At 73.0% G+C, this 100,178-nt stretch carries 83 protein-coding genes and 1 tRNA gene; 32 read left to right on the forward strand and 52 right to left on the reverse strand.

What is annotated here, in order from left to right; translation table 11 throughout:
* Positions 1-602 precede the first annotated feature (602 nt).
* On the reverse strand, positions 603-1,601 hold the full coding sequence (locus ACIP4P_RS32320; protein WP_400924565.1) for a helix-turn-helix domain-containing protein: 999 nt from the start codon (positions 1,599-1,601) through the stop codon (positions 603-605).
* 303 nt (positions 1,602-1,904) lie between these two features.
* On the opposite strand from ACIP4P_RS32320, the gene ACIP4P_RS32325 reads away from it, so the two are divergent.
* From ACIP4P_RS32325 to ACIP4P_RS32350, 6 genes are all read left to right on the forward strand, one after another.
* The gene (locus ACIP4P_RS32325) at positions 1,905-2,270 is read left to right on the forward strand and encodes a hypothetical protein (RefSeq protein ID WP_350518220.1); all 366 of its coding nucleotides are present in this window, start codon (positions 1,905-1,907) and stop codon (positions 2,268-2,270) included.
* 102 nt (positions 2,271-2,372) lie between these two features.
* Positions 2,373-2,585, forward strand: a complete 213-nt coding sequence (locus tag ACIP4P_RS32330; protein ID WP_400924568.1) for a hypothetical protein — start codon at positions 2,373-2,375, stop codon at positions 2,583-2,585.
* 216 nt (positions 2,586-2,801) lie between these two features.
* Positions 2,802-3,800, forward strand: a complete 999-nt coding sequence (locus tag ACIP4P_RS32335; protein WP_400924570.1) for an ABC transporter ATP-binding protein — start codon at positions 2,802-2,804, stop codon at positions 3,798-3,800.
* Complete coding sequence (locus ACIP4P_RS32340; protein ID WP_350518217.1) at positions 3,784-4,686, forward strand: ABC transporter permease; 903 nt, start codon at positions 3,784-3,786, stop codon at positions 4,684-4,686. Before ACIP4P_RS32335 ends, ACIP4P_RS32340 begins: the two co-directional genes overlap by 17 nt.
* Positions 4,687-4,724: 38 nt before the next feature.
* Complete coding sequence (locus tag ACIP4P_RS32345) at positions 4,725-5,642, forward strand: ABC transporter ATP-binding protein (RefSeq protein WP_350518216.1); 918 nt, start codon at positions 4,725-4,727, stop codon at positions 5,640-5,642.
* A 97-nt stretch (positions 5,643-5,739) separates the two neighbouring features.
* Positions 5,740-6,456: an ABC transporter permease gene (locus tag ACIP4P_RS32350; RefSeq protein WP_400924573.1), complete on the forward strand. Its 717-nt coding sequence runs from the start codon at positions 5,740-5,742 to the stop codon at positions 6,454-6,456.
* A 34-nt stretch (positions 6,457-6,490) separates the two neighbouring features.
* On the opposite strand, the gene ACIP4P_RS32355 is transcribed toward ACIP4P_RS32350, so the two are convergent.
* From ACIP4P_RS32355 to ACIP4P_RS32405, 11 genes are all read right to left on the reverse strand, one after another.
* Positions 6,491-7,729, reverse strand: coding sequence for an MFS transporter (locus ACIP4P_RS32355; RefSeq protein WP_350518214.1), 1,239 nt, complete (start codon positions 7,727-7,729; stop codon positions 6,491-6,493).
* A gap of 112 nt (positions 7,730-7,841) precedes the next feature.
* Positions 7,842-8,573: a FadR/GntR family transcriptional regulator gene (locus ACIP4P_RS32360; RefSeq protein ID WP_400924575.1), complete on the reverse strand. Its 732-nt coding sequence runs from the start codon at positions 8,571-8,573 to the stop codon at positions 7,842-7,844.
* Between the two features lie 122 nt (positions 8,574-8,695).
* Positions 8,696-9,529, reverse strand: a complete 834-nt coding sequence (locus tag ACIP4P_RS32365) for an HAD family hydrolase (RefSeq protein WP_400924577.1) — start codon at positions 9,527-9,529, stop codon at positions 8,696-8,698.
* Entirely contained in the window at positions 9,526-10,800 is a 1,275-nt protein-coding gene (serS, locus tag ACIP4P_RS32370) for a serine--tRNA ligase (RefSeq protein WP_350518210.1), read from the reverse strand. Before serS ends, ACIP4P_RS32365 begins: the two co-directional genes overlap by 4 nt.
* Before the next feature lie 517 nt (positions 10,801-11,317).
* Positions 11,318-12,253 carry a prephenate dehydratase gene (gene pheA, locus ACIP4P_RS32375; protein ID WP_350518209.1) on the reverse strand — a complete coding sequence of 312 codons (936 nt, stop codon included), beginning with the start codon at positions 12,251-12,253 and terminating at the stop codon, positions 11,318-11,320.
* Between the two features lie 155 nt (positions 12,254-12,408).
* On the reverse strand, positions 12,409-13,755 hold the full coding sequence (gene efeB, locus ACIP4P_RS32380) for an iron uptake transporter deferrochelatase/peroxidase subunit (protein ID WP_400924580.1): 1,347 nt from the start codon (positions 13,753-13,755) through the stop codon (positions 12,409-12,411).
* Between the two features lie 5 nt (positions 13,756-13,760).
* Positions 13,761-15,872, reverse strand: a complete 2,112-nt coding sequence (locus ACIP4P_RS32385; protein WP_400924582.1) for a FixH family protein — start codon at positions 15,870-15,872, stop codon at positions 13,761-13,763.
* A gap of 13 nt (positions 15,873-15,885) precedes the next feature.
* Positions 15,886-16,395 carry a copper chaperone PCu(A)C gene (locus tag ACIP4P_RS32390; protein WP_400924584.1) on the reverse strand — a complete coding sequence of 170 codons (510 nt, stop codon included), beginning with the start codon at positions 16,393-16,395 and terminating at the stop codon, positions 15,886-15,888.
* Complete coding sequence (locus ACIP4P_RS32395) at positions 16,392-17,072, reverse strand: SCO family protein (protein ID WP_400924586.1); 681 nt, start codon at positions 17,070-17,072, stop codon at positions 16,392-16,394. Before ACIP4P_RS32395 ends, ACIP4P_RS32390 begins: the two co-directional genes overlap by 4 nt.
* Before the next feature lie 72 nt (positions 17,073-17,144).
* Positions 17,145-17,897, reverse strand: a complete 753-nt coding sequence (locus tag ACIP4P_RS32400) for a YcnI family protein (RefSeq protein ID WP_400924588.1) — start codon at positions 17,895-17,897, stop codon at positions 17,145-17,147.
* Between the two features lie 225 nt (positions 17,898-18,122).
* Positions 18,123-18,932: a hypothetical protein gene (locus ACIP4P_RS32405; RefSeq protein ID WP_350518204.1), complete on the reverse strand. Its 810-nt coding sequence runs from the start codon at positions 18,930-18,932 to the stop codon at positions 18,123-18,125.
* Positions 18,933-19,161: 229 nt separating this feature from the next.
* Between ACIP4P_RS32405 and ACIP4P_RS32410 the strand changes: the two genes are divergently transcribed.
* Both ACIP4P_RS32410 and ACIP4P_RS32415 read left to right on the forward strand, forming a co-directional pair.
* Positions 19,162-19,803: an ATP-binding protein gene (locus tag ACIP4P_RS32410; protein WP_350518203.1), complete on the forward strand. Its 642-nt coding sequence runs from the start codon at positions 19,162-19,164 to the stop codon at positions 19,801-19,803.
* 26 nt (positions 19,804-19,829) lie between these two features.
* The gene (locus tag ACIP4P_RS32415; protein ID WP_400924591.1) at positions 19,830-20,066 is read left to right on the forward strand and encodes a DUF3631 domain-containing protein; all 237 of its coding nucleotides are present in this window, start codon (positions 19,830-19,832) and stop codon (positions 20,064-20,066) included.
* A gap of 498 nt (positions 20,067-20,564) precedes the next feature.
* On the opposite strand, the gene ACIP4P_RS32420 is transcribed toward ACIP4P_RS32415, so the two are convergent.
* The 6 genes from ACIP4P_RS32420 to ACIP4P_RS32445 all read right to left on the reverse strand — a co-directional run bounded on the left by ACIP4P_RS32420 (position 20,565) and on the right by ACIP4P_RS32445 (position 26,073).
* On the reverse strand, positions 20,565-21,005 hold the full coding sequence (locus tag ACIP4P_RS32420; RefSeq protein ID WP_400924592.1) for a hypothetical protein: 441 nt from the start codon (positions 21,003-21,005) through the stop codon (positions 20,565-20,567).
* A gap of 175 nt (positions 21,006-21,180) precedes the next feature.
* Positions 21,181-21,873 (reverse strand): hypothetical protein, encoded by a 693-nt coding sequence (locus ACIP4P_RS32425; protein ID WP_400924594.1) that lies wholly within the window; start codon positions 21,871-21,873, stop codon positions 21,181-21,183.
* 113 nt (positions 21,874-21,986) lie between these two features.
* Positions 21,987-23,393, reverse strand: a complete 1,407-nt coding sequence (locus ACIP4P_RS32430; RefSeq protein ID WP_400924596.1) for a hypothetical protein — start codon at positions 23,391-23,393, stop codon at positions 21,987-21,989.
* On the reverse strand, positions 23,393-23,707 hold the full coding sequence (locus ACIP4P_RS32435) for a hypothetical protein (RefSeq protein ID WP_400924598.1): 315 nt from the start codon (positions 23,705-23,707) through the stop codon (positions 23,393-23,395). The genes ACIP4P_RS32430 and ACIP4P_RS32435 overlap by 1 nt, the downstream gene beginning before the upstream one ends.
* A gap of 505 nt (positions 23,708-24,212) precedes the next feature.
* A complete protein-coding gene (locus ACIP4P_RS32440) occupies positions 24,213-25,004 on the reverse strand; it encodes an LPXTG cell wall anchor domain-containing protein (RefSeq protein WP_400924600.1) in 792 nt (263 codons plus the stop codon).
* A gap of 97 nt (positions 25,005-25,101) precedes the next feature.
* On the reverse strand, positions 25,102-26,073 hold the full coding sequence (locus tag ACIP4P_RS32445; protein ID WP_400924602.1) for an LAETG motif-containing sortase-dependent surface protein: 972 nt from the start codon (positions 26,071-26,073) through the stop codon (positions 25,102-25,104).
* A 197-nt stretch (positions 26,074-26,270) separates the two neighbouring features.
* On the opposite strand from ACIP4P_RS32445, the gene ACIP4P_RS32450 reads away from it, so the two are divergent.
* Positions 26,271-26,489 (forward strand): hypothetical protein, encoded by a 219-nt coding sequence (locus tag ACIP4P_RS32450; RefSeq protein WP_400924604.1) that lies wholly within the window; start codon positions 26,271-26,273, stop codon positions 26,487-26,489.
* A 25-nt stretch (positions 26,490-26,514) separates the two neighbouring features.
* A complete protein-coding gene (locus tag ACIP4P_RS32455) occupies positions 26,515-27,894 on the forward strand; it encodes an amidase (RefSeq protein WP_400924606.1) in 1,380 nt (459 codons plus the stop codon).
* On the opposite strand, the gene ACIP4P_RS32460 is transcribed toward ACIP4P_RS32455, so the two are convergent.
* Positions 27,891-28,604 (reverse strand): TetR/AcrR family transcriptional regulator, encoded by a 714-nt coding sequence (locus ACIP4P_RS32460; protein WP_400924608.1) that lies wholly within the window; start codon positions 28,602-28,604, stop codon positions 27,891-27,893. The two genes, ACIP4P_RS32455 and ACIP4P_RS32460, sit on opposite strands and share 4 nt — an antisense overlap.
* A gap of 161 nt (positions 28,605-28,765) precedes the next feature.
* Between ACIP4P_RS32460 and ACIP4P_RS32465 the strand changes: the two genes are divergently transcribed.
* The 3 genes from ACIP4P_RS32465 (at position 28,766) to ACIP4P_RS32475 (ending at position 31,402) form a co-directional block, all read left to right on the forward strand.
* On the forward strand, positions 28,766-29,632 hold the full coding sequence (locus tag ACIP4P_RS32465) for an alpha/beta hydrolase (RefSeq protein WP_400924610.1): 867 nt from the start codon (positions 28,766-28,768) through the stop codon (positions 29,630-29,632).
* On the forward strand, positions 29,629-30,261 hold the full coding sequence (locus tag ACIP4P_RS32470) for a TIGR03086 family metal-binding protein (protein ID WP_400924612.1): 633 nt from the start codon (positions 29,629-29,631) through the stop codon (positions 30,259-30,261). The genes ACIP4P_RS32465 and ACIP4P_RS32470 overlap by 4 nt, the downstream gene beginning before the upstream one ends.
* Before the next feature lie 319 nt (positions 30,262-30,580).
* Positions 30,581-31,402, forward strand: coding sequence for an integrase (locus ACIP4P_RS32475; protein ID WP_400924614.1), 822 nt, complete (start codon positions 30,581-30,583; stop codon positions 31,400-31,402).
* A gap of 69 nt (positions 31,403-31,471) precedes the next feature.
* On the opposite strand, the gene ACIP4P_RS32480 is transcribed toward ACIP4P_RS32475, so the two are convergent.
* Positions 31,472-32,431, reverse strand: coding sequence for a pirin family protein (locus ACIP4P_RS32480; RefSeq protein WP_400924616.1), 960 nt, complete (start codon positions 32,429-32,431; stop codon positions 31,472-31,474).
* A gap of 126 nt (positions 32,432-32,557) precedes the next feature.
* Entirely contained in the window at positions 32,558-33,061 is a 504-nt protein-coding gene (locus tag ACIP4P_RS32485; RefSeq protein ID WP_380413491.1) for an SseB family protein, read from the reverse strand.
* 215 nt (positions 33,062-33,276) lie between these two features.
* On the opposite strand from ACIP4P_RS32485, the gene ACIP4P_RS32490 reads away from it, so the two are divergent.
* Together ACIP4P_RS32490 and ACIP4P_RS32495 are read left to right on the forward strand one after the other, a co-directional pair.
* Positions 33,277-35,106 carry an acyl-CoA dehydrogenase gene (locus ACIP4P_RS32490; RefSeq protein ID WP_350516112.1) on the forward strand — a complete coding sequence of 610 codons (1,830 nt, stop codon included), beginning with the start codon at positions 33,277-33,279 and terminating at the stop codon, positions 35,104-35,106.
* A gap of 353 nt (positions 35,107-35,459) precedes the next feature.
* A complete protein-coding gene (locus tag ACIP4P_RS32495) occupies positions 35,460-36,761 on the forward strand; it encodes a M18 family aminopeptidase (RefSeq protein ID WP_400924619.1) in 1,302 nt (433 codons plus the stop codon).
* Between the two features lie 61 nt (positions 36,762-36,822).
* On the opposite strand, the gene ACIP4P_RS32500 is transcribed toward ACIP4P_RS32495, so the two are convergent.
* Together ACIP4P_RS32500 and ACIP4P_RS32505 are read right to left on the reverse strand one after the other, a co-directional pair.
* Positions 36,823-38,646 (reverse strand): NHL domain-containing thioredoxin family protein, encoded by a 1,824-nt coding sequence (locus ACIP4P_RS32500; protein ID WP_400924621.1) that lies wholly within the window; start codon positions 38,644-38,646, stop codon positions 36,823-36,825.
* A 58-nt stretch (positions 38,647-38,704) separates the two neighbouring features.
* Complete coding sequence (locus ACIP4P_RS32505) at positions 38,705-39,214, reverse strand: GNAT family N-acetyltransferase (protein WP_400924623.1); 510 nt, start codon at positions 39,212-39,214, stop codon at positions 38,705-38,707.
* A gap of 107 nt (positions 39,215-39,321) precedes the next feature.
* On the opposite strand from ACIP4P_RS32505, the gene ACIP4P_RS32510 reads away from it, so the two are divergent.
* Positions 39,322-39,810: an LURP-one-related family protein gene (locus ACIP4P_RS32510; RefSeq protein ID WP_350516116.1), complete on the forward strand. Its 489-nt coding sequence runs from the start codon at positions 39,322-39,324 to the stop codon at positions 39,808-39,810.
* Position 39,811: 1 nt separating this feature from the next.
* Here ACIP4P_RS32510 and ACIP4P_RS32515 read toward each other — a convergent pair whose 3' ends face one another.
* A complete protein-coding gene (locus tag ACIP4P_RS32515; RefSeq protein ID WP_400924626.1) occupies positions 39,812-40,144 on the reverse strand; it encodes a winged helix-turn-helix transcriptional regulator in 333 nt (110 codons plus the stop codon).
* A 96-nt stretch (positions 40,145-40,240) separates the two neighbouring features.
* Here ACIP4P_RS32515 and ACIP4P_RS32520 point away from each other — a divergent pair, with 96 nt between their 5' ends.
* Positions 40,241-41,131 (forward strand): NAD(P)-binding domain-containing protein, encoded by an 891-nt coding sequence (locus tag ACIP4P_RS32520; protein WP_400924628.1) that lies wholly within the window; start codon positions 40,241-40,243, stop codon positions 41,129-41,131.
* A 23-nt stretch (positions 41,132-41,154) separates the two neighbouring features.
* Positions 41,155-41,724, forward strand: a complete 570-nt coding sequence (locus ACIP4P_RS32525; protein WP_400924630.1) for a GNAT family N-acetyltransferase — start codon at positions 41,155-41,157, stop codon at positions 41,722-41,724.
* Positions 41,725-41,767: 43 nt separating this feature from the next.
* Here the strand turns inward: ACIP4P_RS32525 and ACIP4P_RS32530 are convergent, their stop codons facing one another.
* Entirely contained in the window at positions 41,768-42,172 is a 405-nt protein-coding gene (locus ACIP4P_RS32530) for a type II toxin-antitoxin system VapC family toxin (RefSeq protein WP_400924632.1), read from the reverse strand.
* Positions 42,169-42,444, reverse strand: coding sequence for a type II toxin-antitoxin system Phd/YefM family antitoxin (locus ACIP4P_RS32535; RefSeq protein ID WP_400924634.1), 276 nt, complete (start codon positions 42,442-42,444; stop codon positions 42,169-42,171). The genes ACIP4P_RS32530 and ACIP4P_RS32535 overlap by 4 nt, the downstream gene beginning before the upstream one ends.
* A gap of 227 nt (positions 42,445-42,671) precedes the next feature.
* Here ACIP4P_RS32535 and ACIP4P_RS32540 point away from each other — a divergent pair, with 227 nt between their 5' ends.
* The 3 genes from ACIP4P_RS32540 (at position 42,672) to ACIP4P_RS32550 (ending at position 45,670) form a co-directional block, all read left to right on the forward strand.
* Positions 42,672-43,640, forward strand: coding sequence for a hypothetical protein (locus ACIP4P_RS32540; RefSeq protein ID WP_400924636.1), 969 nt, complete (start codon positions 42,672-42,674; stop codon positions 43,638-43,640).
* 64 nt (positions 43,641-43,704) lie between these two features.
* A complete protein-coding gene (locus ACIP4P_RS32545; RefSeq protein WP_400924638.1) occupies positions 43,705-44,673 on the forward strand; it encodes an NAD(P)/FAD-dependent oxidoreductase in 969 nt (322 codons plus the stop codon).
* 160 nt (positions 44,674-44,833) lie between these two features.
* The gene (locus ACIP4P_RS32550; protein WP_400924640.1) at positions 44,834-45,670 is read left to right on the forward strand and encodes a class I SAM-dependent methyltransferase; all 837 of its coding nucleotides are present in this window, start codon (positions 44,834-44,836) and stop codon (positions 45,668-45,670) included.
* A 29-nt stretch (positions 45,671-45,699) separates the two neighbouring features.
* On the opposite strand, the gene ACIP4P_RS32555 is transcribed toward ACIP4P_RS32550, so the two are convergent.
* Positions 45,700-46,350: a response regulator transcription factor gene (locus tag ACIP4P_RS32555; RefSeq protein WP_350516122.1), complete on the reverse strand. Its 651-nt coding sequence runs from the start codon at positions 46,348-46,350 to the stop codon at positions 45,700-45,702.
* Positions 46,314-47,681 carry a sensor histidine kinase gene (locus ACIP4P_RS32560; RefSeq protein ID WP_400924642.1) on the reverse strand — a complete coding sequence of 456 codons (1,368 nt, stop codon included), beginning with the start codon at positions 47,679-47,681 and terminating at the stop codon, positions 46,314-46,316. The genes ACIP4P_RS32555 and ACIP4P_RS32560 overlap by 37 nt, the downstream gene beginning before the upstream one ends.
* 263 nt (positions 47,682-47,944) lie before the next feature.
* On the opposite strand from ACIP4P_RS32560, the gene ACIP4P_RS32565 reads away from it, so the two are divergent.
* Positions 47,945-49,990 (forward strand): serine hydrolase domain-containing protein, encoded by a 2,046-nt coding sequence (locus ACIP4P_RS32565; RefSeq protein WP_400924644.1) that lies wholly within the window; start codon positions 47,945-47,947, stop codon positions 49,988-49,990.
* A gap of 141 nt (positions 49,991-50,131) precedes the next feature.
* Here ACIP4P_RS32565 and ACIP4P_RS32570 read toward each other — a convergent pair whose 3' ends face one another.
* The 12 genes from ACIP4P_RS32570 to ACIP4P_RS32625 all read right to left on the reverse strand — a co-directional run bounded on the left by ACIP4P_RS32570 (position 50,132) and on the right by ACIP4P_RS32625 (position 72,515).
* Positions 50,132-50,383, reverse strand: coding sequence for an acyl-CoA carboxylase epsilon subunit (locus tag ACIP4P_RS32570; RefSeq protein ID WP_400924646.1), 252 nt, complete (start codon positions 50,381-50,383; stop codon positions 50,132-50,134).
* Between the two features lie 84 nt (positions 50,384-50,467).
* Entirely contained in the window at positions 50,468-51,577 is a 1,110-nt protein-coding gene (locus ACIP4P_RS32575; protein WP_400924648.1) for a methyltransferase, read from the reverse strand.
* A 43-nt stretch (positions 51,578-51,620) separates the two neighbouring features.
* Positions 51,621-52,361, reverse strand: coding sequence for a 3-oxoacyl-ACP reductase FabG (fabG, locus tag ACIP4P_RS32580; protein WP_400924651.1), 741 nt, complete (start codon positions 52,359-52,361; stop codon positions 51,621-51,623).
* Positions 52,358-53,392, reverse strand: a complete 1,035-nt coding sequence (locus ACIP4P_RS32585; RefSeq protein WP_350516128.1) for a beta-ketoacyl synthase N-terminal-like domain-containing protein — start codon at positions 53,390-53,392, stop codon at positions 52,358-52,360. Before ACIP4P_RS32585 ends, fabG begins: the two co-directional genes overlap by 4 nt.
* Entirely contained in the window at positions 53,389-54,642 is a 1,254-nt protein-coding gene (locus ACIP4P_RS32590; protein ID WP_400924653.1) for a beta-ketoacyl-[acyl-carrier-protein] synthase family protein, read from the reverse strand. Before ACIP4P_RS32590 ends, ACIP4P_RS32585 begins: the two co-directional genes overlap by 4 nt.
* A complete protein-coding gene (locus tag ACIP4P_RS32595) occupies positions 54,639-54,887 on the reverse strand; it encodes an acyl carrier protein (protein WP_350516130.1) in 249 nt (82 codons plus the stop codon). Before ACIP4P_RS32595 ends, ACIP4P_RS32590 begins: the two co-directional genes overlap by 4 nt.
* 62 nt (positions 54,888-54,949) lie before the next feature.
* A complete protein-coding gene (locus ACIP4P_RS32600) occupies positions 54,950-55,156 on the reverse strand; it encodes an MbtH family protein (protein ID WP_400924656.1) in 207 nt (68 codons plus the stop codon).
* Positions 55,157-55,227: 71 nt separating this feature from the next.
* The gene (locus ACIP4P_RS32605; protein WP_400924658.1) at positions 55,228-62,421 is read right to left on the reverse strand and encodes an amino acid adenylation domain-containing protein; all 7,194 of its coding nucleotides are present in this window, start codon (positions 62,419-62,421) and stop codon (positions 55,228-55,230) included.
* Positions 62,418-70,232 (reverse strand): amino acid adenylation domain-containing protein, encoded by a 7,815-nt coding sequence (locus ACIP4P_RS32610; protein WP_400924660.1) that lies wholly within the window; start codon positions 70,230-70,232, stop codon positions 62,418-62,420. Before ACIP4P_RS32610 ends, ACIP4P_RS32605 begins: the two co-directional genes overlap by 4 nt.
* Before the next feature lie 20 nt (positions 70,233-70,252).
* Positions 70,253-71,257 carry a 2,3-diaminopropionate biosynthesis protein SbnA gene (gene sbnA / locus ACIP4P_RS32615; RefSeq protein ID WP_400924662.1) on the reverse strand — a complete coding sequence of 335 codons (1,005 nt, stop codon included), beginning with the start codon at positions 71,255-71,257 and terminating at the stop codon, positions 70,253-70,255.
* Positions 71,258-71,566: 309 nt separating this feature from the next.
* Positions 71,567-71,959 carry a hypothetical protein gene (locus ACIP4P_RS32620; protein ID WP_400924664.1) on the reverse strand — a complete coding sequence of 131 codons (393 nt, stop codon included), beginning with the start codon at positions 71,957-71,959 and terminating at the stop codon, positions 71,567-71,569.
* Between the two features lie 253 nt (positions 71,960-72,212).
* On the reverse strand, positions 72,213-72,515 hold the full coding sequence (locus ACIP4P_RS32625) for a hypothetical protein (RefSeq protein WP_400924666.1): 303 nt from the start codon (positions 72,513-72,515) through the stop codon (positions 72,213-72,215).
* Positions 72,516-72,674: 159 nt separating this feature from the next.
* On the opposite strand from ACIP4P_RS32625, the gene ACIP4P_RS32630 reads away from it, so the two are divergent.
* Positions 72,675-73,679 carry a LuxR family transcriptional regulator gene (locus ACIP4P_RS32630; protein ID WP_400924668.1) on the forward strand — a complete coding sequence of 335 codons (1,005 nt, stop codon included), beginning with the start codon at positions 72,675-72,677 and terminating at the stop codon, positions 73,677-73,679.
* A gap of 116 nt (positions 73,680-73,795) precedes the next feature.
* Here the strand turns inward: ACIP4P_RS32630 and ACIP4P_RS32635 are convergent, their stop codons facing one another.
* On the reverse strand, positions 73,796-74,614 hold the full coding sequence (locus ACIP4P_RS32635) for an ABC transporter permease (RefSeq protein ID WP_400924670.1): 819 nt from the start codon (positions 74,612-74,614) through the stop codon (positions 73,796-73,798).
* A complete protein-coding gene (locus tag ACIP4P_RS32640; protein WP_400924672.1) occupies positions 74,611-75,693 on the reverse strand; it encodes an ATP-binding cassette domain-containing protein in 1,083 nt (360 codons plus the stop codon). The genes ACIP4P_RS32635 and ACIP4P_RS32640 overlap by 4 nt, the downstream gene beginning before the upstream one ends.
* A 461-nt stretch (positions 75,694-76,154) precedes the next feature.
* On the opposite strand from ACIP4P_RS32640, the gene ACIP4P_RS32645 reads away from it, so the two are divergent.
* Together ACIP4P_RS32645 and sbnB are read left to right on the forward strand one after the other, a co-directional pair.
* On the forward strand, positions 76,155-78,383 hold the full coding sequence (locus ACIP4P_RS32645; protein ID WP_400924674.1) for an MMPL family transporter: 2,229 nt from the start codon (positions 76,155-76,157) through the stop codon (positions 78,381-78,383).
* Between the two features lie 45 nt (positions 78,384-78,428).
* Entirely contained in the window at positions 78,429-79,436 is a 1,008-nt protein-coding gene (gene sbnB / locus ACIP4P_RS32650) for a 2,3-diaminopropionate biosynthesis protein SbnB (RefSeq protein WP_350516141.1), read from the forward strand.
* 160 nt (positions 79,437-79,596) lie between these two features.
* Here sbnB and metG read toward each other — a convergent pair whose 3' ends face one another.
* From metG to ACIP4P_RS32675, 5 genes are all read right to left on the reverse strand, one after another.
* Positions 79,597-81,318 carry a methionine--tRNA ligase gene (gene metG / locus ACIP4P_RS32655; RefSeq protein ID WP_400924676.1) on the reverse strand — a complete coding sequence of 574 codons (1,722 nt, stop codon included), beginning with the start codon at positions 81,316-81,318 and terminating at the stop codon, positions 79,597-79,599.
* Positions 81,319-81,434: 116 nt separating this feature from the next.
* Positions 81,435-81,635 carry a DUF397 domain-containing protein gene (locus ACIP4P_RS32660; RefSeq protein WP_400924678.1) on the reverse strand — a complete coding sequence of 67 codons (201 nt, stop codon included), beginning with the start codon at positions 81,633-81,635 and terminating at the stop codon, positions 81,435-81,437.
* On the reverse strand, positions 81,632-82,480 hold the full coding sequence (locus ACIP4P_RS32665; protein WP_400924680.1) for a helix-turn-helix domain-containing protein: 849 nt from the start codon (positions 82,478-82,480) through the stop codon (positions 81,632-81,634). The genes ACIP4P_RS32660 and ACIP4P_RS32665 overlap by 4 nt, the downstream gene beginning before the upstream one ends.
* A gap of 510 nt (positions 82,481-82,990) precedes the next feature.
* Positions 82,991-83,593 (reverse strand): GNAT family N-acetyltransferase, encoded by a 603-nt coding sequence (locus ACIP4P_RS32670; protein WP_400924682.1) that lies wholly within the window; start codon positions 83,591-83,593, stop codon positions 82,991-82,993.
* A 127-nt stretch (positions 83,594-83,720) separates the two neighbouring features.
* Complete coding sequence (locus ACIP4P_RS32675; RefSeq protein ID WP_400924684.1) at positions 83,721-85,004, reverse strand: adenylosuccinate synthase; 1,284 nt, start codon at positions 85,002-85,004, stop codon at positions 83,721-83,723.
* A 126-nt stretch (positions 85,005-85,130) separates the two neighbouring features.
* On the opposite strand from ACIP4P_RS32675, the gene ACIP4P_RS32680 reads away from it, so the two are divergent.
* The 3 genes from ACIP4P_RS32680 (at position 85,131) to purM (ending at position 88,978) form a co-directional block, all read left to right on the forward strand.
* Positions 85,131-85,985, forward strand: coding sequence for a diacylglycerol kinase (locus ACIP4P_RS32680; RefSeq protein ID WP_400924686.1), 855 nt, complete (start codon positions 85,131-85,133; stop codon positions 85,983-85,985).
* A 240-nt stretch (positions 85,986-86,225) separates the two neighbouring features.
* Positions 86,226-87,809, forward strand: a complete 1,584-nt coding sequence (gene purF / locus ACIP4P_RS32685; RefSeq protein ID WP_350516148.1) for an amidophosphoribosyltransferase — start codon at positions 86,226-86,228, stop codon at positions 87,807-87,809.
* Between the two features lie 83 nt (positions 87,810-87,892).
* A complete protein-coding gene (gene purM, locus ACIP4P_RS32690) occupies positions 87,893-88,978 on the forward strand; it encodes a phosphoribosylformylglycinamidine cyclo-ligase (RefSeq protein WP_350516149.1) in 1,086 nt (361 codons plus the stop codon).
* A gap of 161 nt (positions 88,979-89,139) precedes the next feature.
* On the opposite strand, the gene ACIP4P_RS32695 is transcribed toward purM, so the two are convergent.
* Together ACIP4P_RS32695 and ACIP4P_RS32700 are read right to left on the reverse strand one after the other, a co-directional pair.
* Complete coding sequence (locus tag ACIP4P_RS32695) at positions 89,140-89,400, reverse strand: DUF3073 domain-containing protein (RefSeq protein ID WP_350516150.1); 261 nt, start codon at positions 89,398-89,400, stop codon at positions 89,140-89,142.
* Positions 89,401-89,783: 383 nt separating this feature from the next.
* The gene (locus tag ACIP4P_RS32700; protein ID WP_400924689.1) at positions 89,784-90,941 is read right to left on the reverse strand and encodes a Glu/Leu/Phe/Val dehydrogenase dimerization domain-containing protein; all 1,158 of its coding nucleotides are present in this window, start codon (positions 90,939-90,941) and stop codon (positions 89,784-89,786) included.
* 198 nt (positions 90,942-91,139) lie between these two features.
* Here ACIP4P_RS32700 and ACIP4P_RS32705 point away from each other — a divergent pair, with 198 nt between their 5' ends.
* Both ACIP4P_RS32705 and bldC read left to right on the forward strand, forming a co-directional pair.
* On the forward strand, positions 91,140-92,051 hold the full coding sequence (locus tag ACIP4P_RS32705) for a hypothetical protein (protein WP_350516152.1): 912 nt from the start codon (positions 91,140-91,142) through the stop codon (positions 92,049-92,051).
* Between the two features lie 488 nt (positions 92,052-92,539).
* Positions 92,540-92,746, forward strand: a complete 207-nt coding sequence (bldC, locus tag ACIP4P_RS32710; RefSeq protein WP_014137253.1) for a developmental transcriptional regulator BldC — start codon at positions 92,540-92,542, stop codon at positions 92,744-92,746.
* A gap of 339 nt (positions 92,747-93,085) precedes the next feature.
* On the opposite strand, the gene ACIP4P_RS32715 is transcribed toward bldC, so the two are convergent.
* Positions 93,086-93,159, reverse strand: a tRNA-Asp gene (locus tag ACIP4P_RS32715).
* Between the two features lie 123 nt (positions 93,160-93,282).
* The gene (gene hrpA / locus ACIP4P_RS32720) at positions 93,283-97,263 is read right to left on the reverse strand and encodes an ATP-dependent RNA helicase HrpA (protein ID WP_350516153.1); all 3,981 of its coding nucleotides are present in this window, start codon (positions 97,261-97,263) and stop codon (positions 93,283-93,285) included.
* Between the two features lie 198 nt (positions 97,264-97,461).
* On the opposite strand from hrpA, the gene ACIP4P_RS32725 reads away from it, so the two are divergent.
* Positions 97,462-97,980 (forward strand): SigE family RNA polymerase sigma factor, encoded by a 519-nt coding sequence (locus tag ACIP4P_RS32725; protein WP_400924692.1) that lies wholly within the window; start codon positions 97,462-97,464, stop codon positions 97,978-97,980.
* The gene (locus ACIP4P_RS32730) at positions 97,977-98,969 is read left to right on the forward strand and encodes a hypothetical protein (RefSeq protein ID WP_400924694.1); all 993 of its coding nucleotides are present in this window, start codon (positions 97,977-97,979) and stop codon (positions 98,967-98,969) included. Before ACIP4P_RS32725 ends, ACIP4P_RS32730 begins: the two co-directional genes overlap by 4 nt.
* Positions 98,970-99,000: 31 nt before the next feature.
* Here the strand turns inward: ACIP4P_RS32730 and ACIP4P_RS32735 are convergent, their stop codons facing one another.
* Positions 99,001-99,996, reverse strand: a complete 996-nt coding sequence (locus tag ACIP4P_RS32735) for a LysR family transcriptional regulator (protein WP_400924696.1) — start codon at positions 99,994-99,996, stop codon at positions 99,001-99,003.
* Positions 99,997-100,178 lie beyond the last annotated feature (182 nt).

The raw sequence follows: 100,178 nt of genomic DNA on the forward strand, positions 1-100,178 counted from the left end.
GCTGCCGCAGGTCAGGGCCTCGGCCATGACCTCGATGTCCTGGATGTCGATCATTGTGTTCACCTCCTGGTTGGGGTGTGGTGGGTCGGCTGTGTTGGTCGGCAGGTGTCAACCTGCGCGGTTTCAGCCCTTGTTGTAGCTGCCGCAGGTCAGGGCCTCGGCCATGACCTCGATGTCCTGGATGTCGATCATTGTGTTCACCTCCTGGTTGGGGTGTGGTGGGTCGGCTGTGTTCGTCGGCAGGTGTCAACCCGCGTGATTTCAGCCCTTGTTGTAGCTGCCGCAGGTGAGAGCCTCGGCCATGACCTCGATGTCCTGGATGTCGATCATTCTTTTCACCTCCTTTTTCGGTCGCGGTGCGGGAGCGGGGGATGGCTTTTTCGGGATTCCCCGGGTATTCCCGGGTTCCGCCGATTTCGGCCGGTTCCCCCTGGCGATGCCTCTACTGTTCCGCTTTCCGTGGAGCACTGGAAGGGCTTTGCGGTGGACGGATTCTGCAGTGGCCTATCCCGTCCACCGCGACCTGGGGAAAACGGGCCGCGGAACGACGAAAGCCGCGTCCCGGGGGACGCGGCTTTCGGGGGAGTGGGGTCGGACGGGGCTCAGGTGCGGGTGGCGGGGAGCCAGCCGTTCTGGACGGCGTGGGCGCCGGCCTGGAAGCGGCTGCGGGCCTCCAGGGCCTCCAGGAGTTCGGCGGCGATGCGTCGGGCGGTGCGCGGGGAGACGCCGAGACGTTTGGCGATGGCCTCGTCGGTGAGTCCCTGGAGGAGCAGGTGGAGGGACTCCTGGTGCTGGCGGGTCAGTCCGTCCATGTTGCGTTCCACGGCGGTGCCCAGTCGGTTGGCGCTCTGCCAGACGCTCTCGAAGAGGGCGCACAGGGCCGCGATCGGCCCCTCGTAGGCGATGACGACCGCGCCGGTCTGGGCGTCGTTGGTGTCGAGCGGGAGGACGGCCTCGCGGCGGTCCGAGATGATCATCCGCACCGGCAGGGTGGGCGCGGTGCGCACCTGTCCGCCGTGGCGGTGCAGCCAGTCCATGTGGTCGAGGGTGGGCTGGTGGTTGCGGACGCTGTCGAGGTAGACGGTGCGCATGGTGATGCCCCGGTCCAGGAGCGCGGCGTTGGGGCCGCGGCTGGCTTCGAGGTCCTCGATGCTGTGGCCCCCGCCGGGCGCGAAGGTCATGATCTCGTGGCGGGTGTTGGCGGCCAGCCGGGCCAGCCGGTCGCGGATCTCCTCCGGCCCGTGCAGGCTCTCGGCCCCGGCGGTGGCGCTCCGCGGGCGCATCGAGGAGCACTCGGCGATGAGTTGCGCGGCGGCGGCCCGGGAGGCCTCCACCTTCTGCTGGTGGGCGGCCAGTTCGGCCTGCTGGCGGGCCAGCAGCAGTTCCATGGCGTCTTCGGGGTCCAGGGCCCGGAACCCGATGCCCTCCCGGGACGAGGGCCGGACCAGTGAGAGCCGGCTGAGCCGGTCGAGGCAGGCGCGCAGGTCGCTCTCGGGCAGCGCGATCCGCTGGGCGAGTGCGGCCACCCCGTCCTCGGGGTGGGCGAGGAGTGCCCGGTAGACGCGTTCCGCTTCGGCGTCGAGTCCCAGCAGTTCCAGCATGGCGATGCTCCCGGAGGTTTAGTGCACGTGCGCGTGCACGGAACTATACGAAGATGCGAAGGCCCTGGTCAGGGCCTCGGCACCGGATTTCGACGTCCGCTTCGTCGGTGCCGAGGCCGCGACCTCGGCGGAGGCTCCGGTAGGGGAACGTGCGGCGACGGGGGGCGCTGCGACATGGTGGGGCAAAGCGGGTGAATCGCGACCGTGCCGGGGGCCGGGCCCCCTGGTCGGTTCGTGCCGTGGCATAAAAAGTCCCCGGTACCGGCCTGTACCGCGGTGGCGGGTGCTCCGGAGGATGGCCGCATGTATCTCGTGCATGCCCGACTCCGGGCCCCGGATCGCACCTCCCTCCCCCCGGACGCGGCACAGCTGTTCCTGGGGTGCGCGCTCGACGGGGAGGGCCTGGAACACGTCAGCGCGCACGACGACGCCGAGGGCGGTCCGGTCGTGGGCTTCTACCTGACCGCGCCCTCGCTTGCCGTCGCGGAGCGGGCCGCGTCGGCCGTCTGTCACCGCACGCTCCTCGCGCACCCCTCGCTCGCCGGGGTGGACGCGGTGTCCTTCAGCGCGGCTCTGGTCCCGCAGCACTGGAATGCGCTCCTGCGATCCGATGGACGGGATATGCAGATGCAGGATCCGTCCACCGAGAACCTCTTTCACCCGTTCTGAAATCCCAGCAGAGTGGGGCCATCGGCAGGGAAAACCGGCCGGGGAGAAAATCCGGGCAGGCGCCCGGGACGCAATCGAAGCGACTGTATTCAGGGGGAAGAGATGTCCATGTTCGCGACTCGAATCGCCAAGACCGCGACCGCGGCCGTCATCACCGTCGGCGCTCTGGGAATGGCGCATTCCTTCACCGCGGCGAAGCCCGCGGAATCGCAGCATTTCTCCGCCGCGGGCCCCGTCGCCGGCGCGACCGTTCCGTCGACCCCGACCGCCGCGAGCAAGCTGGCGGCCACCGACGACGTGACCTGGGGCCACTGACGGCACCCGCGACCGCCGGACGCCGGGACACCGGCTGCCGGCCGCCGCCCAGCACGACCGCCGGGACGGGCCAACACCGGTCCAGGGCCGGGAACTTCCGCGATGCCGCCGGAGTCATCACGGGTACCGGAGCCGTTCGGGAGGCGCAGGCGTCCCCTAGGGGTACACCGACCCGACGTCATACCCGGGCAGTAGAAGGCCTCGTCATTCCAGCTCATGGCCCCTGCGGCGCGCGCCCGTTACGTTGAACGGGTGTCCACTGCTGTCATCAAGACCGAGGGCCTCACCAAGAGGTTCCCCCGGGTCACCGCCCTCGACCAGCTCACCGTCGAGGTGCAGCCCGGGGTCGTCGGGCTGGTCGGGGCCAATGGGGCGGGCAAGTCCACCCTGATCAAGATCCTGCTCGGGCTCTCCCCGGCGACGTCCGGCCGCGGCGAGGTGCTCGGCCTGGACATCGCGACCCGGGGCTCGGAGATCCGCGAGCGGGTCGGCTACATGCCCGAGCACGACTGCCTGCCACCGGACGTCTCGGCAACCGAGTTCGTGGTGCACATGGCGCGGATGGCCGGGCTGCCGGCCACCGCCGCCCGCGAGCGCACCGCCGACACCCTGCGGCACGTCGGCCTCTACGAGGAGCGGTACCGCCCGATGGGCGGCTACTCGACCGGCATGAAGCAGCGGGTCAAGCTCGCCCAGGCGCTGGTGCACGACCCGAAGCTGGTGCTGCTGGACGAGCCGACCAACGGCCTCGACCCGGCCGGCCGGGACGAGATGCTCGGTCTGATCCGCCGGGTGCACACCGACTTCGGGATCTCGGTGCTGGTCACCACCCACCTGCTCGGCGAGCTGGAGCGGACCTGCGACCACCTGGTGGTCATCGACGGCGGCCAGCTGCTGCGCTCCTCCTCCACCGCCTCCTTCACCGAGGCGACCGCCGTCCTCACGGTCGAGGTCACCGACCACCCGGAGGACGCCGTCGCCGACCCCGGCGCCGAGGTCCGCGCCCGGCTCGCGGCCACCGGCCTGGAGGTCCAGGCGGACGGCACGCACCTGCTGCTGGTCCGGCTGGCCGGCGAGGACACCTACGACACCATCCGCGACACGGTCGCCGAACTCGGCCTCGGCCTGGTCCGGTTGGAACAGCGCCGGCACCGGGTCGCCGAACTCTTCACGGACCCGAACGAGGGAGGTACGGACGATGCCGCAGCCTCCTGACACCAGGCCCGCCGACACCGGCGTCATCCACGACATCGGCTACCGCGGCTACACCGGGCCCCGCCTCGGCCGCGGCTACGCCACCCGCTCGCTCTTCATCCAGAGCCTGCGCGCCGCCTACGGCCTCGGCCGCTCCGGCAAGTCCAAGGTGCTGCCGATGCTGCTGCTGGGGGTCGTCACCGTCCCGGCGATGATCTTCGTCGCGGCCGCGGTCTACCTGAAGCGGACCGAACTCCCGGTCGAGTACGCCGGCTACCTCTCCAACCTCAGCCTGGTGGTGTCGATCTTCCTCGCCTCCCAGGCACCGGTGATGCTCTCCCGGGACCTCCGGCACCACACCGTCCCGCTGTACTTCTCCCGCCCGATCACCCGGGCCGACTACGTCCGGGCCAAGTTCGGCGCCATGGCCTGCGCCCAGTTCCTGCTGATGGCGGCCCCGTTGCTGGTGCTGTACGTCGGCGCGCTGCTGGCCGGGATGGACTTCCGCCACAACACCGGCCAGTTCTTCGACGGCCTGGTGGCGGCGGTGCTGTACTCCCTGGTGCCGACCGCGGTCGCGCTGGTGATCGCCGCGAGCACCCCGCGCCGCGGGTTCGGGGTGGCCGCCATCATGGGCTACCTGGCGGTGAGTTCGACGGTCGCGGCGGTCGTGGTCGGCATCAGCACCCCCGTCTACGGCCGGCCCTCGGACTCCGTCCAGTGGACGTCGCTGATCTCCCCGAACAGCCTGGTGGAGGCGCTGGTCAACGAGCTGTTCGGGCTGGGCGACGGGATCGACCGCCGCCACGCCCCGGGCGGGATCGGCCTGCTGGTGTTCGCCCTCGTCGCCGTGGCGATGGTCGCGGGCGCGTACCGGATCCTGCTGCGCCGCTACAGCCGCGTCTGATTAACCGCACCGTCCAACGAGAGGTCTGAGAGGCCGGCATGGCCACCATCACCATCGACAAGGTCTCCCGCTGGTTCGGGAACGTGGTCGCGGTCAACGACATCACGATGTCGATCGGCCCCGGCATCACCGGTCTGCTCGGGCCCAACGGCGCGGGCAAGTCCACGCTCATCCACATGATGAGCGGCTTCCTCTCGCCGTCCAGCGGCGCGGTCACCCTGGACGGGGCGCCGATCTGGCGCAACCAGCAGGTGTACCGGCAGATCGGCCTGGTCCCGGAACGGGAGTCGATGTACGACTACCTGACCGGCTGGGAGTTCGTGCTCGCCAACGCCGAACTGCACGGCCTGCCCCAGCCCGGTGCCGCCGCCCGGCGCGCCCTGGACCTGGTGGAGATGGCCTACGCCAAGGACCGCCGCACCGGGACGTACTCCAAGGGCATGAAGCAGCGGGTCAAGATGGCCTCGGCGCTGGTCCACGACCCGGCCGTGCTGCTGCTGGACGAGCCCTTCAACGGCATGGACCCGCGCCAGCGGCTGCAGCTGATGGAGCTGCTGCGCCGCTTCGGCGCGGACGGCCGGACGGTGCTGTTCTCCTCCCACATCCTGGAGGAGGTCGAGCAACTGGCCCGGCACATCGAGGTGGTGGTGGCCGGACGGCACGCCGCCTCGGGCGACTTCCGGCGGATCCGGCGGCTGATGACCAACCGCCCGCACCGCTACCTGGTCCGCTCCAGCGACGACCGCCGACTCGCCGCCGCGCTGATCGCCGACGGCTCGACCACCGGCATCGAGGTGGACGAGCGGGAGCGGGCGCTGCGGATCGAGGCGGTCAACTTCCAGGGCTTCACCACCCTGCTGCCGAGGGTCGCCCGGGCGGCCGGCATCCGGCTGTACACGGTGTCCCCGGCGGACGAGTCGCTGGAGAGCGTCTTCTCCTACCTGGTGTCCGCATGACCGGCTGGTGCCCGCATGACCGGCGCCACGAAGCACCCGGTGCCCGCCTGACCGGCACCACGAAGCAGACCACTGCCCGGGAAGGGGCCGACCGACCATGAACCCCACCGTTGCCAGGCTGACCCTGCGCGGCCTGCTGGGCCGCCGCCGAGGCATCCTGCTGCTGGTGGCCCCGGCCCTGCTGATGGTCGTCTCGGCCCTCGCCAGCGGGGCGAGCCACGATTCGCTCAGCCTCACCGTCAAGATCCTCGGCCAGCTGGACCTCGGCACCCTGGTGCCGATCCTCGGCCTGGTGATCGGCACCGGGGTGATCGCCACCGAGATCGACGACGGCTCGATCGTCTACCTGCTCGCCAAGCCGCTGCCGCGCTGGCAGATCATCACCACCAAGCTGACCGTCGCGATCGGCACCACCTGGGTGTTCGCCGCCGTCCCGACCCTGCTCGCCGGACTGGTGCTGTACGGCACCAAGAGCGGCGTGGCGCTCGGCTACACGGTGGCCGTGCTGGTCGCCGGGGCCGCGTACAGCGCGCTGTTCCTGCTGCTCGGCGTGATCACCCGGCACGCCGTGGTGGCCGGGCTGGCGTACGCGCTGATCTGGGAGTCGCTGATCGGCAACTTCGTCGAGGGCGCCCGGACCCTGAGCATCCAGCAGTGGGGCCGGGCGGTCGCCGAGCGGGTGGCCGGGGACGCCGCGATCGGTGCCGACGTCTCCTTCGGGGCGGCGATCCCGCTGCTGCTGGTGGTCACCGTCGGGGCGACGGTGCTGGCCTCGGTGAAGCTGGCCGGGCTGACCCTCGCCGCCGAGGAGTGAGCCCCGGCGGCCGGCGCGGTGAGGCGGACGGGACCTACAGGGTCCGGTTGCGCCCGGCGCCGAAGCCGGCCGCGCCGACCACCAGGACCAGCACCAGCATCAGGATCAGGGTGGCGTCCCAGCCGCCGGTGAGCTGGTGCAGCGCACCGGCCCCGACCGGGCCGGCCGCCGCGACCAGATAGCCGATCGCCTGGGACATCCCGCCCAGCTGGGCGGCGCCGGCCGCGGTGCCGGTGCGCAGCACGATGAAGGCCAGGCCCAGGCCCAGCGAACCGCCCTGGGCGACGCCGAGCACGGCCGCCGTCGCCCAGGCGGCGGAGACCGGCACGAGCAGCAGCATCGCGATGCCGAGGCCGTTCAGGGCGGCCATGGTGACGGCCAGGGCGCGCTGGCTGGTCATCCGGCCGGCCATCATCGGCACCAGGAAGGCGCCCGCGACCTGCACCAGGTTGGAGAAGGCGAAGACCAGGCCGGCCTGGCCGCGGTCCATGCCGTGGTCGGCCAGGATGGTCGGCATCCAGGCGACCAGGGTGTAGACCAGCAGCGACGAGATGCCCATGAAGAGGCTGATCTGCCAGGCCAGCGGGGACTTCCAGAGGCCCTCGATCGGCGTGCCGGGCCGGGCCGCGGCGGCCACCGCGGCCTTCTCCTGCCGGGACCGCAGCACCTGCGGCAGCCAGGCCACCGCGGCGATCAGGGCGAGCAGCGACCAGGCGCCGAGCGAGGCCCGCCAGCCGCCGCCGAGCACGTGCTCCAGCGGGACGGACGTCCCGGCCGCGAGGGTCGCGCCGACCAGCATGGTGGTCGAGTAGACGCCGGTCATGGTGGCCGCGCGGTCCGGGAACTCCCGCTTGACCAGGCCCGGCATCGACACGTTCAGCACCGCGATGGCCACGCCGATCACCACGCAGCCCGCGTACAGCGCGAACACCGAGGGCAGCACCCGCAGCAGCACGCCCGCGCCCAGCACCAGCACCGCGCCGAGCACCACCCGCTCGGCGCCGAACCGGCGGGTCAGCCGGGGGGTGAGCGGGGCGCCGACGCCCTGGAACAGCACCGGGACGGTGGTGATCAGCCCGCTCGCGGTGGCGGACAGGCCGAAGGTGCGCTGGATCTCGGCGATCATCGGGGAGACCGCGGCCAGACAGGCGCGCATGTTCAGTGCGACCAGCACGATGCCGGTCAGCAGCAGGGCGGGGTGGGCCAGCCGGCTGCGGACGGGGAGCGGGACGGGAGCGGTGACAACCGGCTGCTGGGCACGGGTGACGGCCATGGGTGTGCTGTTCTTTCGTGACTGCCCGGGGGCGGGCTCAGGGGTGGCGCGGGCACGGCGGGAGGAGGCCTCCACCGGCCGCGGTACGGACCGAAGCGGGGCTTGCGCCGTCCTACTTCCGGGCCGCGATGGCCGCGAGCAGCTGCTCGACGGCCGCGGTGGGCTCGGCGAGCAGCTCGCGACACGCCGCCTCGGCGCGGTCCGGGTCACCGCTCTCGATCGCGTCGACCAGCGCCTCGTGGGTCGCCACGGACGCCTCGGGCATCTCGTGGTCGCCGAAGGCGGAGGTCATCGCCTCGCGCACGGAGGCGCCGAAGTAGCGGTACACCTCGGCCAGGGCCGGGTTGTGCGCGGCCTCGACGACGGCGGTGTGGAACTCCAGGTCGTGTTCGACGGTCGCCTCGCGGGCGGCCCGCTCGGGGTGCTGGGCGAAGACCTCGGCCTCCCGGGCCAGCGCGGCCCGCATCCGCCGGACGTCCTCGGGGGTGTGCCGCAGCGCGGCCAGTCGGGCGCCCTCGGTCTCCAGCGCGGCCCGGACCTCCAGGACGTCCCGGATGCCGGAGCGCTGGACGCCGCGGAGCACCGCCGCCGGGTCGCTGGTGGACCGTACGAAGGTCCCCTCGCCCTGCCGGGAGACCAGCATCCCGGCGTGCACCAGCACCCGGATCGCCTCCCGCACGGTGTTCCGCCCGACCTGCAGCCGCTCGGCCAGCTCGTGCTCGGTGGGGATCTGCGTCCCCACCGGCCAGGTGCCGTCGGCCAGTTGATCGCGCAGCTGCTCGATCGCGGTGTCCACCAGGGATCGCCGCCCGGCCGCCTGCAGGCGGTTGCCGTCGCCGTTCATGCCGGGCCTCCCTTCGGGCACCACTCATCGGTCATCGGTCATCCTACAACCGATTGCCCGGTCATCCTACAACTGCCCCCGGGATGGGTGTCCGGTCGGCGCCGACCGGCGCCGACCGGGCCTCACACCTGCGGGAAGAGCCGCTCCAGGACGACCGCGACGCCGTCCTCGTCGTTGCCCGCGGTGACCTCGTCGGCGACCGCGAGCAGTTCCTCGTGCGCGCCGGCCATGGCCACGCCGTGCGCCGCCCAGCCGAACATCGGCACGTCGTTGGGCATGTCGCCGAAGGCGATGGTGTCGGCGGCGCGCACGCCGAGGCGGCGGGCCGCGACGGCCAGGCCGGTGGCCTTGGACAGCCCCAGCGGCAGCAGCTCGACCACGCCGGCCCCGGCCATCACCACGCCGACCAGGTCGCCGGCGACGCGGCGGGCGGCCTCGGCGAGGGCGTCGTCGGTCAGACCGGGGTGCTGGATGTAGAGCTTGCTGATCGGGGAGCCCAGCAGTTCGCCGCGTCCGACCCGGACGACCGGCAGGTCGGAGCCGATCAGCAGCTCGTAGCCCGGTCCGGCCAGCACCTGGCCGTCCAGGCCGTCCTGGTTGGCGGCGACGGCCAGCGGACCGGTCTCGGCCTCGATCTTCTCGATGGCGAGGGCGGCCAGCCGGCGGTCCAGGGTGAGCGAGGTGAGCAGCTTGTGCGCGCCGGCGTCGTAGACCTGGGCGCCCTGGCCGCAGACCGCTATCCCGGTGTAGCCGATCTCGTCGAAGACCGGGCGGGCCCAGACGGCCGAGCGGCCGGTCACGATGATGTGCAGCGCGCCCGCGCCGGTGGCCGTGGCCAGGGCGGCGCGGGTGCGCTCGGAGACGGTCTCCGCGCTGGTCAGCAGCGTGCCGTCGAGGTCGGTGGCGACCAGCCGGTAGGGCAGGTCGCCACCGAAGGGCTGTGCGGTGGAGGTCACTTGACCGGCTCGAGGACGGTCCGCCCGCCGAGGTAGGGCCGCAGCGCCTCGGGCACGACGACCGAGCCGTCGGCCTGCTGGTGGTTCTCCAGGATCGCCACGATGGTGCGCGGGACGGCGACCAGGGTGCCGTTCAGGGTGGCGAGCGGGCGGGTCTTGCCCTCCTCGCGCATCCGGATCGACAGCCGGCGGGCCTGGTACTCGGTGGTGTTGGAGGTCGAGGTGACCTCGCGGTACTTGCCCTGGGTCGGGATCCAGGCCTCGATGTCGAACTTGCGGACCGCCGAGGAGCCGAGGTCGCCGGAGGCGACGTCGATCACCCGGTAGGGCAGCTCCAGCGCGTTGAGGAAGTCCTTCTCCCACTGGAGCAGGCGGCGGTGCTCGTTCTCCGCGTCCTCGGGCGTGGTGAAGACGAACATCTCCACCTTCTCGAACTGGTGGACCCGGATGATGCCGCGGGTGTCCTTGCCGTAGGTGCCGGCCTCGCGGCGGAAGCAGGACGAGTAACCGGCGTAGCGCAGCGGCAGCTTGTCGGCCTCGATGATCTCGTCCATGTGGTACGCCGCCAGCGGGACCTCGCTGGTGCCGACCAGGTACTTGTCCTCCTCGGGGAGGTGGTACACGTTCTCGGCGGCCTGGCCGAGGAAGCCGGTGCCGTCCATGGCGGCCGGGCGGACCAGGGCCGGGGTGATCATCGGGATGAAGCCGGCCGCGGTGGCCTGGGCGATCGCCATGTTGACCAGGGCGAGCTCCAGCAGCGCGCCGGGACCGGTCAGGTAGTAGGAGCGGGCACCGGCGACCTTGGCGCCGCGCTCGGTGTCGATCGCGCCCAGCAGCTGGCCGAGCTCGACGTGGTCGCGGGGCTCGAAGCCCTCGGCGGCGAAGTCGCGCGGGGTGCCGATCTCCTCCAGGGTGACGAAGTCCTCCTCGCCGCCGACCGGGGCGGCCGGGTCGATGAGGTTCGCCAGGGAGCGGAGCAGGCGGTCCGCCTCCTCCTTGGCCGCGCTCTGCTCGGCGTCCGCGGCCTTGACCTCGGCGGCCAGTTCCTTGGTGCGCTGCAGCAGGGCGGTCTTCTCGTCGCCCTTGGCCTGGGCGACCTGCTTGCCGAGCACTCGCTGCTCGTTGCGCAGTTCGTCGAAGCGGCTGCCCGAGGACCGGCGCCGTTCGTCGGCGGAGAGGAGGGCGTCGACCACGTCGACGTCCTCGCCACGGACGCGCTGCGAGGCGCGCACTCGGTCAGGGTCCTCACGGAGCAGGCGAAGGTCAATCACAGGCCCAAGCGTACCGGGCGGGCGTTCCTCCACCAGTACCGGTTTTCCCTGGGGATAACTCACCGCGTCCTGTGGATAACTCCGGTGGAGAACCGGCGGGGCCCGGACCGGAGGCGGGTTATCCACAGGCGCGGCCCCGGGGCTGTGGATGAGCGGGAGTGATCCACGGCCGTCGGCCGGAACCAGGGAATTGAGGTTTCAAACCTCAATGAACCTTCTCGGGTGAGGGAATTGAAGCACTCGCACGGGTGATTTGCAGGCAAGCGGGTGACTCTGGTCCGATTAGTCATCTCTGCGACGCAAACCGATGGTCCGACCAGTTCTGCGCAATGGCTATACCGGTTTGTCGACTCATCCCCAGACCTGTGGATAACTTTCGGCTGTGGACAGCGGGGAGGCCTGTGGACAGCGGCCCCCGGACCCGGACGTTCCTGTGGATGACGGTGCGGTCACCCGACGCACTTGATCGGCGCGGTCGATAACGGTCGGAAAAGGTCAGAAGGACGGAAAGTGGCGCTCAGATGTCCCCGCGCCCGTCGAGCGCGCGCGACAGCCAGTCCGCGGCCGCGGTGAAATCCTCGTCCGAAGTCCCCGGCCGACGGTGCTTGGAGGCCTGCCGGTCGGCGCGCGGATAGGAACCCAGGAACCGAACCTGCGGGCAGATCCGCTTGAGGCCCATCATCGCCTCGGCCACCCGTCGCTCGGACAGGTGCCCCTCGCAGTCGATCAGGAAGCAGTAGCTGCCCAGCCCCTCCCCGGTCGGCCGGGACTCGATCCGCATCAGGTTCACCCCGCGCACCGCGAACTCCTGCAGCAGCTCCAGCAGCGCACCCGGGTGGTCGTCCGGCAGCCAGACCACCATCGAGGTCTTGTCCGTTCCGGTCGGCGAGGAGACCCGGCCTGGGCGGCCGACCAGCACGAAGCGGGTGGTCGCGCTCTGGGCGTCGGCGATCTCCTTGACCAGCGGGTCCAGCCCGTAGATCGGCGCCGCGAACTCGCCCGCGAACGCCCCGTCGTACCGGCCCTCGGCGACCAGCCGGGCGCCGTCCGCGTTGGAGGCGGCGGACTCCCAGACCGCGTCCGGCAGGTTGGCGGCCAGCCACTTGCGCACCTGCGGCTGGGCCACCGGGTGGCTGGTCACCGTCTTGACCCCGGACAGCTCGGTGCCCGGCCGCACCAGCAGCGCGAAGGTGATCGGCAGCAGCACCTCGCGGTAGATCATCAGCGGTGCGCCGGCGGCCAGTTCGTCGTTGGTCGCGGTGACCGCGCCCTCGACCGAGTTCTCGATCGGCACGAACGCCCCGGCGGCCTCCCCGCCGCGCACCGCGTCCAGCGCCAGCGCCACCGAGGACAGCGGCACCAGCTCCCGGGTGGCCGCCTCGGGCAGCGTGTGCAGCGCCGCCTCGGTGAAGGTGCCGGCCGGGCCGAGGTAGGTGTAGCGGGTGGCCGACATGACGCCTCCGTGGGGAATGGGGTGCTGCATGAGCGGGGTGGTGCCGAAGCAGTCACCATAACGATTCCGCGGTCCCGGCCGGGGAGCGTTCCAGAAGCCGGGACCGCGGGGTCCGGAGCGTGCTATCCGAACCGTGCCTTGCGGTGCGGGCGGGGCTACCCCTCCAGCAGCTGCTGCCCGAGGTAGCCCCCGGCGGGCACCCCCGGCGGCACCGCGTACAGCCCGCTCGCCTCGTGCCGGAGGAAGCGGGACAGCCCGTCGCCCCGGGAGAGCTTGCGCTGCACCGGGGTGAAGCCCCGGCGCGGGTCGGCCTGGAAGGCGAGGAAGAGCAGACCGGCGTCCGGCGAGCCGTCCGGCAGCGCCCCGTCGTGGTACGAGAAGCCGCGCCGCAGCATCGCCGCCCCGCCGTTGCTCGCCGGGGCGGCCACCCGGACGTGCGCGTCGGCGGGGACCGCCACCCCGCCGTCCGGGCCCTGGGCGGCGAGGTCCACCGCGGTGCCCTCGCCCGAGCCGGCCGGTGCGCTCAGCGGCGAACCGTCCGACTTGCGCCGCCCGATCACCCGCTCCTGACGCTCCACCGGCAGCTCCTCCCAGTGGTCCAGCAGCATCCGGATCCGCCGGAACACCAGGTACGAGCCCCCGGCCAGCCAGGCCGGCTGGTCCCCGCCGGCGGTGCAGAACACCTTGGCGGCGAAGCCGTCCTCGCCCGGCTTGGGGTTGTTGGTGCCGTCGATCTGGCCCATCAGGTTGCGGCCGGTCATCGGGCGGGCGGTCGCGCCGGGGGTCCGGGCGAAGCCGGCCGACTGCCAGCGCGGCGTCGCCGTGCCGGCCGCCAGCTTCTGCAGGGTCCGCAGGGCGTGCACCGCCACCAGCGCGTCGTCGGCGCCGATCTGGACGAACAGGTCGCCGTCGCCGCGGGTCGGGTCCAGCGCGTCGCCGGTGAAGGCGGGCAGCGGTTCGAGCGCCGCCGGGCGGCGGTCGGCCAGCCCGGCCTTGTCGAACAGCGTGGCGCCGAAGCCCACCGTGACGGTGAGCGAGCAGGGCCCGGCGTCCAGGGCGACCTGGTTGTCGAACTCCTCGGCCGGCTGCCCGGTGGTCAGCCGGTCGACCGCCTTGGTCCAGCGCTGCAGCAGGGTGCGCAGCCCGTCCCGGCCGGCCCCGTCGGCCAGGTCGAAGGCGGCCAACTGGACCCGGGCCTGCTGGGGTTCGAGGATGCCGGCCTGGTGCTCGGCCCGGAACGGCACCCGGCCGGTGCCGAGCGCGCCGGCCGCCCGGTCGTCCGCGGCCGTCCGGTCGGACGGGGCGGACCGGTCGTAGGCGACCGCCCCGGCCACGCCCGCGCCGGCGCCGACCAGCAGTCCGGCGCCGGCCGTGCCGAGCAGCGCCCGCCGGGTGAAGCCGGCCGGGCCGGCGCCGTCGCTCTCCGCCGCCGGACCGTTCTGCACCGGGCTCTCCGCCGTGCTGTTCTCTGCCGTGCTGTTCTCCACTGCGCTGTTCTCCACCGTGCTCACCCGATCTTGAACTGCTGGGTCGGGGTGGTCTGGTCGATGTCCGAGGAGCGGATCTGCACCGAGACCACCCAGGTGCCGGCCAGCGGGAGTTGGGTGGTGCCGCTCCAGCGGCCGGTGCCCTCCGGGGTGAGCGCGACCGGCAGCGGGCCGAGGTCGCGGTCCGGCAGGGTGAAGGCGAGCTGCACCTCGGGGACGTCCACCGGCTTGCCGTCCGTACCGTCCAGCGCGAGCTTGACCTCGTTCGGGCCGGTCCGGGCCGGGTTGAGGGTGACGGTCGCGGTGCCCTTGGCGTTCGGCGTCCGGCCCTTGGTGTCGTACGGCAGCTTGAGCTCCACCGTGCGGTCCGGCTCGGTCTGCGGCGCGGCCGGGGCGGCGTTCCCGGCGCCGGCGGCACCGGCCGCCTTGATCTCGCCGGCCACCCGTCCGGGCGGGGAGTTGGTGAGCATCGTGGTCACCACCAGCACCGCCACCGCGACCAGCGCCTCGACCAGCACCGAGCGGCGCAGTCCGGCCCGGGTCGGGGTCAGTCCGCGCTCGCGGCCGGCGCTGCGCGTGGCGGCCAGCTGCCGGTCCAACTGGGCCTGCCGGACCGGGTCCGCGTTCTGCGTGACGGCGCCGACCGGCTCGGGCACCTCGGCCCGCTCGACCTCCGCCGCCTCGGCCGGGGCCGAGCGCAGCCGGGCCAGCCAGCTGCGGGACATCCAGGCGACGCCCAGCATCACGACCACGCAGCCGGTCTTCACCAGCAGGAGCTTCCCGTACTCGGTGTCGGTCAGCGCGCTCCAGCTGCCCAGGCCCCGCCAGGACTGGTAGACGCCGGTGACGACCAGGACGGCCACCGAGCCGAAGGCGATCCTGGAGAAGCGGTCGACCACCTCGGCGCCGACGCCCTCGCGCAGTGCGACCAGCAGCGAGGCCAGCCCGCCCAGCCAGAGCGCCATCGCGATCAGGTGCAGGATGCCGAACGGCAGCGCCAGCCAGACCTGGATGCCCACCGAGGCGTGGTCGGCGCCGACCCAGGTCGCGGAGAGCGCCACCGCCAGCAGCAGTCCGGCCACGCCCAGGCCGAGCCGGGCCTCGCGCTGCGGCCGCTCGACGGCCCGCTGCTCCAGCTCGCGCAGCTCGGCGGCCTCGGCGTCCTCGTCCTGGTGTTCCCCGTCCTGGTGCTCCGAGTCCTGGTGCTCCGCGGGGGCCGGGGCGACCGGCTTCGGCGGCTGGCCCAACTGCCCGACCAGCAGCGACAGGAAGATCCCGGCCGCCGCGAGCAGCAGCAGTCGGGCGGCCAGCGCGGTGCCGATCCGCTCGTCCAGGGTGGTGCGCACCAGCGACAGGTCGAGGGTCTGCCCGATGCCCGAGCCGCGCTCGTACGGGCCGCGCAGCATCAGCACCGCGACGGTCGAGGCCAGCAGCGCCGTCCAGCCGGTCATCAGCAGCCGCTGCACCGGGCGCCGGGCGGCGCCGGCCGGCCAGCAGATCAGCACGAAGGCGGCGACCCCGGCGAGCAGGGCGAACGCAGCGTAGGCGACGGTGCGTCCGGTCCCGTACAGGGCGGCGACCAGGGTGTCGGCCTTGGCGCCCTGCAGCGCGGTGGTGGACACCGAGGTGTCCGAGGGGGCGCCGATGGAGAAGGTGAAGGCCCCGCCGACCGGGTGGGAGTCCTCGGAGACGGCCCGCCAGGCGACGGTGTACGTGCCGTTGGCGAGCCCGCTGTTCAGGCCGACCCGGGCGGTGTTGCCCTTGCCGTCGGCGTGCGCCGGGTTGCCGGTGTCCACGGGCTTGCCGGCCGGGTCGAGCACCCGGACCGAGTCGCCGGACAGCGAGACGGTCTCGCTGAACGTCAGGGTCACCGCCGCCGGGGCGGTGGCGACCACCGAGTACTGCGCCGGGTCGGTGGCGTCCAGGGTGGCGTGCGCGGCGGCCGGGCCGGCGCCGGCCAGCATCAGCGCGAGCAGCGCGCCGAGCGTCCCGAGGAGTCCGGCGAGCCGGCGGCGGGTGATCCGGCGGGCGGCGCCGGCGGACACGGCGCCGGCGGCGGACACGGTACCGGCGGTGGACAGGGCACCGGCGGTGCCGCGGTGCGGGAGTCTGCGGTGCGAGGCCTTCTCCATGCTGGCGGGTCCCCTAACTCTGGCCTGGGCGGTAGGTGAGCTCCTTGACCGGCACCTTGACGGAGATGGTGCCGGACTTGGCGAAGGTCAGGTCGAACTCCAGCTCGTCGCCCAGGGCGGGGGCCTTCTGCCATCCCATGATCATCAGATGGGTGCCGCCGCGGGCGAGCTGCAGCGCGCCGTGCGCGGGCACGTCCAGGCTGTTGACCTGTTCCATGGTCGACGCGGTGGAGCGGTGCATGGTGACCGACTCGGCGGCCGGGCTGGTCACCTTGACCAGCTCGTCGGCCCCGCCGTCGTTGCGGACGGTCAGGTAGCCGGCCCCCATCCCGCCGGCCGGGGGCAGCGGGATGTAGGAGTCGGCCACGCTCAGCCTGGCCGGCCCGCCGGCGTCCGCGCCGCCGCCCTGGCCGCCGCTCCCGCAGGCGGCGAGTATCGCGCCGCCGCCCAGCGCGGTGGCGACCACGGCGCCCAGCAGGGCCGAGCGGCGGAAGCGCCGGGCCCCCGTCGTCGCGGAGTTCACGCCGCGACCCCCTTGGCGAGCAGCGGCAGGTCGTGCTCGTAGGTCTTCTCCTCGGTGCCGCTCATGTAGAGCACGTGCGCCTTGTCGTCCGAGGGGAGGAAGGCCAGCACCTGGGCGCCGTGGGTGGAGGTGACCGTCCCGTCGGCGTTGACCACCGGGTCCTCGATCATGATGCCGAGCGACTTGGCGGCGGTCTTCACCTTCTCCAGGTCGCCGGTGAGACCTATGAAGTCGGTGCCCATCGAGTCCAGCCAGCTGCGCAGCACCTTGGGGGTGTCGCGCTGGGGGTCGGTGGAGACGAAGACGACGTTGATCTTCTTCCGCTCCTCGGCGGGCAGCGCCTTCATCGCGACGCCGATGTCGCCCATGGTGGTCGGGCAGACGTCCGGGCAGCTGGTGTAGCCGAAGAACAGCAGGGTCGCCTTGCCGTTGGTCTGCTGCCGCAGGTCGTACGGCTGGCCGGAGGTGTCGGTCAGCTGGAGGTCCGGCTTCTCGAAGTTCTTCGCCAGCTTGGTGCCCTGGTACGGGGTGTCGTCCTTCTGCTGGACGACCTTGGCGGCGGAGGAGGAGCCGCCGCCGGAGGAGCCGCAGGCGGAGAGGGTCAGGGCGGCGGCCAGCGCGAGCGCGGCCGCGCCGGCCAGCCGGGTGGTGCGGGCGGTACGGGTGGTGCGGTGCATGGTGGATCCGATCGGGCGCGGTGGACCGCCGACGGGGCCACCGTGGTCGCGGTGGCCCCGTCGGCGCGGGGGTCAGGAGGCGGAGCCGCTGTTCCGGCGGCGCAGGCCGAGCACGCCGACGGCGGTGCCGATCACGCCGACCACGATGCCGACCACGCCGAGGGTGCGGGCGGTGTCGTCGCTGGACTTGCCGTCGCCGGCCGCGGCGGCGGCGTGGTCGGAGCTGTCCCCGTGGGCACCGGCGGCCGGGGAGGCGGTGACGCCGTGGCCGTCACCGGCGGCGGCCTTGGTGAGCTTCAGGACCGGGGCCGGGTGGGCCGGCTCGGGCTGGCCGTCCTTGGACTCGTCGATCCAGCGGACCACGTCGCCGTTGTCGTAGGTCTGCAGGGCCTTGAACTCCATGCTGTCGGCGTCGGTCGGCAGCGGGCCGAGCGAGAGCCGGAACTCCTGGAACTGGCCGGGGGCGATCTTGGTGCCCGCGTCGGCGGTCCAGGTGATCTTGGAGACGGCCTCGGTGACGTCGCTGCCGTGCACCTTGATCGGCTTGTCCAGCTTGGACTTCTCGACCGCGGCGGACCAGCCCGGCAGCGGCAGGGTGCGGACCGAGGCCAGCGGGTGGTCCAGCGGCAGGTTGACCTCCAGCTTCACCGTGCTCGCGGTGTCGCTCTCGTTCGGCACCCGGAAGTCGACGGCCGTGTAGCCGCCCTGGGCGGCCGAGCCCGGGTTCACGGTCACGTGCGCGAAGGCGGGGCCGGCCAGCGCCACCACCGAGGCGGCGGCGGTCAGGGCGACGGCGGCGGTACGACGGGCGGTGAGAGTACGCATGAAAGGGGTCTCCGATCGGAGCTCGGCGGCCGCACCACCGGACGGCCCGGGCGACGGGGAATCCGTGCCGGGTGCCTCGGCGGGGCCGCGCGTGCGGATGTGGCGGGACGTGGGTGGGGCAGGAACCCGGGGCCGCCGTCGCCGTGGGCGGACGGGAACGGCCCGGACACCGCGCACGTCACCGGGTCGACCGGTACCGCTCGTCGGGTACGGGGGAACGCCGGGTCAGTACGCGAAGGCCCCGCACGGCGGCCCGCGCCGCACCACGCTGTGCCGCAGCACCGCACCCGCGGACAGCCGGCTCCCGCCGTCGCCCGCCCCGAACCGGCGGACCGGACCGGCCACGCCGAACAGACCGCGCAGCAGCGCGGCCACCAGCACCAGCGCCGACCGCAGCGGCGCCGCCCAGTGCTCCCGGGCCGCCGAGGCGGCCACCCGCACCAGCCGCCACAGCGCGGCCTCGCCGCGCCGCAGCCACCAGCCCGCCACCAGCGCGGCCGCCAGGTGCCCGGCCAGCATCGACGGCGTCATCCCCAGCACGCCGCCCTGCCACCAGGGCGCGCCCGCGTACGCGTGCGGGTCCAGGCCCGCCGAGGAGACCAGCTGCTCCGGCGAGGTGCCCCCGGGCAGGCCGACCAGCGTGCCGGGCCGGGCCTCGTTGCAGATCAGCCGGCCGGCCGCCTGCGGCATCGACATCGAGCCGTGCCGCATGCCGGAGCCGGTGAAGGCGCTGAAACCGTGGAAGAGGCAGTGCAGACCGAGCTGCCCCGCCCCCAGCGCTCCGGCGATGCCCGCCAGCGAACGCTCCCGTCCGCCGCACGCCACCGCGAACACCAGCACCCCGGCGAAACCCGTCGCCAGCGCGGCCGGCGGCACGTCGCCGCCACCCGCCAGGGCGTGCCCGGCGGCCGCTATCAGCGTGCAGACCAGCGCGAACGGGACCGCCCGGGCGAGCCGCAGGTCCCAGGCGGCAGCCCGGACCGGCCGAACCGGTGCAGGGGTGCCCTGGAACGGGGCGGCAGGGAGGGCAGTCATGGCCGGGCCATCATCTCATCGCGTACAGCGCCGACACGGGCAGGGTGGGAAATCCCTACGAATGCCCCGTTCGGCGGCGGCGTGCAGGAGGAGGAGCGCGCCGCTCGGCACAGACCCCGTCCCCAGTCCATCCGCCGAACGGGCGGTAGCCGCCCCCGGGCACGGTTCACCGCCGAATCGCCCGGAGATACCTAGTTGTATGTGGAGCCGCAGCCAGGAGGGACCTCCCGTGGACATCTGGTGGACTCTGCACCTCAAGCGCGACCCGGCCAGCGTCCCGCTGGCCCGGCGCATCCTGCTCGGTGCCATGGCGACCGCGGGCGTCGACCCGCAGATCGCCGACGACCTCGGGGTCGCCCTCACCGAGGCCTGCGCCAACGCCGTGGAACACGGCGCCACCGGCCGCCCGGACGAGGGCTTCCAGGTCACCGCCTCGATCAGCGGCGACCGCCTGCGGATCGAGGTCACCGACTCCGGCCCCGGCCTGCCCGGCCCCAGCGCCCCGCCCGCCCGGCGCCCGGCCACCCCGCTCCCGGCCGCCCGCCCCACCACGGCCGGCCGCGCGCCCCGCCGCTCCCGCCGGGCCCGCGCCACCGTCCCGGTCCGCGTGCTCAGCGCCCACCGCCCCCGCCGCGACGGCCACCCGTACGACACCCACGTCCTCCCCTGCCGACCCCAGGCCCCCACCCTGCGCCCGGTCGACCTCGACACCCTGCCCGACCTCACCGCCGAATCCGGCCGGGGCCTCTTCCTCATCCACGCCCTCACCGACCACGTCCAGCTCCGCAACCACCCGCTCCGCGGGGCCATCGTCAGCTTCGACAAGATCCTCAAGTGGCAGGACGACGCCCTGCTCCGCGCGGCGTCGTAGCACTGGCACCCCTCTGACCTACGTGGGTGGCCGCTGTCGAGGCCCGGATGGAGGAGGCGCCGTGGGCGGAGTTCGGCGTCAGCGGGCCGACCGCGCGCGGACTACAGCTCCTGCTCAAGGGCTTCGGCGTCTCCTCGTCCAACATCCGCTTCCCCGACTCCCGGCAGGCCAAGATCTTCGTCCGGAACGACTTCCTCGACCCGTGGCGCCGCTACTGCCCCGAGCCCGCGCCACCGCAGGTCGAGGGCGGCAGCCTGGCCTGACCCCGGCCCGCCGAGCCCGTCCCACTCGTCCCACCCTCTGGGCTCTCGCGCCCGTTCGGCTTGCCCGGGATGAGTGCGACGAGTGCAACCGGTCCGCCCGTACGCACGCCCTCCGACCCTGTCTGGCCGGCACTCGCCACCGTCCTGGCCGCCGCCGAACATGCTGGCCACGACATGGGCGAGACCCTCGATCAGGCGGCCCAGCCGCAAGCGACCCCACGCGCCGACGCCGACTCCAACGGTGACCGTACAGAACCGGGGCATGTCTTTCCTTTGAGGCAGAGGTGCAGGCTCCGCTTCGGGGGAAGGTTCGTGTGGCCCTGCGGCGGGCCGGGTGCCCCGTGCCGCTCCGTGGGCTTCCCTCCGCGTGAGCTGCTCGAACTGCAGTTGCGCAACCGCGCCGACGAACGCCTCAGCAGGCAGGCCCCCGGCGAAAGCGCGCCTCCACGACAGCCGACAGCCTTCCAGGGCCATCTCGACCAGCAGGGCATCCCACGCCTACGTTCCTGGCGAGCCATCAGCTGACACCGCAGCGACCAAGATCCCCGACAGGGTCAAGCTGGGGCGAGGGACCGTGTGACCGAGGTGGAGGCCGGATTGGGGTGAGCACGGCTGTCGGGTGTCGACGAAAGTATGGGCAGAGTACGAGCGCCAGGTCGCCTCGGAACAGCAGCCGGGGCGGGTGTTGTAGACGACGAGGCCGTCTGACCTCGGTTTGGCCGGACAACTGCATGGCCAAGGTGCCGTGGTGGCCGCGAGGCCGTGGGCGTGGGTGACGGCGAACAGCGCCTCGGTCGAGGCGTCCACGCGGCCGACGATCCCGGACTCGACGGCGAGGCCGTACGACTGGTGGTAGTAGCGCTGGGCGAGGCCCTGCTCGCCGGCGTCGTACGCCTTCCAACCGGCAAGGTGCACGCTGACTGCTGTGGCGGAGAGCATCTGCTGGCGGTCCTCGTGGGTGCGGGAAGGTGCTCCTGCACAGGGCGGCGACCGGGAGGAGACGGACGGGGGCTTGTTACGAGCTATGCCGCCAACTGGTCGGTTACCCGGGCAAAGATGGTGCCTGCCATGCGAGTTGCATGGCATCCAGGATCTGGCCGTCCTTGGGCGGCTGTCACTTCCCGTCGTACGCGACCACCACCCCGCCCAGCGCGCGGGCCACCTGGTTCGCCAGCGAGTAGTCGCACAGATTGACCGTCCAGTTTCCCGCCGTCACCAGCGAGGCCGGCACGTCGGGGTGGGAGATCTCGATGCTGATTGCCTTGTTTCGGGCCGCTTCGTCCGAGTGAAGCTGCAGCGTGGCGCAGTTGGGTGTCCGGCCGATCTTGGTGCCCGTCCGGCAGGTCAGCTGTCCAGATCCGCTCTCCTGTCGGTCGGTGCACCCGGCAGCCCCATCGAGCGCCTCCGCCAGCTGCTGGACGGTGTCGAAGCGCGGTGAGGCGGGAATGGCGGGTAGCGAGTACGAGCGGACCGGGATCTCTTTCCCCGGCAGCACGACTCCGTCCAGGGCTTTCGCGATCTGCGGTGCGAACACCGGATTCCGCACATAGACATACCAGCTCCCGGCGGCGACGAGCGTCTGCCCCTCGCCACGCCGGTGGTCGACGGACGTGCCGATCTCCTCCCGAGTCACCGGTGGCCCGAAGACGCTGATCTCGTTCTCGAACGGGACGCCGTTGATAGCCGCCGTGCAGTCGGCATCGGAACTCCCGTTCTGGCGCGTGTTGCTGACCGTGACCGAGCAGGGGATGCCGGCACGGCCGAGTGCGGAGACCAGCTCGCCGGCCGTGCCGTACGGAGAAGTCACGGGCACCTCGGAGGGCAGCGGTACTTGCGGCGGCGGGCCGCCGCCGCAAGCGGCCAGTGAGGCCAGAGCCGCCACTGTCACCAACCCCCACCGGCCTCGGCGCGAGAACCCGTTCACTTCGCCGGGGGAGTCGGCTGCGGACCCGGGCTCGGCGCCGGCACGGTCGGCGCGGGTTGCACGGGCGACTCGGGAGTCGGCGTCGGCGGGAACTGCGCCCGGTCCGGAGGCAACGGACCGGTCCCGTACGTGCTGGAGGAAACGCCGGCACCTGAGTAGAGCGGATCGAGGTCCACCTTGCGATCGTACGGGGTCTGCGCGGCGAGGGTGTCGAGTGCCTTCCGGCGCTCGCTCTCCGGCAGGCCGTTCCAGGCGTCCGCATCCCTGAGCGCCTGCTGGAGCTGGTCCCAGTTGTCAGCCCGGGACTTGATCGCGGCTCCGCGCTGAGAACTGTCGTCACCGTACTTGGCGTTGGAGTCCCGCACCTGCTCCGTATCGGCCGCGTACAGCATGAACAGCTGCTTGTCGCTCGTCGCGCCGTGCGGATTCTTCTGGAGCTGCTTCATGTAGTACGCGCTGAGTCGTACGTCCTCGTTGGGGTTCTCCTCGATGTACTTGGCGAGTTGGGAGTCGGACAATCCTCCCAGGCTGGGGAAACTGCCGGGGAAGTCCTGGATGACACCGCGAGCGGTCGCCAGCTTCATATGTGTGATGCCCAGGGACTTGTCCGGTTTGAAGGTCTCTTCGCCCGCCCAGTTTGCCCGCCGCCCGGCCGCAGTGAGCGGGCCGTCCAGGTTGGGCTCGTAGTTCTGGTACCACTGTTGTTCCTGCCACATGATGGCGAGGATGAGGTCGAAGCTCATACCGGTCTCCGCCGAGGCCTTACGTGCGGCCTCGATCTGGGCTGGGGAGACGTTGATCCCGTGCAGGCCGGACGCGCCGCCTTGCAGGCGCAAGGCGACCGCGAGGGCGCTGTTGCCGTCTCCGCTCAGCAGGTCGCGTACGGCCTTCGGATCCTCGACGTTGACGAGGCCCGCGAGTGTTCGCAGTTCGTCGGCGGCGGCCGAGTCCGCGGCCGTGGCGGCCTGCAAAACCGAGGTGATCATCTCCTTGGTTTGCTTGATCACGTCCTGGAGTGCAGCCGCAGCCTCCGGCGTTTGGGCGACCGGGTCCGTGTACACGGAGCCGTCCTGGTTGACCTTCAGTTGGTTGCGGCTTGCGTAGTCGAGCGCGCTGTGCAATGTGAGCTGGCTCGTCTCGATGGCTTTGGCGAGCCCGTCGTAGGTCCGGGCGATCGCGCGCATGGCCATCGCAGCGGCCTCGTAAGTCTCGGCGTGGCGCGCGAAGCGCGCGCGGGCGGAGTCGCCTGCGGGACTGCTCCACGCGCTGCCGAGCGTCCGGGCGACCTCGTCGCGGGCGACGGAGGCCACGTGCTCACAGTGCTTGGCCGTGTTCGCAGCATCGTCGCCGGCGTGCCGCCAGAGCTGGGCGTCTGCCCGGTTCAGGGCGTCGACGGTGAGCATCAGACCCCCTTCAGCCAGGTGGCGTCCTCCGTAAGGGAGCCGGCCACCGTCCTGTCCGTGGTGACGTAGCTGTTCGCGGAGGAGGCCAACGCCTTCGCCGCCGCTTCCACTTCGTCGGCCTCCCTGTGAAGGCGCTCCCGCCACGCCGTGACGCAGGCACTACTGGCCGCTGAGGCCTTCCACCCAGGGTGGCCGGCCCCTGCTGCGGAGGCGTCTTTCAGCAGCATGCCCTGACGGCTGTTCTCGGTGGCCACGTGCGCATCGGACGCCGCCCTGATGACAGAAGCGGCATCGATGCGTGTTTCGTACCCCATTCCGGTCCCTCCCCTGCACCGATCTTCGGCGTTTCCCCTGATTCCGTTCGGTGGAAACCTAGAAGTCGTAGGGGGCATCGTCGCTTGATCTTCGTTACCTGCCATGCGAGCCCCAGAGGTCCGGTGCCAGCCGGCGATAGGGAGAAAGCGCGAAACGCCTGGAACCACCTGATGTGTCACCAGAAGCTGTTGCCGTGCCGATCATGATGGGCGCCGGTCCCCCAGCGAGTCCGCGTACTGCGGGATCGAACCGCGCGAGTTGTCGCAGGTGTCACCAGGTAGGACGGTGACTGTGACCCGCAGGGCACACCCGGGGCACATGAGGGCCAAAAGTGCCGCTGACCAGTGCGAACTACTGAAGGTGGTTTCGCCTGGTCGGTGGCACTTTTCCGGTCGAACCCGCAGGTCACGGGCTTGCGGGGGTCAAAATGTCCTCAAGTGGCAGGACGACGCCCTGCTCCGCGCGGCGTCGTAGCGGGGGCGTCGGTCGGTCGGTGGTCGGTGGTCAGTCGGTGGTGGGGCGGCGGCGGGTGAGGACGAGCAGGCCGGTGCCGAGGACGAGGGCGGTGGTGCCGGCGATGGCGAGGGGACGGGTGGCGGTGCCGGCGCCGGTGTCCGCGAGGTGGGCGGGGGCCGGGGGCGGGGTCGGGGAGTGGTCGGCGGAGGGGCCGAGGGTGCCGGTGTAGGTGGCGGTGAGCCGCGGGCAGGTGTACTTCCGCGCCGGGGCGGAGCCGCTGGGGAGGATCTCGGACCTGGCCGTGAAGGTGAGGCGGTGGGCACCGTGCGGGGCGCCGGGGGCGAGGCGCACGGTGAGGGTGAGCTTCTGGCCCTGGGGGAGCTGGTAGGTGCCGGCGTCGGCCGGGGAGCTGGTGGCGGTCAGGGGCTTCCAGGCGCCGGCTCCCGCGCGGAGTTCCAGGGGGAGGCCGCTGCCGCCGTCGGCGAGGGCGACGGCGGCGGCGAACTGCTTGGCCGTCGCGGTGGTGTCGTTGGTGAAGGTGACGGCGAGTTCGCCCGGGGCGTCGCTGCTGCCGGTGACCGGCAGGGGGTCCTCGGTGGTGCCTTCGGGGCATTCGCTGCTGGGGCCGGTGGGGCTCGCGGTGCCCGTCGGGCCGGTGCCGGTCGGGGTGGCCGAGGGGGTCGGGGTGGGCGACGGGGTCTCGGCGGCGCTCGTGGTGGCCGTCGCGCTCGGGGCGGCCGAAGGGCTCTCGGCGGCGAGTGCGGGGGCCGTGGCGAGGGCGACCGGACCGACGGTGAGCACGAGCAGGGTGCAGGCGGCGGGGAGACGGGCGGGACGCATCGGTGGACTCCAGCGGTCGGTCGGGGTGCGCTCTCCGGGGAAGACCACCGAGGGGCGCGAACGGTTGTCCGCGCCCCTGGGTTCATTTGGCGGAGGGTCAGCCGTGCGCGCCGGCCTTGCGGCGGCGCAGGACGAACAGGGTACCGGCGCCGGCCGCCAGTACCGCGGCACCGCCGAGGGCGATCGGCAGGGTGTTGGAGTCGGCGCCGGTCTCGGCCAGGTGCGGGCCGGCCGCGGGGGAGGTGGAGACGGCGGCGGCCGGGACGGCGGTGCCGGTGGCCGGGGCGGTCGATCCGGCGTCGACCACCTTGAAGAGGTCGTCGACGCGGTAGTCGCCGGTGTACGACACGCAGCTGCCGTTGGTGGGGGCGCCCGGCAGGTTCTTGCCGTCGAAGAACTCGGAGGAACCGCTCAGCTGGGCGAAGTAGCGGGCGGTGACGGCCTTGTCGGTGGCCGCGAGGCGCACCTGGAGGGTGAGCTTCCCACCCTTGGCGATCTTGTACTCGCCGAGGTCCACCTTCAGGTAGGACATGTTCCCGGTGACGTTGCTCGCCTCGGGCGTCTTCCAGTCCCCGCCGGGCAGCTTCACCTGGATGGTGAAGGACTCCTTGCCCCAGGTGACCGGGTTGATCACGGGCTCGGTCTCCGACACGTCGGTGAAGAAGAAGTAGGTGTCGAACTTCTTGAGGTCGACCGGGGTGGTGTTCTCGAAGGTCACCGTGGTCTCCTGCGCCGGGCCGCCCTTGACCAGGGTGGTGTTGGCGAGGCCGGTGCCGGTGACCTTGAGGGGCCGCAGGAGGGAGCCCTTGCAGGTGCCGTCGGTCGGGGTCGGGGTCGGGGTCGGGGCGGTGGGCAGGTTCGTCGGCTTGGCCGTGGCGGTCGGCGCCGGGGTGCCGGGGGCGGTGGTGCTCGGTGCGGTGGTGCTCGGGGAGGCGCTCGGCGCGGTGGCGGTCGGGCTCGGGCTCGGCGAGGAGGTGATCCCGACGGCGCCCGCGGTGGCGGCGCCGGCCGTGGCGCAGAGGGTCAGTGCCGCCAGCGTGGAGGCGGCGAGAAGGCGGGAAGAGCGCACGAAAGAAAGCTCCATCTATGGGCGAAATACAGGTGGTTTCAGGCGACTTGAGGCTTCGGCCAAGGCCGTCGGCGCTGGTTCGCCCGCGTACCTTACCGGGGTGGGGTGCCGGCGCCCGGACCGGGGGAGCGGGGCGTCCCGGCCTCCGGTTGCCGGGGTCCGGAGGCGGTCGGACGATGGGGGGCATGATGCACCAGATGCGAGCCGAGTTCGGCGCCGACGGGGCGGCCGGCGGGGTGCGGCTGTGGCACGTGGTCCGGGGTGAGCAGAGCGTCGCGATGTGCGGCCGGGAGCTCGATCCCGGGGCGCCGGTCCGGGAGGCGACGGACTGGGGACGGACCCCGGAGCTGTGCTGCCACACCTGCGGGGCGTACTTCCTGCGCGAGGCGCCGTACCTGTCGGCCGAGCACCAGTGAGCGGCCGGGCGCTACCGTGCTCGGCATGGAGGAACCTCTGGTCCGGCCCCGGTCGCTGACCGCGGAGGCCGCCGGGCTGCGCTCCGGCGCGCCCGGGCTGTCCGAGTACGTCGACCGGCTCTGCGCGCTGGTCGAGCGGGTGGACCCGCTGCTGCACGCCTTCGTCCCGGAGCCCGGGCGGCACCGCCGACTGCGGGCGCGGGCGCGGGAGTTGACCGCGCGGTACCCGGAGCCGGCCGGGCGGCCGCCGCTGTACGGGGTGGCGGTGGGGGTCAAGGACATCGTGCACGTGGACGGGCTGCCGACGCACGGCGGGTCGGCGCTGCCGCCGGGAGTGCTGGCGGGGCCGCAGGCCGCGGTGGTGGACCGGCTGCTGGCGGCCGGGGCGCTGGTCGCGGGCAAGACGGTGACCGCCGAGTTCGCCGCCAGCGCCCCGGGCCCGACCCGCAATCCGCACCGTCCGGGGCACACCCCGGGCGGCTCCAGCAGCGGTTCGGCGGCGGCGGTCGCGGCCGGGCTGGTGCCGCTGGCGATCGGCACCCAGACGGTCGGGTCGGTGATCCGGCCGGCCGCGTACTGCGGGGTGGTGGGGTTCCGGCCGACGTACGGGCGGATCCCGGTCGCGGGCGTGATCCCGAACGCGCCGAGCTTCGACACCCTGGGCGTGTTCACCGCCGACCTGGCGGGCGCGGTGCTGGCGGCTTCGCTGCTCTGCGACGACTGGCGGAGCGCCGGGGGCGCGGGGTCTGTCGGGGGCGCGGGGGTCGATGGCGGTGCGGGGGTCGATGGGGGCGGCGACGGTGCGGGGGCCGGGTCGGCGCCGGTGTGCGGGGTGCCGGACGGTCCGTACCTGGAGCGGGCCGAACCGGTCGCGCGGCGCGCCTTCGAGGAGCAGCTGACGCGGCTGGAGCGGGCCGGGGTGACGGTGCGCCGGGTGCCGCTGTTCTCCGACTTCGCCGAGGTCACCCGGCAGTTGCAGACGATCAACCGGTTCGAGCTGGCCCGCAGCCACGCCGACTGGTTCGCCCGGTTCGGCGGCCTGTACCGGCCGGAGACGGTGGCGAGCATCCGGGTCGGCCAGGGGGTGGCGGCCGAGGACCGGGCGTCCGCGCTGCACTTCCGGGAGCGGTTGCGCGAGCGGGTGGCCGCCGCGGCGGGCGCGGCCGGAGTGGACCTGTGGCTGGCGCCGTCCGCGACCGGCGGCGCGCCGGAGGGGCTGCACGGTACCGGGGACGCGGTGATGTCGCTGCCGTGGAGCTTCCTCGGCCTGCCCGCGCTGAGCCTGCCGGCCGGGCGGACCCCGGACGGGCTGCCGCTCGGTCTCCAGCTGGTCGGCGCGGCGGGCGAGGACGAGCGCCTGTTGGCCCGAGCGGCCTCGGTGGAACGGGTGTTGGCGAGGCCTTAGGCCCTGTCCGGGGCAAGTCTCCGGTCGGCCGGGTCGGTGGCCTCGGCGCGCAGCAGGCGCAGCAGCAGCCGGCCGGCCCGCTGGTAGGGGACGTCCTCCTCGTGCAGCACGGCCTGCGAGTTGGCCGTCTCCAGCACCGCGATCAGGGCGAAGGCGAGGTCGCCGAGGTCGGTGTCCGGGCGCAGGGCGCCTGCCGTACGGGCCTCGGCGAGGGCGTCGACGACGGTGGCGTGCCACTCCCGGGCGCAGCCGGCCAGGGCGTCCCGGACGGCTCCGGGGCGGGCGTCGAACTCGGCGGTGACCTCGTGGAAGAAGCAGCCGCCGGGGAAGACCCGGTCCCGGGAGTAGGCGAGCCAGTTCTCGCAGAGCGCGCGGGCCCGGGCGAGGCCGGGCGGGGTGTCGGCGGCCGGGGTCACCACGGCGTCGGCGAAGATCCGGCGGGCGGCGCGGACGGTGGCGAGCTGCAGCTCCTCCTTGGAGCCGAAGCCGGCGAAGACGCCGCTCTTGCTGAGGCCGAGGTCGGTGGCGAGGCGACCGATGGACAGGGCGTCCAGGCCTTCGACGGAGGCGATGCCGACGGCGCGGCGCAGCACCGCCCGGCGGGTCTCCTCGCCGCGCAGGACCCGTCCGTCGGTGGTCGGGCGGTCGGTGGTCGGGCTGCCGGTGGTGGGGCTGCCGGTGGTCGGTCCGTCGGTGGTCGGTCCGGCCATCGTGGGTCCTCGTTCCTGTTCGGCTCCTGCTCGCGGTGGGCGCCGTCCAGGGTAGTGCGCGGGCCGTGGGCGGTTCCTAAAACTGCACGAACGGTCGTGCTAATATCTCGCCGCGAGCTGGAGAGCAGGAGAGCAGGAGAGCTGGAGAGCAGGGAGACCCGATGGACCCGGCCCGGGCACTGATCCGCACCACCCTCAACCCCACCGCCCGGATCGCCCCCGGCCTGGCCGGCCGGGCGGCCTTCGAGCTGTTCCGGCACCCGCTGCGGCGCAGCCGGGTGCGGCCCGCCGAGCAGGAGGTGCACCGGCGGGCGGCCCGCGAACCGCTGACCGTGGGCGGCAGCCAGGTGGTCGGCTACCGCTGGGGCAGTGGCGAGCGGCCGGTCCTGCTGCTGCACGGCTGGCGTTCCCGGGCCTCCCGCTTCGCGCCCTTCGTGCCCCGGCTGCAGGCCCTCGGCCTCAGCGTCCTGGCCTTCGACGCGCCCGGTCACGGGGACTCCGGCGGTCGCGCCACCAGCGTGCTGGAGTACCGCGAGCTCGCCCTCCGGCTCCAGGAGCGGTACGGGCCGTTCGAGGCCGTGGTCGCCCACTCGTTGGGCGTCTGCGCGGCCTTCGGCGCGTTGGGCGACGGGTTGCGGGCGGGCCGGCTGGCGGCCGTCTCGGGGGTGTCCGAGGTGGGTTTCTTCCCGTCCGCGTTCTGTGCCGGACTGGGGCTGGACGGCACCGTCGAGCGGGCGTTGCGGCAACGGATCGAACAGGACCTGTTCGGCGGGGACGCCGGGGTCTGGGAGCGCTACGACGCCGCCGCCCGGGCGGCGGTGATCGGGCTGCCCGTGCTGGTGCTGCACGACGAGGGCGACGAGGTGGTGCCGATCGGGCAGGCGCACCGGCTGGAGCGGGCGTACGGGGACCGGCTCGACCTGGTGGTCACCCGGGGGCTGGGCCACCGCAGGATCGTCCGGGAACCGGCCGTCGTTGATCAGGTGATCGGATTCATCTCCGCAGGACTGGGGGTCACTGCCGCATGAAACTCGTCGAACTGCACGCACAGGCCATGGACTTGGCCGTCGACGTGGTGGACCGGGTACGGCCGGAGCACCTGGACCGGTCCTCCCCGTGCGCCGACTGGACACTGGGCCGGCTGCTGGAGCACTGCGTCGGCCAGCACCAGGGCTTCGCCGCGGCCGCCCGCGGCGCCGGACCGGACCTCGCGCTGTTCGCGGACGCCGAGCTCGGCGCGGACCCGGCGGCGGACTTCCGCCGCACCGGCGCCGACCTGGTCGCGGCCTTCCGGGCGGGAGCCGCCGACGAGCGGGCGCTCTGGCTGCCCGAGATCCGCGACGGCGGGCCCTTCCCGTTCCACCTGGCGGTGGGATTCCACCTGGTGGACACCCTGGTGCACGCCTGGGACGTGGCCGCCGCGCTGGGCGGCGCGCTGGGCGGCGCGTTGGGTGGCGCGGACGCGCTGGTGGCGGCGGTGGACCGCGACGACGCCCTGGCCGACGCGCTGTTGACGGTGACCGAGGCCGTCCCGGACACCCCGGAGGCCCGGGCACCCGGTCGGGCCTTCCGTCCGGGGCTCCGACCCGCCGACGGCGCGGGCCGGTTCGCCCGCGCCCTGGCGCTGCTCGGCCGCGACCCGGCCTGGCAGGCCTGACCTACCTACCGGCCGCGCTTCTCGTCCGGGAAGCGCGGCCCACCGATGAAGTACAGCAGCGCGGCGGTCGGAAAGCCGAGCGCGGCCGCGAGCAACACGATGAACTGCCAGAACATCTTCCGCTCCTCGTCAGTCCCGGGGTGTCCGGACACCCGAAGGTGATCCCAAACCCGACCGGCCCTGATTGGCCGAATCGACCGGCCGTCATCCGACGGTATGGCCGAATCGCCCCCGCTGCCACCGGGCGCCGGGCCCGGCCCGCGGCGCACCGGCGCACGGGGTCTGGGCGCGGGCCGGTGGCGGCGGCCACACTGTCGGGATGCAGCTACAGCTCGCAGGGGAAGCACGGCGGCCCGACCGGGAGAGCGAGGACTTCGCGGCGGCCTCGCCGGAGGCACTGGTCCTGCTGGACGGCGCCAGCTCGCCGGCCGGCCTGGAGTCCGGGTGCCGGCACGGGACCGCCTGGTACGTCCGCCGACTGGGTGTGCACCTGCTCGCCCGGCTCACCGACCGGGCGGACCGATCGATCGCCGAGTGCCTGGCCGACGCCATCGTGGAGACGGCCGCACTGCACGGCGGCCGCTGCGACCTCGGCCACGCCAACACGCCCGCGGCGATGGTGGTCGCGGCCCGCCGGCACGGCGAGTCGCTGGAGTACCTGGTGCTCGGCGACTCGCTGCTGGTGCTGGAGTTCAAGGACGGCCCGCCCAAGGTGATCGGCGACAACCAGCGCTTCCCCGGCGGGGAGGAACTGCGCCGCCAGGTCTGGGGGACCGTCCCGGGCACGGCCGAACGCGCCGCGCTGCACCTGGAGTACGCGCTGGCCGTGCGCGCCGCCCGCAACCGCGGCACCGGGCCGTGGATCGCCGCCGCCAGCCCGCGGGCCGCCGAGCACGCCGAGACCGGCTTCGTCCGGCTCGACCGGCTGCACGCCCTGGCCGCCCTCACCGACGGCGCCTCGCGCTACACCGAGCGCTTCGGCCTGGGCAGTTGGGGCGACGTACTGCGCCTGCTGGCCGAGTCCGGCCCGGCCGAACTGATCGCCCAGGTACGCCGCGTCGAACGCACCGACGCACACTGCGAACGCTGGCCACGCGGCAAGGCCCACGACGACGCCTCCGCCCTCTACGCGCTGATCTAGTCAACGGCTCCGGCGGGGAGAAGACCCGAGGGCCCGGACCTTTCGGTCCGGGCCCTCGGGGTGGAGGGGTCAGTGGGCGTCGGTGGGGATGGTGCCGAGGCGGCCGGCCTGGAAGTCCTCCATGGCCTGCTGGAGTTCGCGGTGGCTGTTCATGACGAACGGGCCGTAGTGGGCGACGGGTTCGCGGATCGGGAGGCCGCCGAGGAGGACGACCTCGAAGTTGTTGTCGCGGGAGTCCTGCTTCTCGTCGGCGCGCAGGGTGATGGAGTCGCCGTCGCCGAAGACGACGGCCTGGCCCCGGTGGAAGGGGCGCCGCTCCTGTCCGGCGGAGCCGTTGCCGGCGAGGCCGTAGGCGAGGGCGTTGAAGTCGGCGCGCCAGGGCAGGGTGATCTGGGCGCCGGGGTTGATCGAGGCGTGGATCAGGGTGATCGGGGTGAAGGTGGTGCCGGGGCCCTGGTGGCCGTCCAGCTCGCCGGCGATGACGCGCAGGAGCGCGCCGCCGTCCTCGGTGCTGAGCAGCTTGACGCTGCCGCCGCGGATGTCCTGGTACTTGGGGGTGATCATCTTGTCCGAGGCGGGCAGGTTGACCCAGAGCTGGAGGCCGTGGAAGAGGCCGCCGGACCGCACCAGGGACTCCGGCGGGGTCTCGATGTGCAGGAGGCCCGAGCCGGCGGTCATCCACTGGGTGTCGCCGTCGGTGATGGTGCCGCCGCCGCCGTGCGAGTCCCGGTGGATGAACGTTCCGTCAATGATGTAGGTGACGGTTTCGAAGCCGCGGTGCGGGTGCCAGGGGGTGCCCTTGGGCTCGCCGGCGGCGTAGTCCACCTCGCCCATCTGGTCCATCATGATGAACGGGTCGAGGTACTTCTGGTTGATCTTGGCGAAGGCGCGGCGGACGGGGAAGCCCTCGCCCTCGTAGCCCTCGGGGGCGGTGGCGACGGTCAGTACCGGCCGGGCGTTCGCGACGGCCGGGTCCGGCGTGGTCACGCGCGGGAGGGTCAGCGGGTTGTCGACGGTCACGGCGGGCATGTCGGCCTCCTTCGAGGGGGTTGCTCTGGCCTACGTCCACGAGATTAGTTCAACTATCAACAACAAGCAAGTTGAAAGTTGAACTATGTAGGGACGGAGAAGCGCGGGGCTCCCCCTCAGGGTCCGCTATCCGTACATCCGGCGCATGGTGAAGTCGACCATCTGCTCGACGGCCTTGGCGTCGAACACCATCCGGTGCTCGCCCTCCATGTCCAGCGCGAAGCCGTAGCCGGTCGGCAGCAGGTCCAGGACCTCGGCGCCGGTGACGGTGAAGTGCTTGGAGTCCTTGCCGGCGTAGCGGCGCAGCTCCTTCAGCGAGCTGAACATCGGGATCACCGGCGTCGGGGTGTTGTGCAGGGCCAGGAAGCCGGGCCGGTCGCCGCGGGGGCAGTGCACCTTCGAGGTGATGAAGATGGCCTGGAAGTCCTCGACCGCCATCGAGCCGGTGGTGAAGGCCCGGACCGCGTCCGCCAGGGACGGCGGGGAGGGCTCCGGGTACAGCGACTGCTGGGGCGCCTGGCCCTGCGCGCCGTAGGCGTCCGGTCCGGGCATGCCGTTCATGCCCGGCTGCGGACCCGCCTGCTGCTGGTAGGGGTCACCCGGGTATGCGTTCTGGTCATATCCGTACACACGGACAGGCTAGCGGGAGCGCACCCGCCCGCGCTGGCGTCGATCCTGACAAGGAGTGGTCGTCCCGGCTTGTGGGACGTGACCACGTTCATAGCGGATTAACCGTCGGGGGCTTGCCCAAGTTACCGCTGGGTAGCATCATGATGCCTACTGGTGGGTACGGGGCGCCCGAAACGCGGCGGTCTCCCGGAAGCGACGAACCGGAGAAAACGGCCATGGGTCACTACAAGTCCAACCTGCGGGACGTGGAGTTCAACCTCTTCGAGGTGTTCGGTCGCGACCAGGTGTACGGTACCGGCCCGTACGCGGACATGGACGTGGAAACCGCGAAGAACATCCTCAGCGAGATCGCCCGGCTCGCCGAGAACGACCTCGCCGCGTCCTTCACCGACACCGACCGCAACCCGCCGGTCTTCGACCCGGAGACCAACACCGCGCCGATCCCGGCCGCGTTCAAGAAGAGCTACCAGACCTTCATGGACGCCGAGTGGTGGCGCCTGGGCATCCCGGAGTCGATCGGCGGCCAGGTCACCCCGAACTCGCTGATCTGGGCCTTCGCCGAGCAGATCCTGGGCTCCAACCCGGCCATCTGGATGTACTCCTCCGGCCCGGCCTTCGCCGGCGTCATCGCGGACGAGGGCACCGAGGAGCAGCTGGAGGTCGCCAAGCGGATGACCGACCGCCTGTGGGGCTCCACCATGGTCCTCACCGAGCCCGACGCGGGCTCCGACGTGGGCGCCGGCCGCACCAAGGCGATCAAGCAGGAGGACGGCTCCTGGCACATCGAGGGCGTCAAGCGCTTCATCACCTCGGGCGAGCACGACATGTCCGAGAACATCATCCACATGGTGCTGGCCCGCCCCGAGGGCGGTAAGCCGGGCACCAAGGGCCTCGGTCTGTTCATCGTCCCCAAGTACGACTTCGACTGGGAGACCGGCGAGCTCGGCGAGCGCAACGGCGCCTACGCCACCAACGTCGAGCACAAGATGGGCCTCAAGGCCTCGAACACCTGCGAGATGACCTTCGGTGCCAAGCACCCGGCCAAGGGCTGGCTGCTCGGCGAGAAGGTCGACGGCATCCGCCAGATGTTCAAGATCATCGAGTTCGCCCGGATGATGGTCGGCACGAAGGCCATCGCCACCCTCTCCACCGGTTACCTGAACGCCCTGGAGTACGCCAAGGAGCGCGTGCAGGGCGCCGACATCTCGCAGTTCCTGGACAAGACCGCCCCGCGCGTCACCATCACCCACCACCCCGACGTGCGCCGCTCGCTGCTGACCCAGAAGGCCTACGCCGAGGGCATGCGCGCGCTGGTCCTGTTCACCGCGTCGGTCCAGGACGACATGACCGCCGCCAAGCTGCGCGGCGAGACCGACGAGGCCGCCGAGCGCCTCAACGACCTGCTCCTGCCGATCGTCAAGGGCTACGGCTCGGAGAAGTCCTACGAGCAGCTCGCCCAGTCCCTGCAGACCTTCGGTGGCTCCGGCTACCTGCAGGAGTACCCGATCGAGCAGTACATCCGCGACGCCAAGATCGACACCCTCTACGAGGGCACCACGGCGATCCAGGGCCAGGACTTCTTCTTCCGCAAGATCGTCAAGGACGGCGGCCAGGCGCTGGCCGCGCTGTCCGAGCAGATCCAGAAGTTCCTCGCCTCCGCCGAGGGCGGCGACGCCCTGGCCGCCGAGCGCGAGCTGCTCGCCAAGGCCGCCGGCGACCTGGAGGCCATCGTCGGCAAGCTCATCGCCGACCTGACCTCGGTCGAGCAGGACGTCAAGAACATGTACAAGGTGGGCCTCAACACCACCCGCCTGCTGATGGTCTCCGGCGACGTCGTCGTCGGCTGGCTGCTGCTGCGTCAGGCCGCGGTGGCGCTGGCCAAGCTGGAGGCCGGCGCCTCCGAGAAGGACGTGCCGTTCTACCAGGGCAAGGTCGCGGCCGCCCGCTTCTTCGCCAAGAACGTCCTCCCGACCATCGCCCCGCAGCGGGCGATCGCCGAGGGCATCGACAACGAGATCATGGAGCTGGCGGAGGAGGCCTTCTAAGGTCCCGCACCTCTTCTGACCGCCTGACGACACCCTCGCACCGAAGGGCCCGGCTGCCACCGGGCCCTTCGGTGTTTCCCGGTGTTTCCGGGCGGAGGTTTCCGGGCGGAGGTTCCCGGGTTTTCCGGGTGAAGTCCCGTTCGCCGGCGAGGGGTTCGGAGGCGTTCCGCTGACGGTGTGCGACCGCCGGGGATCAGGGGGTGAGGGGGCCGGTGAGGTGCGGGTTCACGGACGTGTCCGGGGTCCGCATCCGTTGTGAGGCAACGAATGCCATGTCCGTGTACGGGCATATGCTCAGGGTGCGAAGCCGATCCCCCATCCGGCTTTCGGCCCTCCCTCGACCCTGGAGCAGTATGTCGACCGCCGCCCGCCGGGCATTCTTCGACCGGACGCACACCGACGACCTGATCGCGTTCCTCGGCACGTCGCCGTCCCCGTACCACGCGGTCGCGAGCGCCGCCGAGCGCCTGGAGAAGGCGGGCTTCCGTCAGGTCGCCGAGACGGACGCCTGGGACGGGGCGGCCGGTGGGCGCTACCTGATCCGCGGCGGCGCGCTGATCGCCTGGTACCTGCCGGAGGGGGCCGGACCGGAGACGCCGTTCCGGATCGTCGGTACCCACACCGACTCGCCCAACCTGCGGGTGAAGCCGGTGCCGGACACCGGCTCGGCCGGGTGGCGCCAGGTCGCGGTGGAGATCTACGGCGGGGTGCCGCTGAACACCTGGCTGGACCGGGACCTCGGCCTGTCCGGCAGACTCGCGCTGACGGACGGCACCGCGCGGCTCGTCCAGCTGGACGAGCCGCTGCTGCGCGTGCCCCAGCTCGCCATCCACCTGGACCGCCAGGTCAACGACGGCATGAAGCTCGACCGGCAGCGCCACCTCACCCCGATCTGGGGCCTCGGCCCGGTGGACGAGGGCTCGCTGATCGCCTACGTCGCCGAGCGGGCCGGGCTGGCCGCCGAGGACGTGGCCGGCTGGGACCTGATGACCCACGACGTCCAGCCCGCCTCCTACCTGGGCCGCGACCGCGAGCTGCTGGCCGGCCCGCGACTGGACAACCTGCTCTCGGTGCACGCCGCGACGGCCGCGCTGGCCGCCGCCGTCACGGGCGGCGCCGAGCTGCCGTACATCCCGGTGCTGGCCGCCTTCGACCACGAGGAGACCGGCAGCGAGTCCGACACCGGCGCGCAGAGCCCGCTGCTCGGCAACGTGCTGGACCGGACGATCCACGCCCGCGGCGGCTCCACCGAGGACCGGGCCCGGGCGCTGGCCGGCACCGTCTGCCTCTCCTCGGACATGGGCCACGCCGTGCACCCGAACTACTCGGAGCGGCACGAGCCGGGCCACCACCCGCTGCCGAACAACGGGCCGATCCTCAAGGTGAACGTCAACAACCGCTACGCGACCGACGGCGTCGGCCGGGCGGTGTTCGCGGCCGCCTGCGAGAAGGCCGGCGTGCCGTGGCAGAGCTTCGTGTCCAACAACGCGATGCCCTGCGGTACGACGATCGGTCCGATCACGGCGGCGCGCCTCGGCATCAAGACGGTGGACTGCGGCATCGCGGCGCTGTCCATGCACTCGGCGCGCGAGCTGTGCGGGGCGGAGGACCCGTACCTGCTGGCGAGCGCGATCAAGGCCTTCCTGGAGGGCTGAGGACGGTGAACGCGCAGGGGCCCGCCGCGGTGATCGCGGCGGGCCCCTGCGCGTCGGAGGGCTACTCCATGCCGGCCAGGACCAGCGGGAGGCGGCGGACGCCGTCGGCGACCAGCTTCACCGGCACGCCCCAGTCCTGCTGGTGCACGTGGCAGGCCGGGTACTCGATCTCCGGGTCGTCGTCGCAGGAGGCGGCCATCGCGGAGACGTGCAGCACGCCCTCGGCGACCGCGTCGGAGAGCACCAGCTCGCGGGAGAGGTCGCTGTCCGCGCCCGCGCCGGAGAGCAGCAGTTCGGGCGGGGTCGCGCTGACCAGCAGCCGGGTGGACGGGCCGTAGCGCTCGTCCAGCTTCTGGCCGCTGGGCGCCTCGAAGACCACGTCCAGCCGCAGGGCGCCCGGCGCGACCTCGGTGGCGGCGCGCCGGGTGCGGTGCGCGACCGACTCGACCCGGACCGCCTCCTCCGGCAGCCGCAGCCTGGTCAGCCGGTGCCGGGCCGACTCGACCACCACGATGTCGTCGTCCACCAGCACCGCCCCGGAGGGCTCGCGCAGGTCGGTGGCCAGGGTGGTGACCTCGCCGCTCGCCGGGTCGAAGCGGCGCAGCGCGTGGTTGTAGGTGTCGCTGACGGCCACCGAGCCGTCCGGCAGCACGGTGACGCCCAGCGGGTGCTGGAGCAGGGCCTGTTCGGCGGCGCCGTCGCGGTGGCCGAAGTCGAACAGGCCGGTGCCGACGGCGGTCCGGACCGTGGTCGTGCCGTCGGTTTCACGTGAAACGAAGCGCAGCGCGGAGGTCTCGGAGTCGGCGACCCAGAGCGTCCCGCCGTCCGCGGAGACGGCCAGGCCGGACGGCTGGGCGAACCAGGCCTCGGCGGCCGGGCCGTCCACCAGGCCCTCGTTGGTGGTGCCGGCCGCGACGCCGACCGTGTCGGTCGCCGGGTCGTACGCCCACAGCTGGTGCACGCCGGCCATCGCGATCCACACCCGGCCGTCGAACCAGGCGACGTCCCAGGGCGAGGAGAGGTCCACCTCGCGGGCCGGGCCCTCGGTGGCCGAGCCCTGCCACCACTGGCGGCCGGTGCCGGCCAGGGTGGTGACGCTGCCGTCGGCCAGCCGCACGCCGCGCAGCGCGTGGTTCACGGTGTCGGCGACGATCACGTCGTAATCGCCGCCCGCCGGGAGCAGGGCCAGGCCCTGGGGCTCGCTGAACCGGGGGCTGGTGCCGTCCACCAGGCCGCGCTGCCCGTCGCCGATCCGGCGGACCACCGTCTCGCCGTCCTCGGCCAGCTCGACCAGGCTGTGGTGGCCGGAGTCGGCGACCAGGAAGTGGCCGTTCGGCAGCCGCAGCGCCTTGCCGGGGAACTTGAGGTCGTCGGTGCTCGGCTCGGGCGCCACGTACGGGCCGTCGCCGCGCCGCAGGGTGCCCTTGGCCGCGTGCTCCGCCTCCAGCTCGGCCACCAGGCGGGCGATCGCGTGGGCGTGGCCCTCACCGGCGTGCTGGGCCACCACGTAGCCCTCGGGGTCGATCACCACCAGCGTCGGCCAGGCGCGGACGGCGTACTGCTTCCAGGTCGCCAGCTCCGGGTCGTCCAGCACCGGGTGGTGCACCTCGTAGCGGGCGACCGCGTCGACGACGGCCTGGTGGTCGGCCTCGTGCACGAACTTCGGCGAGTGCACCCCGACGATCACCACGGTGTCGCGGTGCCGCTCCTCCAGCTCGCGGAGCTCGTCCAGGACGTGCAGACAGTTGATGCAGCAGAAGGTCCAGAAGTCCAGGACGGTGATCTTGCCCCGGAAGTCGGCGAGGGTGAGCTCCTTGCCGCCGGTGTTCAGCCAACCGCCTGCCCCGACCAGCTCGGGGGCGCGTACACGTGCACGAGATGCCATGCCCTCATCCAACCGCATCGGTGGGGGACGGCATTCCGGGGCGGGCGGGGAACGGGTGTCAGGGCTGCGGGAGCTCGGCCTGCCAGCGGACCTCGCCGTCCTGGCGGTGCGGGGTGGGGCGCAGGCCGAGGGCGCGGGCGATCCGGGCGGAGGCGTGGTGCTCGGGGTGGATGTGGGCGACGGCGGTGGTGGTGCCGGTGGCGGCGAGGTGGTCGAGGAGGGCGCGGGCCGCCTCGGTGGCCAGGCCTCGGCCCTGCCACGGGGTGCCGACCACCCAGGCGAGTTCGGCCTCCGACGGGCCGACGGTGGCCTGGACGTAGCCGACCAGGGCGCCGTCGGCGCGCAGCCGGAGCACCCAGTTGCCCCAGAGCACGGCCGGGTCGGGGGAGCCGGCGGCGAGCCGGGCGCAGCGGGCGCGCTGCTCCTCGGGGGTGGCCGGGCGGCCGCCGGTGAAGGTGTGCAGGGCCGGGTCGGCCAGGGCGGCGGCGAGCTCCCCGGCGTGCTCGGGGCCGAGCGGGAGGAGGTCGAGGCGCTCGCTGCGGAGCGGGACGAGGGGGTCGGTGCGCATGGCGGTATTGAAGCGCTTCGGCCGGCGGCCCGGCGCGGCGGTGCCCGGCGGCGGGCGGGGGCTCGGGTCGAATGGGTGGTTCGAGTCCGACGACGGAGGAGGCTGTGGTGCGGTACCTGGTCAGGGAGAAGCTGTTCGCGGTCGGCGACGACTACTGGATCGAGGACGACCGGGGGCACAAGGCCTACCTGGTGGACGGCAAGGTGCTGCGGCTGCGGCACACCTTCGAGCTGAAGGACGCGCACGGGCACCTGGTGGCGGTGGTGCGGGAGAAGATGCTCACCGTCCGTGACGCGATGAAGATCGAGGACGCCGACGGCGAGGTGGTGGCCACCGTCCGGGAGAAGCTGTTCACCCCGTTCCGGGACAAGTACCTGGTGGAGCTGGCCGGCGGCGGCGAACTGAGGATCCACGGGGACCTGATCGACAAGGACTACCGGATCGAGAACCACCAGGGGCACCAGCTCGCCCGGATCTCCCGCAAGTGGTTCCGGGTCCGCGACACCTACGGGGTCGAGATCTCGGACGGCGCCGACACCGGGCTGCTGCTCGCCGTCGCGGCCTGCGTCGACCACCTGGTGCAGGAGGAGCACTGAGTCAACCGTTGAGGACGTGGTCCCGGCCCCAGGCGCCCAGCGGGGCCAGGGCCGCGTTCAACCGTCGCCCCGCGTCGGTGAGGGCGTACTCGACCCGGGGCGGCACCTCCTCGTAGGCCTCCCGGTGCACGATGCCGTCCGCCTCCAGCTCGCGCAGGTGGGCGGCCAGCACCTTCTCGGTGATCCCCGGCACCAGGCGGCGCAGCTCGCCGAAGCGGCAGTGCGGGCGCTCGCCGAGGGCCCACAGGACGAGCACCTTCCATTTGCCGCCGATCACGTCCATCGCGGCGTCGATCCCGCAGACGTGCGCCCCCGGCCTCGGCACGGTCGCCATGCCCACCCCTTCCGACCTCGTCGCTCACCCCAGGGTAACCGCCCACTCCGAAGTGCGTACTTGATCACGGTCGGGGGCGGGGCGAGGCTGATCGGCATGGGAGAGAAGACAGTTGAGAGTGTGCGCAAGGCCCCGGTGGTGCTGCTCGGGGCCGGGGCGATGGGGGCCGCGCTGGGCCGGGCCTGGCTGGCGGCCGGGCATCCGCTGACGGTCTGGAACCGGACGGCGGTGCGGGCCGCGGCGCTCGCCGGGGAGGGCGCCGCGGTGGCCTCCTCGGTGGCCGAGGCGGTCGCGGGCGGGCGGTTGGTGGTGGTCTGCCTGCTGGACGACGAGTCGGTCGAACAGGCTCTGGCAGGCGTGGAGTTGGCCGGGAAGGACGTGGTCAACCTGGTCACCGGCACCCCCGGTCAGGCCCGCGCCCGGGCCGCCTGGGCCGAGCGCCGGGGTGCCCGTTACCTGGACGGCGGGATCATGGCGGTGCCGCCGATGATCGGGGTTCCGGCGGCCGGGGCGTACGTGTTCTACAGCGGCTCGGGGGAGTTGTTCGAGGAGCACCGGGAGGTGCTGGCGGTGCCGGCCGGGGTCCGGTACGTGGGGGCGGACGCCGGGGCGGCGGCGCTGCACGACGTGGCGCTGCTCAGCGCGATGTACGGGATGCTCGGCGGGATCGCCCACGCCTTCGCGCTGGTGCGGGGCGAGGCCATCGCGCCCGTCGAACTGGCGCCGCTGCTGACGGGCTGGCTCACCGCGATGGCCGGATCGGTCGAACGGACCGCCGGGCAGCTGGAGAGCGGGGACTACACCACGGGGGTGGTCTCCAACCTGGCGATGCAGGTGGCGGGGCAGGAGACGCTGCTGCGGACCGCGGAGGAGCAGCGGGTGAGCGTCGAACTGCTGTCCCCGTACTTCCGGTTGATGGCGCACCGGCTGGCGCTCGGCAACGGCGCCGAGGACCTGACCGGCGTGGTCGACCTGCTGCGCCGGTGAGGGCCGGCCGGTAACGTACCGGCATGGCTGACCTTGAAGAACGCGCCAATGTCGTCGCGTCCGGCTCACGGGGGACCGGGGCGGGGGTGGGCGTCCGCCGGCGCCGCGCCGCCGACCTCGCCGACTGCGTACGGGCCCTGGGCGACGTCCACAGCACCGACGGCTACCCGGCCGAATGGCCGGACCGGCCCGCCGCCTGGCTCACCCCGGACGGCCTGCTGGCCGCCTGGGTGGCCGAGGTGGACGGCCGGGTCGCCGGCCACGTCGGGCTGCTCCGCAGCGGGCCGGGCGAACTGGCGCCCGAACTGTGGAGCCGACGGACCGGGGGGAGACCGGAACTCACCGCCGTGATCGGCCGGTTGTACGTCGCCCCGGCGGCGCGCGGCCGGGAGGCCGGCGCCCGGCTGCTGGCGGGCGCCGTGGCGCACGCGCGGGCGCTCGGGCTGCAGCCGGTGCTCGACGTGCTCGCGACGGACACCGCCGCCCTGGCCCTCTACCGCCGGCTCGGCTGGACCGCGCTCGGCAGCGGCGAACAGCGGTGGGCCTCCGGCCGCACGGTCGTCGTCCACTGCTTCGCGGCACCGAGGGACTGACCCGGCCGCCGGGGTGGCCACCGGGCCCGGCCGGATGGTCGCCCTAGACCAGGATGATCTCGACGCCCTGTTCGAGGCCGGTGAAGTCGGCTCCGTTCCGGGTGTAGAGCGGAAGGCCGTGAGCGGCGGCCGTGGCTGCGATCATCAGATCCATGCGGCGCGGGCGGGGGTCCCGCTTGGCCTGGATCGTGAGCGCGACCAGCGTGCCGAAACGCCGAGCCGCCTCACGGTCGAACGGCAGGGCCGCGAACTCGGCCTCGACGTCGGCGAGTCGCTGGGCTCGGGCCAGCATCTGCACCGGCTCCTTCGCCATGGCCACGCCTTGGGCGAGCTCGGCCAGCACGATCGACGACACGGCCGCGTCGATCGGCAGGAGCTGCGGGTCGATCTGCGGAAGGTCGATGACGACGCAGGTGTCGAGTAGGCCGCGTTGGCGTCGCTCGGTCACGCCTGCTCCCAGGGGTCGTCGCCGCCGACCCGGTCCTCGTCGCCGTAGAAGGCGTCGGCTTCGGCACGCAGCTCCGCCGCGTCGACGGCGGGCGCGTTCCGCCACTTTCGCTGGAGTTCTTCCACGGGGACGAAGCGGCGGCGACTGCCGATCGGACGGACCTCGGCGATCTCGGTGCCGTTGCGGGTGATGTGGTAGATCTCGCCGGCCTCGACGTCGTCGAGCACGGCCTTGGACCGCGCTGCGAGTTCGCGCTGCGTGATGGTCTTCATGCGGCCATTGTATCGCGATGTAATGCACTGTGTAGCGGTACCAGGATCCGGGAGGGGGCGGGCTGCGGGGTAGTCCGGGGCGCGGCGGTGGCAGGACCGTCCCCGTGGGCGCCTTCCCGGTGGGACCTGCGCGGTGGGGCCTTCCGGCGCGGGATCCCCCTGGCGGGGGAGCGGGGTGGCTACGGAGGGGGAGGCCGGGGCCGGGCGGTCGGGGTGAGCCTGGGGGCATGACGGAGCGTGGGTGGGCGGCGGCCGGGTGGGGCGTCGGGTACGGGGGGTTCGGGCTGGGTTGTGCGCTGAGCGGGACGGCGCTGTGGGGCGTCGGCTGGGCGGGGTGGGTGGTCGCCGGGGTGGGGGCGGCCGCGGTCGGGGCGGGGTGGCGGGCGGTGCGGCGGCCGGCCGGGTGGTCGACCCGGGTGTTGTGGCTGCTGTGCGGGCTGGCGGTGGTGGGGGCCTGGAGCCTGCTGATGGACGTGGTGGCGCTGCTGTTCGGGCAGGGCGTGGACAGCGTGCCGGACGCGGTGCAGAAGGCGTCGGCGGGGGCGGGGGCGCTGGTGCTGGCCGGGGCCGCGCGGGGTCGGGATCGGGGGCGGGGTCGGCCGGCTCCGGTGGCGGCTCCGGCGGCGGCCCCCGGGGTCGTCCAACTCGCCGCCTGGGCCGGGAGCCTGGCGTTCCTGCCGTACGTGGTGATGAAGCTGGTCTGGGCGTTCGGCGGCAGCTTCGCCGGGATCAGCGGCGAGCAGATGGACGCGAGTTACGTGCGCAACGGCTCCTCCGGGCTGTGGCTCGCGCTGGAGCGCCGGGGGCTGGACGGGACGGTGCTGCTGGCGGCGGTCGGGGTGTTCCTGCTGTGGGGGTTGGTGCGGCCGTGGGGGCAGGTGTTCCCGCGCTGGACCCTGCCGCTGCGCGGGCGCCGCGTCCCGCGCTGGCTGCCGTTGACCCCGGCGCTGCTGGGGGCGGCCACGCTGGTGCCGTACGGGCTGGTCGGGCTCGGCTACCTGGCGCTGTGCACGCTCGGGGTGGTCGGGATCCGGCAGGGCGAGCTGGCCACGCCGGAGCAGGCGCTGCAGGTGGCCTGGGTGGGGGCGGCGGCCTTCGCGGGGTACGGGGTGGCGCTGGCGGTGGCGGCCCGGTGGTACTGGCGGCGGACGCGGGAAGGGGGTGAGGGTGGGGATGGCTGCCGAGGTGTTTGCTGAGGCGGCAAGAAAGCTTGCCGATACCGGATGGTCGGTCGCAGCCTGGCGGTGGAGGTGAGCGACGATGAACGAGAACGGTAGGGCCGAGGGCCATGACGTGGTGGTGGTCGGCGCCGGCGCGGCGGGACTGAGCGCAGCCCTGGTGCTGGGCCGGGCCCGGCGGCGGGTCGCGGTGGTCGACGCGGGGGAACCGCGCAACGCCCCCGCCGCCCACATGCAGGGCTTCCTCAGCCGGGACGGCATGCCGCCGGCCGCGCTGCTGGCGGTCGGCCGGGAGGAGGTCGCCCGCTACGGGGTGGACCTGATCGACGGCCGGGTGGAGCACATCGAGCCCGCCGGGCCCGCCGAGTCCGGCTTCACGGTCCACCTGGCGGGCGGGCCGGTGCTGCACGCCCGCCGGGTGGTGGTGGCCACCGGGCTGCGGGACGACCTGCCGGAGCTGCCCGGCCTGGCCGAGCGCTGGGGCAAGGACGTGCTGCACTGCCCGTACTGCCACGGCTGGGAGGTCCGCGACCGCCCGCTCGGCGTGCTCGGCACCGGCCCGTGGGCGGTGAACCAGGCGCTGCTGGTGCGGCAGTGGTCGGCGGACCTGGTGCTGTTCGCGCACACCCTGGAACTGACCGGCGCCGATCGGGAGCGGCTGGCGGCGCGCGGTGTCCGGGTGGTCGAGGGACGGATCGTCCGGTTGGTGGCCGACGGCGGGCGGCTGCGCGGGATCGAGCTCGCGAGCGGCGAAGTGGTGCCGCGCGAGGCCGTGTTCGTCTTCCCGCAGCCGGTTCCCCGGGACGCACTGCTGTTCGGCCTGGACTGCGCCCGGGACGACCACGGCTGGGTCACCACCGACCGGACCGGGCGCACCAGCGTGCCCGGCGTCTGGGCGGTCGGCAACGTCGCCGACCCGCGCGCCCAGGTGGTGGTCGCCGCCGGGACGGGCGCGGCGGCCGCCTTCGACCTCAACCACGACCTGGTGGACGAGGAGATCGGACGGGCGGTCGCGCTGGGCCGCGCGTCCGGCGTCGCGCTGCCCGCCTGAGCGGCGAGGCTTTCGTCGAACCACGACACGAACGGAGAAGGGGTACGTCATGGACGCGCACAAGGATCACGGGCACGGGCACGGGCAGGTTCACGGGCACGGGCAGGTTCACGGGGGCGGGCACGGACACGGGGGTGGACACGCGCACGCGCACGGGCAGGTGCCGGCGGCCGACTTCGACTGGGACGCCATGGCGGCGCACCTGGAACTGGAGGCCGACCTGCGGGCCGACGCCGTCACCGAGGCCGGGCGCTGGCTGGCCGGGCTCGCCGGGGACGGCGCGGTGCGCCGGGTGCTCGACGTCGGGGCCGGGCCCGGGGTGATCGCCGGGCTGCTCGCCGAGGTGTTCCCGGCGGCGGAGGTGGTGGCCGTCGACCAGTCGGCGGCGCTGCTGGAGCGGGCCCGGGCCCGCTCGGGCGGCCGACTGGGCACTCAACAGGCCGACCTGCCCGAGGAGTTCGACAAGCTGGGGGAGGCGGACCTGATCTGGTCCGGCAACGCCATCCACCACCTCGGCGACCAGCAGGCCGCGCTCGGAGCGCTGGCCGGCCGGCTGCGGCCCGGCGGACTGCTCGCCGTCGCCGAGAGCGGGCTGCCGGCGCGGTACCTGCCCCGGGACTTCGGGCTGGGACGGCCCGGCTTCCAGGCCCGGGTGGACGCGGCCAACGAGGACGGCTTCGCCACGATGCGGGCCGAACTGCCGGACACCACCGAGGAGATCGAGGACTGGCCGGCCATGCTGCGGCGGGCCGGGCTGCGGGACGGTGGCACCCGGACCTTCCTGGTCGACCACCCGGCGCCGCTGGCCGGGCCGTTCCGGGAGTACCTGCACACCCGACTGGTGCGGCGGCACGACCAGTTGGCCGAGGCCCTCGGGGAGGAGGACCGGGCGACGCTGGAGGTGCTGATCGACCGGCAGGAGCCGCGGGGGATCCTGCGGCGGTCGGACGCCTTCTACCTCTCGGCGATGACGGTGCACGTGGGGCGGCGGGACTGAGGGGCGGCGGGACTGAGGCGAGCCGGGGCTCAGGGGGCGACGTCCAGGAAGGCCAGGACGGCGAGCACCCGGCGGTGGTCCTCCTCCGAGGGGGGCAGGTCGAGCTTGAGGAAGATGTTGGCGGTGTGCTTCTTCACCGCCCGTTCGGTGATCACCATCCGCTCGGCGATCGCCCCGTTCGACCGCCCCTCCGCCATCAGTTCCAGCACCTCGCGCTCCCGCGGGGTCAGGCGCTCCAGCGGCTTCTTGCGTTCGGTGTTGCTGACCAGCATCGCGATCACCTGGGGGTCCAGTGCGGTGCCGCCGGCCGCGACCCGGTGGACCGTCTCGACGAACTGGTCGGGGTCGAAGACCCGGTCCTTCAGCAGGTAGCCGATCGCGCCGCTGCCGTCGGCGAGCAACTCCTTGGCGTAGAGCTGCTCGACGTACTGGGACAGCACGAGCACCGGCAGCCCGGGGATCTGCCGGCGCGCCTCCAGAGCCGCCTGCAGGCCCTCGTCGGTGAACGTCGGGGGCAGTCGTACGTCGACGACGGCCACGTCCGGGCGTTCGGTGAGGAGGGCCTGCAGGAGGTCCGGTCCGGTGTCCACCGCGGCCACGACCTCGAAGTCGTAGGCCTGCAGCATCCGGATCAGACCGTCCCTCAGGAGGAAGAGGTCCTCCGCGAGTACAACTCGCACGGCAGCTCCATCGTCAGGGTCGTGGGGCCGCCGAGCGGGCTGCGGACGGCCAGGACTCCGTCGAAGGTAGCAAGCCGGCGCTCCAGGCCGCGCAGGCCGGTGCCGCGGGAGGGGTCGGCGCCACCGGTGCCGTCGTCCGTGACCTGGGCCTTCAGCGTGCCGTTCTCGTACCAGAGTTGGACGTCGACGTGGTGGGCGCCGGAGTGCTTGGCGGCGTTGGTGAGCGCCTCGGAGACGGCGAAGTAGAGGGCGGACTCGACCGGGGCGTCCGGGCGGCCGGGCAGGTCGGCGGAGACGGAGACGTCCAGCGGGCTGTCCATGCCCAGGGCCCGGACGGCGTCGGCGAGACCGCGGTCGGCCAGTACCGGCGGGTGGATGCCGCGGACCAGGTCGCGCAGCTCGTTGAGGGCGGAGGCGGAGGCCTGGCGGGTCTCGGCGAGCAGCTGCTTGGCGGCCTCCGGGTCCCGCTCGACCAGCCGCTCGGCGACGCCCAGGTTCATGCCCATGGCCACCAGTCGGGCCTGGGCCCCGTCGTGCAGGTCCCGCTCGATCCGGCGCAGTTCGGCGGCCTGGCTGGTCAGCGCGTCGCGCCGGGTCTCGGTGAGGTGGGCGACCTTGCGCTCGGCGGCCAGCGCCTCGGCGCGGGCGGTCGGACCGAGCAGCGCCTTGGCGAACGCGGTGTGGCCGCGCACCGCGCCGGGGGCGATCGCCAGGCCGGCCAGCATCACCGGGACGCCGAGCAGGGCGGCGGTGCCGGCCGTGCCGGAGTCGGTGACGTGCATCCAGAGGTACCAGGTGTTGCCGCCGTGGTCGGCGATCGACTGCCAGAACTGCGGCAGCACCAGGCCGAAGACGCCGTAGGCCACCACCAGCAGCGGGAGCAGCGCCATCGTGAGGCCGATGACCGGGTCGACGAGCAGCCAGAGCAGGTCGCGCCAGGTGGCCTGGTCGGCCAGCATCGCCTGGCAGCGCTGCCAGGCGCCCTTGAAGCCCGGCCCGGCCTCCGGCAGCGGCTGGTAGGGGTCCTTGATCTCGACCCCGGACCAGCGGGCGGCGAGCCCGCGGCGCAGCCCGGCCAGCGCCCGGACGGCCAGGACGGTGGGCGGCACCAGCAGCACGCCGACCCCGAGGCCGACGAAGGCGGCGGCCACCGTCGCGGCGGTGAGCAGGGCGAGTTGGGGCACCGCGAAGGCGGCCAGGGCCGGGCCGCGGAGGAGGGCGGCGACGGCGCCCCGCAGGACGCCGAGCGGGTTCCGCCGTCCGGTCCGGCCGGACGTGGTGTCGGTGTTCTGCACGTTGTTCACGACTCCCGTGGTGATGCTGCTGGTCATGGCCGCTCGGTCCCTTCCGTGACGGCCTCGCGGCCGGTATCCCTACCCGTTGCTTGCTGACGACATCCAGACTGCCGTCCGCCGCCGCTCCGATCACTGGGCCCTGGACCCCTGTTGGTGGTACCTGGGTACACCCCCCGATCGACGCCCAGAGGCCATGTTTCGGGGGTGCCCCGCCGACCTAGTGTTCTGGGTGTCGGGAAGCGGGGCGCCACAGGGCGCCGGAGCTTCCGCAAATCCACTGATGCGTCGGGGAGTTCATGATGAGTGCGGGACGTGGCGAGAGCAACCGGCCGCTGGTCAGGCGGGGTTGGGTTCGACTGGTGATGGTGCTGGCGGCGATCGGTCTGTTCCTCTACGGCCTCACCCCGGACCGGGCCCATGCGGCCACCGGCTCGGGGGCCCAGGGGAGTTCGGCGACCGCCGGAGGCTCGACGGCGCCGCCCGACACCGGGTCGGTGAAGCAGCTGTTCGACGAGCTGGTGCCGAAGCTGCTCGCCGAGCACAAGATCCCGGGGGCGGCGGTGAGCGTGGTGGCCGGCGGGCAGCAGGTCTTCGCGGGCGGCTACGGCGTCTCCGACGTGCCGGGCCGCAAGCCGGTCGACCCGGAGCGGACCGCCTTCTTCACCGGCTCCGACGCCAAGGTGTTCACCGCCGTCGCGGTCCTCCAGCAGGTCCGGGCGGGGAAGTTGGACCTGCACACGGACGTGAACAGCTATCTGACGACCTTCAAGATCCGGGACAGCTACCCGGGTCGGCCGGTGACCGTCGAGAACCTGCTCACCCACACCGGCGGCTTCGACGACACCTTCATGGGGCTGGCCTCGGCCGACCCGCAGCACGTGGGCTCGCTGGGCGCGGTGCTGGCCGCCCACCAGCCCGAGCGGGTGCGCGCCCCCGGGGTGGCCGCCGCGTACGACAACTACGGTGTCGCACTGGCCGGTTACCTGGTCGAGGTGGTCTCCGGCCAGCCGTTCGACCAGTACGTCGCCGAGCACGTCCTGCGCCCGCTCGGCATGGACCGCACCACCTTCACCCAGCCGCACCCGGCCGCGATCGACGCCGACCTCGCCCACGGCTACCGGCCGGACGGCGACGGCCAGACCGAGACCAAGGGACTGTACGGGCCGCTCACCCCGACCGGCGCGGCCGCCGTCACCACCGTCACCGACATGGCCCGGCTGATGCTCGCCCAGCTGCAGGGCGGCAGCTACCAGGGACAGCGGATCCTGGACCAGGAGGGCGACGACCTGCTGCTCGCCCGGCACTTCGGCCCGGACCAGCGGATCCCCGGGATGGCCTACCTGCTCGAACAGCGCAACCGCAACGGCCAGCAGCTGCTGGTCAAGGACGGGGACGTGCCCGGCTTCCACAGCAACCTGGCGCTGCTGCCGGCCCGCGGCGTCGGGCTGTACGTGACCGTGAACGGGGACGGCGAGAACGGCACCGGCGGCTGGATGACGCAGCAGGTGCTCAACTCCTTCATGGACCGGTTCTACCCGGCCGCCGCCGCTCCCGCCCCGGCCGTGGTGGGCGGGGACCTGGGCAAGTTCGCCGGTGACTACCGGTCGACCCGGGTGAGCCACTCCAACCTGACCAAGGCGGCCGCGCTGATGGGCTCCGTGCACATCGAGGCCCGGGACGCCCGGCTGGTGGTGACCGGTCCGATCAGCCGGGACCCGAGCGTCGACGAGACCCAGTGGGAGCAGGTCCAGCCGGGACTCTTCCAGCAGGTCGGCGGCACCGCGCAGTTGGCCTTCGAGCTGAACGGGGACGGGGACGTGGTGTCGATGCTGACCGACAGCGACCCGACCATCGCGTACCAGCCGCTGGCCTGGTACCAGGCGCCGGAGCTGCACCAGCGGATCGCCCTCGGCAGCCTGGCGGTGCTGGCGCTGACGGTGCTCGGCTGGGCGGTGGCCGCGGTGGTGCGGTCGGCCCGGGGCAAGGGGCGGGCCGGGCAGCCGGTGGCGCGGCTGCTGGGGTGGCTGACCGGGCTGGTGCTGGTGGTGGCCACCGGGTGCTTCGCGCTGCTGACCTCGGACTCCAACGAGCTCAACCAGACGCTGTTCCTGGGGGATTCGCCGCTGCTGAAGCTGGTGCCGGCGCTCTTCGTGGGGGCGCTGGCGCTGACCCTGGTGATGGTGGTCTGCGCGGTGGTGTCCTGGGTGCGCGGCTGGTGGGGGGTGTTCGGCCGGCTGCACTACACCTTCGTGACGCTGGCGGCGCTGCTCTTCCTGGTGCTGGCCGGGGGCTACGACCTCATCGGGACGGGGCACTTGGCGAACTCCCTGGATCTGATCGGGTGAGGGGACGGAACGGGAGGGGGACGGCGGGGACGGGGGACGAAGGGAACGGGGCGGGACACGGAAGGACGGGAAGGCCCGGGGCCGGGGTGGCTCCGGGCCTCGCGGTGTGTCCGGGCGTCCCCGGTGGCGCCCGGGGCCGGGTCAGGCGACGATCTGCCAGGAGGTGGTGGGCACCGGCGGGCGGAGGGAGACGTCGTGCCAGCGGACCGTGCGGCGGGGCGGCCGGGCGGCCGGGGTGGTGGTGGCGGCCCGGGCTCTGTGCAGGAGCAGGACGGTGAGGGCGGCGATCTCCTCGGGGGTGAGATCCGTGCGGTCGGTGCGGAAGAGAGCAGGCCGGTCGGTGCGGACGGAGGTGGGCCGCTCGGTGCGGAGGGGTGCGGGCTGGTCGGTCATCGGGGCCTCCGGGTGCGGGAACCCCGACGGCCCCGACGCGGGGCGTCGGGGCCGTCGAGGGGGTGGGTGGTGCCGGGGGGTGGCTCAGGCGTGCTGCACGAGCAGCAGGCGGTGCATGGGGGTGTCGAGCAGGGCGACGCGGCGCAGGCCGGCGTCGGCGAGCCAGTGGTCGTAGTCGTGGACGGTGAAGGCGTCGCCGCCGCCGGTGGCGAGCATGGAGGCGGCGAAGAGCCGGAAGAAGCGGTTCTGGGTGTTCCCGTCGGTGCTGTCCTCGTCGACGATGTGGTCGGCGATGGCGATCACGCCGTCCGGGCTGAGCGACTTGGCGGAGCGGAGCAGGAGTTCGCGGGCCGACTCGGGGGTCTGGAGGTGGAAGATGTTGACGAAGAGGGCGACGTCGACGCCGGTGCCCCAGTCGTCGGCCCAGAAGTCGACGACCTCGGGGCTGAAGCGCTCGGCGACGCCGAGCCGGTGGGCCTGGGCGTTGGCGATCGGGATGATCCGTTCGGCGTCCAGGGCCCGGGCGTTGAGGCCGTCGAACTCCTGGAGCAGCAGCTGGCTGTAGATGCCGGTGCCGCAGCCGACGTCGAGCAGGGTGCGGTCGGTGCCGTCGGTCCAGCCCTGCTCGCGCAGCCAGCCGGCCAGGGTGGCGGTGATCGGCGGGGCCCAGAAGTTGATGCCGCGGACCAGGGAGGTGTAGTCCTCCTCGGAGATCTGGTTGAGCTGCTGGGAGCCCTCGGAGTTGCGGGCGCCGGTGCGGACGTTGGTGGCGAGGTTGCGCCAGGCGCCCCAGGCGACGTTGCGGTCGTGCCGGATCTTGCCGACCAGGCTGTAGAGGCCCTCGGGGGCGAAGACGTCGTGCATCTCCGGTGGCAGGGTGTAGACGGCCTGGCCGTCCGCCGCGCGGTTGCGCTCGACCACGTCGTAGGCGGCCAGGCCGTCCAGCAGGACGCGGGTGGCGCGCAGGTCGGTGCCGAGGCGGGTGGAGAGCTCACCGGCGGTGGCGGGGGCGCCGATCAGCGCGGTGAAGGCGCCGATGTCGTGGGCGGCCTCGATGACGCCGGTGGCCCAGATGCCGATGAGGTGCTCGTACATCCGGTGGGCGGCGTTGACGCCGCTGCCGCGGCCGGGGAGCAGCTCGGTGTCGACCAGCGGGGTGTGGTTGTCGTGGGTGCGCACGGCGGGGATGGTCATGGGTTCTCCTAGAGGGTGGTGACGGTGCGTCTGACGTGTCTGTTCACAGGACGATGCCGCCGTCGATCTGCAGGACCGAGCCGGTGAGGTAGGCGGATTGCGGGCCGGCCAGGAAGGCGACCGATTCGGCCACCTCCTCGGCGGTGCCGAAGCGGCCGAGCGGGATGTGCTTGAGGGCGTCGGTGCGTTGGCCGTCGCTGAGCACCGAGGTCATGTCGGTCTCGATCATTCCGGGGGCCACCGCGTTGACCCGGACCCCGTAGCGGCCGACCTCCTTGGCCAGGGCGCGGGTGAGCGCGATGATGCCGGCCTTGGAGGCGGCGTAGTTGCTCTGGCCGGGGTTCCCGTAGACGCCGGAGACCGAGGAGAGCGTGATGATCGAGCCGCCGCGGCGCTTGACCATCGGGAAGGCCACCGCGCGGCAGAGGTTGGCGGTGCCGTTCAGGTTGGTGTCGGTGACGGCCTGCCAGTCCTGGTCGGCCATCAGCAGCAGGGGCTTGTCGCGGGTGATGCCGGCGCTGGCGACGGCGACGGTGACCGGGCCGAGTTCCGCCTCCGTCCTGGTGACCCAGGCGCGGACGGCGGACGCGTCGGTGACGTCGACCCGTTCGGCGAGGACGGCGGCGCCGAGGGCGTCGAGTTCCTTGCCGAGCAGGTCGGCGGCCTGCTGGTCGGACTGGTAGCAGAAGCTGACCGCGTAGCCGTCGACGGCCAGGCGCAGGGCGGCCGCCTTGCCGATGCCGCGGGAGCCGCCGCTGATCAGGACGACGCCCGGGGCGCTCACCGGTCACCGCCGGCGAGGCGCAGGACGGCGCAGGCGGCCAGGCCCTGGTGGTCCAGCGAGGCGATCACGGCGAGCCGGCCGGCCGCCGCGGGGTCCTGTTCGGCCAGGGCCAGGACGGTGGTGACGGAGAAGACGGTGCCCGCGGAGCCGGTGTCGCCGAGCAGCCCGGCGGTGCGGACCCGCCGGACGGCCTCGGGGCCGACCAGGGCGGCGAGCTGTTCCTCGGCCGGCTGCCCGGTGACGGCCGCGGCCCAGACCTGGTCGGGGGTGGCGTCGGCCTGGGCGAGGGCGTCCCGGACGGTGGCGGCGAGCGCCTCCTGCGGGTCCTCGTCGACGGCCAACCGGACGTCCAGGGACAGCAGTTCGGCCAGCACCCGGCGTTCGGGCGGCAGCGTCCGGGCGGTCTCCACCAGCAGGACGGCGCTGCCCTCGCCGATCGGCCGGTCGGGCTCGCCGGCCAGCCACGAGCGGGTCTCGGTCTGCTCCTCGACCGCGCCGACCAGGGCGCGTTCGGCCCGGCCGGCCGCCAGCAGGCGGCGGGCGTAGCCGAGGGCGAGCAGGCCGCCCGCGGCGCCGCCGGCCAGGGTGGTGTTGGGGCCCTTGAGGTCGAAGCGGATGGCGGTGGCCGCGGCCGGTCCGTTCATCAGCACGTTCGGCATCAGCTGGGCCGGTACGTCGTACGGCTTGTCGCCCTCGAACGAGGCCCGGCTGAACCCGGCGGCGCTGTGGGCGCTGCCGAGGGTGGTGCCGAGGACGAGGGCGGTGCCGCCGCCGGTGGCGATCGGCTGCCGGGCCGCCGCGGCCTCGTCGAGGAGTTCGCGGACGGCGGTGACGGCCAGGCCGGTGGCCCGGTCGTAGGTGCGGGTGCCGGCCTTGCCGAGCACCTTGCGGGTGTCGAAGTCGGGGACCAGGTGGGCCGGTTCGCCCCGGGCGACCCCGGCCGCGAACGCGTCGCGGCCGAGGCCGAAGGGGGAGACGGCGGACCACGCGGTGATCAGCGGCCGGTCCCGGTGGATCGTGCGCTCGCTCATCGGCTGGGCTCCTCCTCATGGCGCCCCAGGACGACGGAGGCGTTGTTGCCGCCGAAGGCCAGTCCGTTGTTGACCACCACCCGGAGGTCCGCGGGGACGGAGTGGTTGGGCACGCAGTCGATCTGGCACTGGGGGTCGGTGGTGCGGTGGTTGACGGTGGGCGGGACGAACCCGTGGGCCAGCGCGAGCGCCGAGGCGGCCGCGCCGAGCGCGCTCGCCGCGCCCATGGAGTGGCCGAGCATCGCCTTGAGGGCGACGGTGCGCGGCGGGGTGTCGCCGAAGACCTCGCGGATCGCCCGGGTCTCGGTGATGTCGTTGGTGGGGGTGCCGGTGCCGTGGGCGGAGACCAGGTCGACCTCGTCGGCCTTCACCCCGGCGTCGGCCAGCGCCAGCTCCATGCAGCGGGCGACGCTGGACTGGTCGGGTGCGGTCGGGTGGTGGGCGTCGCAGTTGAGGCCGTAGCCGAGCAGTTCGGCGTAGATCCGGGCGCCGCGGGCGCGGGCGGACTCCAGGGTCTCCAGCACGAGGACCCCCGCGCCCTCGGCCGTGAGCAGTCCCTCGCGGTCGGCGTCGAACGGACGGCAGACGTCGGAGGAGACCAGGCCGAGTCGGCTGAAGCCGGCGAAGGTGCGGCGGCAGATCGCGTCCGCGCCGCCGACCAGGGCGATGTCCGCCTCGCCGGTGCGGACGGCGTCGAAACCGTCGCCGATGGCGTAGTTGCCGGCCGCGCAGGCCGTGCCGAGCACGGTCGGGACCACCCTGGGGAGCCGCAGCTCCCGGGCGACGGCCAGGGCCAGCTGGTGGGCCGGCAGGCGGCCGGCCAGCAGCTGGTCGGCCGGCTGCTCAGGGCCCTGTGCGACGGACGCGGCCATCATCCGGTCCAGTTCGCCGGCCTCGCCGTCGGTGGTGCCGACGGTGACCTGGGCGCGCAGCCCGGCGAGCCGCTGCTCGTCGAGGCCGGCGTCCTGGACGGCCATCCGGGCCGCCGCGACGGTGAACTGGGTGGCGCGGCCGAGCTGTTCGACCGGGAGGCGGTGGATCCACCGCTCCGGGACGAAGCCGTCGACCTCGTGCCCGGAGGTGTGGAGGAAGCCGGTGGTGTCGAAGCTGGTGATCGGACCGGCGCCGCAGCGGCCCTCGCGCAGGGCCGAGGTGAACTCCTCGACCCCGTTGCCGATGCTCGACAGGACGCCGATGCCGGTCACCACCACGCGCTGGGGGGCGCTCACGGCGCGCTGCGGGGCGTTCATCGCGCGGTCGCCCGGGACAGGACCTCCAGCACGGCGGCCAGGTTGACCATGTTGCCCAGCTCCTCCTGCGGGATGGTGACGTGGAACTCCTTCTCCAGGCGGGCGAGGACCTCGATGGCGTTCAGCGAGTCGGCGCCGTAGTGGTCGATGAAGTGGTCGGTGAGGGTCAGCTCGTCCAGTTCGAGGTCGAGGCAGTCGGCGACGATCTCGCGGACCTTGGACTCGTCGATGGCGATGGTGCTCATGGGGTGCTCCTCAACTGCGATGGAAGGTGCGGTGGTTGGTGCCGGTGGTTCAGGCGGTGGGTTCAGGCGGTGGCGTCGATCAGGCTCTGCGGGCGCAGGTCGGTCCAGCTGCGCTCGATGTGGTCCAGCGCCTCCTGCCGGGTGCTCGGGCCCTGGACGGTCCGCCAGCCGGCCGGGACCTCGGCGAAGGCCGGCCAGAGGCTGTGCTGGTTCTCGTGGTTGACGAGGACGAGGAAGGTGCCCTGCTCGTCGTCGAACGGGTTGCTCATGGTTTTTCTCGGTCCTTTCTGAATTCCCGGGGGGAATTCCCCCGGGAGTGTTGTCCGGGGTGGCCGACCGGCTATTTCAGGGCGGCCGACAGGATCTTTCCGATGAAGCCGGCCGGGGCCGTTCCGAGCATCGAGTCGTGGTCGCTGTCGACCGGGTGCCGGAGGATCCGGCCGGTCACGTGCGGCTGCCAGGACTCGGCGCCGGGGGCGCCGGGGGTGAGGCCGTGGGTGGCCGTGAACAGGAGCAGGTCGCCCCGGTAGCGGCCCGGGCGGTGGGCGTCGCCCAGCACGCCGTGGGTGCGGATCACTCCGAGCAGGCGGGTCAACTCGGTCTCGTCCAGCTCCGCGAGCGGGTTGCCGGCCTCGGCCAGGCGCTGTCGCGCGGTGGCCGGGTCGAGCGGTCCGTCGGCGGGGAGGCCGGCCCGTTCCAGGAGTTCGGCCAGGACGGCCGACTCGCTCGGCGGCTCCTCGGTCGGGGTGCCGGTGCCGGGGAAGCCGTCCAGGTCGGCGAGCAGTTCGACCTGCTCGCCGCGGGCCTGGAGCTGGATGGCGATCTCGTGGGCGACGAGCCCTCCGAATGACCAGCCGAGAACACGATAGGGCCCCTGCGGCTGGATTTCCAGCATTCTTCCGAGATATTTTCCGGCGATTTCCCGGACGGACTCCGCGGGCTTTTCCGGCGTGCGGACGCCACTCGTCTGGAATGCGTACACGGGAATGTCCGCGTCAATTTCCGCGGCGAGTGCCAGGAAGGGCCAGCCGAGTCCGACCGCGCCGTGCACGCAGAACAGCGGGCGGCGGTCGCCGGTCGGCCGGATCGCCAGGACGGGGGCGTACGGGTCCTCCGGCGCACCGAGTCCCCCGGGCACGCCGGTGTCCTCGGGCGCACCGGTGTCCTCGGAGGCGCCGGAGACCCGGGCCAGGCCGGCCACGGTGCGGTGCGCGAAGACGTCGGCGGGGGTGAGCGACAGTCCGGCGGTCCGGGCCCGGCTGACCAGTTGGATGGACTTCAGGCTGTCGCCGCCCAGTTCGAAGAAGCCGTCCTCGGCGCCGACCCCGTCCTCGGCCAGGCCGAGCACCTCGGCGAAGACCCGGCTCAGGGCGAGCTCGACGGGCCCGCTCGGGGGCCGTCCGGCGGAGCGCGCGGCGGCCCGGTCGGCGGCGCCGGGGGCGGGCAGCGCCTTGCGGTCCACCTTGCCGTTCGGGGTGAGCGGCAGCGCCGCCAGCGGGACGTACCCGGTCGGGAGCATGTACTCCGGCAGGACGGCCGCCAGATGGGCGCGCAGCGCGGCGGGGTCGGGGCGGTCCGGCCCGGCGGGCACCAGGTAGGCGACCAGCCGGCGTTCGCCGGGGCCGTCCTCCCGGTCCACCACGGCGCAGCGTTCGACGGCCGGATGGTCGGTCAACACCGCCTCGATCTCGCCGAGTTCGATCCGGAAGCCGCGGATCTTGACCTGGTGGTCCACCCGGCCGAGGTAGTCCAGCGCGCCGTCCGGCCGGAGCCGGGCGAGGTCGCCGGTGCGGTACATCCGGCTGCCCGGTGGGCCGTACGGGTCGGCGGTGAAGCGGTCGGCGGTCAGGCTCGGGCGGTCCAGGTAGCCCCGGGCGACGCCCGCGCCGGACAGGTACAGCTCGCCGACCACGCCCGGCGGCACCGGGCGCAGCGTGGCGTCCAGCAGCCGGACCTGGTTGCCGGCTAGCGGGTGGCCGATCGGCGGCGGGCCGGCCTGGCCGGGCGGGAGCTCGGCGGCGAGCGACCAGATGGTGGTCTCGGTCGGGCCGTACAGGTTGGTGACCTTGGCGGCGGCGCCGGTCAGCGCCTCGGCCAGGGCCGGGCCGATCGCCTCGCCGCCGGTCAGCACGTGCAGTCCGGCCAGGGCCTGCGGGTGGCTGCCGACCAGGGCGTGCCAGAGCGTCGGGGTGGCCTGGAGGACGTCCGGTCCGCTGGTGCGGATCAGTTCGGCCAGCAGGTCGGGGTCGCGGACGGTCTCCAGCGGGGCGACCACCAGCCGGGCGCCGCCGAGCAGCGGGGCCAGCAGCTCCAGGTTGGCGATGTCGAAGCCGAAGGTGGTGACCGCGAGCAGGCTGCGGCCGGGGCCCAGGCCGAGCCGGCCGGCCAGGTCGAGCAGGTGGTTGGCCAGGGCGCCGCGGGGCACCACGACGCCCTTGGGGCGGCCGGTGGAGCCCGAGGTGTAGATGACGTACGCGGCGTGCCCGGGCCGTACCGGCGCGGCCAGTTCGGCCGGGCGCAGGTGTTCTGGGGTCTGGCCGTCGATCAGGGCGCGGGTGGCCGGGTCGTCCAGCAGCAGCGGTGTTCCGGCCGCCAGGGCGGGGACGGCGGCGGCCACCTCGGCCCGGGTGACGGTGAGCACCGGCCGGGCGTCCTCGGCCATCGCGGCGATCCGGTCGGCCGGGTAGGACGGGTCGATCGGCAGGTAGGCGGCGCCGGACTTGACCACCGCGAGGGCGGCGACCACCAGGTCGACCGAGCGCGGCAGGGCGATCGCCACCACCCGGTCGGGCGCGGCGCCCCGGGCGAGCAGGGCGCGGGCGAGCCGGTTGGCCCGGCGGTGCAGTTCGGCGAAGTCCAGCCGTTCGGTGCCGAATTCGAGCGCCGGGTCGTCCGGACGGGCGTCCGCGGCGGCCTCCAGCAGCTCGGCCAGGGTGCGGTCGCTGACCAGCGCGTCGGGGCCGACCCCGGCGGCCAGCAGTCGCTCCGGCTCGCCGGGGAGCAGGGCCGGGGCGGCGGTGACCGGGCGGTCGGGCTGGTCCACCAGGGCGGTCAGCAGGTGCACCAGGCGTTCGGTGAGCCGGGTCGCGCCGGCCTCGGTGAACAGGTCGGTGCTGTACTCCAGCCGGCCGGTGAGGCCGGCCGGGCCCGAGCCCGTGCCCACGCCTCCGTTCGGGTCCGGGGCCTCGGCGAGTTCGAAGGCGAGGTCGAGCCGGGCGGTGCCCAGTTCGGCCGCGCCCGCCTCGACGGTGACGCCGGGCAGGTCCAGCCGGGCGGCGGCGTTGTTGTGCAGGGCCAGCAGGGTCTGGAACAGCGGGTTGCGGGCCTGGGCGCGCTCGGGGCCGAGGGCGTCGACCAGCTTCTCGAAGGGCAGGTCCTGATGGGCGTAGGCGGCCAGGTCGGCGGCCTTGACCCGGTCCAGCAGCTCGCGGAAGGTCGGGGCGCCGGACAGGTCGGTGCGCAGCACCAGGGTGTTGACGAAGCAGCCGACCAGGTCCTCCAGGGCGTCGTCGGTGCGGCCGGCGATCGGGGTGCCGAGCGGGATGTCCTCGCCCGCGCCGAGCCGGTGGAGCAGGGTGGCCAGGGCGGCCTGCAGCACCATGAACAGGCTGGCGCCGCTGTCCCGGGCCAGCGCGAGGGCGGCCCGGTGCACCCCGGCGGGGACGGCGAAGCGGACGCCGCCGCCGCGGTAGCCGGTGACGGCCCGCCGGGGAGTGTCCACCGGCAGCTGGAGCTCGTCCGGCAGGTTGGCCAACTGCTCCTTCCAGTAGGCGAGTTGCCTGGACATCGCGGAGCCGGGGTCGGTCTCCTCGCCGAGCAGTCCGCGCTGCCAGAGCGCGTAGTCGGCGTACTGCACCGGCAGCGGCGCCCAGTCGGGCGCGTGGCCGGCCAGTCGGGCGGTGTAGGCGGCGGAGAGGTCGCGGGTGAGCGGGCCGTTGGACCAGCCGTCCCCGGCGATGTGGTGGATCACCACGACCAGCAGGTGGTCCTCCGGGCCGGCCGCGAGCAGGGTGGCCCGGATCGGCGGCCGGTTCGCCAGGTCGAACCCGGCCCGGGCGAACTCCTGGGCGGCCGCGCTCAGTTCGGCTGCGGGGAGCTCGCGCAGCGGCAGCCCGACGGCGGCCTGTTCGGTGCTGAGGACCCGCTGGTACGGCAGGCCGTCGCGGTCCGGGAAGACGGTGCGCAGGCTCTCGTGCCGCTCGATCACGTCGGTCAGCGCGGCGGCCAGCGCGGTCCGGTCCAGGGCGCCGCGCAGCCGCAGCGTCCAGGGCAGGTGGTAGGTGGCGGACGGGCCCTCCAGCCGGTCCAGGAACCAGAGCCGCTGCTGGGCGTACGACAGCGGCGGCCGCTCCGGGCGTTCCCCGGCGGTGAGCGCGGGGCGGACGGCGTCCCGGGTGAGCCGCCCGGCCAGCGCGGCCACCGTGGGGGCCTCGAACAGGGTGCGGATCGCCAGTTCGGCGCCGAGCAGGGTGCGGACCCGGCTGACCAGCCGGGTGGCGAGCAGCGAGTGCCCGCCGAGCTGGAAGAAGTCCTCGTCGATGCCGACCTTCGGCAGGTCCAGCACCTCGGCGAAGGCGGTGCAGAGCACCTCCTCCTGCGGGGTGCGCGGGCCGCGGCCGGTGCCGGTGGCGGCGGGGTCGACCTCGGGCAGCGCCGCGCGGTCCACCTTGCCGTTGGGGGTCAGCGGCAGGGCGTCCAGCACCACCAGGGTGGCGGGCACCATGTACTCGGGCAGGAGCGCGGCGGCTGCCGTCCGGCAGCGGGCCGGGTCGAGGTCGCCGGTCACGTAGCCGACCAGCCGGGCGTCGCCGGCCGTGCCGCGGCGGACCACCACCACGGCGTCGCCGACCCGGTCGATCGAGCGCAGCGCGGCCTCGACCTCGCCGGGCTCGATCCGGTGGCCGCGGATCTTGACCTGGTGGTCGACCCGCTCCAGGAACTCCAGTGCGCCGTCCGGCCGCCGGATCACCCGGTCGCCGGTGCGGTACATCCGGGCGCCCGGCCGCGGGCTGAACGGGTCGGCGGTGAACACCGCGGCGGTGCGGGCGGGTTGGTCCAGGTAGCCGCGGCCGACGCCGCGCCCGCCGACGTACAGCTCGCCGGGGACGCCGTCCGGCACCGGGCGCAGCGCGCCGTCCAGGACGTACAGTCCGGTGCCGCGGACGGCCCGGCCGATCGGGGCGCGCACCGAGTCCAGCTCGGCGGGGGCGCCGATCAGGGCGTGGGTGACGTCGTCCGAGCACTCGGTCGGCCCGTACGCGTTGACCAGCGGGATCGCCGGGTGCCGGGCGAACCAGCGGTGGGCCAGGTCGGCGGGCAGCGCCTCGCCGGTGACCACCAGCTTGCGCAGCCCGTCCAGGGCGGGCGGTTCGGCGCCGGCGTCCCAGCCGTCCAGGGCGGCCCGCAGCAGCGAGGGGACGACCTCCAGCACGGTGACGCCCTCGGGGGCGACCAGGCCGAACAGGGCCTGCGGGTCGGCGGCGAGTTCGCGGCCGGTGACCCGCAGCCGCCCGCCGACGACCAGCGCGGCGAGCATCTGCCAGACCGAGATGTCGAAGGTGACCGGGGCGTTGTGGACCAGCACGGTGTCCCGGTCCAGTTCCAGGTCGTCGACCTTGGCCAGCAGGTGGTTGACCATGCCCGCGCGGTGCACCATGGCGCCCTTGGGGCGGCCGGTGGAGCCCGAGGTGAAGATGACGTACGCCAGGTCGTCGGCGGCGCCGCGCGGTGCGGGCGGCCGTTTGGCGGCCCGCGGGCCCAACTCCAGGACGGGGACGTCCAGTCCGGCCCCGGCCAGCAGTTCGGCGGCGGTGCCGCGCTCGCCGGGGTCGACCAGCAGGGCGCCGATCCGCGCCTCGGCGGCCAGCACGGCGCCGCGCCGGACCGGGGCGGCGACGTCCAGCGGCAGCCAGGCCGCGCCCGCGCCGAGCACGCCGAGGACGGCGGTGACGAAGCCGCAGCCGGGCGGGGCCAGCACCCCGACCGGCCCGGTCCCGGCGTCGACGCCGGCCTTGACCAGGGCCCGGGTCACCGCGCCGGCCCGGCCGGCCAGTTGGGCGTACGTGAGGCGTTCGGCGCCGTCGGAGACCGCGACCGCGGTCGGGGTGGTGCGGGCGAACTCCTGGACCCGGGCCACCACGTCCGTCCACGGGTCGGTCTCGGCCGGCTCCGGGGCGGGGACGGCCAGCCGGGCGCGCTCGCCGGGCAGCAGCAGGTCCAGCTGTCCGAGCGGGCGGTCCGGCTCGGCCCGGGCGGTGCGCAGCACGTGCAGCAGCCGTTCGGCGACGACGGCGGCCTCGGCCGGGGTGAACCGGGCGGTGTCGTAGCCGATCTGGAGGCGCAGCCGGTCGCCGGGCAGGGCCATCAGGCTGAGCGGGTAGTGGTTGGCGTCGCCGGCCCGCAGGTCGGTCAGCCGCAGTCCGGCGACCTCGCCGGCCAGGGCCTTCGGGTCGAGCGGGTAGTTCTCGAAGACCAGCACGCTGTCGAAGAGGTCGCCCACGCCGGCCAGCCGCTGGACGGTGTCGAGGCCGAGGTGCTGGTGCGGGAGCAGCAGGGACTGGCGGTCCTGGAGGTCGCCGAGCAGTTCGGTGAAGCTCCGCGCCGGGTCCAGGTCGACCCGCACCGGCAGGGTGTTGATGAACAGCCCGACCATGGTCTCGACCCCGGGCAGCTCCGGCGGGCGGCCGGAGACGGTGCCGCCGAAGACGATGTCGCGCAGCCCGGTGAGGGTGCCCAGCACGGTCGCCCAGGCGCCCTGCACCACGGTGTTGACGGTCAGGCCGCGGCTGCGGGCCCAGCCGGTGAGCGCGGCGAACTCCCGCTCGTCCAGTTCGACGGCGTGCTCGCCGGGCATTCCGGGCCCGGCCGTTCCGGTGCCGGACAGCCGGGTGGGCTCGGTGAAGCCGGCCAGTGCGGCGCTCCAGGCCGCCTCGGCCGCCGCCCGGTCCTGCCGGGCCAGGTGGGCCAGGTAGGACCGGTACGGGGCGGGGCGGGGCAGCGAGACGCCGCCGTCGGCGTAGCAGGCGAACAGCTCGCGCACCACGATCGGCATCGACCAGCCGTCGAACAGGATCTGGTGCGAGGTCAGCACCAGCCGGTGCTGGCGGTCGCCGAGCCGCAGCAGGCTGAAGCGCAGCAGCGGCGGGCGGGCCAGGTCGAAGGGGCGCAGCCGGTCCTGTCGGGCCAGCTGGTCGGGGTCCTGGAGGCCGGTCCGCAGGTCGACCTCCCGCCAGTCGAGCGGGACGTCGCGCGGCACCACCTGCACCGGGTCGCCGTTCCTGCGGTAGCGGAAGGCCGCCCGCAGGTTGGGGTGGCGCTCCAGCAGGGCGGTGACCGCCCGGCGCAGTCGGGCCGGGTCCAGGTCGCCGGCCAGGTCCAGGGCCAACTGCACGGTGTAGACGTCGAGTTCCTCGCGGTGGTACTGCGCGTGGAACATCAGTCCGGCCTGCAGCGGTGCCACCGGCAGGATGTCGCTCAGATTGGAGCTCCGCCCGGGTCGTCGCCCGGTGCGGGGCCCGGCCGCGGCCGTGGTCACTGCCCGTCCCCCCAGTCTTCCGTGTCGTCCATGTCGTCCATCTCGTCCTCGAACTCGTCGATCTCGTCCTGGCTGAGTGCCACCAGGTCGAGGTCGGAGGGCGTCCAGCCGCCGGCCCCGGGCTCCCGGGTGTGCCGGACCAGGGCCCGCAGGGCGTGGAACCAGCCCTCGGCGAGGTCCTCGGCGTCGGCCTGCGGCAGGGCCAGGCCGGCCCAGGTCCAGCGGGCGCTCAGCCGCGGGCCGTCCGGGCCGTCCTCGGTGACCGCGTTGACGTCCAGGACGTGCGGCAGCGGCATCCCCGGGTCGGCCCCGGCGGCCAGGGCGGCGGCCTGCTCGGTCAGCGACCAGTCCTCGCCGGTGGGCGCGGGCAGCCGGCCCAGGTAGTTGAAGCCGAGCTGCGGCCGGGCGGCGCCGGCCAGCTGTCGGGCGCCGGTCCCGTCCAGGTGGCGCAGTTGGCCCCAGCCGAGTCCGTGGCCGGGCACCATCCGCAGGTGCTCCTTGACCAGCTTGAGGCTGTGCCCGGCGGCCGGGCCGCCGGCCAGCGCCTCGGTGAGGTCGACCGGGCCGGGGTCCAGCCGCAGCGGGTAGGCGGTGGTGAACCAGCCGACCGTGCGGGAGAGGTCCACCCCGGGGGCGAACTCCTCGCGTCCGTGGCCCTCCAGTTCGACCGGCACCGGGCGTTCCGGCCGCCCGGTGCGCCGGCGCCAGTCGGCGACGGCGAGCGCCAGGGCGGTCAGCAGCACGTCGTTCACCTCGGCGTGGAACGCCCCGGTGACCTCGGTGAGCAGGGCCGCGGTGGTGTCGGTGTCCAGGACCCGGTGCAGGGTCCGGGCGGTGCCGAAGGTGTCCACCGCCGGGTCGGCGGGCCGGTGCCCGAGCGGCTCCCCGTCGTCGGCCGACTCGGCGCGCCACCAGTCGAGTTGGGCGCGCAGTTCGGGGCTGCCGGCGGTTCGCTCCAGCAGGGCGGACCAGTGCCGCAGCGAGGTGCCGACCGGTTGCAGCCGGACCGGTTCGCCCGCGGTCGCGGCCGTGTGGGCGCGGGCCAGGTCGGGCAGCAGGATCCGCCAGGACACCCCGTCCACCACCAGGTGGTGCAGGGTGAGCAGCAGCTCGCCGCCGGACGGGTGCCAGAGCGCCTGGACCATCCGGCCCGCGCCGGGCGCCAGCCGCTCGCGGGCGGCGACCGCCTCGGCGGGCCAGTCCACGGTCGGCCCGTCGTGGATCCGCAGCAGTGCCGCGGCGTCCACCGTGCCGGGTGCGCCGATCAGCAGCGACCAGTCGGGCCGCAGCCGCATCCGCAGCGCGTCGTGGTGGTCCAGCACCGCCTGCAGCGCCGCGGTCAGCGACTCCCGGGTGGCGTCGGGCGGGGTGCGCACCAGGACGGCCTGGTGGAAGCCGTCGACCGGTCCGCCGAGGTCGCGCAGCCAGTGCCCGATCGGCAGCTGTCCCAGCTCGCCGACGCCGTCCTCGGTGCCGACCGTGGCCACCGCCTCCTCGCCGTCGCGGGCCACCACGGCCAGCGCGGCCGGGGTCCGGTGGGTGAAGACGTCCTGCGCGGTGACCACCAGCCCGGCCGCACGGGCCCGGCTGACCAGCTGGATGGAGACGATGCTGTCCCCGCCCAGGTCGAAGAACCCGTCGTCGGCGCCGACCGAGGGCAGTCCGAGGACCTCGGCGAAGACCGCGCAGAACGCGGCCTCCCGGGCGTCGGCCGGGGCCCGGCCGGTGGAGGCGGCGGTGTAGTCGGGCGCGGGCAGCGCCCGGCGGTCCAGCTTGCCGTTGCCGGTCAGCGGCAGGGTGTCCAGCGGGACGAACGCGGACGGCACCAGGTAGTCCGGCAGTTCGGCCGCGAGGGCGGCCCGCAGTTCGCCGACCGGCAGGTCGGCCGGGGTCACGTAGGCGACCAGCCGCTTGTCGCCGGGGCGGTCCTCGCGGACCACCGCGGCGGCCTGCTCGACGCCCGGCCGGGCCAGCAGCGCGGTCTCGATCTCGCCGAGTTCGATCCGGAAGCCGCGCAGCTTGACCTGCTCGTCGACCCGGCCGACGTAGTCCAGCTGGCCGTCGGCCGTCCAGCGCACCAGGTCGCCGGTGCGGTACATCCGGTCGTCCGGGTCGCCGTACGGGTCGGCGGTGAAGCGCTGGGCGGTGAGCTCGGGCCGGTGCAGGTAGCCCAGGGCCACCCCGGCGCCGGCCACGTACAGTTCGCCGATCACGCCCGGCGGGACCGGCCGCAGCGCCGCGTCCAGCACGTACACCCGGGCACCGGCCAGCGGTCGGCCGATCGGCGGCTTGACCGCTCCGGCCAGGGGTTCGCTGACGGTGGCGCAGACCGTGGTCTCGGTCGGGCCGTACGCGTTGAGCATCCGCCGGCCCGCGGACCAGCGGTCGACCAGTTCGGGCGGGCAGGCCTCGCCGGCCGTGATGAGGGTCAGCCCCTCGGGCATCGGCAGCCGGCCGGGCCAGGCGGCCAGCACGGTCGGCGGCAGGCAGACCACCTCGACGCCGGCCGTCGCGACCAGCTCGGCGAGCGGCTCGCCGGGCGCCCGGTCGGGCTCCGCGGCCAGCACCAGGACGGCGCCGTTGAGCAGCACGGTGAACAGCTCCCAGGCGGCGGCGTCGAAGCTGAACGAGGCGAACTGCAGCAGCCGGGTGCCTTCGTCGACGGCGAAGCGGCCGTGTTCGGCGGCCAGCGCGGCCACCGCCCGGTGCGGCACCAGCACGCCCTTGGGGCGGCCGGTGGAGCCGGAGGTGTAGATCACGTACGCCGGGTGGTCCGGCCCCAGCGGGGTGGTCCGCTCGGCGTCCCGCGGGTCGTGCGCCGGGGCGGCGGCGATCGCGGCGGCGGTGGCAGGGTCGTCCAGCAGCAGCACGGGTGCGCTCCGCGTCTCCGGCAGCCGCTGCGCCACCGTGCCGTGGCTGAGCACCGCCAGCGGGGCGGAGTCGTCCAGCAGGTAGGCGATCCGCTCGCGCGGGTACGCCGGGTCGACGGGGAGGTAGGCCGCGCCCGTCTTGAGGACCGCGAGCACCGCGACGACCGCGTCGACCGTGCGCGGCAGCGCCAGGGCGACGATCCGTCCGGGGCCCGCGCCCAGGGCGATCAGGTGGTGGGCCAGCCGGTTGGCGCGCTCGTTGAGCTCGCCGTAGCCGGTCACGGCGCGCACCGCGCCGTCCTCGAACCAGTGCAGCGCGGGCCGTTCGGGCGCGCGGTGCACCCGCTCCTGGAAGACGTCCGGCAGCCGGACCGCGCCGACGGTGGTCGGACGGTCGGCCCCGCTCCAGGTGCCGAGCAGCCGCTCGCGCTCCTCGGGCAGCAGGGCGTCCAGTCCGCTGAGCGGCCGGTCCGGCTGGTCGGTCAGCAGGCCCAGCAGGTGGGTCAGCCGGTCGGCCAGGCCGCGCGCGGTGCGCTCGGTGAACAGGTCGGTGCTGTACTCCAGGGTGCCGGTGAGGCCGTCCGGCCCGCCCGCTCCGTCGTACTGCTCGACGAGTTCGAAGGCGAGGTCGAACTTGGCCGTCCCGGAGCCGACCGGGCTGACCTCGGCGGTCAGGCCGGGCAGCTCGGGGCGGGCCCCGGCGTTGTTCTGGAAGGCGAGCATCACCTGGAAGAGCGGCTGGCGGGCCAGTGAGCGGCCGGCGCCGAGCCGGTCGACGAGTCGCTCGAACGGCACGTCCTGGTGGGCCAGGGCGGCCAGTACGGTCTCCCGGGCGCGGCCGACCAGGGTGCGGAAGCTCGGGTCGCCGGACAGGTCGGTGCGCAGCACCAGGGTGTTGACGAAGAAGCCGACCAGGTCGTCCAGGGACTGCGCGGTGCGCCCGGCGACCGGGGTGCCGAGCGGGATGTCGGTGCCCGCGCCGAGCTTGCCGAGCAGTACGGCCAGTGCCGCCTGCACCACCATGAACGGGCTGGCGCCGGCCTCGCGGGCCAGTGCGGTGAGTGCGCGGTGCGCCCCGGCGTCCAGCCGCAGCGGCACGGTGGCGCCGCGGTAGCTGGGCACCGCCGGCCGGGGGAAGTCGACGGGCAGTGCCAGTTCCTCCGGCAGGTCGGCCAACTGGCCTGCCCAGTAGTCGAGCTGACGATTCATCAGGCTGTTCGGGTCGTCCGGCTCGCCGAGCAGTCGACGCTGCCACAGGGTGTAGTCGGCGTACTGGACGGGCAGGTCGGCCCACTCCGGGGCGCGCCCGGCCAGTCGGGCCCGGTAGGCGGCCTGGAGGTCGTCGACCAGCGGACGCACCGACCAGCCGTCGGCCGCGATGTGGTGCTGCACCAGCAGCAGCACGTGCTCCGCGCCACCGGTCTCGAACAGCACGGTGCGCAGCGGCGGTTCGGCGGCCAGGTCGAAGGGGGTGCCGGCCCGGGCGGCCAGTTCGGCGTCCAGCTCCTCGGCCGTCCGGCCGGTGAACGGCAGCACCGGCAGCTCGGGGCAGGCCTCGCCGACCGGCAGCACCCGCTGGTGCGGGCGGCCGTCCTCGGCCGGGAAGACGGTGCGCAGGCTCTCGTGCCGGGCCACCACGTCGGCCAGTGCCGCGGCGAGCGCGGCCCGGTCCAGCGGTCCGGTCAGCCGGACCGCGTGGGAGAGGTGGTAGGTGGCGCCAGCGGCGTCCAACTGGGAGAGGAACCAGAGCCGTTGCTGTCCGGGGGAGAGCGGGATCCGGTCCGGCCGGGGGCCGGCCGTCAGCTCCTCGCGGGCCGGTGCGGCGCCGTCCAGGGCGAGCGCCAGGGCGTACGGGGTGGGCGCCTCGAACAGGGTGCGGATCGGCAGTTCGACGCCGAGCCGGGCGCGCAGCCCGGTGACCACCCGGCCGGCCAGCAGCGAGTGCCCGCCGAGCGCGAAGAAGTCCTCGTCGGCGCCGACCCCGTCCAGCTCCAGCACCTCGGCGAACAGCGCGCACAGCAGTGCCTCGCGCTCGGTGGCCGGGGCCCGCCGGTCGCGCCGCGGCGCGTTGAAGTCGGGCACCGGCAGGGCCTTGCGGTCCACCTTGCCGTTGGGGGTCAGCGGCAGTGCGGCCAGTGGCACCAGCGCGGCCGGGACCATGTAGTCGGGCAGCGTCCGGGCCAGTTCGGCGCGGACGGCGGCCGGGTCGGCGTCGCCGGTCAGGTGGGCGACCAGCCGGGTGCCGCCGGACGGGTCCCGGGCGACGGTCACCACCGCGTCGGCCACGCCGGGCACGGCGCGCAGCGCGGCCTCGACCTCGCCGGGCTCGATCCGGTGGCCGCGGATCTTGACCTGGTGGTCGACCCGTTCCAGGAACTCCAGTTGGCCGTCGGAGCGGTGCAGCACCCGGTCGCCGGTGCGGTACATCCGGGAGCCGGGGGCGGGCGCGTACGGGTCGGCGACGAAGGCCCCGGCGGTGCGCCGCGGGTCGTCGAGGTAGCCGCGGCCGACGCCGCGCCCGCCGACGTACAGTTCGCCGGGCTGTCCGGCCGGGACGGGCTGCAGCGAGTCGCCGAGGACGTACAGCCGGGTGTCGCGGACCGGGCGGCCGATCGGGGCGCGCACCGAGTCCAGGTCGGCGGGGGAGCAGATCAGGGCGTGGGTGACGTCGTCCGAGCACTCGGTCGGCCCGAAGGCGTTGACCAGCGGGATGCCGGGGCACAGCGCGAACCAGCGCCGGGCCAGGTCGGCGGGCAGTGCCTCGCCGGTGACCACCAGCCGTCGCAGCAGGGCGAGTCCGGGCCGGGCGGCACCGGCCTCCCAGGCGTCCAGGGCGGCCCGCAGCAGCGAGGGGACGACCTCCAGGACGGTGACGCCCTCGGCGTCGGCGAGCGCGAACAGCGCGCCCGGGTCGGCGGCGAGCTCGCGGGACACGACCCGCAGCCGTCCGCCCGCGACCAGCGGGCTGAGCATCTGCCAGACCGAGATGTCGAAGGTGACCGGGGCGTTGTGCACCACCGTGTCGGCCTCGGACAGCTCCAGGTCGGCGTGTTTGGCCAGCAGGTGGTTGACCATGCCGTCGCGGTGCACCATGGCGCCCTTGGGGCGGCCGGTGGAGCCCGAGGTGTAGATGACGTACGCCAGGTCGTCGCCGCTGCCGGCCGGGGCCGGCAACTGTTCGTCGCGGGCCCGGTCCAGGGCGAGGACGGCGGGGCGCGTGGGCAGCGCATCGAGCAGGGTGTCCAGGTACGGCCGCTGGTCCTCGCCGTGCAGCAGCACGGCGGCGCCGGCGGCCTCGACCAGGGCCGCGCCGCGGGCGGCCGGGGCCCGGACGTCCAGCGGCAGCCAGGCGGCGCCGGCGCCGAGCACGCCGAGCACGGCGGTGACGAAGCCGGTGCCGGGGGCGGCGGCGATCGCCACCAGCCGGTCCGGTCCGGCGCCGGCCGCGATCAGCCGGCGGGACAGCGCGCCGGCCCGGGCGACCAGCTCGGCGTAGTCGAGCCGGCCGTCGTCGTCCTGGACGGCGACGGCGTCGGGGCGGGCCAGGGCGAGCTCGCGGATCCGGGGCAGCACGTCGGTGAAGGCCTCGGGCTGCTGCCCGTAGGTGTTCCACTCGATCAGCACCCGCTCGCGCTCGGCATCGGGCAGGGCGGTGATCCGGCCGACCGGCAGTTCGGTGGAGACGGTGGCGAACTGGGCGAGGTAGCCGAGCAGGGCGTCCCGGAAGAGGTCCAGGCGCTCCTGCGGGTAGCGGTCGGCGTCGCCGTCGACGCGCAGCTCGCAGCCGTCCTCCTCGCTGTCCAGGAAGAGGATCTGGAGGTCCGGGACGGGGCCGGTGGACAGGTTGCGGACCCTCGCCCGGCAGTCGCCGAGGGCGAAGGTGCCGCCGGTCTGCAGCACGTTGACGGTGGGGCCGAAGGTGCGGCCGGCGTCACCGGTCAGTCCGAGTTCGCGGCGGATCGCGTCGTGCCGGTGGCGCTGGTGGCGCAGCGTACCGCGCAGGACGGCGGCGGTCCGGGTGAGCAGGCCGTCGCGGCCGAGCGCGGGGTGGGCGTCCAGCGGCAGCGGCAGGAAGTTGGCGCGCATGCCGGGCACGGACTGGGCCAGCGGGGTGGTGCGGGCGGCGACCGGGAGGGTGAGCACGACCCGGTCGGTGCCGCCGAGTTGGGCCAGGCAGCCGGCGGTGGCGCCGATCAGCAGGGTCTGCCAGGTGACCCGCTCGGCCCAGGCGGCGTCCTGCAGCCTGGTGACGGTGTCGACCGGGATCCGGCCGGTGCTGCGCACGGTGGACCGGGCGGGTGCGCCGAGGTGGCCGGAGAGCACGGTGGGTTCGAGGCCGTCGGCCAACTGCTCGGCCCAGTAGGCGCGGTCGCGCTGGTGGGCGGGGGAGTCGAGGTGGTCGTGTTCCTCGGCGAGCAGTTCGGCGAGGGTGGGGTCGGCGGCGGGTTCGGCGTCGGGCAGGTCGTACTCGGCGGCGAGCCGGCGGTAGACCAGGGCGCGGCTGAAGCCGTCCAGCAGGATGTGGTTGGCCTTCATGTACAGCCAGGCCAGCCCGGGGCCGATCAGCACCAGGGTGGCGGCCAGCGAGTCGGGGCCGAGCGAGGAGGGCAGTTGCCGGTCGGTCTCCAGAAACGTTTCGGCAGCGGCGAGCGGGTCCGGTTCGCCGGTCAGGTCGAGCACCGGAAGGGGCCGCGGCTGCGGCGGCTCGACGATCTGGACCGGCTGCCCGTCACGCTCGGCGAAGCGCACCCGCAGGCACTCGGTGCGGTCCTGCACGCGCTGCCAGGCGGCCCGCAGCCGCCGGTGGTCCAGCGGGCCGGTCAGCTCCAGGCAGTCCGCCATGGTGAACACCGGGTTGCCCGGGTCGAGCTGCTGGGCGAACCACATCTCCCGCTGGGCGGCGGACAGCGGCAGTTCTTCCGGATGTGCTGATTCGAACAATGGCGATGTGTGACGCATCGTCATCTAACCCCCGTGGCAATGGCGTTGGGCGTCGCCGGGCGTTCGACCGCATCCAGTGCGTCGACGCCGTAGATGTCGCGCACCCACGCGCTCTGGTAGATGGTGTCGAGGTAGCGGTCGCCCAGGTCGGGCGAGACGGCCACGGCGACGACGTCCTGGTCGTGGCGGTGCTCCGCCAGCCAGGCGGCGGCTCCGCTGACCACCGTTCCGGTCGAGCCGCCGAACAGGAACCCGCCGCGGGCGAGCCGGTGGCAGGTGCGGACGGTGTCGAGCTCGGCCACGTGCACGACGTCGTCGACGAAGCTCTCGTCCAGCAGGGCCGGCCGGACCCCGGCCCCCAGGCCGGGGATCATCCGCGGTCCGGGCTCGCCGCCGAAGGTGACGGAGCCGATGCTGTCCACCGCGACGATCCGGGTGGCCGGCCGGTGCTCCTTGAAGTAGCGGGCGCAACCCATCAGCGTCCCGGTGGTCCCGGCGCCGACGAACAGCAGCTCCAGGTCCGGGAACTGACGGTGGATCGACGGAGCGGTGGTGCGGTAGTGGGCCCGCCAGTTGTCCGGGTTGGCGTGCTGGTTGAGCCAGACGTAACGCGGCGAGGAGGCGCACAGCCCCCGGACGTAGTCCAGCCGGGCGCCCAGGAAACCGGTCTCCGGCGAGGGCTCGGTGATCATGTGCACCTGGCCGCCGAGGGTTTCGATGAGCTGCCGGGTGGACAGATTGGTCCGTGGGTCGACGACGCAGATGAAGCGGTAGCCCCGGACGGAGGCGATCATGCTGAGCGCCATCCCGAGGTTGCCCGAGGAGGACTCCACCAGGATGGAGTCACGGTTCAGCCGCCCGTCCCGCTCGGCCGCGTCGACCATGCTGAGCGCCGCTTTGAGCTTGACGGAGCCGGCGAAGTTGAAGCCCTCGCACTTGAGGTACAGCGGATAGTCGAACATCGCCCGCAGGTCGACGAAGAGCTCGTCCTCGTTGAACTCCTGCGGCGTTCTGATGATGGGCATCGCCCGTCCCCCTACGCGGTGGAGTGAGTGACGGGACGTCAGTCCCAGATGATGTCGTCGCCGCCGTGCACGGAACCGGTGACCGCGGCGGTCGGGACGGCGGTGGTGCGGGCGGCGGAAACGGTGATGCTGCGCATGGTGGACCCCCGATGGTGAATGGCGCCGCGGGCCGTGGAACCGGCGGCGGCGAAATGGGCTGTAACGGATGGCTGCGCGATCGGGTTCGAATCCGGCGCCGAAACGTCAGGCGGGCAGGGAATCCGAATCCGGGGAGAGGGGCGTCCGGCCCCTTCGGGTGGAGCGGGGGCGTCAGTCCCAGATGATGTCGTCGGCGTGCGCGCCGCCGGTGGTCTTGCCGGTCGGGCCGTCCCAGATGATGTCGTCGCCGTGGGCGGCGGCGACCGTCGGGTGGACGGGGGTGCCCTTGGTGACCGGGCCGTCCCAGATGATGTCGTCGGCGTGCGCGGAGCCGGCCGCCGGGTGGGCGGGGGCGACCGTCGGGTGGACCGGGGTGCCGTTGGTGACCGGGCCGTCCCAGATGATGTCGTCCCCGTGCACGGAGCCGGCGCCCTGGGCCGCCGCCGTCGTCACGGTGGCGGCGCCGGCGACCGGCGCGGTGAGGGCGGCGCCGGCCAGCAGCAGACCGAGGACGGCGGCGGCGCGGGCGGCGGTGCGGGTGGCGGAAACGGTGATGCTGCTCATGATGAACCCCCGGTGCAAATGGAGCCGCGGGCCGTTAAATCGGCGGCGGCGAGACAGGTGATACGGATGAGTGCTGTGCCTGGTTCAATTCCCGCGGTGAATGACCGCGCGGGACCGGCGCTCGAATCCTCCGGGAGGGGGCTTCGGCCCCCTTCGGCATGACCAAGTCTGTCTCGCACACACGTTCCGTGCCACAGTTCTCGATGTCAGGGTCCTGCCCTGGCAGCACCCTGCACCGCGCTCGCGCCGCAGGTCACTCCTCCAACAACGGCAGCCGGTCGTCGCTGAATTCGGCCGCCAGCCGCCATCCGCGCAGTTCAGGTGCGTCCCGCAGACAACGGCGGGTGATCCGTTGTGCGGCGGAATCCGACTCTCCGGATTTCGGCGGGCCGAGAAAGAAGACAAGATCGGCGCCGAGTGGGTCGATCTCGACATAGACGTGCTCAAGTCCGTCGACCGGATCGGCCGCCTTCCGGAGCAACTCGACGAGTTTGTCGGGAGTGACCTGTTCCGGCCCGACCTTACCCCGAACCAGACGTCCGACAGTGATATACATGTCAAATCCTCTCGTGGGTGGACCCGCACGTAGTCCGCAGGAAAGGGCCTGGCCCCAAACGGCGGCTGAGAGTGGGCGGGGTGTCGTAGCATGCCCCCGAGATCCGGCAATGACGTGGCGTCATCAGGTTCAATATCGGGGGGGCAGGCGGTGCTGTCAGTGTTAGGACTGGATCCCGATGCCGAGGCCGTGTACCGGACGGTGCTGGCCCGGCCGGAGCTCGGGATCGCGGGGGTCGCGCACGATCTCACCTGGCCGGAACAACGGGTCCGGGACGCCCTGGACGGGCTGGCCCGGCTCACCCTGATCAGGCATTCCGAGCTGGAACCCGGGCACCTCCTCCTGGTCAACCCGGAGGTCAGCCTGGCGATGCTGATCGGCCGGCAGGAGGCCGAACTCGCCGAGCGGCAGCGCCAGATCGCCCAGAGCCGGCTGGAGGCGGCCAAGCTCGTCGCCCAGTACGCCGAGAGCCGCAAGGGCGAACGGGGCCTGGGCGTCGAGCAGTTGGAGGGGGTCGACCAGATCCGGCTGCGACTGGAGGAGCTCTCGCACTCCTGCACCGCCGAGATCATGGGCTTCGCGACCGGCGGCGGGCAGTCGCCGGCCGCCCGAAGAGCCGGGCAGGTCGCGGACCAGGAGGTCTTCGACCGCGGCGTGCAGATGCGCAGCATCTACCTGGAGAGCGCCGCCAACGACGGCGGCACCATCTCCCACCTGGAGTGGCTCACCGGGAGGGGCGCCCGGGTGCGGATAGCCCCGTCGCTCCCGATGCGCCTGGTGATCTTCGACCGCAAGGTGGCGGTCGTCCCCACCGATCCGGACGACACCAGTGTGGGGGCCCTGGTGCTGTCCGGTCCCGGACTGGTCTCCGCGCTCTGCGCGCTGTTCGAGTACGTCTGGGAGAACGCGACCCCGTACGGGAAGTCCTCGGGCAAGGGGACGGAAGGCCTCAACCCGCAGGCCATGGCGGTGCTCAGCCTGCTCGCCCAGGGCCACACCGACGAGGTGGTGGCCCGCAAACTCGGTGTCTCGGTGCGCACTTCGCGCCGGATCACCGCGGAACTGATGGCCTGGTTGGGCGGTCGGAGCCGGTTCCAGGCCGGGGTGATCGCCGGCGAGCGCGGTCTGCTGCAGGGCGGGGCGTCGGAGCGGGTGGACGACTAGGGCCAGGGCTGGGGCTGGGGCTGGGGCCAGGGCCGGGGCCGGGGCGGGAAGCGAACAGCCGGTCCGGGCGGGGCGACTGTCGCCGCCCCGCCCGTACCGGCCCGCCCGGTGCTTCCTCAACGGGTCACCGCGGTGCGGTAGATCCGCAGGTCGACCGGGATCAGCACCGCCAGCAGGCCCGCCACCACGATCACCGCGAGCAGCACCGGGTGCCGGTCCGGCAGGCTGTCCCCGACCACGGCCGGGGCGTTGCCCCACAGCTCCCGGCAGGCCCCGGCCACCAGGCTCACCGGGTTCCACTCGGCCACCGCGCGCAGCCAGCCGGGCAGCCCGGTCAGCGGCATGAACGAGTTGGACAGGAACGACAGCGCCACCAGGAACAGCGCCGAAATCCCGTTGATCGCCTCGGCGTTGCTCAGCACCATGCCGACCAGCGCGCCCAGCCAGAGCATCGCGTAGGCGAAGGCCAGCACCAGCACGAAGCCCAGCGCGGCCGAGCCGAGGTCCTTGTGGATCCGCCAGCCGACGCCGAGGCCGGCCAGGGCGACCGCGACGGTGGCGGTGGCGGTGGTGAGCAGGTCGGCCGCGGTGTGGCCGACCAGCACCGTGGCGCGGCCCATCGGCAGCGAGCGGAAGCGGTCGATCAGCCCGGTGCGCAGGTCGGCGGCCACGCCCAGGGCGGCCACGCCGACGCAGGTCAGCCCGACCTGGGCGAACACCCCGGCCATCACGTAGTCGTGGTACTCGCCGGAGCCGGTCACCGTCACCACGGAGGCGAACAGGTAGCCGAGCACGATCACCATGGTCACCGGGGTGAGGGTGATCGCGATGACCTTCTCCGGGGTGCGCCGCAGGTGCCGCAGATGGCGGCCGATCAGCGCGGCGGTGTCTCCGAGGGCCGTGCCGAGGCCGGCCGGGGCGCCGATGTCACTCACTGCTGGTCTCCCGTCCGTCCGGCGGCGGCCGCCACCGGTACCCGCTCCTCGTTCCGCTCCGCCGGCTCCTCCGGCCGGCCCCGCTCCTCCGGCTCGGCCCGCTCGCCCTGCGGGGCCGCCTGCTCCGGGGCCCGGCCCACCTGGGCACCGCGCCCGGTCAGCTGGAAGAACACGTCGTCCAGCGACGGACGGCGCAGTGCGAAGTCCGTCACCGGCACCCCGGCCGTCTCCAGGGCGACCGCGGCGGCGGCGATCGTGCCGATGCCGTCGGCCAGTTGGACGGTGATCCGGCGCCCGCTGAGGTCCACCTCGGGCTTCGCGGCGGCCACCGGGGCGAGTACGGCCAGCGCCTGGGGCAGGGCCGCCTCGGTGCCGACGCCCACCTCCAGCCACTCGTCGCCGACCTTGCGCTTGAGCTCGTCCGGGGTGCCCTCGGCGATCACCCGGCCGGTGTCGATCACCAGGATCCGGTCGGCCAGGAAGTCGGCCTCCTCCAGGTACTGGGTGGTGAGCAGCACGGTCACCCCCTGGGCGACCTGCTCGCGGACCATCTCCCAGAGCACCAGCCGGCTCGCCGGGTCCAGCCCGGTGGTCGGCTCGTCCAGGAACAGCACCGCGGGCCGGCCGATCAGCGCGGCGGCCAGGTCCAGCCGACGGCGCATGCCGCCGGAGTAGGTCTGGGCCGGCTTTCCGGCGGCGTCCTCCAGCTCGAACCGGGCGAGCAGCTCGGCCGCCCGGTCACGGGCCCCCTTGCGTCCCAAGTGGAGCAGGCGGCCCAGGAGTTCGAGGTTCTCGCGGCCGGTGAGCAGCCCGTCCACGGCGGCGTACTGGCCGGCCAGGCCGATCCGCCGGCGCACCTGGCGCTGCTGGCGGACCACGTCGAACCCGGCCACCTCGGCCCGGCCCTGATCGGGTTCCAGCAGGGTGGCCAGCAGTCGGACAGTGGTGGTCTTGCCGGCCCCGTTGGGGCCGAGCAGGCCGAGCACGGTGCCGGCCGCCACCTCCAGGTCGACGCCCTTGAGGGCGTGGTGCTCGCCGTATCTCTTGCCGAGACCGGTCGCCCGAATAGCGGTGTCCATCATTCATTCCCCCTTCCACGGAGGTTTGTCGATCGTTCGGAACAGAAGACGCCGGAGCGCATTCCGGCGCGGAATCACGGAATTCGGTGGAATCGTTCGGCGGGGTCGGCCCGGTACGGGTCCCGACCCGCGCGACGGGCGGTCGCCCGGGTTCGGCGGCCGGTCGGATTCACCGGTTCATCGGCCCGGCGTCACTCGATGGTGGCCCGCTCGAATGGTTGTCCCTCAACGGGAACCGACCGTAGCACCGGGCGAACGGGCCAGGTAAGAGCCTCCGAGCCGCCTCCACTGGCAGCAGCTTGCCACCGCAGGATGCTGCAACTCCCGGAGGCCCCACGGCGGTTCGGAAGGGCCTACGGTCGTGGTTATTCCGCCGGTCCCCCTCATGCCGGTGAGGACACACCCGCAACCCGAATGTCGCCACCGCGGCTTGATCATGCCGCCGACCCGCAGGAGAGGTAATGGCACGTCAAAGCAATTTCGCGGCCCGACTGGGCGAGTGGAGTGCCCAGCACCGGAAGACCGCCGTGTTCGGCTGGATCATCCTCGTCGTCCTGGTCACCGTGATCGGTGGCATGGCCGGCCAGAAGAACCTGACCCAGGCCGACTACGGGACCGGTGAATCGGGCCAGGCCGCCCAGGTCCTGAAGGACGCCGGGATCAAGGATCCGGCCAACGAGCTGATCCTGGTCCACAGCGACGGACTGACCACGGACTCCCCGGAGTTCCGCAGCGCCGTCCAGGCCACCGCCGACGCCGTGAACAAGACCGGGCTCGCGGAGAACCTGCGCGACCCGTACACCACCCAGGCCTTCTCGGCCGACAAGCACTCCGCGCTGATCATGTTCGCCGTCACCGGCGACCCGGACACCGCGGCCGACCGGATCGACCCGGTCATCACCGCGGTGCAGGACACCGCCAAGGCGCACCCGCAGGTGACCCTCGGCGAGTTCGGTGGCGCGAGCGCCCTCAAGGGCATCGACGACAGCCTCGGCGACGACTTCGCGCGGGCCGAACTGACCGCCCTGCCTGTCGCGTTGGGCATCCTGCTGGTGGTCTTCGGCGCCTTCGTGGCGGCCGTGCTGCCGGTCGCCCTGGCGGTCACCGCCTGCATCGGCGCGATGGGCCTGCTCGCCCTGAGCAGCCAGGCGGTGCCGGTGGACGGCATGACCAACTCGGTGATGTTCCTGATGGGCCTCGCCGTCGGCGTCGACTACTGCCTGTTCTACCTGCGCCGTGAGCGCGAGGAGCGGGCGGCCGGCCGGGACAAGGCGACCGCGCTGCGGATCGCCGCGCACACCTCGGGCCACTCGGTGATGGTCTCCGGTCTCACCGTGATGGTCGCGATGGCCGGCATGTTCCTCTCCGGGCTGACCGTCTTCGAGGGCTTCGCGATGGCCACCATCGAGGTCGTCGCGGTCGCGGTGGTCGGTTCGATGACCGTGCTGCCGGCCCTGATGTCGATGCTCGGCGACAAGGTCGCGTCCGGCCGGATCCCGTGGATCAGCAAGCGCCGCCAGGCCGCCGTCGCCAACCCCAAGCCCGCCAACGCGCTGCTGCGCGGGGTGCTGGCCCGGCCCGCGATCTTCGCCACGCTGGCCGCCGCCGTCCTGCTGGTGCTGGCCGCCCCGGCGCTCGGCATGAAGACCGAGAAGCTCGGCATGGACAAGCTGCTGCCCTCGGACAACCCGCTGGTCTCGGTGTCGCACCAGATCGACAAGGAGTTCCCCGGCTCGCCCTCCCCCGCCATGGTGGTGGTCAAGGCCGACAACATCGACTCGCCGCAGGTCGCCAAGGGCATCGAGGACTTCAAGCAGGCCGCCGTGGCGTCCGGCAAGACCGGCAACCAGATCGACGTGCGGTACTGGAAGGACAAGAACATCGCCGAGATCAGCGTCCCGCTGGCCGGCAACGGCACCGACGACACCTCCAAGGCGGCGCTGTCCGCACTGCGCGGGCAGATCGTCCCGCAGACCCTGAAGGCGGTGCCGGGCACCACCGCGCTGGTCGCCGGCGACCTCGCCTTCTCGGTCGACTACAACAACCAGCTGGACAAGAGCATCGTCCCGGTCTTCGCCTTCGTCATGGGCGTCACCTTCCTGCTGATGCTCTTCTCCTTCCGCTCGCTGACCATCTCGATCACCTCGATCCTGCTCAACCTGCTCTCGGTGGCGGCCGCCTACGGCGTGATGACCGCGGTCTTCCAGCACGGCTGGGGCGCCTCGCTGGTCGGCACCAAGGCGCCGGGCGCGATCGAGTCCTGGATGCCGCTGTTCGTCTTCGTGGTCCTCTTCGGCCTCTCGATGGACTACCACGTGTTCGTGGTCTCCCGGATCCGTGAGGCCTACCTCTCGGGCAAGTCCAGCCGGGAGGCGGTCGGCCTCGGCATCCGCAACACCGCCGGGGTGGTCACCAGCGCCGGTCTGATCATGGTCGCGGTGTTCGCGGTCTTCGGCACCCTGGGCATGCAGGACTTCAAGCAGCTGGGCATCGGCCTGGCGGTCGCGGTCCTGCTGGACGCCACCCTGGTCCGCGCGGTGCTGCTGCCCGCGGTGATGGCCCTGCTGGGCGACGGCAACTGGTACCTGCCGCGCTGGCTCGGTGGCGGCCGCCGCACCGCCCCCGCCCACGCCGCCGGGGTGCCCCAGCCCGTCGGGCAGCACGAGCCGGCCGGCACCTACGTCGGCTGACCCGGTCCCGCCCCTCCTCCGCCCGCCACTTCTGGAGCCACCACCGTGTTCGAGTTCAGAGTCATCGACGGCACCACCGCCCGCGAGGTCATCGCGGGAGCCCGCCCGCGGATCGTCCAGGAGGTCCGGGAGACCTACCTGACCCACGGCGCCGGTGAGTCCGTCAACCCCGACAGCTACTTCCTGCGGTTCCCGGCCAAGCCGGACGCCCGGATCATCGCCCTGCCGGCCTACCTGGGCGGCGGCGTGGGCCTGGCCGGCATCAAGTGGATCAGCAGCTTCCCGGCCAACGTCGAGCGGGGCTTCCCGCGGGCCTCGGCCGCCCTGCTGCTGAACGACTACGAGACCGGCTACCCCTTCGCCGTCCTGGAGGCCTCGCAGATCAGCGCGGCCCGCACCGCGGCCTCCGCCGTGCTCGCCGCCGAGGTGCTCGGCGGCGGGCGCACCGCCGGCCGGCTGGCGGTGGTCGGCGCCGGCATCATCGCCCGCAACATCCTGGAGTTCTTCGGCGCCCAGCAGTGGGAGATCGACGAGCTGGTGGTGCACGACCGCAAGGCCGAGTACGCCCGGGCCCTGGCCGACCACGCCGACGCCGAACTCGGCTACCCGGCGCGGGTGGTGGAGGACCTCGGCGAGACGCTCAAGGGCGCCGACGTGGTGGTGCTGGCCACCACCGCGGGCGAGCCGTACATCCTCGACCCGGAGACCTTCGCCCCCGGGCAGCTGGTGCTGAACATCTCCCTGCGCGACCTCGCCCCCGAGATCATCGGCGGCGCGTACAACGTGCTGGACGACGTCGAGCACTGCATGAAGGCGAACACCTCTCCGCACCTGGCCGAACAGCTCTACGGCAACCGGGAGTTCGTCACCGGCACGCTCGCCCAGGTGATCGAGGGCGAGGTCGCGGTCGGCACCGACCGCCCGGTGGTCTTCTCGCCCTTCGGCCTCGGCGTGCTCGACCTCGCGGTCGGCGCGCTGGTGCACGACGAGGCGGTGGCCGCCGGCAAGGCCACCGAGATCCCCGGCTTCTTCGCCGAGACGACCCGCTGGTAGTCCTCGGGGCGTGTCCGACACGCCCGCACGGCGGGACCGGCCCCCAGCGGGCCCGCCGAGGACGCCGGCTACTCCGGGACCGGCCCCCACCGGGCCCGGCGCCACCGACGAGGGCCCCGACCGCTCACCGCGGTCGGGGCCCTCGTGGTGTCGCGGTCGGTCAGGCCTCGCCGCCGCCGAAGCGGGCCGTCCAGGCCGCCAGGTCCTCGTCGGTGATCTTCGCGAACAGCACCGGCGGCACGGTGAACGGCGTTCCGGCCGGGACCAGTTCCAGGGCCCGGGCCTCGTCCCCGGTGATCCAGCCGCGCTCGTCGGACGGGAGCGCGAAGGCGCCGCGCATCGCCGCCGCCGCGGTCGGGATGAACGGCTCGGACACCACCGCGTACAGGTGGATCAGGTTCATCGCCGTCCGCAGGGTGAGCGCCGCCGCCTCCGGGTCGGTCTTCACCTGCAGCCAGGGGGCCTTCTCGTCCAGGTAGGCGTTGCCGGCGCTCCACAGCGCGCGCAGCGCCTGCGCCGCCTTGCGGAAGTTGAGCGCGTCCAGCTGGGTCTCGTACTCGGCCAGCAGGCCGGCGATCTGCTCGCCGAGCCGCTGCTCGGCGTCGCCCGCCGCGGCCCCGGCCGGGACGTCGTCGCCGAAGCGCTTGCGGCTGAACGAGAGCACCCGGTTGACGAAGTTGCCGAGGGTGTCGGCGAGGTCCTTGTTGACCACCGAGGCGAACAGGTCCCAGGTGAAGCTGGAGTCGTCCGACTCGGGCGCGTGCGCCATCAGGAAGTAGCGCCAGTAGTCGGCCGGCAGCAGCTCCAGCGCGACGTCGGTGAAGATGCCGCGCTTCTGGCTGGTGGAGAACTTCCCGCCGTAGTACGTCAGCCAGTTGAAGGCCTTGACGTAGTCGACCTTCTTCCACGGGCGGCGCGAGCCGAGGATGGTGGCCGGGAACATCACGGTGTGGAACGGGACGTTGTCCTTGGCCATGAACTCGGTGTAGCGGACGGTCCCGTCGGCCTCGTACCACCAGGACTTCCAGTCCCGGTCCTGTCCGGCCGGGGCGGCGTCCGCCCACTCCTTGGTGGCGCCGATGTACTCGATCGGGGCGTCGAACCAGACGTAGAACACCTTGCCCTCGGCGGCCAGTTCGGGCCACACGTCGGCCGGCACCGGGACGCCCCACTCCAGGTCGCGGGTGATCGCGCGGTCCTGGAGGCCCTCGGTGAGCCACTTGCGGGCGATCGAGGAGGCCAGCACCGGCCACTCGTCGCCGTGCGCGGCGATCCAGGCCTCGACCTCCCCGGTCAGGTCCGACTGGAGCAGGAACAGGTGCCGGGTCTCCCGGACCTCCAGGTCGGCGCTGCCGCTGATCGCCGAGCGCGGCTCCAGCAGGTCGGTCGGGTCCAGCACCCGGGTGCAGTTCTCGCACTGGTCGCCGCGCGCCTTGTCGTAGCCGCAGTGCGGGCAGGTGCCGACGATGTAGCGGTCCGGCAGGAAGCGGCCGTCGGCGTTGGAGTACACCTGGCGGATCGCCCGCTCCTCGATGAAGCCGTTGCGCTGCAGCTCGCGGGCGATCTCCTGGGTGATCTCCCGGTTCTGCGGCGAGGAGCTGCGGCCGAAGTGGTCGAAGGACAGCGCGAAGCCGTCGTACACCGCCTTCTGCGCCTCGTGCGCCCGGGCGCAGAACTCGGCGACCGGCAGCCCGGCCTCCTGCGCGGCCAGCTCGGCGGGGGTGCCGTGCTCGTCGGTGGCGCAGATGTACAGCACCTCGTGGCCGCGTTGGCGCAGGTAGCGGGAGTAGACGTCCGCCGGGAGCATCGACCCGACCATGTTGCCCAGGTGCTTGATCCCGTTGATGTACGGAAGGGCGCTGGTGATCAGGTGCCGAGCCATCCTCGGATGCTCCGATTTCTCCCGCACGCGCACCCCACCCGGAGTGCTGTGCCAGGCGCAGGGGTCCACTGTGGGCTGCCAAGCCTACCGCCGTCGGGGTGGCGTACCGTTCCGCCTCACGGTCGGGGCAGGTCGGCGAAGCGGTCGAACTCCCCGTCCTTGACCCCGCGGACGAACGCGGCCCACTTGCGCGGCGTCGTCCGCACGACCACCTCGGGCCGGTCCGACTCGCGGATCTCCACCAGGTCGCCGCTCGCCCTGACCTCGACGCAGTCGCCGCTCTCGCCGCTGGCCGACGCCTTGCGCCAAACGTTCATGCGAAGTCTTTCAGTAAGGCCCGGATGAAGTCCCGGGACTCGGCCGTCCCGAGCGCGATCGCCGCAGCCTTCTCCTTGATCCGCCGGTAGGAGGCCAATTCCGCATCGGAGTGCACGAACTGCGGCCCGTGGGTGAGCTCGATCTGGACGGTGTCGAGCTGCGGAACGGGCCCGCGGGCCAGATACAGGGCCTCCCCGGAGCCGGTGTAGGTGGGGACGCTGAACGGGATCACCCGGATCTCCAGCCCGGGCCGTTCGGAGTTCTCCAGCAGGCTCAGCAACTGCCGGCGCAGCACTTCCGGCCCCCCGAACTGCATCCGCAGCGCGGATTCGTGCAGGACGGCGGTGTACGGCTTCGGTCGGTCCACGAAGATCTGCTGGCGCCGGATCCGGAATGCCGTCCGGACCTCCGCCTCCTGCCGGCGGGACGCGGGCAGCCGCTGGAACACCGCGGCCGCGTACTCCGGGGTCTGCAGCAGCCCGGGCATGAGGGTGCTGTTCAGGATGGACAGCGAGGTGGCGTGGTGCTCCATCTCCGCGATGTCGACGATCGCGGAGGGCATCCGGCCCCGGTAGCCGTCCCACCAGTACTTGCGACGGTCCTGGGTCATGGCGAGCAGCGCGTCGAGGTACGGTCCCTCGGGGCAGCCGCAGGTGCGCGCCCAGATCCGCAGCCGCTCGGCGCTGATGCCCGACTTCCCGTTCTCCATCTGGGAGATCTTGGGCAGGTCGGTGCCGATGGTGACGGCCAGGTTCTTGGGCGTCACACCCACGCGTTCGCGCATCTTGCGCAGCTCGATCCCCAGGCGCTGCTGGCGCACGGTCGGCGACAAGCGGGGTGGCATGACTCTCTTCTCCGGATCGCGGCTACGGTCGATGCTTCCGGTGAAGTGTGCCGTGCACACCGGGCCCTAGCCACCGAATTGGGGGATACCCCACGATGGAGTGAACGTCCAGTGCCTCGGTAGCAACTCTGGCACCCTGACTCTATGGTCGTCCGTGTCACTCACTGACTTGTTGTCCCCTAAACAGTCGCCAATCAGCCGTAAATACACACCAGATGCATGGTCAGCGCGCTCGACATCACCGACCGGAGACAGCCATGCCCCTTCCCCCGTCCCGCCGCCTTCCCCAGCGCAATTCCGCCGCCCGGTGAATGCCCTTCTGGTCGCCGGATTGTCCGCCCTCCTGCTCGCCGTCCTTTTCGTCGGCTGGCTGGTCTGGCTGGTCAACGTCCAACCCCGGGAACTCCGGCCGAGAAAAGGCGAGTTCGCCCCCCGCCATTCCGCCTCCGTCGACCGCGATTAGCGCCCCGGCCCTCCCGGCCGGGGGTGGCGGGGCGGTGGGCGGAGCGCTCAGCCGCGGGAGAGGCGTTCGGTCAGCCGGGACTCGGCGGCCGGCCACTCGTCGGCGAGCATCGAGAAGTAGGCGGTGTCCCGCCAGGTGCCGGTGGGGCGGAGGCGGTGGCGGCGGAAGGTGCCCTCGTACTGGGCGCCGAGGCGCTGGATGGCGTTGCGGGAGCGCTCGTTGAGGGCGTCGGTCTTCCAGAAGACGCGGCCCATGCCGAGGTCCTCGAAGGCGTGGGTGAGCAGCAGCAGCTTGGACTCGGTGTTGACCGCGGTGCGCCACACCGAGCGGGCGTACAGGGTGCCGCCGATCTCGACGGACTCGTCCTTCGCGCTGTAGTCGTGGTAGCCGGTGATGCCGACGGCCGTGCCGGTCGCGAGGTCGACGACGGCGAAGTAGACGCACTCGCCGGTGGCCGCCTCGGCGATGCGGGCGTCGAGGATCGCGCCGAGTTCCTCCTCGGAGGCGGGCGGGAGGGACATCGTCCAGCGCCAGACCTCGGGGTCGGAGCCGACGGAGGCCCAGAGCGCGGCGAGGTGGCGGTGCTCCAGGGGCTCCAGGCGGACGTGGCGGCCGGTGAGGGTGACGGGTGAGGGCAGCTTCGCGGTCATGCCCCCGAACGTAGCTCGACTCTGCACTAGAAGCAATGGAATTATGTGCTAGTGCAAAATGGGGAGGGTAAAGGGAAGGGCCCCGCGGGACGGTGCGTCCCGCGGGGCCCTTCGCAGAAGTGCGGCCTCAGATGAACGAGTTGATCTGGATCGTCTCGTCCCGGCCCGGGCCGACGCCGATGGCGGAGATCGGCGCGCCGGACATCTCCTCCAGCGCCTTCACGTACGCCTGGGCGTTCTTCGGCAGCTCGGCGAAGGTCTTCGCCTTGCTGATGTCCTCGGTCCAGCCCGGCAGCGTCTCGTAGATCGGCTTGGCGTGGTGGAAGTCCGACTGGTTGTAGGGGAGTTCCTCGACCCGGCGGCCGTCGATCTCGTACGCGACGCAGACCGGGATCTGCTCCCAGCCGGTCAGCACGTCCAGCTTGGTGAGGAAGAAGTCGGTGAGGCCGTTGACCCGGGTCGCGTAGCGCGCGATGACGGCGTCGAACCAGCCGCAGCGGCGGTCGCGGCCGGTGGTGACACCGCGCTCGCCACCGATCCGGCGCAGCGCCTCGCCGTCCTCGTCCAGCAGCTCGGTCGGGAACGGGCCCGAGCCGACGCGGGTGGTGTAGGCCTTGAGGATGCCGATGACCCGGTCGATCTTGGTGGGGCCGATGCCGGCGCCGGTGCAGGCGCCGCCCGCGGTCGGGTTCGACGAGGTCACGAAGGGGTACGTGCCGTGGTCGACGTCGAGCAGGGTGCCCTGGCCGCCCTCCAGCAGGACGACCTTGTTCGCCTTGAGGGCCTCGTCCAGCACCAGGGTGGTGTCGGCGAGGAAGGGCTTGATCTTCTCCGCGTAGCCCAGGTACTCCTCGACCACCAGCTCGGCCGGGACGGCGCGGCGGTTGTAGAGCTTGACCAGGATCTGGTTCTTGTCGTGCAGCGCCGCCTCGATCTTCTGGCGCAGGATCGACTCGTCGAACAGGTCCTGGACCCGGATGCCGACGCGGTTGATCTTGTCCGCGTAGGTCGGGCCGATGCCGCGGCCGGTGGTGCCGATCCGGCGCTTGCCGAGGAAGCGCTCGGTCACCTTGTCGATGGTGCGGTGGTACGGGGTGATCAGGTGGGCGTTGCCCGAGACCAGCAGCTTGGAGGTGTCGATGCCGCGCTCGTTCAGGCCGTGGAGCTCGGAGAGCAGCACGCCCGGGTCGATGACCACGCCGTTGCCGATGACCGGCGTGACGTTCGGGCTGAGGATGCCGGAGGGGAGCAGGTGCAGGGCGTACTTCTGGTCGCCGATGACCACCGTGTGACCGGCGTTGTTGCCGCCCTGGTAGCGGACGACGTAGTCGACGGAGCCGCCGAGGAGGTCGGTGGCCTTCCCCTTGCCCTCGTCCCCCCACTGAGCGCCAACGAGCACGAGTGCCGGCACAGGCGTACACCCCTTCCGGTTGGGGCATCCTGCGTAGGCCGCAGTCTGCCCCGAGATAGACGAAGCCCCTGGCGCAATGGCGCAAGGGGCTCTTGCACCGAGAGATTACCTGAGGAAGGACCGGTCGTGTCGTCCCTGTCCACGCCTGCTACCGGCGGTCCCGAGCCCCTTCTGCTGCTGCTCGACCCGGTGGCCCGGCAGACCGACGGGGAGTCGGTGCGGATCGCGAAGGACGTGCTGTGCGGGGGAGCGGACGTCAAGGTGGCCTTTCCGGAGAGCCCGTCCGAACTCGACCGACTGCTTTCGCACCGGGGTCGTCGGCGACCGGTGGTGATCGGTTCCGACTTCGCCCTGCAGCGGGTGCTGCAGGCGCTCTACCGGCAGCGTGAGCTGGGCGCCGAACCGGTGGGCATGGTTCCGGTCGGCCGGGCCGAGGAGCTGGCGACGGCCCGCGCGCTGGGCGTGCCGGGGGAGCCGGTGCGGGCGGCGCGGGCGGTGCTCTCGGGTGCGCCGCGCACCTTCGACCTGTTGGTGGACGACGGCGGCGGAGTGGCGCTGGGCGGGGTGCGGATCACCGGGGCCGGCACCCGTCGTCCGGGGGGCCGTCCGGGTGGCTGGCGTTCGCTATGGGCGAAACTGGCTGCGGCCGAGCAGGCGAACGTGCTCGCCCCCGAGGACGTCGACCACAGCCCCCGGGTCCGGGTCGAGGCGGACGGCCGGCTGCTCGCCGACGTGCACCGCCCGGTCCGGCTGGTGGAGCTGACCCTCCCGGGCGCCGGGGAGGCCGCCCCGGACGGCACCGGAGTGCTGGAGGTGGTGGTCCGCGCGCCCGGCGCGCTGGTGCGGGCGCGGGCGGCGAGCGTCTCGGTGGTCGGGCGCGGCTTCGGCTACGAGGCGGACGGCCACCCGGTCGGCCCGGTCCGGGCCCGGACCTGGACGGTGCGCCCGGGCGCCTGGGGCCTGCTGCTGCCCGCCGCGTGAACCCCGGCTGAACCCCGGGTGAGCAGGCTCACGTTCGGGCCCGCCCGCCGACCACCCTTCCGCACACGGAAAGCCCCAACAGGCGCGAACCACAAGGCCAACCGCCGTCCGCCGGAATTCCCCCACCCGAATTCCCGGGCCCGTAAGGGGTTTTGTCTACGCGCGTTACTCCGCGACCGCCGGTCGGAACGGGCATCCCGCGTTCCGGAAGCCCTGGTCAACTGCCCTAGACTCGAAGGCGTGCCACGTGGTGACGGAAGACTCAACCACGATCTTCTTCCCGGTGAGAAAGGCCCCCAGGACGCTTGCGGCGTCTTCGGTGTCTGGGCTCCCGGCGAGGAGGTCGCCAAGCTCACGTTCTTCGGCCTTTACGCCCTGCAGCACCGCGGTCAGGAATCCGCGGGCATCGCAGTGAGCAACGGCTCCCAGATTCTCGTCTTCAAGGACATGGGACTCGTCTCCCAGGTCTTCGACGAGGCCTCGCTGGGGTCGTTGCACGGGCATATCGCCGTCGGACACGCCCGCTACTCGACCACCGGTTCCTCGGTCTGGGAGAACGCCCAGCCGACCTTCCGCGCGACCGTGCACGGTTCGCTGGCCCTCGGGCACAACGGAAACCTGGTGAACACCGCCGAACTGGCGGCCATGGTCGCCGAACTGCCCGGCGAGGAGCACGTCTCGCGCTCCGGCCGGACCGCCGCGACCAACGACACCGACCTGGTGACCGCCCTGCTGGCCGGCCACCCGGACCTCTCCATCGAGGAGACGGCCAAGGTCGTACTGCCCAAGGTCAAGGGCGCCTTCTCGCTCGTCTTCATGGACGAGCACACCCTCTACGCCGCCCGTGACCCGCAGGGCATCCGCCCGCTGGTGCTCGGCCGGCTGGAGCGCGGCTGGGTGGTCGCCTCCGAGACGGCGGCGCTCGACATCTGCGGCGCCTCCTTCATCCGCGAGGTCGAGCCCGGCGAGCTGATCGCCATCGACGAGAACGGCATGCGCAGCTCCCGGTTCGCCGAGGCGAAGCCCAAGGGCTGCGTGTTCGAGTACGTCTACCTGGCCCGCCCCGACACCTCCATCGCCGGCCGCAACGTGCACCTCTCCCGGGTGGAGATGGGCCGCCGGCTGGCCAAGGAGGCCCCGGTCGAGGCCGACCTGGTGATAGCGACGCCCGAGTCCGGCACCCCCGCCGCGATCGGGTACGCCGAGGCCAGCGGCATCCCGTACGGCTCCGGCCTGGTGAAGAACGCCTACGTGGGCCGCACCTTCATCCAGCCCAGCCAGACGATCCGCCAGCTCGGCATCCGGCTCAAGCTGAACCCGCTGCGCGAGGTCATCGCCGGCAAGCGCCTGGTGGTCGTGGACGACTCGATCGTCCGCGGCAACACCCAGCGCGCGCTGGTGAAGATGCTGCGCGAGGCGGGCGCCGCCGAGGTGCACATCCGGATCTCCTCGCCGCCGGTGAAGTGGCCCTGCTTCTTCGGCATCGACTTCGCCACCCGCGCGGAGCTGATCGCCAACGGCATGACCATCGAGGAGATCGGCCGCACGCTCGGTGCCGACTCGCTCTCGTACATCTCGATCGACGGGATGATCGAGGCCACCAAGCAGCCCAAGGACCGGCTCTGCCGGGCCTGTTTCGACGGCGAGTACCCGATGGAGCTGCCGGACCCGGCACTGCTCGGGAAGCTCCTGCTGGAGGCCGAGATCAAGGGCGGCCAGCAGAAGCCGGCCGTCCGCGGCAAGCCGACCAGCGGCAGCGACCTGGACGGCGTCCAGTCGCTGCTCGGCGGGGCGGGCGCGGCCGACGCGCTGCGCCGCCCGTAACGAACGCACGGTGGGGTCCCGCGAACCGGGGCCCCACCGCTGTTTCCGAACCACCCCCACCTGACCCGAGAGGGCCGCACGCAGTGACCAGCAACCAGAACGGCGCCACCTACGCCGCCGCCGGTGTCGACATCGAGGCGGGCGACCGCGCCGTCGAGCTCATGAAGCAGTGGGTGAAGAAGGCCAACCGCCCCGAGGTGGTCGGCGGTCTCGGCGGTTTCGCCGGCCTCTTCGACGTGTCCGCCCTCAAGGACTACGAGCGGCCGCTGCTGGCCTCGGCCACCGACGGGGTGGGGACCAAGGTGGCCATCGCGGCCGCCATGGACAAGCACGACACCATCGGCCACGACCTGGTCGGCATGGTCGTGGACGACCTCGTGGTGTGCGGCGCCGAGCCGCTCTTCATGACCGACTACATCTGCGTCGGCAAGGTCGTCCCGGAGCGGGTCGCCGCGATCGTCAAGGGCATCGCCGAGGGCTGCGCGCTGGCCGGCTGCGCCCTGGTCGGCGGCGAGACCGCCGAGCACCCGGGCCTGCTCGGTCCGGACGAGTACGACGTCGCGGGCGCCGGCACCGGCGTGGTCGAGGCCGACGCGCTGCTGGGCGCCGAGCGCGTCCGGGCCGGCGACGTGGTGATCGCGATGGCCGCCTCCGGCCTGCACTCCAACGGCTACTCGCTGGTCCGCCACGTGCTGCTGAACCAGGCCGGCTGGCAGCTGGACCGCAAGGTCGAGGAGTTCGGCCGCACCCTCGGCGAGGAGCTGCTGGAACCGACCCGGATCTACTCGCTGGACTGCCTGGCGCTCACCCGCGCCACCGAGGTGCACGCCTTCTCGCACGTCACCGGCGGCGGCCTGGCGGCCAACCTGGCCCGGGTGATCCCGGCCGGTCTGCACGCCCGCCTGGACCGCGGCACCTGGACCCCGCTGCCGGTCTTCCGGACCGTCGCCGAGGTCGGCAAGGTGGCCACCCTGGAGCTGGAGAAGACGCTCAACATGGGTGTCGGCATGGTCGCGGTCGTCCCGCCGCACTCGGTGGACGTGGTGCTGTCGATCCTGGAGGACCGCGGCGTCGAGGCCTGGCTGCTCGGCGACATCGTGGAGCGCACCGACGAGCACGGGGCCGGCGCGACCCTCTACAACGCCTACGAGGGCTTCACGGCGGGCTGACGGCCCGTCGGACGCGAAGGGGCCCCTCCGGTTCGCCGGAGGGGCCCCTTCGCACGTCTGTGGCGTTCGGCGCCCGCGGGGGCGGCGGCACCGGTCGACGGGAACGCCGAAGACCGGTCTGGCGCCCTGGGGCACCCGGACCGGTCCGGCGAAGCTGCGGGTTACGAGCGGCGGGAGGCCTGCGACGGCCCGGTGCCCGGCTCGGTGTCGTCCCCGTCGTCGAGGTCGGCGTAGCGGGCGGCGTACTCCGCGTACGGGTCGTCGTCCTCGTCGTCCTCCTCGATCGGCTCGGGGTCGATCGGAGCAGTGGACGGCGATACGCCCAGCTCGTTGGACAGACGGTTAGCGTCGAACCCGCCGCTGTTGTACTTCAGCTCGCGGGCGACCTTCGTCTGCTTGGCCTTGGCCCGGCCGCGCCCCATGGGTCGACCCCCTCAACGATGGGGCTCACGGCCCCGAGTCTGACACGTGTTCATGATCAGGACCGGCCTGCCCGAATGGGAGGACCGTCCCTTGGAGCATTAACGGTACCTGTTTCCGCCGCTGGACGGTACGTCGTGGTTGTGACGTGGCGCGCACCGACCGCACCCGCGACCAGGTCTTCCCAGGTCAGGGGAGGTTTTGCGGCGTTTTGCACGCTGTCCGGAGGTGTTCGGGGTCCGTCGTTCCAGGACTGATTATCCCCCCTAGGGGGACCTCGGATCACCCGTTCGGGCGGAGAAGTGAGAATCCGGTTCCACATCGTGATGCGCGGGCGGCTCCGGGGTGGAGCCGCCCGCGCACCCGGACGTCGGAACGGGTCCGATCAGCCGCGGCGGGCGGCCGGCAGCAGCACCGTGCGCAGCGCGCTGATCTCGCGCATCCGCTTCTCGGCCAGGCGGTCGGCGGCGACCGCCGGCGGGATGCCGTCGGAGGCGGCCCGGGTGAAGATCTCCAGGGTGGTGTCGAAGATCCTGGTGGCCTTGTTCTTGGCCCGCTCGAAGTTGAAGCCGTCGATCTCGTCGGCGACCTGGATCACACCGCCGGAGTTCACCAGGTAGTCGGGGGCGTAGAGGATGCCGCGGTCGGCGAGGTCCTTCTCGACGCCCGGGTGGGACAGCTGGTTGTTGGCCGCGCCGCAGACGATCGAGGTGCCGAACTCGCCCAGCGCGGAGACCACGTCGTCGGTCAGCGCGCCGCCGAGGGCGCAGGGGGCGTAGACGTCCAGCTTGGCCTGGAGCAGGGCGGCGGTGTCGGCGACGACCTCCACCTCCGGGTGGGCGGCGCGCACGCGGTTCACCGCGGCCTCGAAGGGGTCGGTGACGACGACGGTGGCGCCGTCCGCGACCAGGTGGCCGACCAGGTAGTGGCCGACCTTGCCGACGCCCGCGACGCCGACCCGCTTGCCGCGCAGGGTGGGCTGGCCCCAGCGGGCCTGGGCGCTGGCGCGCATGCCCTGGAAGACGCCGAAGGCGGTCAGGATGGAGGAGTCGCCGGCCCCGCCGTGCTCGGGCGAGCGGCCGGTCACGAACCCGGTCTCGCGCGCGATGACGTCCATGTCCTGGACGTAGGTGCCCACGTCGCAGGCGGTGATGTAGCGGCCGCGCAGGGACTCGACGAAGCGGCCGTAGGCCCGGAGCATCGCCTCGTTCTTGTCCTTGTTCGGGTCGCCGATGATGACGGCCTTGCCGCCGCCGAGGTCCAGCCCGGCCAGCGCGTTCTTGTAGGACATCCCGCGGGACAGGTTCAGCGCGTCCTCCAGGGCCGCCTCCTCGGAGGCGTACGGGAAGAAGCGGGTGCCGCCGAGGGCCGGGCCGAGCGCGGTGGAGTGGATGGCGATGATCGCCTTGAGCCCGGAGCTGCGGTCGTGGCAGAGGACGACCTGCTCGTGGCCGTCGCCGGGGGCGCCGTCCTGCTCGGTGCGGAAGATCCTGCTGAGCACGCCGGGTGCGGGGTGCGTGGCGGGGGTCTGTACGTCGGTCACTGTGGTGACTCCAGTATCGAAGGCCCGCTGCTGTGGTGCGGGCGCCTACGGCGAAGCGTAGTCGCGCGTGGTCGGCCGATCCGCCCTTCTGTCCGAGCTTGTGCCGGTTGTCCGAGGGGTGAGACGGAAGGGGGTCGAGGGTGCGGGCGCGAACGGTTCGGGGTCGCGCCCTCCCGGCGCCGCGCGGCGCGTGCGACCATGCAGGACGTGACCGTCGTACGCACTTCCGTACTGCCGCCCTACGCCGCCCACCTGCGGGTCTACGAGCCGCTGGCGGCCTACCCGGAGCCCGAGCGGGCGCGCTGGCAGGCCTACGCGGCGGAGCACGGCCCGGACGCCTCGGCGGCGGAGCAGTCGGTGGCGTCGGCGGTGCTGGAGGAGCAGCGGGCGGCGCTGGCCGAGCTGGCCGCCCGGACGCCCCGGGCGCTGCCGGAGCAGGAGAGCGGTCGGGCCTACCTGCGGATCGTGGACGGCGTACTGTACGTGTGCCCGTGGGCCACCAGGCTGCGCAGTTGGCAGGCGCTGGAGGAGCTGCGGGCGGGGGCCCCGGTGGCGCTGCTGGACACCGCGCTGCCGCCGGTGACCCGGGCGGCCGCCGAGGCGGACCGGGAGCGCTGGCGGGCCGGGCACCCGGACGCCCGGCCGTGGATCCTCACCAGTCGGTGGGAGGTGCCGGTGCGCTGGTTCCTGCCGTTCGGGGACGAGGACCGCTGTTTCGTTCCGGGGGGAACGGACAGGGAAGAGGGGGAGGGGGAGCGGGGGAGGCCGGCCGCGCTGTTCTACCTGGTGCCGATGGCCCAGGCGCGACGGCGGGTGGCCCGGGCCTACCGGGCGCTGCGCGAGGCGGTGCCGGACGGGGAGCTGGTGCGCGGGGCGGAGCAGGTCGGGCGGTGGCTGGAGGAGTTCCACCCGCGCTCGCTGGTGGAGCTGGACTACGGGGGGCTGGTGCATCTGCTGGGGCCGGAGCGGCTGTTGGCGGACCGTTCGGCGGGGGAGCTGGAGGACGGGCTGCGCGCGCTGCGGGCCGGGGACGCGGCCGAGGCGCTGCGCGCGTACGGGGAGCTGACGGGGCGGTGGCGGCGGGTGCTGGCGCTGCGGAACGCGAACTGATGTCCGACCGCCCGTGTATGACTGTAAGAGGTCTTTGGTCCACAACCGGCGCTGACCAAGGTCCTGGTTCGGGTCAATAGCTGCCGAACGTGACACTACTCACCGTTGACGCGAACTTACCCCTATGTGCAAAAATGGGACAACCAGCCCAACTTCACGTGAGCGTGCCCACTTTTGGGTGGTTCTGGAGTCGATGCGTGCTTTGCGGGGAAACGGAGGGTCTGGTCCCCTCGTAACCGGACGTCACTGCCGTGTGACTGTCCGTTATGGGGTGGTCCATCGCCATCCGTCGGCCTTGAACCCGTGAGGGGTCAATTTTGGCGGTTTGGTCGATAGGGCTGGACGGATGGTGTAGTTGTAGACACCAGGACAAGCCGTTCGTCCTATAACCGACTCGGCCCGTCTATGCCATTTCGGGCATCGCGGGCCAAGGTGCAGAATTTGAAGGATAGAACCGCCCTGGTTCGGTTCTCCCGAGGAGGCCGCTCATGACCGCTCGTACCCCTGATGCTGAGCCGCTGCTGACGCCGGCAGAGGTTGCCACCATGTTCCGCGTGGACCCGAAGACGGTCACCCGCTGGGCCAAGGCGGGCAAGCTGACGTCGATCCGCACGCTCGGCGGACACCGTCGTTACCGTGAGGCGGAGGTGCGCGCTCTGCTGGCCGGGATTCCCGCTCAGCGCACTGAGGCCTGATAGGCCAAAGGCTCTTTCGAAGGGGCTGCTAACCGGACTCCGCCGGGTCCGGTCGGCAGCCCCTTTGTCATGCCCGTCGATCGACGGAATGCTTAACTCCGGATAACGATTCGGTGCATGTGAGGTGGGGGGGATTTACAGTGAATAACAGTACAATTTTACATATTAAATTAGTGCCGTGCGGAAGGGGTCGTTTCGAGGGGGAGTTCCCGGCGGTTCAGGTGACGACGGTCACACGGTCCGTGACTTGTGGTCTAGACCTAGTCCGGGGTAGACGACGGACGGTCAGAAAAGCGAGAGGCCCGGAACCTTGACGGTTCCGGGCCTCTCGCGTTACGGCGATCCCGACGGGACTTGAACCCGCGACCTCCACCTTGACAGGGTGGCGAGCTAACCAACTGCTCCACGGGACCAGAGTGTTCTGATCTCGTTCACTCGCTTGCCGCGCTGCGAACAAGACAGACTGTAGCCCATGGTGGGCCCCCAGGTCGAACCGGCTCCCGAAGGCCCACCCGCAGCTCAGAGGGCGGCGCGGCTCAGAGGGCGGCCCTCGCCGCCTCCATCGCCTTCAAGATCCGCTTCTCCGAGACCGGGCTCGGCGTGCCCAGCCCCTGGGCGAAGAAGCTGACCCGCAGCTCCTCGATCATCCAGCGGATCGCCCGCACCTCCGCGGAGGGCTGCCGCCCGGCCGGAACGGCCGCCAGCAGCTCCCCGTACGCCTGCTGCACCTGCTGGACCTTCAGCAGCTGCTGGGCGTCCCGCTGGGGGTGGTTGGGCAGCGCCTCCAGCCGGCGGTCCACCGCCAGCAGGTAGCGCTTGAGGTCGGGCAGCCGCTGCCAGCCGGTGGCCGTCACGAAGCCCGGGTGCACCAGCGAGGCCAGGTGCAGCCGCACGTCGTTCACCGCGTTCAGCAGCACCGGGCTGCTCACTGACTTCAGCCGGGTCGACGCCTTGTGGAAGGCGATCAGCGCGGTGGCCGTCTTCAGGGTGGTGTCGGCGGACAGGTCGTAGAGGTCCGCCCGCACCTTGTCGTGCAGCTTGCCGAAGGCCGCCTCGTCCCAGGCCGGGCCGCCGGACAGGGTCATCAGCCGGTCCGTCGCGGCCGCGACCACGTCCTCGAACAGGGCGGCGATCGAGCCGTGCGGGCTGTGCGACAGCGCCAGCTTCGCCTGGTTGCCCAGCCGGCCCTGGATCGACTTCGCCGGGGAGGTGGTGGTCAGCATCAGCAGCCGCCGGGTGCCGTCCCACATCGCCTGCGTCTGGGCCTCCGGGGTGTCGAACAGCTTCACGCCGACCGAACCGCCCTCGTCCACCAGCGCCGGGTAGGCGCGCAGCGAGTGGCCGCGGGAGCGCTGCTCGAAGGTGCGCTGGAGCACCGGCAGACCGGCCGGCCAGGCGGTCAGCCCGCCCTGCTCGATGCCCTGGCCGGAGGCCGCCGAGGAGAGCGTCTCCTTGAGCTTGGGCTTGAGCTTCAGCCGCAGCTCCTCCAGGTCCTTGGACTCGGCGAGCCGGCGCTTGCCGTCCACCACCCGGAAGGTCACCTTGAGGTGCTCCGGGACCCGTTCGTCGTCCCAGGCCTCCGGCGGCACCGTGACGGCCGTCAGGCGCTTCAGGGCGTGCTCCAGGGACGGCAGCAGCGGCTCCTGGCGGTCCTTCACCGCCCGCAGCGCCGCCCTGGCGAAGTCCGGGGCCGGTACGAAGTTGCGCCGGATCGCCTTCGGCAGCGACTTGATGTACGCGGTGACCAGCTCCTCCCGCAGGCCCGGGATCTGCCAGTCGAAGCCCTCCGCGGTGACCTGGTTGAGCACCGGCAGCGGGATGTGCACGGTCACGCCGTCCGCGTCGCTGCCCGGCTCGAACTGGTAGGTCAGCCGGAAGCGCAGCTTGCCCTGCTGCCAGTGGTCCGGGTAGTCGGCCTCGGTGACGCCGCCCGCGGCGTCGTTGATCAGCATCGACTTCTCGAAGCTCAGCAGGTCCGGCTGGTCGTGCCGGGCCTTCTTCCACCAGGAGTCGAAGTGCCGGGTGGAGACGACGTCCTCGGGCAGCCGGGCGTCGTAGAACTCGAACAGGGTCTGGTCGTCCACCAGGATGTCCCGGCGGCGGGCCCGGTTCTCCAGCTCCTCGACCTCGCCGAGCAGCCGGCGGTTCTCCGCGAAGAACTTGTGGTGGGTCTCCCAGTCGCCCTCGACCAGGGCGTTGCGGATGAACAGCTCGCGGCAGAGCTCGGCGTCGATCTTCCCGTAGTTGACCTTGCGCTGGGCGACGATCGGCATCCCGTAGAGGGTCACCTTCTCGTACGCCAGCACGGCGCCGGCCTTCTTCTCCCAGTGCGGCTCGCTGTAGCTGCGCTTGATCAGGTGCCCGGCCAGCGGCTCGACCCACTCGGGCTCGATCTTCGCGTTGATCCGCGCCCACAGCCGGGAGGTCTCCACCAGCTCGGCCGACATCACCCAGCGCGGCGGCTTCTTGAACAGGCCGGAGCCCGGGAAGACCGCGAAGCGGGCCCCGCGGGCGCCGCCGTACTCGCGCTTCTCCACGTCGAACAGGCCGATGTGGGAGAGCAGTCCGGCCAGCAGCGACTGGTGGATCCGGTCCGCGTCCGGCTCGGCGTCGGGATGCGGCTCCTCGATCGTCACGCCCAACTGCTTCGCCACGGTCCGCAGCTGGGTGTAGACGTCCTGCCACTCCCGTATCCGCAGGTAGTTGAGGAACTCCGACTTGCACATCCGGCGGAAGGCCGAGGAGGACAGCTCCTTCTGCTGCTCCCGGACGTAGCGCCACATCGCCAGGTAGGACAGGAAGTCGGAGGTCTCCGAGGTGAACCGGCGGTGCCGGTCGTCGGCGGCCTGGCGCTTCTCCGCCGGGCGTTCGCGCGGGTCCTGGATGGAGAGCGCGGCGGCGATCACCATGACGTCGCGCACGCAGCCGTTCCGGTCCGCCTCCAGCACCATCCGGGCCATCCGCGGGTCCACCGGGAGCTGGGCGAGCTTGCGGCCGAGCGTGGTCAGCCGCTTGCGCGGGTCCTTCTCCTCCGGGTCCAGCGCGCCCAGTTCGTGCAGCAGGTGCACGCCGTCCTTGATGTTGCGGGAGTCCGGCGGGTCCAGGAACGGGAAGGCGGCGATGTCGCCCAGGCCGGCCGCGGTCATCTGCAGGATCACCGAGGCCAGGTTGGTGCGCAGGATCTCGGCGTCGGTGAACTCCGGGCGGGAGAGGAAGTCCTCCTCCGAGTACAGTCGGATGCAGATGCCGTCCGAGGTGCGGCCGCAGCGGCCCTTGCGCTGGTTGGCGCTGGCCTGGCTGATCGCCTCGATCGGCAGCCGCTGCACCTTGGTGCGGTGGCTGTAGCGGGAGATCCGGGCGGTGCCCGGGTCGATCACGTACTTGATGCCGGGGACGGTCAGCGAGGTCTCGGCCACGTTGGTGGCCAGCACGATCCGGCGGCTGTTGGAGCGCTGGAAGACCCGGTGCTGCTCGGCCGAGCTGAGTCGGGCGTAGAGCGGGAGGACCTCGGTGTTCCGGAGCTTCAGCTTGGTGAGGGCGTCGGCGGTGTCGCGGATCTCGCGCTCGCCGGAGAGGAAGACCAGGATGTCGCCCGGGCCCTCGTCCTGCAGCTCCTGGGCGGCCTCGCAGATCGCCTGGATCTGGTCCCGGTCGCGGTCGTTCTCGTCCTGCTCGTCGTCGCCGTCGTCCAGGACCGGGCGGTAGCGGACCTCGACCGGGTAGGTGCGGCCGGAGACCTCGATGATCGGGGCGTCGCCGAAGTGCCGGGAGAAGCGCTCCGGGTCGATGGTCGCGGAGGTGATCACGACCTTGAGGTCGGGGCGGCGGGGGAGCAGCTGCTTGAGGTAGCCGAGCAGGAAGTCGATGTTGAGGCTGCGTTCGTGCGCCTCGTCGATGATCAGGGTGTCGTACTGGCGCAGATCGCGGTCGGTCTGGATCTCCGCGAGCAGGATGCCGTCCGTCATCAGCTTGACCAGGGTGTCCGGGCCGACCTGGTCGGTGAACCGGACCTTCCAGCCGACTGCCTCGCCGAGCGGGCTGTCCAACTCCTCCGCGACGCGCTCCGCCACGGTGCGGGCGGCGATCCGGCGCGGCTGGGTGTGGCCGACCAGACCGCGGATGCCGCGGCCCAGCTCCAGACAGATCTTGGGGATCTGCGTGGTCTTGCCGGAGCCGGTCTCACCTGCGACGATCACCACCTGGTGGTCCCGGATCGCCGCCAGGATGTCGTCCTTCTTCTGGCTGACCGGAAGCTCGGCGGGATAGCCGATCCTCGGTACGGCGTTCCGGCGCTGCTCGACCAGCGACTCGGCGCGGTCGATGTCGGCGGCGATCTCGGCGGCGACCTTCTGCCGGGCCTCCGGCTTGCGGACCCTGCGGGCCCCCTCCAGCCGGCGCCCGATCCGCACCTCGTCGCGCAGGGTCAGCTCGGGCAGGCGGGCGGCCAGCTCACCGATGCCGGGACCCTCGGCGGAAGCGGGGGCGGACTGGACTGCGGGAGAACTCACTGCGGGCATCCCTCTAGGTTCGCAAGGAGGCACGGCGGAGCGCACCTCGGTTTTCGAGCCCCTCCAGTGTCACAGCCGCCGGTGGGGAATCGCGAACCCCGGGCGACTGGTGGCGGCGGGGCCGGTGGCGGGCGCTGCGGACGGGATCGCGCGGCTCGGGCAACGGTCCGGGGCGGTTCCGGGGTCGGGAGGGGTGAGGAGGTGCTCATGGGAGCCCAGAAGGCCGTCCGGGACGAGGAGTTCCGGGCGTTCACCGGCAGCGCGTGGTCACGGCTGCTCCGGACGGCGTACCTGCTGGCCGGGGAGCGCCACGGCGCCGAGGACCTGGTCCAGCAGGCCCTGGAACGGGCCTACGTGCACTGGAACAAGGTCCGGGCGGCCGACGACCCCAACGCCTACGTCCGCCGGATCCTGATCAACGAGCACGCCCGGAAGTTCCGGCGCAGACCCGCCGAGCACCTGGTCGACGCCTTCCCCGACCGTCCCGCCCCCACCGGGCCCGACCCGGACGACCGGACCGTGCTGCTCGCGGCGCTCGCCGCGCTGCCGCCCCGCCAGCGCGAGGCGGTCGTGCTGCGCTACTGGGAGGACCTCAGCGAGTCCCAGACCGCGGCGGCGATGGACTGTTCGGTCGGGACGGTGAAGAGCCAGGCGGCCCGAGGGCTGGCCAAACTGCGGGAAGCCTCCTCACGCAACGGACTGACCAGCATCGGAGGTAGCAGATGAGCACGGAGTCCTGGCCGGGGGACCTCGGGGAGTTCGGGGGCTCCAGGGGCCCCTGGAACGGGGACGCGGAGGCCGCCGAGGCCGCGGTGTCGTGGGAGTTGGGGGAACTGGCCGACAGCGTCGAGGCCGGGCCGGTGCCGTACGAGCGGCTGCTGGACGGCGGACGGCGGCGGCTGCGGCGCCGCCGGCTGCTCACCGCGGCGGCGGTCGCGATGGCGGTCGCGCTGGTGGGCGGGGCGGGGGCGGTCACCGCGGGCGGCGGGTACCGGCCGGGGGGCTCCCCGGTGGCGGTGCCACCGGCCTCCAGCGCCTCCCTGACGGCGGCCCCGGCCACCGGGACGCCCTCGGCCGCGCCGTCCGGGACCGCCCGGGACCCGTTCACACCGGTCCGGGTCAAGGTCGGCGAGGGGATCTCCAAGGGCCGTGCCCTGGAGGCCTGGATCGCCCTGTGGCCGGCCGCCCCCACCGCGGAGGCCGGCCGCGAGCAGGGCCGGCGGATCTGGGAGGAGCGGCACGCCGTCGACCCGCACCTGCCGCCGGACCCCGAGCCGAGCGCGCTGCCCACCCCCCAGCGGGGCGTGCTGCTGCACAACCCCGCCGTGGTCTGGGACCCGCACAAGGACCGGGCCGACATCTACCTGATCGTGGACGGCAAGCGGGAGCCGGGCGACTACGTGGACGCCGTCCCCGCCCCGGGCGGGACGACTCCGGGGGAACCGGACGACGCCGTCAACGGCGTGCTGCTCACCCGCCTGGTCAATCCGGCGGCGAGCAGCCCGGAGATGGTGGTCGTCCGGGTCGGGCCCGAGGTCGCCAAGGTCGAGGTCGACTGGAAGGCCGGCGGTGCCGTCAGCGCGGTGCCGGTCGGGGTCGGGGACTCCACCAGCCGGTGGTACGCCGTGGTCCGCACGCCGGGCGCCATGGACAACACCGTCACCTCCTTCGCCGAGGACGGGACGGTGCTGCGGACCCAGAACACCTGGTGGTGATCCCGCGCCGGGCGGGCGGTGCCGCGGTGCCTCAGGGCAGCAGCGCGGCCTCGTCGGCATCCGGCAGCCAGTCGCGGGCGGGGTCGTACTCCAGCCACCGGTTGCGGGCCGCCTCGGCGGTGAACGCGCCCAGCAGCCGGTCCAGTTGGGGGTTCGGGTCGGCGTTCTGCGCGGGCCGCCAGAGCAGTGACCAGGCGTAGAGCGGGGTCGGGTCGGTCAGCGGGACGGTGCGTACGGTGGGGCGGTCGGGCAGCGGGCTGTCGGCGGGGACGAGGGAGAAACAGCCCGGATCGGCGCCGACCTGGTCCACGAAGTGCTCCAGGCCCAGGTTGGTCGAACCGACCCGGTCGGTGATGCCGAAGCGGGTGGCGAACCGAGTCAGGAAGTCCAGCCGGTCCACGGCCGCCGGGTAGCGCAGCACGCTGTCCCGCAGCTCCACCGGGCTCAGCGAGTCCCGTCCGGCCAGCGGATGGTCGACGCTCAGCAGCGCGTCCACCGGCTCCAGACGGACCAGTCGGTGGGTCAGACCGGGGTCCGCGCCGTTCGTGCCGTTCGTGCCGGTCGTGCCGGTCGTGCCGTCCGGCAGGGCGTGCACCCGGCCGAACCCGGCGTCCGACTCCCCGCGCAGCAGTGCCGCGGCGACGGAGGGCAGGTCCCGGCCGGGCACCGGCTCCACGTCCAGGCCGGGGGCGGCGTCCACCGCCTGTGCCAGGGTCCGCATCGGCGCGTACAGGTGGCCCCAGACGTCGATCCGCAGCGGCCGTCCGGCCCCGCGGACGGCCGCCACCGCGTGCTCCCCCTGCAGCAGCACCCGGCGGGCGGGCTCCAGGAACCGTCGGCCCGCCCCGGTCAGTGCCACTCCGCGGGCGTCGCGCTCCAGCAGCCGGGCTCCGAGGGCTGCCTCCAGGCGGGCCACGCGCTTGGACAGGCCTTGTTGGGTGATGCCCAGGCGGGTGGCGGCTCGGCCGAAGTGCAGTTCTTCGGCGGTGACGGCGAAGGCTCGTACCTGTGCCAGATCAAGGTCCACCGGGGCACCTTAGCGGGGGGTCTGTCGGGGGGTCTGTCGTTTGGGGTGGGCTCTCGGGAGGGTGGGTGGCCGGGGGCGGTTCCGGGGGGGGGTGCTCCGGGGGCTGGGTGATTTTCGGACTGCCGACCCTGTCCGCTGATGCCTGACCGCCGTTGGCAGTCTGAAAATCACCAGATCGGAAG

The organism is Kitasatospora sp. NPDC089509, from assembly GCF_044749365.1.
Lineage (GTDB): Bacteria > Actinomycetota > Actinomycetes > Streptomycetales > Streptomycetaceae > Kitasatospora.

Excerpts from the sequence above, each read along its gene's own strand:
- ACIP4P_RS32465 (WP_400924610.1), top strand. The coding sequence starts at position 28,766 with ATGGACCCGGCCCGGGCACTGATCCGCACCACCCTCAACCCCACCGCC.
- ACIP4P_RS32360 (WP_400924575.1), bottom strand. The coding sequence starts at position 8,573 with ATGAACGGCGACGGCAACCGCCTGCAGGCGGCCGGGCGGCGATCCCTG.
- ACIP4P_RS32640 (WP_400924672.1), bottom strand. The coding sequence starts at position 75,693 with ATGGACACCGCTATTCGGGCGACCGGTCTCGGCAAGAGATACGGCGAG.
- ACIP4P_RS32730 (WP_400924694.1), top strand. The coding sequence starts at position 97,977 with ATGAGCACGGAGTCCTGGCCGGGGGACCTCGGGGAGTTCGGGGGCTCC.
- ACIP4P_RS32565 (WP_400924644.1), top strand. The coding sequence starts at position 47,945 with ATGAGTGCGGGACGTGGCGAGAGCAACCGGCCGCTGGTCAGGCGGGGT.
- ACIP4P_RS32595 (WP_350516130.1), bottom strand. The coding sequence starts at position 54,887 with ATGAGCACCATCGCCATCGACGAGTCCAAGGTCCGCGAGATCGTCGCC.
- metG (WP_400924676.1), bottom strand. The coding sequence starts at position 81,318 with ATGGCTCGGCACCTGATCACCAGCGCCCTTCCGTACATCAACGGGATC.
- sbnA (WP_400924662.1), bottom strand. The coding sequence starts at position 71,257 with ATGCCCATCATCAGAACGCCGCAGGAGTTCAACGAGGACGAGCTCTTC.
- ACIP4P_RS32600 (WP_400924656.1), bottom strand. The coding sequence starts at position 55,156 with ATGAGCAACCCGTTCGACGACGAGCAGGGCACCTTCCTCGTCCTCGTC.
- ACIP4P_RS32520 (WP_400924628.1), top strand. The coding sequence starts at position 40,241 with ATGGGAGAGAAGACAGTTGAGAGTGTGCGCAAGGCCCCGGTGGTGCTG.
- ACIP4P_RS32430 (WP_400924596.1), bottom strand. The coding sequence starts at position 23,393 with ATGCTCACCGTCGACGCCCTGAACCGGGCAGACGCCCAGCTCTGGCGG.
- ACIP4P_RS32575 (WP_400924648.1), bottom strand. The coding sequence starts at position 51,577 with ATGACCATCCCCGCCGTGCGCACCCACGACAACCACACCCCGCTGGTC.
- ACIP4P_RS32330 (WP_400924568.1), top strand. The coding sequence starts at position 2,373 with ATGTCCATGTTCGCGACTCGAATCGCCAAGACCGCGACCGCGGCCGTC.
- ACIP4P_RS32460 (WP_400924608.1), bottom strand. The coding sequence starts at position 28,604 with ATGGCCGGACCGACCACCGACGGACCGACCACCGGCAGCCCCACCACC.
- ACIP4P_RS32670 (WP_400924682.1), bottom strand. The coding sequence starts at position 83,593 with ATGACCGCGAAGCTGCCCTCACCCGTCACCCTCACCGGCCGCCACGTC.
- ACIP4P_RS32725 (WP_400924692.1), top strand. The coding sequence starts at position 97,462 with ATGGGAGCCCAGAAGGCCGTCCGGGACGAGGAGTTCCGGGCGTTCACC.
- ACIP4P_RS32435 (WP_400924598.1), bottom strand. The coding sequence starts at position 23,707 with ATGGGGTACGAAACACGCATCGATGCCGCTTCTGTCATCAGGGCGGCG.
- ACIP4P_RS32590 (WP_400924653.1), bottom strand. The coding sequence starts at position 54,642 with ATGAACGCCCCGCAGCGCGCCGTGAGCGCCCCCCAGCGCGTGGTGGTG.
- ACIP4P_RS32625 (WP_400924666.1), bottom strand. The coding sequence starts at position 72,515 with ATGTATATCACTGTCGGACGTCTGGTTCGGGGTAAGGTCGGGCCGGAA.
- ACIP4P_RS32355 (WP_350518214.1), bottom strand. The coding sequence starts at position 7,729 with ATGGCCGTCACCCGTGCCCAGCAGCCGGTTGTCACCGCTCCCGTCCCG.
- ACIP4P_RS32695 (WP_350516150.1), bottom strand. The coding sequence starts at position 89,400 with ATGGGGCGCGGCCGGGCCAAGGCCAAGCAGACGAAGGTCGCCCGCGAG.
- ACIP4P_RS32480 (WP_400924616.1), bottom strand. The coding sequence starts at position 32,431 with ATGCCCGCCGTGACCGTCGACAACCCGCTGACCCTCCCGCGCGTGACC.
- ACIP4P_RS32455 (WP_400924606.1), top strand. The coding sequence starts at position 26,515 with ATGGAGGAACCTCTGGTCCGGCCCCGGTCGCTGACCGCGGAGGCCGCC.
- ACIP4P_RS32340 (WP_350518217.1), top strand. The coding sequence starts at position 3,784 with ATGCCGCAGCCTCCTGACACCAGGCCCGCCGACACCGGCGTCATCCAC.
- ACIP4P_RS32525 (WP_400924630.1), top strand. The coding sequence starts at position 41,155 with ATGGCTGACCTTGAAGAACGCGCCAATGTCGTCGCGTCCGGCTCACGG.
- ACIP4P_RS32660 (WP_400924678.1), bottom strand. The coding sequence starts at position 81,635 with ATGAACGTTTGGCGCAAGGCGTCGGCCAGCGGCGAGAGCGGCGACTGC.
- ACIP4P_RS32400 (WP_400924588.1), bottom strand. The coding sequence starts at position 17,897 with ATGCGTACTCTCACCGCCCGTCGTACCGCCGCCGTCGCCCTGACCGCC.
- ACIP4P_RS32705 (WP_350516152.1), top strand. The coding sequence starts at position 91,140 with ATGCAGGACGTGACCGTCGTACGCACTTCCGTACTGCCGCCCTACGCC.
- ACIP4P_RS32505 (WP_400924623.1), bottom strand. The coding sequence starts at position 39,214 with ATGCGCACCGACCCCCTCGTCCCGCTCCGCAGCGAGCGCCTCGACCTC.
- ACIP4P_RS32545 (WP_400924638.1), top strand. The coding sequence starts at position 43,705 with ATGAACGAGAACGGTAGGGCCGAGGGCCATGACGTGGTGGTGGTCGGC.
- ACIP4P_RS32540 (WP_400924636.1), top strand. The coding sequence starts at position 42,672 with ATGACGGAGCGTGGGTGGGCGGCGGCCGGGTGGGGCGTCGGGTACGGG.
- hrpA (WP_350516153.1), bottom strand. The coding sequence starts at position 97,263 with ATGCCCGCAGTGAGTTCTCCCGCAGTCCAGTCCGCCCCCGCTTCCGCC.
- ACIP4P_RS32560 (WP_400924642.1), bottom strand. The coding sequence starts at position 47,681 with ATGACCAGCAGCATCACCACGGGAGTCGTGAACAACGTGCAGAACACC.
- ACIP4P_RS32440 (WP_400924600.1), bottom strand. The coding sequence starts at position 25,004 with ATGCGTCCCGCCCGTCTCCCCGCCGCCTGCACCCTGCTCGTGCTCACC.
- ACIP4P_RS32385 (WP_400924582.1), bottom strand. The coding sequence starts at position 15,872 with ATGGAGAAGGCCTCGCACCGCAGACTCCCGCACCGCGGCACCGCCGGT.
- ACIP4P_RS32420 (WP_400924592.1), bottom strand. The coding sequence starts at position 21,005 with ATGCTCTCCGCCACAGCAGTCAGCGTGCACCTTGCCGGTTGGAAGGCG.
- bldC (WP_014137253.1), top strand. The coding sequence starts at position 92,540 with ATGACCGCTCGTACCCCTGATGCTGAGCCGCTGCTGACGCCGGCAGAG.
- ACIP4P_RS32395 (WP_400924586.1), bottom strand. The coding sequence starts at position 17,072 with ATGCACCGCACCACCCGTACCGCCCGCACCACCCGGCTGGCCGGCGCG.
- ACIP4P_RS32350 (WP_400924573.1), top strand. The coding sequence starts at position 5,740 with ATGAACCCCACCGTTGCCAGGCTGACCCTGCGCGGCCTGCTGGGCCGC.
- ACIP4P_RS32665 (WP_400924680.1), bottom strand. The coding sequence starts at position 82,480 with ATGCCACCCCGCTTGTCGCCGACCGTGCGCCAGCAGCGCCTGGGGATC.
- ACIP4P_RS32515 (WP_400924626.1), bottom strand. The coding sequence starts at position 40,144 with ATGGCGACCGTGCCGAGGCCGGGGGCGCACGTCTGCGGGATCGACGCC.
- ACIP4P_RS32535 (WP_400924634.1), bottom strand. The coding sequence starts at position 42,444 with ATGAAGACCATCACGCAGCGCGAACTCGCAGCGCGGTCCAAGGCCGTG.
- ACIP4P_RS32495 (WP_400924619.1), top strand. The coding sequence starts at position 35,460 with ATGTCGACCGCCGCCCGCCGGGCATTCTTCGACCGGACGCACACCGAC.
- ACIP4P_RS32470 (WP_400924612.1), top strand. The coding sequence starts at position 29,629 with ATGAAACTCGTCGAACTGCACGCACAGGCCATGGACTTGGCCGTCGAC.
- ACIP4P_RS32450 (WP_400924604.1), top strand. The coding sequence starts at position 26,271 with ATGCGAGCCGAGTTCGGCGCCGACGGGGCGGCCGGCGGGGTGCGGCTG.
- ACIP4P_RS32585 (WP_350516128.1), bottom strand. The coding sequence starts at position 53,392 with ATGAGCGAGCGCACGATCCACCGGGACCGGCCGCTGATCACCGCGTGG.
- ACIP4P_RS32335 (WP_400924570.1), top strand. The coding sequence starts at position 2,802 with ATGGCCCCTGCGGCGCGCGCCCGTTACGTTGAACGGGTGTCCACTGCT.
- ACIP4P_RS32405 (WP_350518204.1), bottom strand. The coding sequence starts at position 18,932 with ATGACTGCCCTCCCTGCCGCCCCGTTCCAGGGCACCCCTGCACCGGTT.
- ACIP4P_RS32475 (WP_400924614.1), top strand. The coding sequence starts at position 30,581 with ATGCAGCTACAGCTCGCAGGGGAAGCACGGCGGCCCGACCGGGAGAGC.
- ACIP4P_RS32490 (WP_350516112.1), top strand. The coding sequence starts at position 33,277 with ATGGGTCACTACAAGTCCAACCTGCGGGACGTGGAGTTCAACCTCTTC.
- ACIP4P_RS32500 (WP_400924621.1), bottom strand. The coding sequence starts at position 38,646 with ATGGCATCTCGTGCACGTGTACGCGCCCCCGAGCTGGTCGGGGCAGGC.
- ACIP4P_RS32345 (WP_350518216.1), top strand. The coding sequence starts at position 4,725 with ATGGCCACCATCACCATCGACAAGGTCTCCCGCTGGTTCGGGAACGTG.
- ACIP4P_RS32645 (WP_400924674.1), top strand. The coding sequence starts at position 76,155 with ATGGCACGTCAAAGCAATTTCGCGGCCCGACTGGGCGAGTGGAGTGCC.
- ACIP4P_RS32325 (WP_350518220.1), top strand. The coding sequence starts at position 1,905 with ATGTATCTCGTGCATGCCCGACTCCGGGCCCCGGATCGCACCTCCCTC.
- ACIP4P_RS32570 (WP_400924646.1), bottom strand. The coding sequence starts at position 50,383 with ATGACCGACCAGCCCGCACCCCTCCGCACCGAGCGGCCCACCTCCGTC.
- ACIP4P_RS32320 (WP_400924565.1), bottom strand. The coding sequence starts at position 1,601 with ATGCTGGAACTGCTGGGACTCGACGCCGAAGCGGAACGCGTCTACCGG.
- pheA (WP_350518209.1), bottom strand. The coding sequence starts at position 12,253 with ATGTCGGCCACCCGCTACACCTACCTCGGCCCGGCCGGCACCTTCACC.
- ACIP4P_RS32620 (WP_400924664.1), bottom strand. The coding sequence starts at position 71,959 with ATGAGCAGCATCACCGTTTCCGCCACCCGCACCGCCGCCCGCGCCGCC.